Origin of the sequence: Pseudomonas sp. CC6-YY-74 (genome assembly GCF_002025205.1) — a bacterium.
Taxonomy (GTDB): domain Bacteria; phylum Pseudomonadota; class Gammaproteobacteria; order Pseudomonadales; family Pseudomonadaceae; genus Aquipseudomonas; species Aquipseudomonas paeninsulae.
The window spans coordinates 1,444,549-1,559,891 of record NZ_CP019947.1 but is presented as its reverse complement, the minus strand read 5'-3'; the positions used below and the strand labels follow the sequence as shown (position 1 = coordinate 1,559,891).

The 115,343-nt window shown below is 60.3% G+C and carries 100 protein-coding genes, 4 tRNA genes and 8 pseudogenes (2 of these 112 only partly in view); 65 read left to right on the top strand and 47 right to left on the bottom strand.

Features of this window, described 5'->3' with window-relative positions; all coding sequences use genetic code 11:
* A protein-coding gene (locus tag B2D37_RS07245; RefSeq protein WP_079202075.1) for a nitrite/sulfite reductase crosses the window boundary here: on the bottom strand, positions 1–1,394 show its 5' portion. Its footprint begins 265 nt before the window's first position; the window shows 1,394 of its 1,659 coding nt (coding positions 1–1,394); its start codon is at positions 1,392–1,394; its stop codon lies off the left edge, out of view.
* 755 nt (positions 1,395–2,149) lie between these two features.
* On the opposite strand from B2D37_RS07245, the gene B2D37_RS07240 reads away from it, so the two are divergent.
* A complete protein-coding gene (locus tag B2D37_RS07240) occupies positions 2,150–3,250 on the top strand; it encodes an ABC transporter substrate-binding protein (RefSeq protein ID WP_256573156.1) in 1,101 nt (366 codons plus the stop codon).
* Position 3,251: 1 nt separating this feature from the next.
* Here the strand turns inward: B2D37_RS07240 and B2D37_RS07235 are convergent, their stop codons facing one another.
* Both B2D37_RS07235 and B2D37_RS07230 read right to left on the bottom strand, forming a co-directional pair.
* Entirely contained in the window at positions 3,252–3,476 is a 225-nt protein-coding gene (locus B2D37_RS07235; protein WP_079202073.1) for a DUF2970 domain-containing protein, read from the bottom strand.
* A 54-nt stretch (positions 3,477–3,530) separates the two neighbouring features.
* Positions 3,531–4,856 (bottom strand): MATE family efflux transporter, encoded by a 1,326-nt coding sequence (locus B2D37_RS07230; RefSeq protein ID WP_079204925.1) that lies wholly within the window; start codon positions 4,854–4,856, stop codon positions 3,531–3,533.
* A 626-nt stretch (positions 4,857–5,482) separates the two neighbouring features.
* Here B2D37_RS07230 and B2D37_RS07225 point away from each other — a divergent pair.
* Positions 5,483–7,810: a DUF1631 family protein gene (locus B2D37_RS07225; RefSeq protein ID WP_256573155.1), complete on the top strand. Its 2,328-nt coding sequence runs from the start codon at positions 5,483–5,485 to the stop codon at positions 7,808–7,810.
* Positions 7,747–8,724: an EAL domain-containing protein gene (locus B2D37_RS23570; RefSeq protein ID WP_256573193.1), complete on the top strand. Its 978-nt coding sequence runs from the start codon at positions 7,747–7,749 to the stop codon at positions 8,722–8,724. The genes B2D37_RS07225 and B2D37_RS23570 overlap by 64 nt, the downstream gene beginning before the upstream one ends.
* 346 nt (positions 8,725–9,070) lie before the next feature.
* On the opposite strand, the gene B2D37_RS07220 is transcribed toward B2D37_RS23570, so the two are convergent.
* Positions 9,071–10,117, bottom strand: coding sequence for an RNA methyltransferase (locus B2D37_RS07220; protein ID WP_079202072.1), 1,047 nt, complete (start codon positions 10,115–10,117; stop codon positions 9,071–9,073).
* Between the two features lie 153 nt (positions 10,118–10,270).
* On the opposite strand from B2D37_RS07220, the gene B2D37_RS07215 reads away from it, so the two are divergent.
* Positions 10,271–10,573 carry a DUF1883 domain-containing protein gene (locus B2D37_RS07215; protein WP_079202071.1) on the top strand — a complete coding sequence of 101 codons (303 nt, stop codon included), beginning with the start codon at positions 10,271–10,273 and terminating at the stop codon, positions 10,571–10,573.
* 506 nt (positions 10,574–11,079) lie between these two features.
* Here B2D37_RS07215 and B2D37_RS23565 read toward each other — a convergent pair.
* From B2D37_RS23565 to gorA, 4 genes are read right to left on the bottom strand one after another with little or no spacing between them, the layout of a single operon-like run.
* Entirely contained in the window at positions 11,080–11,208 is a 129-nt protein-coding gene (locus B2D37_RS23565; RefSeq protein ID WP_256573154.1) for a hypothetical protein, read from the bottom strand.
* Positions 11,209–11,228: 20 nt separating this feature from the next.
* Positions 11,229–11,606 (bottom strand): VOC family protein, encoded by a 378-nt coding sequence (locus tag B2D37_RS07210; protein WP_079202070.1) that lies wholly within the window; start codon positions 11,604–11,606, stop codon positions 11,229–11,231.
* Positions 11,607–11,608: 2 nt separating this feature from the next.
* A complete protein-coding gene (locus B2D37_RS07205) occupies positions 11,609–12,232 on the bottom strand; it encodes a trimeric intracellular cation channel family protein (RefSeq protein ID WP_079202069.1) in 624 nt (207 codons plus the stop codon).
* A 6-nt stretch (positions 12,233–12,238) separates the two neighbouring features.
* A complete protein-coding gene (gene gorA / locus B2D37_RS07200; RefSeq protein ID WP_079202068.1) occupies positions 12,239–13,600 on the bottom strand; it encodes a glutathione-disulfide reductase in 1,362 nt (453 codons plus the stop codon).
* A 94-nt stretch (positions 13,601–13,694) separates the two neighbouring features.
* Here gorA and B2D37_RS07195 point away from each other — a divergent pair, with 94 nt between their 5' ends.
* The gene (locus B2D37_RS07195) at positions 13,695–14,117 is read left to right on the top strand and encodes a VOC family protein (protein WP_079202067.1); all 423 of its coding nucleotides are present in this window, start codon (positions 13,695–13,697) and stop codon (positions 14,115–14,117) included.
* Between the two features lie 55 nt (positions 14,118–14,172).
* Here B2D37_RS07195 and galU read toward each other — a convergent pair whose 3' ends face one another.
* The 14 genes and pseudogenes from galU to B2D37_RS07125 form a co-directional block, all read right to left on the bottom strand.
* On the bottom strand, positions 14,173–15,012 hold the full coding sequence (galU, locus tag B2D37_RS07190) for a UTP--glucose-1-phosphate uridylyltransferase GalU (protein WP_079202066.1): 840 nt from the start codon (positions 15,010–15,012) through the stop codon (positions 14,173–14,175).
* A gap of 277 nt (positions 15,013–15,289) precedes the next feature.
* Entirely contained in the window at positions 15,290–18,217 is a 2,928-nt protein-coding gene (locus tag B2D37_RS07185; protein ID WP_218190376.1) for a bifunctional diguanylate cyclase/phosphodiesterase, read from the bottom strand.
* Between the two features lie 282 nt (positions 18,218–18,499).
* Positions 18,500–18,736 (bottom strand): hypothetical protein, encoded by a 237-nt coding sequence (locus B2D37_RS07180; RefSeq protein WP_079202064.1) that lies wholly within the window; start codon positions 18,734–18,736, stop codon positions 18,500–18,502.
* Positions 18,737–18,904: 168 nt separating this feature from the next.
* Positions 18,905–18,991 (bottom strand) — tRNA-Leu (locus tag B2D37_RS07175).
* 113 nt (positions 18,992–19,104) lie between these two features.
* Positions 19,105–19,178 (bottom strand) — tRNA-Cys (locus B2D37_RS07170).
* A 225-nt stretch (positions 19,179–19,403) separates the two neighbouring features.
* Positions 19,404–19,946: pseudogene (locus B2D37_RS07165) on the bottom strand (RraA family protein); the annotation flags it as partial.
* A pseudogene (locus B2D37_RS23560) lies at positions 19,946–20,233 on the bottom strand (sugar ABC transporter substrate-binding protein); the annotation flags it as partial. The pseudogenes B2D37_RS07165 and B2D37_RS23560, both read right to left, overlap by 1 nt.
* 541 nt (positions 20,234–20,774) lie before the next feature.
* Positions 20,775–20,850, bottom strand: a tRNA-Gly gene (locus tag B2D37_RS07155).
* Between the two features lie 67 nt (positions 20,851–20,917).
* Positions 20,918–21,478, bottom strand: a complete 561-nt coding sequence (pgsA, locus tag B2D37_RS07150; protein WP_079202061.1) for a CDP-diacylglycerol--glycerol-3-phosphate 3-phosphatidyltransferase — start codon at positions 21,476–21,478, stop codon at positions 20,918–20,920.
* A 32-nt stretch (positions 21,479–21,510) separates the two neighbouring features.
* Positions 21,511–23,334 carry an excinuclease ABC subunit UvrC gene (uvrC, locus tag B2D37_RS07145; protein WP_154067168.1) on the bottom strand — a complete coding sequence of 608 codons (1,824 nt, stop codon included), beginning with the start codon at positions 23,332–23,334 and terminating at the stop codon, positions 21,511–21,513.
* Between the two features lie 28 nt (positions 23,335–23,362).
* On the bottom strand, positions 23,363–24,007 hold the full coding sequence (uvrY, locus tag B2D37_RS07140) for a UvrY/SirA/GacA family response regulator transcription factor (protein WP_079202059.1): 645 nt from the start codon (positions 24,005–24,007) through the stop codon (positions 23,363–23,365).
* A gap of 543 nt (positions 24,008–24,550) precedes the next feature.
* Positions 24,551–26,362 (bottom strand): multicopper oxidase family protein, encoded by a 1,812-nt coding sequence (locus B2D37_RS07135; RefSeq protein ID WP_371915431.1) that lies wholly within the window; start codon positions 26,360–26,362, stop codon positions 24,551–24,553.
* 332 nt (positions 26,363–26,694) lie between these two features.
* Positions 26,695–27,378, bottom strand: coding sequence for an SCO family protein (locus tag B2D37_RS07130; protein ID WP_079202057.1), 684 nt, complete (start codon positions 27,376–27,378; stop codon positions 26,695–26,697).
* Between the two features lie 23 nt (positions 27,379–27,401).
* Complete coding sequence (locus tag B2D37_RS07125; protein WP_256573153.1) at positions 27,402–29,003, bottom strand: multicopper oxidase family protein; 1,602 nt, start codon at positions 29,001–29,003, stop codon at positions 27,402–27,404.
* Between the two features lie 1,451 nt (positions 29,004–30,454).
* Between B2D37_RS07125 and grxC the strand changes: the two genes are divergently transcribed.
* From grxC to B2D37_RS07105, 4 genes are all read left to right on the top strand, one after another.
* Positions 30,455–30,715 carry a glutaredoxin 3 gene (gene grxC, locus B2D37_RS07120; RefSeq protein ID WP_079202055.1) on the top strand — a complete coding sequence of 87 codons (261 nt, stop codon included), beginning with the start codon at positions 30,455–30,457 and terminating at the stop codon, positions 30,713–30,715.
* A gap of 12 nt (positions 30,716–30,727) precedes the next feature.
* A complete protein-coding gene (locus B2D37_RS07115) occupies positions 30,728–31,774 on the top strand; it encodes a DUF3179 domain-containing protein (protein WP_079202054.1) in 1,047 nt (348 codons plus the stop codon).
* Entirely contained in the window at positions 31,755–32,285 is a 531-nt protein-coding gene (locus B2D37_RS07110; protein WP_079202053.1) for a hypothetical protein, read from the top strand. Before B2D37_RS07115 ends, B2D37_RS07110 begins: the two co-directional genes overlap by 20 nt.
* A gap of 122 nt (positions 32,286–32,407) precedes the next feature.
* On the top strand, positions 32,408–32,701 hold the full coding sequence (locus B2D37_RS07105; protein ID WP_079202052.1) for a hypothetical protein: 294 nt from the start codon (positions 32,408–32,410) through the stop codon (positions 32,699–32,701).
* A gap of 598 nt (positions 32,702–33,299) precedes the next feature.
* Here the strand turns inward: B2D37_RS07105 and B2D37_RS07100 are convergent.
* The 3 genes from B2D37_RS07100 to B2D37_RS23410 are packed head-to-tail and all read right to left on the bottom strand — an operon-like array spanning position 33,300 to position 34,928.
* A complete protein-coding gene (locus B2D37_RS07100) occupies positions 33,300–33,608 on the bottom strand; it encodes a hypothetical protein (protein ID WP_079202051.1) in 309 nt (102 codons plus the stop codon).
* 21 nt (positions 33,609–33,629) lie between these two features.
* On the bottom strand, positions 33,630–34,394 hold the full coding sequence (locus tag B2D37_RS07095; RefSeq protein WP_218190375.1) for a hypothetical protein: 765 nt from the start codon (positions 34,392–34,394) through the stop codon (positions 33,630–33,632).
* 60 nt (positions 34,395–34,454) lie between these two features.
* Complete coding sequence (locus tag B2D37_RS23410; RefSeq protein ID WP_218190374.1) at positions 34,455–34,928, bottom strand: c-type cytochrome; 474 nt, start codon at positions 34,926–34,928, stop codon at positions 34,455–34,457.
* Positions 34,929–36,268: 1,340 nt separating this feature from the next.
* Between B2D37_RS23410 and B2D37_RS07080 the strand changes: the two genes are divergently transcribed.
* From B2D37_RS07080 to B2D37_RS07065, 4 genes are all read left to right on the top strand, one after another.
* A complete protein-coding gene (locus tag B2D37_RS07080; protein ID WP_079202049.1) occupies positions 36,269–36,871 on the top strand; it encodes an RNA polymerase sigma factor in 603 nt (200 codons plus the stop codon).
* A complete protein-coding gene (locus tag B2D37_RS07075) occupies positions 36,865–37,092 on the top strand; it encodes a hypothetical protein (RefSeq protein WP_079202048.1) in 228 nt (75 codons plus the stop codon). The genes B2D37_RS07080 and B2D37_RS07075 overlap by 7 nt, the downstream gene beginning before the upstream one ends.
* A gap of 177 nt (positions 37,093–37,269) precedes the next feature.
* Positions 37,270–37,863, top strand: a complete 594-nt coding sequence (locus tag B2D37_RS07070; RefSeq protein WP_177345189.1) for a DUF547 domain-containing protein — start codon at positions 37,270–37,272, stop codon at positions 37,861–37,863.
* 15 nt (positions 37,864–37,878) lie between these two features.
* A complete protein-coding gene (locus tag B2D37_RS07065; protein WP_079202046.1) occupies positions 37,879–38,760 on the top strand; it encodes a patatin-like phospholipase family protein in 882 nt (293 codons plus the stop codon).
* Positions 38,761–39,185: 425 nt separating this feature from the next.
* On the opposite strand, the gene B2D37_RS07060 is transcribed toward B2D37_RS07065, so the two are convergent.
* Positions 39,186–39,276 (bottom strand) — tRNA-Ser (locus B2D37_RS07060).
* Between the two features lie 307 nt (positions 39,277–39,583).
* Between B2D37_RS07060 and B2D37_RS07055 the strand changes: the two genes are divergently transcribed.
* From B2D37_RS07055 to B2D37_RS07025, 7 genes are all read left to right on the top strand, one after another.
* Complete coding sequence (locus B2D37_RS07055) at positions 39,584–40,252, top strand: Bax inhibitor-1/YccA family protein (RefSeq protein ID WP_079202045.1); 669 nt, start codon at positions 39,584–39,586, stop codon at positions 40,250–40,252.
* A 109-nt stretch (positions 40,253–40,361) separates the two neighbouring features.
* Entirely contained in the window at positions 40,362–40,754 is a 393-nt protein-coding gene (gene tusD, locus B2D37_RS07050) for a sulfurtransferase complex subunit TusD (protein ID WP_079202044.1), read from the top strand.
* A 1-nt stretch (position 40,755) separates the two neighbouring features.
* Positions 40,756–41,115 carry a sulfurtransferase complex subunit TusC gene (gene tusC / locus B2D37_RS07045; RefSeq protein ID WP_079202043.1) on the top strand — a complete coding sequence of 120 codons (360 nt, stop codon included), beginning with the start codon at positions 40,756–40,758 and terminating at the stop codon, positions 41,113–41,115.
* Complete coding sequence (tusB, locus tag B2D37_RS07040; RefSeq protein ID WP_079202042.1) at positions 41,115–41,414, top strand: sulfurtransferase complex subunit TusB; 300 nt, start codon at positions 41,115–41,117, stop codon at positions 41,412–41,414. The genes tusC and tusB overlap by 1 nt, the downstream gene beginning before the upstream one ends.
* A complete protein-coding gene (locus B2D37_RS07035) occupies positions 41,411–41,746 on the top strand; it encodes a TusE/DsrC/DsvC family sulfur relay protein (RefSeq protein ID WP_079202041.1) in 336 nt (111 codons plus the stop codon). The genes tusB and B2D37_RS07035 overlap by 4 nt, the downstream gene beginning before the upstream one ends.
* On the top strand, positions 41,743–42,726 hold the full coding sequence (locus B2D37_RS07030; protein WP_079202040.1) for a glycosyl transferase family protein: 984 nt from the start codon (positions 41,743–41,745) through the stop codon (positions 42,724–42,726). Before B2D37_RS07035 ends, B2D37_RS07030 begins: the two co-directional genes overlap by 4 nt.
* A gap of 90 nt (positions 42,727–42,816) precedes the next feature.
* Positions 42,817–43,818: a glutathione S-transferase family protein gene (locus tag B2D37_RS07025; RefSeq protein WP_079202039.1), complete on the top strand. Its 1,002-nt coding sequence runs from the start codon at positions 42,817–42,819 to the stop codon at positions 43,816–43,818.
* A 248-nt stretch (positions 43,819–44,066) separates the two neighbouring features.
* Here the strand turns inward: B2D37_RS07025 and cysG are convergent, their stop codons facing one another.
* The 6 genes from cysG to ftsK form a co-directional block, all read right to left on the bottom strand.
* Positions 44,067–45,461 (bottom strand): siroheme synthase CysG, encoded by a 1,395-nt coding sequence (gene cysG / locus B2D37_RS07020; protein ID WP_079202038.1) that lies wholly within the window; start codon positions 45,459–45,461, stop codon positions 44,067–44,069.
* 124 nt (positions 45,462–45,585) lie between these two features.
* Positions 45,586–46,866 carry a serine--tRNA ligase gene (gene serS, locus B2D37_RS07015; protein WP_079202037.1) on the bottom strand — a complete coding sequence of 427 codons (1,281 nt, stop codon included), beginning with the start codon at positions 46,864–46,866 and terminating at the stop codon, positions 45,586–45,588.
* A gap of 16 nt (positions 46,867–46,882) precedes the next feature.
* Positions 46,883–47,257, bottom strand: coding sequence for a fluoride efflux transporter CrcB (gene crcB, locus B2D37_RS07010; protein ID WP_079202036.1), 375 nt, complete (start codon positions 47,255–47,257; stop codon positions 46,883–46,885).
* Positions 47,254–48,579 (bottom strand): replication-associated recombination protein A, encoded by a 1,326-nt coding sequence (locus B2D37_RS07005; RefSeq protein WP_079202035.1) that lies wholly within the window; start codon positions 48,577–48,579, stop codon positions 47,254–47,256. Before B2D37_RS07005 ends, crcB begins: the two co-directional genes overlap by 4 nt.
* 19 nt (positions 48,580–48,598) lie before the next feature.
* The gene (gene lolA, locus B2D37_RS07000) at positions 48,599–49,225 is read right to left on the bottom strand and encodes an outer membrane lipoprotein chaperone LolA (RefSeq protein WP_079202034.1); all 627 of its coding nucleotides are present in this window, start codon (positions 49,223–49,225) and stop codon (positions 48,599–48,601) included.
* 30 nt (positions 49,226–49,255) lie between these two features.
* Positions 49,256–51,661 (bottom strand): DNA translocase FtsK, encoded by a 2,406-nt coding sequence (gene ftsK / locus B2D37_RS06995; protein ID WP_079202033.1) that lies wholly within the window; start codon positions 51,659–51,661, stop codon positions 49,256–49,258.
* A gap of 246 nt (positions 51,662–51,907) precedes the next feature.
* On the opposite strand from ftsK, the gene trxB reads away from it, so the two are divergent.
* The 4 genes from trxB (at position 51,908) to infA (ending at position 54,697) form a co-directional block, all read left to right on the top strand.
* Positions 51,908–52,858 carry a thioredoxin-disulfide reductase gene (gene trxB / locus B2D37_RS06990; RefSeq protein ID WP_079202032.1) on the top strand — a complete coding sequence of 317 codons (951 nt, stop codon included), beginning with the start codon at positions 51,908–51,910 and terminating at the stop codon, positions 52,856–52,858.
* A gap of 70 nt (positions 52,859–52,928) precedes the next feature.
* Positions 52,929–53,609 (top strand): leucyl/phenylalanyl-tRNA--protein transferase, encoded by a 681-nt coding sequence (gene aat, locus B2D37_RS06985; protein ID WP_079202031.1) that lies wholly within the window; start codon positions 52,929–52,931, stop codon positions 53,607–53,609.
* Positions 53,610–53,664: 55 nt separating this feature from the next.
* Positions 53,665–54,372 carry an arginyltransferase gene (locus tag B2D37_RS06980; RefSeq protein ID WP_079202030.1) on the top strand — a complete coding sequence of 236 codons (708 nt, stop codon included), beginning with the start codon at positions 53,665–53,667 and terminating at the stop codon, positions 54,370–54,372.
* 106 nt (positions 54,373–54,478) lie between these two features.
* A complete protein-coding gene (gene infA / locus B2D37_RS06975; RefSeq protein ID WP_002553999.1) occupies positions 54,479–54,697 on the top strand; it encodes a translation initiation factor IF-1 in 219 nt (72 codons plus the stop codon).
* 319 nt (positions 54,698–55,016) lie between these two features.
* Here the strand turns inward: infA and clpA are convergent, their stop codons facing one another.
* Positions 55,017–57,296 carry an ATP-dependent Clp protease ATP-binding subunit ClpA gene (gene clpA / locus B2D37_RS06970; RefSeq protein ID WP_079202029.1) on the bottom strand — a complete coding sequence of 760 codons (2,280 nt, stop codon included), beginning with the start codon at positions 57,294–57,296 and terminating at the stop codon, positions 55,017–55,019.
* Positions 57,297–57,325: 29 nt separating this feature from the next.
* Positions 57,326–57,688, bottom strand: coding sequence for an ATP-dependent Clp protease adapter ClpS (gene clpS / locus B2D37_RS06965; protein WP_079202028.1), 363 nt, complete (start codon positions 57,686–57,688; stop codon positions 57,326–57,328).
* Positions 57,689–57,924: 236 nt separating this feature from the next.
* On the opposite strand from clpS, the gene cspD reads away from it, so the two are divergent.
* Complete coding sequence (gene cspD / locus B2D37_RS06960; RefSeq protein WP_079204922.1) at positions 57,925–58,188, top strand: cold shock domain-containing protein CspD; 264 nt, start codon at positions 57,925–57,927, stop codon at positions 58,186–58,188.
* 73 nt (positions 58,189–58,261) lie between these two features.
* On the opposite strand, the gene icd is transcribed toward cspD, so the two are convergent.
* The gene (gene icd / locus B2D37_RS06955) at positions 58,262–59,518 is read right to left on the bottom strand and encodes an NADP-dependent isocitrate dehydrogenase (protein WP_079202027.1); all 1,257 of its coding nucleotides are present in this window, start codon (positions 59,516–59,518) and stop codon (positions 58,262–58,264) included.
* 369 nt (positions 59,519–59,887) lie between these two features.
* On the opposite strand from icd, the gene B2D37_RS06950 reads away from it, so the two are divergent.
* The 26 genes and pseudogenes from B2D37_RS06950 to nuoN all read left to right on the top strand — a co-directional run bounded on the left by B2D37_RS06950 (position 59,888) and on the right by nuoN (position 89,992).
* The gene (locus tag B2D37_RS06950; RefSeq protein WP_079202026.1) at positions 59,888–62,113 is read left to right on the top strand and encodes an NADP-dependent isocitrate dehydrogenase; all 2,226 of its coding nucleotides are present in this window, start codon (positions 59,888–59,890) and stop codon (positions 62,111–62,113) included.
* Between the two features lie 155 nt (positions 62,114–62,268).
* Complete coding sequence (locus B2D37_RS06945; protein ID WP_079202025.1) at positions 62,269–62,709, top strand: NUDIX hydrolase; 441 nt, start codon at positions 62,269–62,271, stop codon at positions 62,707–62,709.
* Between the two features lie 62 nt (positions 62,710–62,771).
* The gene (mnmA, locus tag B2D37_RS06940; protein WP_079202024.1) at positions 62,772–63,905 is read left to right on the top strand and encodes a tRNA 2-thiouridine(34) synthase MnmA; all 1,134 of its coding nucleotides are present in this window, start codon (positions 62,772–62,774) and stop codon (positions 63,903–63,905) included.
* Positions 63,902–64,522: a high frequency lysogenization protein HflD gene (hflD, locus tag B2D37_RS06935; protein WP_079202023.1), complete on the top strand. Its 621-nt coding sequence runs from the start codon at positions 63,902–63,904 to the stop codon at positions 64,520–64,522. Before mnmA ends, hflD begins: the two co-directional genes overlap by 4 nt.
* Positions 64,523–64,536: 14 nt before the next feature.
* On the top strand, positions 64,537–65,382 hold the full coding sequence (locus tag B2D37_RS06930) for a DMT family transporter (protein WP_079204921.1): 846 nt from the start codon (positions 64,537–64,539) through the stop codon (positions 65,380–65,382).
* A gap of 87 nt (positions 65,383–65,469) precedes the next feature.
* The gene (gene purB / locus B2D37_RS06925; protein ID WP_079202022.1) at positions 65,470–66,840 is read left to right on the top strand and encodes an adenylosuccinate lyase; all 1,371 of its coding nucleotides are present in this window, start codon (positions 65,470–65,472) and stop codon (positions 66,838–66,840) included.
* Positions 66,841–66,917: 77 nt separating this feature from the next.
* Positions 66,918–68,084 (top strand): cupin domain-containing protein, encoded by a 1,167-nt coding sequence (locus B2D37_RS06920; protein WP_079202021.1) that lies wholly within the window; start codon positions 66,918–66,920, stop codon positions 68,082–68,084.
* Positions 68,077–68,502, top strand: a complete 426-nt coding sequence (locus tag B2D37_RS06915) for a GNAT family N-acetyltransferase (protein ID WP_079202020.1) — start codon at positions 68,077–68,079, stop codon at positions 68,500–68,502. Before B2D37_RS06920 ends, B2D37_RS06915 begins: the two co-directional genes overlap by 8 nt.
* 13 nt (positions 68,503–68,515) lie before the next feature.
* Entirely contained in the window at positions 68,516–69,154 is a 639-nt protein-coding gene (locus tag B2D37_RS06910; RefSeq protein WP_079202019.1) for a histone acetyltransferase HPA2, read from the top strand.
* On the top strand, positions 69,151–69,960 hold the full coding sequence (locus B2D37_RS06905) for a secretin N-terminal domain-containing protein (RefSeq protein WP_079202018.1): 810 nt from the start codon (positions 69,151–69,153) through the stop codon (positions 69,958–69,960). The genes B2D37_RS06910 and B2D37_RS06905 overlap by 4 nt, the downstream gene beginning before the upstream one ends.
* Positions 69,961–70,467: 507 nt before the next feature.
* Positions 70,468–72,063, top strand: a complete 1,596-nt coding sequence (locus tag B2D37_RS06900) for an isocitrate lyase (protein WP_079202017.1) — start codon at positions 70,468–70,470, stop codon at positions 72,061–72,063.
* 402 nt (positions 72,064–72,465) lie between these two features.
* The gene (locus tag B2D37_RS06895) at positions 72,466–74,469 is read left to right on the top strand and encodes a PhoX family phosphatase (RefSeq protein WP_079202016.1); all 2,004 of its coding nucleotides are present in this window, start codon (positions 72,466–72,468) and stop codon (positions 74,467–74,469) included.
* 179 nt (positions 74,470–74,648) lie between these two features.
* Positions 74,649–74,987, top strand: a complete 339-nt coding sequence (locus B2D37_RS06890) for a DUF190 domain-containing protein (RefSeq protein ID WP_079202015.1) — start codon at positions 74,649–74,651, stop codon at positions 74,985–74,987.
* 193 nt (positions 74,988–75,180) lie between these two features.
* Positions 75,181–75,596: pseudogene (locus tag B2D37_RS06885) on the top strand (NADH-quinone oxidoreductase subunit A).
* A 9-nt stretch (positions 75,597–75,605) separates the two neighbouring features.
* On the top strand, positions 75,606–76,280 hold the full coding sequence (locus B2D37_RS06880) for an NADH-quinone oxidoreductase subunit B (RefSeq protein ID WP_079202014.1): 675 nt from the start codon (positions 75,606–75,608) through the stop codon (positions 76,278–76,280).
* 36 nt (positions 76,281–76,316) lie between these two features.
* Complete coding sequence (gene nuoC, locus B2D37_RS06875) at positions 76,317–78,098, top strand: NADH-quinone oxidoreductase subunit C/D (protein WP_079202013.1); 1,782 nt, start codon at positions 76,317–76,319, stop codon at positions 78,096–78,098.
* Between the two features lies 1 nt (position 78,099).
* Positions 78,100–78,597, top strand: coding sequence for an NADH-quinone oxidoreductase subunit NuoE (gene nuoE / locus B2D37_RS06870; RefSeq protein ID WP_079202012.1), 498 nt, complete (start codon positions 78,100–78,102; stop codon positions 78,595–78,597).
* Positions 78,594–79,937, top strand: a complete 1,344-nt coding sequence (gene nuoF / locus B2D37_RS06865; protein ID WP_079202011.1) for an NADH-quinone oxidoreductase subunit NuoF — start codon at positions 78,594–78,596, stop codon at positions 79,935–79,937. The genes nuoE and nuoF overlap by 4 nt, the downstream gene beginning before the upstream one ends.
* An 81-nt stretch (positions 79,938–80,018) precedes the next feature.
* On the top strand, positions 80,019–82,748 hold the full coding sequence (gene nuoG, locus B2D37_RS06860) for an NADH-quinone oxidoreductase subunit NuoG (protein WP_079202010.1): 2,730 nt from the start codon (positions 80,019–80,021) through the stop codon (positions 82,746–82,748).
* Positions 82,745–83,725, top strand: a complete 981-nt coding sequence (nuoH, locus tag B2D37_RS06855) for an NADH-quinone oxidoreductase subunit NuoH (protein WP_079202009.1) — start codon at positions 82,745–82,747, stop codon at positions 83,723–83,725. Before nuoG ends, nuoH begins: the two co-directional genes overlap by 4 nt.
* Before the next feature lie 10 nt (positions 83,726–83,735).
* Complete coding sequence (gene nuoI / locus B2D37_RS06850) at positions 83,736–84,284, top strand: NADH-quinone oxidoreductase subunit NuoI (RefSeq protein ID WP_079202008.1); 549 nt, start codon at positions 83,736–83,738, stop codon at positions 84,282–84,284.
* 16 nt (positions 84,285–84,300) lie between these two features.
* On the top strand, positions 84,301–84,801 hold the full coding sequence (nuoJ, locus tag B2D37_RS06845) for an NADH-quinone oxidoreductase subunit J (RefSeq protein WP_079202007.1): 501 nt from the start codon (positions 84,301–84,303) through the stop codon (positions 84,799–84,801).
* Positions 84,801–85,109 carry an NADH-quinone oxidoreductase subunit NuoK gene (gene nuoK, locus B2D37_RS06840; RefSeq protein WP_079204920.1) on the top strand — a complete coding sequence of 103 codons (309 nt, stop codon included), beginning with the start codon at positions 84,801–84,803 and terminating at the stop codon, positions 85,107–85,109. Before nuoJ ends, nuoK begins: the two co-directional genes overlap by 1 nt.
* Positions 85,106–86,953 (top strand): NADH-quinone oxidoreductase subunit L, encoded by a 1,848-nt coding sequence (gene nuoL, locus B2D37_RS06835; protein WP_079202006.1) that lies wholly within the window; start codon positions 85,106–85,108, stop codon positions 86,951–86,953. Before nuoK ends, nuoL begins: the two co-directional genes overlap by 4 nt.
* Positions 86,954–86,978: 25 nt before the next feature.
* A complete protein-coding gene (gene nuoM / locus B2D37_RS06830; RefSeq protein WP_079202005.1) occupies positions 86,979–88,511 on the top strand; it encodes an NADH-quinone oxidoreductase subunit M in 1,533 nt (510 codons plus the stop codon).
* A 5-nt stretch (positions 88,512–88,516) separates the two neighbouring features.
* The gene (gene nuoN, locus B2D37_RS06825; protein ID WP_079202004.1) at positions 88,517–89,992 is read left to right on the top strand and encodes an NADH-quinone oxidoreductase subunit NuoN; all 1,476 of its coding nucleotides are present in this window, start codon (positions 88,517–88,519) and stop codon (positions 89,990–89,992) included.
* 9 nt (positions 89,993–90,001) lie between these two features.
* Here nuoN and B2D37_RS06820 read toward each other — a convergent pair whose 3' ends face one another.
* Both B2D37_RS06820 and B2D37_RS06815 read right to left on the bottom strand, forming a co-directional pair.
* Positions 90,002–91,063, bottom strand: a complete 1,062-nt coding sequence (locus B2D37_RS06820; protein ID WP_079202003.1) for an AI-2E family transporter — start codon at positions 91,061–91,063, stop codon at positions 90,002–90,004.
* Positions 91,064–91,186: 123 nt separating this feature from the next.
* The gene (locus tag B2D37_RS06815) at positions 91,187–92,506 is read right to left on the bottom strand and encodes a Na+/H+ antiporter family protein (RefSeq protein WP_079202002.1); all 1,320 of its coding nucleotides are present in this window, start codon (positions 92,504–92,506) and stop codon (positions 91,187–91,189) included.
* A 343-nt stretch (positions 92,507–92,849) separates the two neighbouring features.
* On the opposite strand from B2D37_RS06815, the pseudogene B2D37_RS24100 reads away from it, so the two are divergent.
* The 3 genes and pseudogenes from B2D37_RS24100 to B2D37_RS06805 all read left to right on the top strand — a co-directional run.
* A pseudogene (locus tag B2D37_RS24100) lies at positions 92,850–94,088 on the top strand (chemotaxis protein); the annotation flags it as partial.
* Positions 94,089–94,238: 150 nt separating this feature from the next.
* Positions 94,239–94,994 carry a methyl-accepting chemotaxis protein gene (locus B2D37_RS24095; RefSeq protein ID WP_371915443.1) on the top strand — a complete coding sequence of 252 codons (756 nt, stop codon included), beginning with the start codon at positions 94,239–94,241 and terminating at the stop codon, positions 94,992–94,994.
* 78 nt (positions 94,995–95,072) lie between these two features.
* Entirely contained in the window at positions 95,073–95,669 is a 597-nt protein-coding gene (locus B2D37_RS06805) for an NADPH-dependent FMN reductase (RefSeq protein ID WP_079202000.1), read from the top strand.
* A gap of 149 nt (positions 95,670–95,818) precedes the next feature.
* Here the strand turns inward: B2D37_RS06805 and B2D37_RS06800 are convergent, their stop codons facing one another.
* Positions 95,819–96,136: a hypothetical protein gene (locus B2D37_RS06800; protein WP_154067055.1), complete on the bottom strand. Its 318-nt coding sequence runs from the start codon at positions 96,134–96,136 to the stop codon at positions 95,819–95,821.
* Positions 96,137–96,351: 215 nt separating this feature from the next.
* On the opposite strand from B2D37_RS06800, the gene B2D37_RS06795 reads away from it, so the two are divergent.
* A complete protein-coding gene (locus B2D37_RS06795) occupies positions 96,352–97,038 on the top strand; it encodes a transglutaminase-like cysteine peptidase (RefSeq protein ID WP_079201998.1) in 687 nt (228 codons plus the stop codon).
* Positions 97,039–97,082: 44 nt separating this feature from the next.
* Here B2D37_RS06795 and B2D37_RS06790 read toward each other — a convergent pair.
* The 3 genes and pseudogenes from B2D37_RS06790 to B2D37_RS06780 form a co-directional block, all read right to left on the bottom strand.
* Positions 97,083–97,259: pseudogene (locus tag B2D37_RS06790) on the bottom strand (DNA-binding response regulator); the annotation flags it as partial.
* Positions 97,260–97,574, bottom strand: a pseudogene (locus tag B2D37_RS06785) (PepSY domain-containing protein).
* Positions 97,574–97,882, bottom strand: a complete 309-nt coding sequence (locus tag B2D37_RS06780) for a PepSY domain-containing protein (RefSeq protein WP_079201997.1) — start codon at positions 97,880–97,882, stop codon at positions 97,574–97,576. Before B2D37_RS06780 ends, B2D37_RS06785 begins: the two are co-directional and overlap by 1 nt.
* Positions 97,883–98,069: 187 nt before the next feature.
* On the opposite strand from B2D37_RS06780, the gene B2D37_RS06775 reads away from it, so the two are divergent.
* Together B2D37_RS06775 and B2D37_RS06770 are read left to right on the top strand one after the other, a co-directional pair.
* A complete protein-coding gene (locus B2D37_RS06775; RefSeq protein WP_079201996.1) occupies positions 98,070–99,149 on the top strand; it encodes a hypothetical protein in 1,080 nt (359 codons plus the stop codon).
* 69 nt (positions 99,150–99,218) lie between these two features.
* On the top strand, positions 99,219–100,067 hold the full coding sequence (locus B2D37_RS06770; RefSeq protein WP_079201995.1) for a hypothetical protein: 849 nt from the start codon (positions 99,219–99,221) through the stop codon (positions 100,065–100,067).
* A 122-nt stretch (positions 100,068–100,189) separates the two neighbouring features.
* On the opposite strand, the gene B2D37_RS06765 is transcribed toward B2D37_RS06770, so the two are convergent.
* Positions 100,190–100,864 (bottom strand): hypothetical protein, encoded by a 675-nt coding sequence (locus B2D37_RS06765; RefSeq protein WP_079201994.1) that lies wholly within the window; start codon positions 100,862–100,864, stop codon positions 100,190–100,192.
* Positions 100,865–101,479: 615 nt separating this feature from the next.
* On the opposite strand from B2D37_RS06765, the gene B2D37_RS06760 reads away from it, so the two are divergent.
* The 3 genes from B2D37_RS06760 (at position 101,480) to B2D37_RS06750 (ending at position 103,224) form a co-directional block, all read left to right on the top strand.
* Positions 101,480–101,749 (top strand): hypothetical protein, encoded by a 270-nt coding sequence (locus B2D37_RS06760; protein ID WP_079204919.1) that lies wholly within the window; start codon positions 101,480–101,482, stop codon positions 101,747–101,749.
* Between the two features lie 187 nt (positions 101,750–101,936).
* Complete coding sequence (locus B2D37_RS06755; protein WP_079201993.1) at positions 101,937–102,932, top strand: GlxA family transcriptional regulator; 996 nt, start codon at positions 101,937–101,939, stop codon at positions 102,930–102,932.
* Positions 102,933–102,969: 37 nt separating this feature from the next.
* The gene (locus B2D37_RS06750) at positions 102,970–103,224 is read left to right on the top strand and encodes a DUF1272 domain-containing protein (protein WP_079201992.1); all 255 of its coding nucleotides are present in this window, start codon (positions 102,970–102,972) and stop codon (positions 103,222–103,224) included.
* 521 nt (positions 103,225–103,745) lie between these two features.
* Here B2D37_RS06750 and B2D37_RS06740 read toward each other — a convergent pair.
* From B2D37_RS06740 to nfuA, 3 genes are all read right to left on the bottom strand, one after another.
* Positions 103,746–104,702 (bottom strand): sensor domain-containing diguanylate cyclase, encoded by a 957-nt coding sequence (locus B2D37_RS06740; RefSeq protein WP_079201990.1) that lies wholly within the window; start codon positions 104,700–104,702, stop codon positions 103,746–103,748.
* A 2-nt stretch (positions 104,703–104,704) separates the two neighbouring features.
* Positions 104,705–105,703: a response regulator gene (locus tag B2D37_RS06735; RefSeq protein WP_079201989.1), complete on the bottom strand. Its 999-nt coding sequence runs from the start codon at positions 105,701–105,703 to the stop codon at positions 104,705–104,707.
* Positions 105,704–105,902: 199 nt separating this feature from the next.
* Positions 105,903–106,487, bottom strand: a complete 585-nt coding sequence (nfuA, locus tag B2D37_RS06730; RefSeq protein WP_079201988.1) for a Fe-S biogenesis protein NfuA — start codon at positions 106,485–106,487, stop codon at positions 105,903–105,905.
* 144 nt (positions 106,488–106,631) lie between these two features.
* Between nfuA and B2D37_RS24090 the strand changes: the two are divergent.
* The 3 genes and pseudogenes from B2D37_RS24090 to B2D37_RS06720 form a co-directional block, all read left to right on the top strand.
* Positions 106,632–106,805 (top strand): annotated as a pseudogene (locus B2D37_RS24090) (DUF1223 domain-containing protein); the annotation flags it as partial.
* 17 nt (positions 106,806–106,822) lie between these two features.
* A complete protein-coding gene (locus B2D37_RS06725) occupies positions 106,823–107,386 on the top strand; it encodes a DUF1223 domain-containing protein (RefSeq protein WP_177345188.1) in 564 nt (187 codons plus the stop codon).
* A 156-nt stretch (positions 107,387–107,542) separates the two neighbouring features.
* Entirely contained in the window at positions 107,543–107,959 is a 417-nt protein-coding gene (locus B2D37_RS06720; protein WP_079201986.1) for a universal stress protein, read from the top strand.
* A 64-nt stretch (positions 107,960–108,023) separates the two neighbouring features.
* On the opposite strand, the pseudogene B2D37_RS06715 reads toward B2D37_RS06720, so the two are convergent.
* Positions 108,024–109,884: pseudogene (locus tag B2D37_RS06715) on the bottom strand (fatty acid cis/trans isomerase).
* A gap of 155 nt (positions 109,885–110,039) precedes the next feature.
* Here B2D37_RS06715 and metH point away from each other — a divergent pair.
* Both metH and B2D37_RS06700 read left to right on the top strand, forming a co-directional pair.
* Positions 110,040–113,756 carry a methionine synthase gene (gene metH / locus B2D37_RS06710; RefSeq protein ID WP_177345187.1) on the top strand — a complete coding sequence of 1,239 codons (3,717 nt, stop codon included), beginning with the start codon at positions 110,040–110,042 and terminating at the stop codon, positions 113,754–113,756.
* A 408-nt stretch (positions 113,757–114,164) separates the two neighbouring features.
* Positions 114,165–115,046, top strand: a complete 882-nt coding sequence (locus B2D37_RS06700) for a vitamin K epoxide reductase family protein (protein ID WP_218190373.1) — start codon at positions 114,165–114,167, stop codon at positions 115,044–115,046.
* A gap of 288 nt (positions 115,047–115,334) precedes the next feature.
* Here B2D37_RS06700 and B2D37_RS06695 read toward each other — a convergent pair whose 3' ends face one another.
* A protein-coding gene (locus B2D37_RS06695) for a phosphoribosyltransferase (protein ID WP_079201984.1) crosses the window boundary here: on the bottom strand, positions 115,335–115,343 show its 3' portion. It continues 675 nt past the right edge of the window; only the last 9 of its 684 coding nucleotides appear in the window; its start codon lies off the right edge, out of view; its stop codon occupies positions 115,335–115,337.

The following is a 115,343-nucleotide window of genomic DNA, read 5'->3' as shown; positions in this document are numbered from 1 at the left end:
TGATGGCCGCAGGCGTTCATGCACCCGGAAATGTTCAGCTCGATGTCGCCGATGTCGAACAGGTAATCCAGATCATCGAAACGGCGCTGGATGGCTTCGGCTACCGGAATCGACTTGGCGTTGGCCAACGAGCAGAAGTCGCCACCTGGGCAGCAGATGATATCGGTCAGCAGGCCCACGTTCGGTGTGGCAAAGCCGTGTTCGCGCAGTTCGCCCCAGAGGCTGAACAGCTGAGTCTGCTCGACGTCGGCGAGGATGATGTTCTGGTTATGGCTGTTGCGCACCTCGCCAAAGCAGTAGCGATCAGCCAGTTCGGCGATGGCGTCGAGCTGCTTGTCGGTGACATCCCCCGGCGCGACGCCAGTTGGCTTGAGCGACAGGGTGACAGCGACATAGCCAGCTTGCTTGTGGGCGAAGGTGTTGCGCTGACGCCAGCGGGCGAAACCTGGGTGCTCGGCGTCCAGTTGTGCCAGGACGGCGTCCTGGTCGTGCAGGGGCTGATAGGCCGGGTCGACGAAATGCGCGGCGACGCGCGCCACTTCGGCTTCAGTCAGGGTGGTCGAGCCATCCTTCAGGTGTGCCCACTCGGCGTTGACGCGCTCGGCGAACACCGCGGGGGTCAGCGCCTTGACCAGGATCTTGATGCGCGCCTTGTACTTGTTGTCGCGACGGCCATAGCGGTTATACACACGCAGGATGGCGTCGAGGTAGCTGATCAAATGCTGCCAGGGCAGGAACTCATTGATGAAGCTGCCAACCACCGGGGTACGACCTAGGCCGCCACCGACGGAGACACGGAAACCCAGTTCGCCGGCGGCGTTGTTCACTGCCTCAAGGCCGATGTCATGCACTTCGATGGCTGCGCGGTCGCTGGTAGCGCCATTGACGGCGATCTTGAACTTGCGCGGCAGGTGGGTGAACTCGGGGTGGAAGGTCGACCACTGGCGGATGATTTCGCACCAGGGGCGCGGATCGACGATCTCGTCCTTGGCCACGCCAGCGAACTGGTCGGTGGTGGTGTTGCGAATGCAGTTACCGCTGGTCTGGATCGCATGCATCTGCACGGTAGCCAGTTCGGCGAGGATCTCGGGCACGTCTTCCAGATCAGGCCAGTTGAACTGGACGTTCTGCCGGGTGCTGATGTGGGCGTAACCCTTGTCGTAGTCGCGGGCAATCTTGGCCAGCATGCGCACCTGCTTGGAGGACAGCAGGCCATAGGGCACGGCGATCCGCAACATGGGCGCAAAGCGCTGAATGTACAGGCCATTTTGCAGGCGCAGCGGGCGGAATTCTTCGCCACTCAGCTCACCAGCCAGGAAACGGCGGGTCTGATCACGGAACTGCTGGACGCGGTCCTCGATGATTTGTTGATCGTACTGGTCGTATACGTACATGAAGGGTCCTGTTTTCAGGCTGCTTACAGCAATTCTGCGCGCACGGCCGCGCACCCCTTAGCGGAGCTGAGGGAAGATACCAGCTCAGGGTTATGCGCAAAAGTGATGTTTTAGTATATGGTTAGAACTATTAGTGCTAGCTATGGGCGGGAACATAACCTCAGCGGTTGTGAAAATATCCAACGCCGTGGCGAGGCCGCCTCCAGGCGTTCGTGGTAAGGCGCAGTACCTTAGCGTCCTTCAGGTGGTGCAGAATCATGCGGCCACTTCAGTGGACTGCCTGCGAGTAGGGCAGCCCGGCGGCGATCCGTTCGGAGCGAAGCAACAGCCCGCCAGCGTTTATGTCGCGCCGATGATAGTCGCGGATTGCTTGAGGTAATTGCTCGGAGCGTAGGGCGTTTGAAGGCTAGCGCAGTAGGCGGGGGCTTTTCACCGCCTCTCAATGCTTGAGCAAGTGCGCGACCTAGGCTTAACTGCATAAGCGAACCACTCATAAGCACAATAAAAAGGGTAGTCCATGACCGACCATAGCGAATATGACAACCGAGATAGCATTGTCGACGCCAGAGCGATCTTCTTCCTGATTCTGTTAGTTGTAGCCACAGCGGTCTTCTGGGTCAGCCAGCAATAACTCAGGCTGCTTGAAAAGCCGATTGCAGCCAGCTGCAGTCGGCTTTTTTATGTTTGCGGATAAGTGGCGGCAAAGAGCCACTGCCTGACGCTTATACTGCGCACGTATTTTTGGAGGTGTGTGCGTGATCTGGTCAGGTGTAGGTGTGATTTTTGTGCTGTGTCTCTCGATGCTGAGTGGCTTGGCGTCGGCGGCCAGTGTCGGTAAGCCCGCCACGGCCAAGGCGCCCGTGTCCGTGGTGTTTCTCAATCCTGGCTATTCCGATGAGCCGTTCTGGGTCGCTTATATCGAGTACATGCACGACGCCGCGAATGATCTTGGGCTGCAGTTGCGTGTGCTCGATGGTGAGCGTGACTCGCTCAGGGTGTTGCAACATGCGCGTGAGGTGTTGCAAGCACGGGAGCAGCCGACCTATCTGGTCTTCGTCAATGAATACTATGTCGGCCCGGAGATACTTCGCCTGTTTGCCGACAGCAAGATCAAGCTGTTCGCCCTGCACAGCACCCTGACGCCAGATCAACAGGCAATTGTCGGTGGCAGTCGGGAGAATTACAGCAACTGGATCGGCAGTCTGGTGCCCAACGATGAAGAAGCTGGTTATCTGATGGCCAAGGCGCTGATTGCCATGGCGCCGGCTGGCGCTGGCGAAATGGTCGCCTTCTCGGGCGTCAAACGGACGCCATCTGCCACATTGCGCGAGGCCGGTCTGCATCGTGCGCTGGCCGAACATCCGCACGTGCGCTTGAAGCAGCTGCTGTATGGCGAGTGGTCGGAGCAACGCGCGTATGAGCAGGCTAGCGCCCTGCTTGGGCGTTATCCCGATGTCAGTCTGGTGTGGGCGGCGAATGACGAGATGGCGTTTGGCGTGATGCGTGCGGCGGCGGAGCAGGGCCGGCAACTGCGTTACTCGGGGCTGAACAATTCAAAGAGGGTGCTGCAGGCCCGAATTGACGAGCGCATCAGTGTATTGGTCAGCGGCCATTTCATTCTTGGCGGCTGCGCCATGGTGATGCTCCACGATCACGCCGCCGGCCTGGACTTTGCTGCGCGCGGCGGCAAGGATCAGCAGGCCGATTTGTTCCGCATGCTGAACAAGCAGGAGTCGATACGTTTGCTGCGGCGCATCGACAAGCATGCTGCCAACCTGGATTTTCGTCGTTTCAGTGCCGCGCTCAACCCGCGCCTGCAAGGCTATGACTGCTCTATTGAGGCCTTGTTGCGCTAGTTCAAACGCCTGCGAAATACAGCACCAGTTTGACCACGGTAAAGATCACCAGCACGAACAGCAGGGTGAACAGCAGCCCGAGGATGATGAAGTGGCTGGGTTTGCCCCGGCTGAAGTCACGGCTGCGCTTCTTGCCGCTCTGTACGCCGATGGCCGCCGCCAGCACGCTCTGCAGCATTTCCCATAAAGTCAGCGGTTTGTCGTCTGGATCATCCTGCTTGCTCATGGTGCCCCCTGAATTACGGCTTGTCAGGCCTGTCGAACATCCATCGATAGTTGCTCAAAGCTGTATCTGGGTCCAGCCGCGTCGTTGCCACATCACGGCGAAAATCATCGAGGCGAGGCCGCGCTGGAGAATCTGCAGGCTCCAGATGGCCAGCAAACCATAGCCCAGGATAGGGCCGAGCAGATAAGCCAACGGTAGAAAGAACAACCATTGGTTGCCCAGGCTGACCAGCATCACCGTGCGGCTGGCGCCGGCGCCAAGCAACGCCTGGGTGAGCACCAGGGCGGTGGCATCCAGCACCATGCCCATGCCGGTCAGGCGCAACGGCCAACTGCCCAGCTCGATCAACGCCGGATCGCTGACGAATAGCCGCAAGATCAGCTCCGGGTACAACCAGAAGGGTGTGCCCAGCAGCATCAGGCCGACTGCCGCGACCTTGACCACATCCCAGCCCCAGCGATGGGCGGCGGCGAAGTCCTTTTCGCCCAAGCTGTGGCTGACCAGGGTGGTGGCCGCCATGCCCAGGCCGATGGCCGGCAGGATCAACAGCAACGCCAGGTTGATCAGCACGTGAGCCACCGCCAACTCGGCGGTGCCGATCTGGCCGATGATCCAGAACAGCGTGGTAATGCCGGTGGCGAAGAAAAATTGCTGAGCCGAGTTGGGCAGCGACAAGCGCAGCATGCTGCGCAGGTCAATAACGCTGGGAAGACGGGTCAGAAAACCCTGCCGGCGAGCGCTGTGCCAGGTTTGCACGGCATAGATCAGTGAGCCCAGATACAGCGCCAGTGTGGTGCCCAACCCTGAACCGGGCGCGCCCATCTGCGGTAAGCCGAAGAGGCCGTGGATCAGTGAGTAGCTGATCAGCACATTGGCCAGGTGCATGATCACCAGGGTGCGCATATACACGCCGGAGCGGTGGCTACCGTTCCAGTAGCCGCGGAAGGAGAAGTTCAGGCCGACGGCGAAAATCGCCAGCACCCGCCACTCGAAGTAGGCGGTGCCGATGCCCAGTACTTCGGGATCGCCTGATAGCAGTCGAATGATCGGCTGGGCGTTCAACCAGCAGAACACCGTCAGTGGCAGGGCGAGGCACAGCGCGATCAGCATGCCGACATTCAACGGTGCCGCCAGCTCATCCAGTCGTCCTGCGCCTCGTCGCCGCGCGACCTGGGCTTGCACGCCAGCACCCAGGCCCATGACCAGGGCGATGGCCATAAAGTTGGCATAACTGCCGATGCCGACTCCGGCCAATGCCTTTTCGCCGAGGTGGCCGACCATGGCCGCATCCACCAGGTTGAGCAGGCTCTGGCTGAGCATGCCGCCGATAATTGGTAGGCCGAGAGTGAGGATGTGCCGGAGGCGTTGACGCTCGATCATGCAGGGTTCGCTGTGAGCCAATAAAACCGGCATGCAAGATGCTCAACGCCGGAGGTGGTGGGCATCTTAACCCGCAGCCAGATGCCGACGCATGTCATAGAACAGTTCCACGTCCGGTAAGCGCCTAAGTCAGTAGCAGCGCGCAGCGCACTGCGCTGATTACCGACTTGGCGATGAAACACGCGTCATGGGTCTGGTGATGCTGGGCGTGTAGTCGCTCGGTGCTGGGGTGCGCGCGCCGCCGGCAGCGGCACTACCTGGGACTAGGAGGGCGGCGGGCACTTCCAGGTCACCGTCGAGGGGACGGCTATGGGCGCGACTGTAGCGATTGTCGAGATAAGTGTGGCTCGTCGCGCTGCCACAGGATTTCAGCGCTGTATTGGTGGGCCATTGGGCGCTCCTAGCGAAAATTGACGACCTGCACTACTGGTGTCAGCCAATAGCCTATGCCTTTTCTGCGGTCGTTGATCAAGCGGAGGATGGCTCGCCAGATCGACCCTTGAGTCTCTGAAGAATGGGGGGCTGCCTGAGTAGTACTAAAGAGTGCCGCTTTGAACTGCTTGCCACTGCAGGGAGCAGCTATAGTCTTTACGAGATCTCAATCACACGCAGGAGGCCTGCGCTTGATGCCCGCCCCATTACCCCACTCACTCAGTGAGGCGCTCGGCTCTATCGTCCGCGGCCAGCTTCCAGGCGCGCTGCATGAGCTGCTCAACGCGCTCAGGCTGGCGTTGGCCGAGCAGCGGCTGAGGTCTTTCTCCTCTCAGGAAGCAAAGGTTTGCGGTAACTACCTGCGCTTTTGCAATGCCGAAGGCGAGCGGGTGCTCGATAACAGCTGGGCGGCGATCTGCCGCCATCTTCCCCTGGCAGCTGCCAGGCAGCCGAGGATGCCCGACAACCTCGCCGAGTGGAGTCTGCTCGACGATGCTGAAGTGGAGGATATGTTACTGGCCCGCCGCTTGCTGCGGCCCTTGCGTGAAAGCCTGGGCGCGCTTGAGTTGCAGGTCTGCGGTTGTTTCAATCGCCTTGCCGGGCATGCTGTTCCAGATGCGGATCACCCCCTTTCGCTTGAGTTCCTGATACGCCAGCTGCTGAGCGATTTACGTTTGCGCGCGCAGCCGGCAGCGATCCGCACACTGTTTCAGGTCGAGGCGAGCCGGGTATTGCCCATGGCTCTGCAGGCATACCTGAAAGCGCTGGCTGGCGTGTTCGAGGCGCATCGCGTAGAGCCATTGCCGGAACCGAAAGCACTGGTCCGTGGCCGTCAGCAACCACGGTCCTTACCCGCGGTGTCACCTGATGCGGCATACCGCGCGATCCGGCGCCTGCTCCAGGTGGGCGCTGAAGGGCAGCCGACTGAATCAGTGCAACGAATCGAGTTGGGCGAGACCTCGACCAGTGACGCGCTGGCCAAGCTGCATACGCAACAAGTGCCGGCGGGTGGCTGGGACGCTCGACAACTACTGGAGCGTCTCGTACTGCAGGGCTGTCGACTGACCGCGCGCCAGTGCGAGGATACGCATCTGGTCAGCGAGGTGTTCCAGGCGCTGGGCCAGCAAGCAGGGATGGCCCCGGCCCTCAAACCGGCCATGCAGCGGCTGCTGTTGCCCGTGCTCGAAGCCACCCTTAAAGAGCCAGCCGCCATCGCCGACGGTGCTCACCCGGTGCGTGCAACGCTCGACCGACTGTTGCGCCTGTGTGACTTCAGCGATCCGCCGAACGAAGCATTGGAGGCTCGCCTGGAGCTGCTGATCGGTCGCATCGTGGGCGGAAACCGTGGTGATCTCGCCACATTCACAGCATGTGATGCGGAACTCGATGAACTGTTGAAGATCCAGCAGCGGGCCTATCGCCGTAGTGCTGAGCGAGTCATGCAATTGCACCGCGGCCGCGACATTCTGGAACACGCCCAGCGCGAGGTGGCGACTGCCCTGGCCGGGCTGTATGGCGAACAGGTACCGCAGCTGCTGCTTGAGTGGTTGGGGGTGGGCTGGCGCGATCTGCTGGTCAACGATCTGATCCGTGCCGGTTCTGACAAATATTCCTGGCGAGGTGATCTGGCCGTTACCGCCTTAGTTATCCGACGCCTGCAGAAGAAACCGACGCGCCCGGCGGATACCTATCCGGTCACACCCGATGGCATCGACCACTTGCTGCAGATTCTGCGGCGGCGAATGGACGAGTTCGGTGCCGGTAATTTCCAGTATGCCCCGGTGTTGAACCGTTTGCGCCGCCAACTGCTGGGCGATGAGCCGGTGGCGTTCGTCGCGCCACCGCCGCTGCCATCGATTGCGCCGCCTTTGCCACCAGAGCTGCAGCGTTGGTACGAACGGCTTGAGACCTTGCAGGCGGGCGACTGGCTGCAAGCCCGTGACGGACAGGCCCTGCAACTGATCTGGGGCAATCCGCAGATGGATCATTATGTGTTTGTCGATGCCCAGGGGCGCGAGGCGGGCAGCTATGGTTCAGCCAAGCTGACCGGCTTGCTGGCGGAGGGCACCTTGTTGATCGGTAATACCGCGGCAGGGGATGACAATCGGATTCAGCGCACCCTTCAGGATATCGTCGGGCAGCTCTACCGGGAGATTGCTCACACGCGCAGCCACGACGAGCTGACCGGATTGTTTAATCGGCGCAGTTTCGAGGGGGCTGTAGCGCAAAGCCTTTCCACCAGTGCCCGCCCGGCCTTCCTCATGGCGCACATCGACCAGTTCAACCTGATCAATGGGCATGCCGGGCCGCTAGCGGGTGATGCCTGCCTGCGCCAGCTAGCTAGCCAGTTGCACCAATGGCTACCCGAAAGCGCCTACCTGGCGCGGGTTGGCGGGTGGAGTTCGCCGCAGTATTACCGGACTGTGGCGAAGAACTGGCGGCGCGGCTGGCCGAAGAATTGCGCCGCGCGGTGGAGGAGGAGGGCTTTGCCTGGGATGGGAGTCGGCATGGCCTTACCTTGAGCATTGGCGTGGTCGAGGCCGCGGATCAACATGACGTGAGCAACTTGTTCTGCGACCTGCAGGCCGCCTGCAATATCGCGAAGGAGGCAGGCCGCAACCGCGTGCATTGTTTCGACAGGGCAGCCGACGATGACCGTATCGGCTTGCAGGCCATCGCCGCCCGGATCGACGACATCGTCGAGCGTGAGAACCTGTCCTTGCGCGTGCAGCAAATTGCTCCAGCAGCGCCGGACTCCAGCGAACTACCACATTACGAGTTGCTGCTGGTCATGCAGAACGAACTGCTGCTGCAAGACTTCATCGCCGCCGCCGAGCGCTACCACCGCATGACCAAGGTAGACCGCTGGGTGCTGACGCGCATCTTCAGTGAACTCGAACGTCACCCCCAGCTGTGGACGCGCTGCTCCAGCATATCGATCAACCTTTCCGGCAGCAGTCTCAACGACGACAGGCTGCTCGGCTTTATCGAAAGCCTGTTCGAGCGCTATGCGGTCGACCCACGCAACATCTGCTTCGAGCTGACCGAAACCGCTGCCGTGGCCAACCTGGCCAAGACCGCCGACCTGGTACGCCACCTGCAGCGTGCTGGCTGTACTTTCGCGATTGACGATTTCGGGGTCGGCTTCTCTTCTTTCGACTACCTCAAGCGCCTGCCAGTGGACTACGTGAAGATCGACGGCAGTTTTGTCAAAGAAATCGAACGTTCACCGAGCGACCTCGCCATGGTCCGCTCGATCAATGAGGTCGCCCACGCCCTCGGCCGCCGTACCATCGCCGAATATGTGGAAACGCCCTCCATTCGTGCTCTCCTGGCGGAGATGGGCGTGGACTACGTGCAGGGCTTTGGCGTGCAAAAACCCAGGGGCCTGGGCGACTGGCTGTCGGATGAGGCGCTACTTCTCTGCCCCTCTTGATGCGCCCACCGGCTTGCTCGGTATGCAAGCACGTCTGTCCCTTCTCGCAAACAGGCCGTTGCAACACGCCAGAGCTCGACCTACCAGCCTGCGGGGTCACTTCACCTCGTTTCGTCGCAATGCAATATAGCCTGGCGCAGTAGTTTGCCTTTGCCTTCCACGGGCCGTTCGGCAACAGTCACTGCGAAGCGCGAGGAACACCTCACACACAGCCCTTATGCCAAGGCAGGCCTGAGTGGTGGGCGTGTCGAGCGATATGCCGCCATTTGTGCGATTCCCGCAGGCTCCTTGAGCCTTGGCTGCGGAGTGTCTTGTCGAGCGCGACCCGCCCGACAAGACCTGGCCATCAACGTTGCTGCAGCGGCCGGTGCACCTTGCGGCTGCTCAGCAGATCGTTCGCCCGGGCGCGCAACTGGCCGCAACCGCCGTCGATATCCTGGCCGGCGGAGTTGCGCACCTTGGTCAATACGCCGCGACTGTGCAGGTAGCGCACGATCTGCACGATACGGTCACCATCCGGGCGTTGGTAGTCGTCGGCTTCCAGGCTGTTGTAGGGGATCAGGTTCATGATCGCGTACTTGCCCTTGAGCAGGCGCAGGATGCCGTCCATTTCGGCCTGGCTGTCGTTGATGCCCTTGAGCAATGTCCACTGGTACTGGATTGGGTAATCGATCTGCCGAGCGTAGGTTTCACCCAGCTCGACCAGCTCCTCGGGGTCGATACGGGGTGCGCGTGGCAACAACTGCTGGCGCAGTTCCGCATCTGTGGTGTGCAGCGACAGGGCCAGCGCCGGTTTGATCCGCTGTTGCGGCAGACGCTCGAAGACCCGTGGATCGCCTACGGTGGAGAACACCAAATTACGCTGGCCAATACCACCATCGGTGCCGAGCAGGTCGATGGCCTGCAGTACGTTGTCGAGATTGTGCGCCGGCTCGCCCATGCCCATGAACACCACCTTCTTCACCGGGCGAAAGCGTCGGGCCAGGGCCACCTGGGCGACAATCTCGGCCGTACTCAACTGGCGCAGCAAGCCGCTCTTGCCGGTCATGCAGAACACGCAACCCACCGCGCAACCGACCTGGCTCGACACACACAGGCCATCGCGTGGCAGCAGTACGCTTTCCACCATCTGCTTGTCGGCCAGCTCCACCAGCAAACGCGCCGAGCCGTCCGCCGCCGGGTGCTCGGAGCTGAGGCGGGCGAGGGCGTTGAGCTCTTCCGTCAACTGCGGCAGGGCATTACGCACCGCAAGGGGCAGAAAGTTCTCGGTCTTCTGGTTGCGTGTACCGGTATCCAACGGTTTGCCTTGCAACCAGGCACGGCTGATCCGCCCGATATGTATGGGCTTGGCGCCGAGACCGGCGAGGCGTTGGTGGAAATCTTCGATTTGCATGGGCTGCGCATGCTATCACCAGGCGGGCGGCGGCGGTATCCGTCGTCCGAGAAGGTTAGCGCATGCCGGCGAACGACGGAATGCTTTGCTCAAGCCTTCCGGGCACTCATACTAGCGCCTTGATTGGCCTGACCCAGCTGTGCGGAGCGGTAGATGAAATACATACACCAGCGCGAACACCTCAATGAAGACGACGAAGTCGTGATCGAGTGCTCGCAGACCTGCAATATCCGCCTAATGAGCGACGCGAATTTCCGCAGCTTCAAGAATGGCGGCCGACACACCTACCACGGCGGTGCTTTCGATACCTTTCCGGCAAAAATCACCGTACCGAGCAGCGGCTTCTGGAATATCACCATCGATACCGTGAGCCGCAAGGCTGTCAGCGTAACCCGTAAGCCGACGCTCAAGCACTCGATCAAAATCATCCGCAAGTCGGCTTCGCGGCTGAGTTGAACGGCGGATAACACTGCGCTTGAATGCGTCGGTAGTAAGGGTGGATAAAACAGCGTCATCCAAACTACGGAATTTATAGCCCGACAGGGTGGAAACCTCCAAGCGTTTTCCACCGATAGCCTTAGCTGCCACCCCCAATTCGATGACAGTCAGCGCTGTTGTGTGTCTGCTGTTAGCGTGGGCTTGTGTGTTCTCAGATTGCAGCACCGCCAGTTTGGCGCAGCGGTCAGTCGCCCTGGATGCATCGCAGTGGCTGTTTGCTGGCTGTGCTGGATATAGTTGTCCGGGTTGATGGCCGCGACGGGGGCAGCGTCTCCAGTGTCGATCGCTTTAAGCCGCGCGAAGATTTGTTGTTGTTGAGTGGATATCGAGGCTATCTCCTGGAATGCGTGGATTGAAGGGGCGATTGCACAGGAGTGAAGAATGCGGCGGCCAATCCTGTTGAGCTGTAGTTCGCATGTCTAAGAGGTTTTTCAGGAAACACTAATGATTTAACATAATATACATTATGCGAAGTTACAGGCGATCAGCGCGACGGTGAACACACCGCCAGAATGATCAGGACGCTTGCTGCTGCGCTGAACGCCGAGCCTGCCGTTTTCTTCCCAGTACCAATCAAGGTCGTACATGCCCAAGGGTCTGCCATCCTGTTGATTTAGAGGTAGCGGCTCACTTCGATCAGGTTGCCATCGGGATCGCGGAAATACACCGATTGGATTGGGCCGATTGCACCAGTGCGTGCCACTGGCCCTTGTTCGACAGTGACGCGTTGATTCGTCAGGTGCTCAAGCACTGCGTCGATCGACCAGCGTGTGATCAGGCACAGGTCGATGGCGCCTGGCGTCGGTTGTTTCGCTTTCGGTTCGAACTCGTTGCCGTGCTGGTGCTGGTTGAACTTCTGCTGACCAAACACCAATGCACTGCGGCCTTGGCCAAAGACCTCATGCTGCATGCCTAGCACGCGCTGGTAGAAATCGACCGTGCGGGCGATGTCGGCTACGGTCAGCACCAGGTGATCCAGGCGCTCAATCATGCTCAGTCCCGATCCAATAGATGGAAGCGTGGCAACGAGAAATGCCAGCGGATTGCGGCCAGACGAATAAGCAATACGGTCAGCATGGCAACGCCGGTATCGAGCCAGTGCGGAGTGTCCAGTGCGCGGAGTCCGATAAACATCAGGGCGCCGGCAATACAGGCGGTGGCGTAGATTTCTTTCTTGAATATGAGCGGGATTTCATTACAGATCACATCGCGCATGACGCCACCGGCGACACCCGTCATGACCCCCATGATCACGGCAGTACTCAGCGGCACATTGTGCTGCAAGGCCACTTCGGTGCCGATCACGGTGAATACGGCCAAGCCAAAGGCATCGGCGATCAGCAGTCCCTTCTCGTGGATCGGCTGGGTGAACCGTACCCACACCACGGTGCCCACCGCCGCCAGGGAGGCGATGACGATATAGGTGTCGTCGCGTATCCAGCTGACCGGATGATTGTCGAGAATCACATCACGCAAGGTTCCGCCGCCCAGCGCAGTGATCACGGCAATCACCAGCACGCCGAACAGATCCATGGATTTGCGCCCAGCCATCAAGGCGCCGGTGATGGCAAATACGGCTACGCCGAACAGGTCAGCCAGGTAGAAAAGTTGTGGCATGTGTTTTCAGGTGGTCACGGGGGTGCGCATGGTAACAAACTCTTCGGCTGCAGTCGGGTGCACGCCAATGGTCTCGTCGAAAATCTGCTTGGTCGCCCCAGCCTTCAATGCCACGGCAAGGCCCTGGACGATTTCGCCTGCTTCCGGCCCAACCATGTGGCAACCCAATACCCGATCGCTGTCGGCATCCACCACCAGTTTCATCAGGGTGCGTTCCTGGCATTCGGTGAGGGTCAGCTTCATCGGCCGGAAACGACTTTCGTAGACTTCCACACGATAGCCCTCCTCTTTCGCCTGCTCTTCGCTAAGGCCGACGGTACCGATATTCGGCAGGCTGAAGACGGCGGTAGGAATCGTCTGGTAGTCGACCGGGCGATATTCCTCCGGTTTGAACAGTCGACGCGCCACCGCCATGCCTTCGGCCAACGCCACCGGGGTCAGTTGTACCCGACCGATCACATCGCCCAGGGCCAGAATTGAAGGCGCCGTGGTCTGGAACTGTTCATCGACCTTGATATAACCGCGCTCATCAAGCTCTACAGAGGTGTTTTCCAAGCCCAGGTTAGCTAGCATTGGCCGGCGGCCGGTGGCATAGAAAATACAGTCTGCCTGCAGCTCGCGGCCATCTTTTAGCGTCGCGAGCAGGCTGCCGTCGGCCTGTTTGTCGATGCGTTCGATATCGCTATTGAACTGCAGATCCAGGCCGCGTTTGCACAGTTCTTCTTGCAGATGTTTACGCACGGCGCCGTCGAAGCCACGCAGGAACAACTCGCCGCGATACAGCAACGAGGTCTGAGCGCCGAGGCCATGGAAAATCGAGGCGAACTCCACGGCGATATAGCCACCGCCGACCACCAGCACGCGCTTGGGCAATTGTTCGAGAAAGAAGGCTTCATTCGAGCCGATGGCATGTTCGTGCCCGGGGATTTTCGGGATATGCGGCCAGCCACCGGTGGCGATGAGGATGTGCTTGGCGCTGTAACGCTGGCCGCCCAACTCCACGCTATGCTCATCCAGCAGGCGCGCATGACCCTCGAACAGGGTTACGCCACTGTTGACCAGCAGGTTGCGGTAGAGGCCATTAAGACGGTCGATCTCGCGGTTTTTGTTGGCGATCAGGGTCGGCCAATCGAACTTCGCTTCACCGGAAAACGACCAACCAAAACCTTGGGCCTGCTCGAAATCCTCAGCGAAGTGCGCGCCATACACCAGCAGCTTTTTTGGCACACAGCCAACGTTGACGCAGGTGCCGCCCAGATAACGGCTCTCGGCTACGGCCACGCGGGCACCATAACCGGCGGCAAACCGCGCAGCACGTACACCACCGGAACCTGCGCCGATTACAAACAGGTCGAAATCATAGGTCATGGTCAGCCTCCTTAGCAGGCCGCCAGCATAACCTAATCGCACTTGAATCCTGCGCCCGGCCTAAACTTGCTGAGTCACCCAGAGGAGAAACGCCATGCGCCCTACCCTCACCCATTTGGCTTTGCATGTGCCGGATCTGGATGCCTGTGTGGCGTTCTATGCGGAGTTCTGCGGCATGACCGTGATCCACCAGCGTGTGGGTAAAGGTTCGCGTATCGTCTGGATGGCCGAACCCGGCAAAGAGCACACATTCATCTTCGTGATCATGCCAGGTGGTCAGGATCGGCAGCTGGCCGCGGACGATTACAGCCATTTCGGTTTTGCCGTGGACAGCCGCGAGCAGGTCGACAGGGTCGCCGCCAGAGCGCAAAAGGCTGGCTGCCTGATCTGGGCACCGCGTGATGAGCCCTACCCTGTTGGTTATTATTGCGGGCTGCGTGACCCAGCGGGCAACTACGTCGAGTTCAGCTATGGCCAGCCACTTGGCCCGGGCTCGGAGGCGCTGCCAATTCCCTGACCACTCACAGCACAAAGCCACGCGCAGGTGGCTTTGTGCTCAGATTCGACTCGACTCAGAAAGCCTTGCCCGGCTTGTAGAGGTTCTCGAAGCAGAAGTTGGTGGCCTCGATATAGCCCTCTGCGCCGCCACAGTCGAAGCGTTGGCCCTTGAACTTGTAGGCCAGTACGCAGCCGTCCTGGGCCTGCTTCATCAGCGCATCGGTGATCTGGATTTCGCCGCCCTTGCCCGGGGGGGTGTTTTTGATGATGTCGAAAATATCCGGGGTGAGAATATAACGACCGATGATCGCCAGGTTGGATGGCGCATCTTCCGGCTTGGGCTTCTCGACCATGCTGTTGACCCGGTAAATGTCGTCGCGGATCATCTCGCCGGCGATCACGCCATACTTGTGGGTCTCCTCCGGCGGTACTTCCTGAATGGCGACGATCGAGCAGCGGAACTGGTTGTACAGCTTGATCATCTGGGTCAATACACCGTCACCGTCCAGGTTCAGGCATAAGTCATCGGCCAGCACCACGGCAAAGGCCTCGTCACCGATCAGCGGACGAGCACAGAGAATCGCGTGACCTAGGCCTTTCATTTCGACCTGACGGGTGTAGGAAAAGCTGCACTCATCGATCAGGCGGCGGATGCCTACCAGGTATTTTTCCTTGTCGGTGTCGCGAATCTGCTGTTCCAGCTCGTAACTGATGTCGAAGTGATCTTCCAGCGAGCGCTTGCCACGGCCGGTGACCATGGCGATCTCGGTCAGCCCAGCTTCAAGCGCCTCTTCGACGCCATACTGGATCAGTGGCTTGTTCACTATCGGCAACATTTCCTTGGGCATGGCCTTGGTTGCAGGTAGAAAGCGTGTGCCGTAACCGGCGGCTGGGAACAAGCATTTCTTGATCATGAGACTCCTTGAAGTTGGCAAATACCCATGCAGTCTATCAGGCTGCACCGGCCATACAATGTTAGAGGGCCGCCCGGCCCCATGCCGCGCTAGAGCAATAGCTGCTCGACGAGCTGCTTTGGATCGTCAATATAGCAATTAGTGCAACATTGCAGGTTGGCGCGCAGGGGCGAAGCCCAGCACCACCCTGCGCAGTTCAGCCGGCACTAGAAGGCCTGCTTAACCCGACCTACGCGGCTCGACCCAAACTGCAAGATTCGTATTCATGGAGCGCTTCCTAGGTCAGCGCTTGCAACTGTTCAAGCATGGTGTCCTGCAGGTCATGAAGTTCGCCGAGCCTTGCCTGTACCTGCGCGTCACGACCCTTGCTATGCAGGGCACAGACTTCACTCGCCAGCACATTAATCTGCGTATGCAACTCGTTGACGACAGCAAAGGACGGATAAGTGGCACGCTGATCCAGGCCGGCACTTTTCAGCCATTGAGCGAAGTAACTCTGTTGCCGATCCAGGGGCGGCGGGGTCGTACGCTCGCCCCTGAGGTAGTTGTCCATGGCCTTGATCCAGGCGCGCAGTTCGACGCTAGCCATCAGGCGCACCAAGTCTGCTTTGCTCGCCGATGGCAAGTTGCACCAATCCGAACTCTGCCACCACGTCGCAACCCAGTGGGGTAGTTCGTCTGCAGCCATTGGCGCGGCGATACCAAACCCCTGAGCCTGCTCGCAACCCAGTTGCAGTAATAGAGCGCCGTGTTCCAGGCTTTCGACGCCTTCGGCAATGACTTCAAGGCGAAATGCGCTGGCCAGGCCAACTACACCCTTGAGAATGGACAGGTCATCCGGGTCATCGAGCATGCCGAAGACGAAACTCTGGTCGATTTTGAGCAAGGCTACCGGTAGATGTTTCAGGTAGGTAAGTGAGGAATAACCCGTGCCAAAATCATCCAGTGCGAACATCACACCGATTTCCCGGCAGGCCTCGATTACCTGGAACACATGTGCAACGTCCTCCAGCGCGCTGGTCTCCAGAATCTCCAGTTGCAAACGCGAGGGTTTGACTTGCGGATGGGCTTTGAGAATGGCTTGCAGGCGCTCAACGAAGTTCTTCTGCTGCAACTGACGAGCACCGATGTTGACACTGACTTCGATGTCCAGCCCGAGCTTGAGCCACTCTTCCATCTGGGCCAGAGCTCGATTTATTGCCCATTCACCGATTTCAATTGCCAGCAGATGATCCTCGATCACCGGCAGAAATATCGCCGGAGCCAAAAGCCCTCGCTGTGGGTGTAGCCAGCGGATCAGGGCCTCGACCCCGATGACCTCGCCAGTGCGCATATTCACCTTGGGCTGGTAGTAGAGGACGAACTCGCGCTCTGCCAGTGCCAGGCGAATGTGTTCCAGGCTTTCGTGATGGCCGCGCACACTGCGATCGTGCTCGACATCGAAGAAATGCAGACGATTCTTGCCGGACAATTTGGCCTGATACATGGCCTGATCGGCCTGACGCATCAGTTGATCCGCGTCCACCTCATTATGCTGCGGGCAGAAGGTCACCCCCATGCTGGCCGACACTTGCAGCGCCAGGTCGCCCACATGCACCACTTGCGCCGCCGCGGCGAGTAGCCGGCTGAGCATTGGCATGCTGGTGGCTACATCCGGCAGGTCGACCAGCACCGCAACGAACTCATCGCCACCAATACGGGCCAGGGTGTCGCACTCGCGCAGCGCCTGTTTCATGATGGCCGACAGGGCAATCAGCAGTTTGTCCCCGGCCTCATGCCCGTACTTGTCGTTGATCGCCTTGAAACCGTCCAAATCCAGGTAGACGACTTCCAGCAGTTGTCCGCGTCGTTGCGCTTGAGCGATGGCATGCTGCAGGCGATCGGCCAAGAGCACGCGGTTGGGCAGCGAGGTCAGGGCGTCGTAGTGCGCGATATGTTCGAGCTTGCTCTGGTGCGCCTTGATTTCGGTGATATCCGAGAACAGCGCAACGTACTGGACGACGTCACCGTTGGAGTCGCGCACGCTACTGATGGTTTGCATCTCGGCATAAATTTCGCCGTTTTTGCGCCTGTTCCAGATCTCACCGTACCAATGGCCTTTTTGGCTCAGGCTGTGCCACATGGACTCGTAAAACTCGCTGGTATGGCGGCCCGAACTGAGAATTCGCGGGGTCTGTCCTATGGCGTCGTCGCGACTGTAGCCAGTGATGTAGGTAAATGCGGCATTGACATTGATTATGCTGCCATCGGCCGCGGTAATCATGATGCCTTCGCGGGAATGGGAGAACACGTTGGCCGCGAGCTGAAGTTTTTCTTCGGCTTGTTTGCGCTTGGAAATATCACGCAGGAACACAAAAAACTGCCCCCCGGCCGCCGCGCGATAAGTACTGCTGACCTCGACCTGCCAGAGGGATCCGTTCTTGCGCCGATGGATAGACTCGAACTGCCCATGTCCGGTTTCGATCAGGGTGAGGGTCTGTTTCGCTGTGGCGGCGGCGCACTCCTCTGCCTCCAGGTCGAGGACGTTCATCCTCAGCAGTTCTTCACGGCGGTAACCCGATTGCTCGCAGTAGGTCGGGTTTACATCGAGAATGTTGCCGTGAGCATCAACGCGCCAAAAGCCGTCGAGGGTCGCGTCCAGAATGCTGTGCAGGGCCTGGTAGCTTTCCTGCAGTGCGTCTTCCGCGCGCTTGCGTGCGCTGAAATCGCTCAGCACGATACGCAATGCCGGTGCGCCGCTCTCGTCTTCAGCCTTGGTTGCGTCCAAGTATGCCCACAGTACCGCCCCGCCACTTTTGACCATGCGCAGTTCGCACGTCTGTGGCTCACCTGTGGTGATCAGCCGTTTACACAGCTGGTAGAAAATATCCTGGTCGTCACGATAGATGAAGCGCGTGATCGGCTGCTTGATCAACTCGGTGCGAACCACTTCAAGTAGATGGGTAGACGTCAAGTTGGCCTGGAGGATCGAGCCCTGCACGTTGAGCGTCAGGTAGCCAATCGGGGCCAGGTCATAGAGATCGAAATAGCGCTCTTTCGCATCTTCGATCTTGGTCTGCGCCTGACGCAGCTCCTCGTTCTGCATCTCCAGTTCGATCTGGTGCACGCGCAGCTCATGCAAAGCCTGCTGCATCGCAGTTGGCGTCAGGAGCGGCAGGTTTTTGCGCGAGTCCAGCGCATCATCGCCAATTATGTCTTCCGCCATCTGGCGCAACCCCTCCCCCGAGCTCGCCGACGGGGGGACGCACTGTTGTAGAGCATCCTTATCTTTCATTGGCAGCCCTTATTCACCCTGGGGGTGTGGATTCGGCCTTGCGTGCACTACATCCTGATGCTGCTGATCGGTGACCTAAATTGATACGCCGGTCATACCGATGATGCTGCCTGAATCATCACGCAGCGCTTCCACGGTCAAAGCACAAGAGGCCGGTTTGCCATAGAAATCGCAATGAACTCGCCGCCGCGTTCCCACCCCGCTCTCCAGTACTTACCCTTTGATTGCGGTCAAGCTGGCTGCGGCCTCTGCCGGCAACAGGTCGGCATCGGTCTTACCGAGAAACTGCTTGGCAGGTACTGCCAATTTAGAATTGTAGATCCATGTGTAGCGTAATTCCTTGTCCTGGAAAAATACCGCGACAGGCGTAGCACCAAGGGCCATCCGCAGACGCTCCTCGTTAACCCGCAGCGCATCTTCAGCCTGTCTGCGCTCAGTGATATTGAGCATTGTCCCGATCATGCGAATGGCCTGTCCGCGCGCGATGGGTCGGTCAAGGCAGCGTGGATCGCTTACGGAGGCTTGACCAGAACAAACCTGAGAATCAGGCCCAGGCGTGGGACACGCAAAGCAAAAAGGCCAACCTCATGGAGGTTGGCCTTTTTGCTTGACTGCAGATGGTGCCCGAAGCCGGAATCGAACCGGCACGAGGTTACCCTCGAGGGATTTTAAGTCCCTTGCGTCTACCGATTTCGCCATTCGGGCGGTAGCGCTTTTAAAGCAAGGCTTTGGACTATATAGAGCCCCTGCGTGGCTCGCAAGGTTTCCAGTACTCAATAAAAAAGCCTCGTAAATCATTGATCTACGAGGCTTTGAATTGGAGGCTGAGGTCGGAATCGAACCGGCGTTCACGGATTTGCAATCCGGTGCATAACCACTCTGCTACTCAGCCTTGAAACTAAACGGGCCGTTCTAAACGGCCAGCGGGACAGCAGTTACAGCGTAAAATAAGACTCTGATCAAGCTTACAACTCTTTGATATATATAGAGTTTTATAGCTCCATAATCAGGAATGGACGCAATTCTGGACTGCTTCGCCGGTCATGTCAATAACAGGCTAAAAATAATTCGCCGCAGCTCCATCGATAACGCGTGAGACGCGGCATGCGCGCGCTGATTAGCAAAGCCGGCGAGCCTTGAGCTTCTGCATGAATTCGTCCCGGCGGGCCTGGTCCATTTGCTCTTTCGCCAATAACCCAGGGAGCAGTTCATGGGCCCGCTGTGCCGCGAGGATAAAGACACCGTCATCATCGCCGATGGCCAAATCCCCAGGCTGCACACTGATTTCACCTACCTTGATCGGCTGGTTGACCTCCCCCGTCTCTCCCATGCTGCGGGTGGTGAACGCGCTGACGCTGCGGCAAAAGATTGGCAGACGATGCCGACGCAACGCACTGACATCGGTGACGGCTCCCGCTACGACCACCCCGGCCAGCCCCTTGATCAGTCCGGCCAAAGTGCGCAGCTCGCCCCAGCAGGCACACGCCTCATCGCCAACGCACTCGATAACCAGCACGTCGCCCGGTTCGCTCAATAGCAGGGCTTCACGGATAACGCTGCCCGCGGGACTGAACACTTTGACGGTGACCACGTTGCCGACCATGCGGGTGTCGTTGAGCAGCAGCCTGATGCCGCGCAGGTGCCCGATGGTCGAGGTGGCGCCAGCACACTATAGGTGTCCTCCAGGCGAAAACTACCGGCGACGCGTAGCGCCTCGAGCTCCGCCGCCCAGCGCAGCACGCCCGGCCGGTGGGCGATCAACTCCTGCAGGAACGCTCCCAGCGGCTGGCTGTGCGCCAGCAGCATGCACTCGCGTCAGGCTGGCGCAAGTGCATCGAACGGCTCCACCGCGCCTACACCCGCACCCCGCCGACCGCCGCGCAACGCCAATGCCGGCCCCTGCAAGGGCTGCAGTTGCACCGTGCCGCCATTCACCGACACCCGGCAAGCAGCGCCAACCATTGCCCAGCCGCTCTTGCCACCTTACGGACCCCAGCCGAGGGCACAGGACGCATCACGGCACGAGCAACAGGCGGCTTGCGCCATATAACGCTTGATGGTGCGCTCCGACGCCCGCAGGCGTTCGGCGAGTTAAGGACTCGTTCAAATGTGATTAATTCGAATTTTTATCAACACTGCAGGCCAAATCATTTATGCCTTCATTAGGCAGGATTACCGCGGAGATTTGTCACGACGCCAGTTGTCCTGAATCTGCAGGCAGCGGTTTCGGCGGCACGGAGCTGACTGCACTAGCCCAGCGACTCGGCGTATTCGATAGCGCAGCGGACCACGGGCTGACATTGATGGCGTTGATGGCGTTGATGGCGTTGATGGCGTTGAATTTTTCTGCACAGGCGCTTGCAGCGCAGGGTGCGCACGCAGGGATCAGGGCCTGAATGAAGATTGGCGAAAGCCATAACGAAAAAAAGCGACCCTAAGGTCGCTTTTCTGTACCGCGCAGCTTCGATGAAGCTTGCGAAGTAAATTTTGGAGCGGGAAACGAGACTCGAACTCGCGACCCCGACCTTGGCAAGGTCGTGCTCTACCAACTGAGCTATTCCCGCTTGTCTTGTAGACGAGCGCCATTGTATATCCTCAGAACGCCCCGTCAACCCCTTGATTCAAAAAAGTTTATTTCTTTTCAATGGAAGTACTGAGGTGCGGCCAGGCCGCCAGCAGATACTGCAGCATCGACCACAAGGTCAGGATGGCGGCGACGATCAGAAGCCCGTAGCCGAGCAGAACCCAGAATGTGAACAAGGGCGGGTTCGCCAGCAGCATGATCAAGGCAACCATTTGTGCTGCGGTTTTCCATTTGGCCAACTCGGACACGGCGACATGCGCGCGCGCACCGAGTTCGGCCATCCATTCACGCAAGGCCGAGACGACAATTTCGCGGCCAATGATGATCGCCGCGGGCAACGTCAGCCATAGGTTGGCATGCTCGGCCACCAACAAGACCAGTGCGACCGCGACCATCAACTTATCGGCGACCGGATCGAGAAAGGCACCGAAGGGCGTGCTCTGCTCCCAGCGACGCGCCAGGAAACCATCGAGCCAGTCGGTAACTGCGGCAATCGTGAAAACTGCACTAGCGGCCCAATAACTCCAGCTGAATGGCAGGTAGAACAGCAGAATGAAGATTGGGATCAGTGCTACGCGGAGCACGGTAAGCAGGTTAGGGATATTCATCGGCACAACTGGCTGCAAGGTGAGCCGGCATTCTACTCGCTGTGCAGTGCGGCATAAATCAGCTCTGCAAGCTTTTTACTGATTCCCGGCGCCTTGGCGATTTCTTCGCTGCTGGCCCGAGACAATTCCTGCAGGCCGCCGAAGTGATTGAGTAGCTCGCGGCGCCGCTTCGGCCCTACCCCGGCGACCTCCTCCAGGCTTGACGTGCGCCGGGTCTTGCCGCGCCGGGCACGGTGCCCGGTAATGGCAAAGCGGTGCGATTCGTCACGAATCTGCTGGATCAGATGCAGGGCCGGTGAGTTGCCTGGCAGGGTGAAATCATGGGCGGCATCATTGAGGTAGAGGGTTTCCAGGCCCGGTTTGCGCGTCGCACCCTTGGCCACACCAAGCAGAATCAACTCAGGAACGGCCAATTCATTCAGCACGTCTCGGGCCATGGCCAGTTGCCCCTTGCCGCCGTCGACCAGCAGGACATCCGGCAGCTTGCCCTCGCCGTCCTTGATCTTGCTGAAGCGCCGAGTCAGGGCCTGGTGCATCGCAGCGTAATCATCGCCTGCGGTGACCCCTTCAATGTTGTAGCGCCGGTAATCGGATTTCAGCGGTCCTTCCGGGCCGAATACCACACAGGACGCCACCGTGGCCTCGCCGCTGGAGTGGCTGATATCGAAACATTCGAGGCGCTGCGGTACCTCGTCCATGCCCAGCGCCTCGGCAAGGGCTTCGAAGCGGGCGGCCACATGCTGGCGGCTGGCAAGGCGAGCGCCGAGCGCCTGTTCGGCGTTGGTCACCGCCAACTGCTGCCAGCGCGCGCGGGTTCCGCGTACCCGATAACTGATACTCAACTCAACGCCACGCGACTCGCCGAGCGCCGCGATAAGCGTGGGGAAGTCTTCATGTTGCGCGTTGACGATCAGCTCGGCAGGCAGCTCTCGCTCCTGGTTGCCCAGGTAGTACTGGGCCAGGAAGGCCAGCAATACCGCGCTGACATCTTCCTCGATCGCCACTTGCGGGAAGAAGTTCTTGCTGCCGAGCACGCGGCCGCCACGCACGCTGATCAGGTGCACACAGGCACCACCCGGATTGACCATGGCCGCGACTACATCGACATCGCCGCTACCGCCCTCCATGCTCTGTTGGTCTTGCACGCGGCGCAGCAGGGCCATCTTGTCGCGCAACTCGGCTGCACGCTCGAAATCCAGGGTCGCCGCGGCTTGCTGCATGGCGCTGGACAGCTCATCGCCAAGGGCATTGCTGCGACCTTCGAGGAACATCACCGAATGCCGCACGTCCTCGGCATATTCCGCTGGATCGACCAGACCAACACACGGTCCCTTGCAGCGCTTGATCTGGTACTGCAGGCACGGCCGCGTGCGATTCTTGAAGTAACTGTCTTCGCACTGGCGCACCAGGAAGGCTTTTTGCAGCAGGCTGAGGCTTTCACGGATCGCCCCAGCGCTGGGGTATGGGCCAAAATAACGGCCCTTCTGCTTCTTCGCCCCGCGATGGATACTCAGCCGCGGGTAATCACCATCCGATAAAAATACGTAGGGATAGGATTTGTCGTCGCGCAGCAGGATGTTGTAAGGCGGCCGCCATTGCTTGATCAGCGTCTGTTCGAGCAGCAAGGCTTCGGTTTCATTGGCGGTGATGGTGGTTTCGACCTGAACGATCCGGCCGACCAGTGCTGCAGTCTTCGGCGCCAGACCGTTCTTGCGAAAGTAGCTGGCCAGGCGCTTTTTCAGGTTTTTCGCTTTGCCGACATAGAGCAGCTTGGCGTCCACATCGAACATGCGGTACACGCCTGGGCGGCCGCTGCAGGTGGCGAGAAAGGCGCTGGGGTCGAACGGGGCGCGCACTTCAACCGCAGGCAGCTCAGTAGACAGCTCAACTGTTGGCATCGACCATGCCATGGCGTACGGCGAGCAAGGCAAGCTCCACATCGCTGGTAATCGACAATTTTTCAAAGATTCGATAACGGTAAGTATTGACCGTTTTCGGCGACAGGCACAGCTTGTCGGAGATGCTCTGCACCTTCTGGCAGCCGGCGATCATCAGGGCGATCTGAATCTCGCGCTCGGACAGCAGGTCGAAGGGCGAGTTATTGGTTTGCGGCTGAAATGACTTGAGGGCCAATTGCTGAGCGATTTGCGGACTGAGGTAACGCTGCCCGGCGAACACCTGACGAATGGCCTGCACCATCTCGGCCAGGCCAGCGCCCTTGGTCAGATAGCCAGCGGCACCTGCCTGCAGCAAACGTGTGGGAAAAGGGTCCTCTTCGCAGGCAGTCACCGCGACGACTTTCAGCTCGGGGTGGCTGCGGAGGAGTTTGCGAGTCGCTTCGAGGCCGCCGATGCCGGGCATCCTGATGTCCATCAGAACCACGTCGGGCTTCAATTCGCGGGCTTTCTTCAGCGACTCTTCACCTGAATCGGCTTGCCCTACGACCTGCAGGCCTTCGATATCGGCCAGCATTCGTGAAATACCTGTACGGACCAGATCGTGGTCATCGACCACCAGCACCCTAATCAAGCGGAACCTCGTTCTGCGTCAGCCGCTCAATGCAGCGCTCTGGATCGGTTGCCGCTGTCATAGCAATAAGCCTCCAGCCGGCTCTAAATTGGCGGATTATCGCCAAAAACCAAGCGTCAAAAATACTACAAAATATTGATTCGACAACTGCATTGCGCCAGCCTGGAGACACGACGCCCGAACCAGAGTTAAGAATAAATCATTCAATTTCAATGACTTATAAAAACTCACTCTGGAAAGCATTCCGGGTTTTTCGAATAGACATGACTTTTGAGCTGCCGCGAGTATACACAAGGATTTTGCATCATGGGTGCAGGAGCTTCGGCGGAGCCAAGCAGTCGATTGAATCGCCGCAATAGGCAACCCATGCAGTCGCAACGGCTTAGCTATTGCGGCGGCATGGGCTGAGTGCATCAGGGGGCGCGGCGCACTCCCTGAGTTATTGAATATCACTGGCTGGTCGGCATCGGCGGTTGAGGACGGTTGTCGTGAGGGGGCACGTCATCGGAAACACGCCCCTTAGTTCGTGATATCCGCAGGCCCTCAACTGCGACCACTGTCATCCTTCTCGATGTCCCAGCGCACCATCATCGCGTGGTCCTCGTGGATCAGGTTGTGGCAGTGCATCGGGTACTTGCCGAGGAAGTCGCGAAAACGTATCAGCACCCTGATAGTCGAGTCTTCCTCAAGCACGAAAACGTCTTTGCGCCCCTGTTCATGGGGTGGCACCGGCACTGCTTTGCCCTCTCGGGTTTTGCTGAGAATGCGCCCTTCCTCGAAGTGAATGTGAATCGGGTGGCTCCAGCCATCATCGACATTCACCAACTCCCAGACCTCAACAGCGCCTTGCTTGATCTTGGCATTAGAGACCGCAGGGTCAAAGAACTTGCCATTGACTGCCCACATGCCGTTGCGCCGGTCGAAGTCCCAGCGCCGCACCTTGGCGTCATCGATTTCCTCTTGGTCGAACGGACGTAACTCGCGTAATGCCGTGGGCACCTGGCTGACGTCCTGCTCCGGCGGGTAACGATCAACGATGATCTTCAGCACCCGGGTGCCAGGCGCTTTCACATCCTTGGGTCGCCGCGTCTCGAATTGTTCGAGGCGGTTGACCAGATACAGCTCGGTACCGATGGGATACCTGGCAAAGTCCACGACGATATCGGCACGCTCGGTCACAGCCAGGCGCACCCTGTATTGATTAAACAGTGGCGCCGGCAGCAAGTTGCCGTCGTTGCCTATGTACGTGAAGGTCTGCACCACGTTGTTGGGTTTGACCAGATAGAACTCATAGAAGCGACTCGGGCCACCGTTGAGCAGACGCAGGCGGTACTTGCGCGCGGCCACTCTCAGCACTGGCTCGATATAGCCGTTGACTATCACCTTGTCGCCGAGCACCCCTTCGGGATTGACCTGATCCCAGAACATGATCCCATTCTGGTCGAACACTCGGTCGGAAAAGTCCAATGGGTAGTCATAGGGGTAGCTGGGTAAGCGCAGGGCGCTTGGGCTGGGGTCGTGTTCATCACCCGAGTCGATATGATCGAACAGCAGATAAAACCCCATCAGGCCACGCACTACATTTGGCGCGGTAAAGTCCAGCGTGTGGTCGTGGTAGAACAGCGTGCCCAGCGCCTCGCGCGGGTCGCCGATACCATTTTGCTGCTCATCGTAGCCAGCGTAGATATTGGTGTAACAGTGGTCCTTGAACTCACCCGGCGAGGCCAGGGTCGGGCCGGCCTTGTTGGCGCTGTAGTAGTCGCCTGGGTAGCCATCGCTCTCCGAGGCTCCGTGCATGTTGTGTAGGTGGGTGGAGATCTCTGGCGTGCCGAAACCGACGTGGTCCTGCGGCAGGCGGTTATGCATGCGCACGATGGTCGGCTGTCCGTAGTAGGCGAAGATGGTCGGTCCAGGTGTAGTCGCCCCTGGCACGTTGCCTTCATAACCCCAGATGCGCTGTGGCGGGTAGGCCGGGTTGAAGACCCAAGCGGGATTTTCCTTGGCGCTCAATTGGTAATGGATCGGCGGGTACTGCCGCGCGCTTACGTACAGCTCATTCCAGCGCTGATGCGGGGCACGCCCGGCCTCACCCGCAGCGGTATTGGCGGCTTCCATGGGCGGTGGATCGAGGGTGACGGGTTGCAGCTGATCGACCGCCACAGGCAAGCCAATCTGCCAGGGAATGGTCGGCGGGCTGGTCAACTGTGGTGCCGGGGCATCGTCATTCTTGTCATCTTCGTCGTCATCTCTACGCCGACGACTCTTGGCGCCGCTGCCGGATGAACTCAGTAACAGGGGGGCAGCCAATGCCGCGCCCGTCAGTTTAAGGAAGCTGCGCCGAGCGGCGCCTTGCACCGAGTCCTCCGCCCTGGGCGTCGGCGCTGCCTCATTGGCTGATATGTGCGTGACCTCCTGTTCACTCACTTGCAGCTTTTTCTGTTCGTCTACCAAGGATCGGGATTTCATGGGTATAACCCTCTTACTCACCCCAAGCTGTTTATCCTCCCTGCTAAACCTGCCCAGCCCCTGGCCAGAAGAAATTATCTCAGTGCCAGAATGGGGCCGAACCGCCTAGAGACATACTCCAAGGTCCTGGCGGACGCTGAGCACATCGCCCGACGCGTCGAGCCGCAACCAAGGCATAACACCCTGACCAGACCCGTGCGTTGCACAAACACCGGCGGTGCCTAACCGAGACCGCCAGCAGAACCTTCGGGCCGGTACGCCGTGTGCACCATGGCGGAATCGACATGGTTGATGGTGGCCAGAATCCGCTCAGGGTCGGCCAGTGCCGGCGCCATGGTCCAGCGTTCGCTGCGGTCGTTACCGATGCGCAACATGCCGGTGTGGGTACCGATGTTTCTATCCACTTCTTCGACCGGGTCATAGAAGCCCAGCCCATAACGCAGGCGTTTGATGTCGGCCTCCGTACCGGTGAGGAACTGCCAGCCCGGCTGCACGCGATGCATCTCGGCGTAGGCCTTGAGCACTTCCGGCGTATCCATCAACGGTTGCAGGCTGATCGAGTACATGAAAATGTCTTGCCCCATGCGCTCGCCCAGCAGCGTTTGCACCTTGCGCAGGTTGGCGGTCATGGTCGGGCAGATGTCGCCGCACTGCACGAACATGAAGTTGATGACGGCTATCTTGCCGCGCACCAAATCGTCGTAGAAGCGAACTCGTTTGCCCTCGTGGCTGTCGAGCCAGACGTTGGGAAAATAGCTGCTCTGCACGGCGTCCAGATTGGCGTCGGCCATGTCGATATCGGCCGACTCGAATACCTCATGCGCCTGCAGCGCAGCGCTATTCCACAACAGTCCGCCCAGTGCCGCCGTGCCTATTCCGGCCAGGAGCTTTCTTCGAGTGTTCATAGAAATTCCTCCAGTCTCAGCGACTAGTCGTCTTCTTTGATGTCCCAGCGCAACATCATTGCGTGGTCTTCGTGGATCAGGTTATGGCAGTGCATGACGTATTTGCCGGTGTAATCGCGGAAGCGCAGGAACATCCGGATGGTCGATGCGCCCTCGAGCACATACACATCCTTACGGCCGAGCTCGTGCGCTGGTACCGGCACTGCTACGCCATCCTTGGTCTTACTGAGGATGCGCCCCTCCGTGAAGTGAATATGAATCGGGTGGTCCCAGCCGTTGTCGATATTCACCAGCTCCCAGACCTCGGCGCCGCCCTTGGGGACCACCGCCCGCGCACTATTGGGGTTGAAGAACTGTCCGTTGATCGCCCACATGCCGTTCTTGCGCTCGAATACCCAACGGCGTATCGGCGCAGCGGCGATCTCCGCAGGATCAAGCGGGGGCAATTCACGCAGCACATTCGGCACCTGGCTCAGGTCTTGCTCAGGTGGATAGCGGTCGACGATGAACTTCAGTACCCGGGTCGCCGCGCCCAAACCATTGGGCTGGCGGGTCTCGGTCTGTACCATTCGATTGACCAGATATAACTCGGTACCGATTGGATATCGGGAGAAGTCGATGACGATGTCGGCGCGCTCGGCCACGGCGATGTGAACGCTGACATGGTTCCTCAGCGGCGCAGGCAGCAGGTTGCCGTCGTTGCCGATGTAGGTGAAGGTCTGCGACACGCCGTTGGCCTTCTGCAGGAAGAACTCGTAGGTCCGGCTAGGGCCGATATCGAGCAGACGGAAGCGGTATTTGCGTGCGGCCACCTTGAGCACCGGCTCAATCTTGCCGTTGACCGCGATTTTGTCGCCGAGCGTGCCTTCAGGGCCTACCTGGTCATAGACCAGCCGGCCACTGGCATCGAAGCGACGGTCGCCGAAGCTCAGCGGGTAATCGTAGGGGTGACTCGGCAGGCGTAGGGCGCGCGGATCTGAATCGCGCTCATTGCCCGAGTCGATGTGGTCATACAGCAGGTAAAACCCGGCCATGCCCAGGTACAGGTTGGGCGCGGTGAAGTCGAAGGTGTGGTCGTGATACCAGAGGGTGCCCAGCGCCTCGCGTTCGTCGCCGATGCCATTCTGCATCTGGTCATAGCCAGAATAAATATTCGAGTAGAAGTGATCCTTCCACAGCCCCGGCCCTGCCAGGGTTGGCCCAGACTTGACCGGACTGTAGTAATCACCAGGGAAGCCATCGCTTTCCGAGCCGATGTGCGCATTGTGCAAATGCATCGAGATCTCCGGCGAACCGAAGCCGACATGGTTCTGCGGCAGGCGATTCTTGAAGCGCACGATCACCGGCTGGCCATAACGGGCCATGAAGGTCGGCCCCGGGGTTGTCGCCGCACCGTCACCGATGGCGAAGCCCCAGATGCGCTGCGGCGGATAGGCCGGATTGAACACCCAGGCCGGATTTTCCTTGACGCTCAGTTCATAGTGCGCCGGTGGATATTGCCGTGGTGTGGCGTACAGCTCAGCCCAGCGCTGGTGCTGACTGCGGCCGCATTCGCCATCTGCGGGGCGCGGATCACCGGTGGGTTCAGGGTTTAAGGTGACCGGTTGCAGCGGTGTGATGGCCACAGGCAGAAACTGCACCCAGGGCGTGGTTGGTGGGCTGGGCGGCAATACCGCCGGGCCGGGTTCTGGAACCGGGTCTGGCTCCGGATCGGGTGCGCGCCGCCGCCTGGCACTGCTATCGGGCGATGCAAACAGCAGTGGCGCCGCCATCGCAGCGGCGGTGAATTTGAGAAATGAGCGCCGCCCCTCACCTCCTGTCAGTAACGCATGACCGCTTGTTGGTCGCGGCTCCCAGCCACCGGCTTTGATGGATACTTGCCAGGTGCCTAGCTCAAGCTTGTCCACGGTTGCCAAAAATTTTGAATTCATGACCCTACCCTCCCAACGTTGTTCTCACGCGACCATGCCTCTGGTATGGCCAGGTAAAAATCGTGCTCCGCTCGCGGCGAAGAAAACTGGGTGGCACCCATGGCATTAAATAGCGGGCATGCGCGCCAGCGCTGAATCGCGTCTGCTCGTCAGTGCTCTGTTGTCTGCTGGAAGAGGGAGGTCAAGCTAATGGCAGCACTGCGGTACGTTACCCGGGCTACCACTCATAGAAAGGAGGCCCACGCAGGTGAGCGGAAAAAGCCAGATCAAACACAGACTCCATCACGACTCGAATGAGTCTTGCCCTGTCCATGACGCACTCCTGTTGTGTTGGTGCTGACACCTACTGCCATGCCCACCCTGCACAAAAACGTACAAAGTCACCCCTCTCCCACCGTTAACTAAAGGATCGACCTTGTCTCTTGTCAAGGATTCGTCGGGATCAATATCAACTCGACATTAGATTGTTTATCACATTGTTTTAATTATATTTATTTATTCAAAATGGCATTTTGCCGTCATCACCCACAGCGTTTGAGCTATAACAGCGCTCGCAGGTGATCGCTCCGTACTGCCGGAGGAGCACGGCGATACCTATAAGAACGGCAGAGTGTCGAGACGAGCGCTTCACCCGCTTGGGGCGTTTAGCGCCAAAGCAGCGCCTACAGTCAAGATGCACCGAAGCGCGCCACCGGGGCGGGGCATAGAAGATCAACCAGATGCTCACCAACAGCCCGGCAGGCAGCGCCAGCAACCGCGCTAAGCAGTGGCGCGGCAAGCATGGCTTGCAACCCAAGCTGACCATTTGCAGGCTGCCAAGTGCTGCCCAATAGACCTGTTCCACACCCGCGGTCTGCCCTCGAAGCAGTCGAAACTTTCCTCGCGCGCCGGTTACAGCGAACGCCCGCTGATTGGCGCTCGAAATCTATCTCATGCGCAGCAGGCAGGCCCCGGCCACACGCGCTCAACAGTAGCCAGCAATTGCCTACCCTTCTGCGGCATGGATTGACACCTGGCCTGCCCGTCGGTGCGGTCGCAGAGCGGCCTGAATCTACGCCCACTCTGCGGCCTGTAACAAAGTCCCTGCTGGTGTATCTCAATCAAACCGGAGCGACCTCTTCGCCCCGTCATAGCGAGATAGCGCCATGAGTAACGTGACCCTCTACACCAGCCAACACTGCCCTTATTGCCGCATGGCCGAGCAGTTACTGGCGCGCCGTGATGCCGGCCCGCTGAGCAGAATCAGGGTCGATGTGGATCCCCAGGCCCTGCGCGCGATGATCGAAAAGACTGGAAGACGCACGGTGCCACAGATCTTCATCGGCGCACGGCATGTTGGCGGCTACGACGACCTGGCCAGACTCGATAGCGCCGGCGAACTGGCAACATTGCTGGCTGATCGCTAGTCGGAGAAGCCCATGCGAAGCAGCCAAATACGGCACCCACGCACGCTTTGCCAAGCCCTGGCGCTGGGTCTGTGTATCAGCGGCTCGGCCTTGGCCGTTCCGCCGGAGGGGCCGGCCCGCCTGCTGTCAGCCAGTCACGAGGAGTACGCGAACGCCATGCTGTCCGGCGGCCCCGGCAAGGACGGTATTCCAGCCATCGACAGCCCACGCTTCACCGACGCGGCAAGCGCGGATAGCTTTCTCGATCCACAGGACATCGTCTTCGGCGTCTACCACCAGGGGCAGGCGCGCGCCTATCCGCAGCGTATTTTGGTCTGGCACGAGATCGTCAACGACAGCCTGGGTGAGGATGGCTTGAGCATCACCTACTGTCCGCTCACCGCCACCGCCGTCGGCTTCAAGCGCGGGGCCACCAGCCTCGGTGTTTCCGGCAAGCTGCTCAACAGCAACGTGGTGATGTACGACCGCGCCAGCGACAGCCATTGGTCGCAGATTGCCGGCGTGGCCATCGATGGCCCGGCCAAGGGCCGCAGCCTGGAGGAAGTGCGGGTGGTCTGGACCACCTGGGCCAGGTGGCAGACGCGTCATCCGCAGACCCAAGTGCTGTCCCGCACAACCGGCGCCCTGCGCAACTACAACCGTGATCCCTACGGCAGCTACCTGCCGCTGCAAGGCTATTATGCCGAGCCCCACATCATGTTCCCGCTCATGCACCAGAATTCGCGCCTGCCAGACAAGCAGATGATCCTCGGCTTTCGCACCGAGCAGGTGGCCATCGCCGTCGACAAGATGCACCTGAGCAAACAGTCTGTACTGCACTACCAACATGGCGATGAACACTTCCTGATCATAGCGGACCAGCAACTGGATACTGGCTGGGTCTACCGCTCCGACACGCCGATCGAGCTGGACCCGGCCAACCTGAGGTTTACCGCCGAAGGCCCGCAAGCGTCTGTGCTTGAGGGGTTGCAGGCGGTCAACGCCTTCGACGCCATGTGGTTCGCCTGGTACGCCTTCTACCCGCAAACGGTGCTGATCGATGGCTCGCCCCAGCCCTGACAGACGGTTGATCGGCTGCCTGGCCGTGCTCTATGCCCTGCTCTACCTGTACGCCATCGGCGATCTGGACATTGGTCAAGCCGGCTGGAGCTGGCAGGCCCTGGACTGGCAATGGCAACGCCTATTGGCGCGCCGCGGGCCTTGGCATTTCGAGGCCGTGGCCATGCTGGAGCTGGGCGTTATGGTGCTGCTGATCAGCCCGGCCAATCTGGCCTTGGCCGGGTTACTGGCACTCTTGCTGGCGATCAATCTGCACGGCGCCCTGACGTTGCGCGGCAACGCCCGGTGCTCGTTGTCCCAGGGGGCCGCGTCGAGCGCAGGGTTGTGGCCGGCGCTGCTCGCCGGCGGCGCCTGTTGCGCCCCCAGCCTGCTGCTGGTGTTGGGCATTCCGGGGCTCGGCGCCTTCGTCGGCCTGTTCGCCTGGCTGCTGCCGCTGTCCCTGCTGCTGCTGGTGTTGAGCCGCTGTTGGCAACGGCAGCGTGGCGCTCCCCGGGTGCTGTGGCTGCTCTAATTGCTAGCGAAGCGCTTCGACCAACGGCTGCTAGCAACGCATTCCGCTCGGCACGGCACCTGTAACAAAGCGCCTCGCCAGTCATCCTAAATGTACATAACGTATCTTTGGAGGATGACACCATGAAAACGATACTGAGTATGACGGCACTGGCCGCACTGATGATGGGCGCTGCCGTGACTACGGTACAGGCCGAAGGTGGCAGTGGCCGGCTGATGGACTACCGCCTGGAGCAACAGGCAGTGGTGAATAATCGCACCAGCCAGGACTCCACTGAGCGCTTTGCTCAGATGATCAAGGAACAGCCCACTGCCGCGGGTAGTGCGCGCGAGCAGCAGGAGCGCATCGAACAGTCGGAGCCCAGCTTCAAGTCGCCTATCCATAGGGACAGAGCGCTCTACGGCAGCCCCCATTGAGGGCATGTACTTTGCCGTCTGAAACAGGGGGGCGATGCCAACAAAGCCGGCATTACCCATCCCTCGGCACAGGGACGTGCCAACCAATCGCCGAGACGTAAACCGTTGAAAAGCTCCTACTACCTTGCCGCGTACTCTTGCCCCTGGCGCTGGAGGCCCACCCCATGTGGTCTTTTCTCCCAGGTTGGTTGAGCAAGGTTCCACAGGTGACGACCCGTCGAAAGCGCGGGTCAGTAGCCTGCTGCTGATGGCGTGGTTCGTCGAAGCCAGGGTCCTCATACCGGTGGTCATCTGTAGCGGGGGCACGTTATGCCAGGTTACGCGGCGCCTGACTCGACTACGGCTGCTGGGTCGGCCCATAGCAGGCCTCCGACTCCACTCCGCCAAATGTGGACACCACGCTCAAGACTTTACCGGCCGCCATCTGTGTATGCGGCTATTGCCAAAATCGACCGCGAACAGCGTACCGTCGCCGGCTACGGCAACCGCGATGGCATGTGCGCTTTCTCCTGCGAAAAAATCGTGCAACCAAGGCGGCCATCCGAACGATGAACTGCTCCCTGCACGAACAGCGTAGTCCTTGGAGCCGACGCCAGGGTCAAGCCCTGCTTGCGCTACGCGCCAAATCACCAGCGCCGAGGTGCACGGCCCAGGCCAGAGCGATAGCCGGCACCAGCAACCATTGCAGCAGTGGCGAGACTCCGAGCGGAAGAAAGGGCGTCAGCGGCATCCATTCGGAATAGGCCCAGCTCATCTGCACGGCCGTATTGAACCACTCGCTGAACGCCGTATAGGCGAGGCCGAAGCTGACCGAGACAGCCCCAAGCCGTCGCCAGCGCCAACGCGCAAGCGGACCGGCACGCGTGGCGACCAGCGCGGCCAACAGGGCCAGGATACCGATCAGCATGTCCCCCAGCGTGCAGCTGGTTCAGGGCTGAACGCCCTGGGCCTGGTTCAGGGCCTGAACCCAGCTGTCGACGGAAATGGGTAAATAGCCGGTGATCTCCAGCGTGCGATCTTCGAACACATCCTCACCTGGATGCGCCTCCTGCCACGCTGCGATCACCTGATCGCGGTGCTCGATCAACGCCTGGATATGGGGTCGGAATAGCTGCAACAGTGCAGTCAGCCACAGATTGGCCGGCCAGGATGGATGGGCATGATCAATGCAAAACGTCGGCAACAGCTGTTTCACCGCTGCGGCGGGATACCAGGTCTCGCCCGTCACCCAGCGATTGCAAGCGAACAGCCCTATCGGCTGGCCCCAAGCATCCATGGACACGGCAATCAGATGGGCGATGGCCTCATCGCCGCTCGGCCAGGGTTCACTCCCCGCTGGCGCCGACAGCGGTTGCAACGCGCTGGGGATGCCCTCCCCACGGATGAACGTATGGAAATGCCCGTGCTCCAGGCCACCTTCACGGTGAGCGTGGTAGTAGTACTGGGCTTGGCTATCACGGTCGTACACATCGCCATCAGGGTAATGATTCATCTCGTAGAAGCCGTCATGGCCCTTGAGCAATTCGCCGACCACATTGAGACCGGCCTTGCTCAAGGCTCGCTGACAGCGGCGAACTTCTTCTGCCGCAGCCAGTTGTGCTGTTCGTTCTGCCGCACTCAACCGCTCGGCATGCGGCTGCTCGATCGCACAATCGGGCAGTGCGGTATCGAAAGCGGGAAGTTGGGCGTTCATGGCGGGATCTCGAAAAAGGACCGGAGCGGAGGAGCAGCCGCCCCAGTCAAGGCACGTTTATTACTTGGCGGCGCAGGGCGCGCACTTGGCAGCGCAAGGGTTCTTGGCTGCACAGGGATTTTTTGCGGCGCAGGGGTTCTTGGCGGCGCAGGGGTTGGCCGCGCAGGGATTGGGTTTGAAGCTCGCCTGCAGACTTGCCGTATAGGCAACCAGCGCCGCCAGCTCTTTCGACTCCCAGCCCAGGGCCTTGGATGCCATGGGTGCGACCATGCAGATCTGGATCATCTCGTCGAGAAACACCTGGGACATGCCGAACTGATTCTTCGCCATGGCCACCTCATGGGGGTATGCCTTGGCAAAACTGGCCTGGAACAGATTGCCGCCCTGGTGGCAGGTAGCGCAAGACAGGCCGTTGCTGCTCAGGCTGGGATCTTTGTAGAGCTTTTCACCATAGGTCTTCAGCTCGGCCTGGGCGCCTTGATAGGGCTTGTAGTTGGCCGGGCGCTTGACTGACTTGAGCGCACAAGGGTTCATTTTGGCTGCGCAAGGGTTGGCGGCGCAGGGGTTACTGCCTGCACAAGGATTCTTCGCCGCACAGGGGTTTTTAGCCGCGCAGGGATTCTTCGCTGCACATGGATTCAAGCTGCTGGGTGCGCACTTGCCCGCACATGGGCTGCAGGGGTTGACGGCCATGGCCGGGCCTGAAAGCGCCATGGCCAGCACCGTCGCCGACACCATGCTGGCAAGGGGGCGATAACAGTGTGCAGTGGGAAGGTCGGGGCATATGTGGCGCATGGTTATTTCCTCAATCCACGGTTAGCAACGGTACGTTGTGCACTTACCTATGGGCACCGGGTATTGAGTTGGTCTGCGCCCTTCGACAATAGCGGCAAAAACCGAGTCATTCCCGAACCAGGCGCCATAAGCCATGGATCTGTCCCACAGATGGCACCTACTTGTGTTCACCCAACAAAACTAAGAAGCGAATCGGCCGATTTTGTTACAGAGAGAGTCTCTCCAATTAGGCGATGACTATGCCACCACACCTGCCGCAGCTCATCGACGGCATGCAGCAAGCAGCCGATGGCTGCCGCGACGGCCGGGCAGATCAGCCAGCGCCTTTGCCAGTATGAGCGGTTCCTCCGCGGGAACCGCTCCTCAGCAAAATGCAATGCTCCGCAGGCGTCTCAGTCAAGTGACTACTGGCTCTTGGCGGCACAAGGGTTCTTGGCTGCGCAAGGACTTTTTGCGGCGCAAGGGTTCGCGGCACAAGGACTCTTGGCGGCACAGGGGTTCTTCGCCGCGCATGGATTTGCCGCACAGGGATTCGCCGCACAGGGATTCATGGCCGCAGGTGCACACTTGGCAGCACAGGGCGAACAAGGATTTACGGCCAGCACCGGCCCTGCCAACGCCATGCTTAGAGCACCCGCACACAGCATGGCGGCCAGGGGACGGCGAGCGACGGCGTTGGCTTTGTTTTTCAGTTGCTGAGTCATGTCAGTTCCTCAAATTTTTGTATGGAGTGTCGAATCGTATGGGCAGGGAACTTCGATGTTGCTCCACCCTGGGAATGCGAACGCCGGATGCCCCCTTTGTTTACGGGCAAGCACCGTTCGCTTAACTCAGATGCAGGGAGCGATGTTTTGTTACAAGCTCGCCCTGGATCAGCACACTCCCACGTGCTGTTACGCACTGAGCTCGGCTACTTCCCGCCCCTGGGGCAAAAGACATGGAGCTGTGACGTGGGTTGCGTGCGCTCATATCCAGGCCGGCCATGACAACTGCGTTGTAACAATGCACTCTGGCAGGCCTCTACTTAACAACATGGGTTACCTGCAATGCGCACTTGCAGGCCATCGAGGGAGAAATAGATGGATGAACAGGAACTGATCATCCGGCTGCGCCAGGGTGACAAGGGCGCCCTGGAGTCGGTGATCAAACTGCACCATGCCTTCCTGGTTGCCATGGCCACCCCGCTGGTGGGCAATGACCTCGCCAATGATGTTGCACAGGAAACCTGGCTGAAGGCTTTCGCCGCGATTGGCAAATTCGAAGGGCGCTCAAAACTGCGCACCTGGCTCGCCCGTATCGCTATCAACGAAGCGCATGCCATCCGCCGCAAAACAGGCCGTGAGGTGTCCCTCGATAGCTGGGGCAGCGATAGCGGATCGCCCATAGGCGCGCGTTTCAACGAGCAAGGCGCGTGGGATACACCGCCCACTCAGTGGCACCATGAAACGCCAGACGAGCTTCTGACTGAAGCTGAACTCTACGAGTGTATTCACAAACATCTGCAAAAGCTGCCTGAAGACCAGCAAAGCGTGGTGATGATGCGTGAGCTTGGCGGGCTGGACTATGGCGAGATAGCCCGGGCGCTTAATCTGGCGGAGGGCAATATCCGCGTATTACTGCACCGCGGCCGGCAACGCATGCATGCCATGCTTAATCATTTCGAGGAGGTAGGAACATGCTGACCTGCCGTGAGATGTCCGAACTCGGCTCCGACATCATTGAGGGTGATCTGCGCTTAAGCACTCGCTGGGCAGTGTTCATGCATCTGAAAATGTGTTCGCGCTGCTCGCTGTACATCAAACAGCTGAAACTCACCTCCGACGTACTGCAACAACTGCCGCTAAACGCAGAAGCGGTTGATAGCGCGGCCATTCTGGAAAAACTGCAAGAGCGGGATAAATAGCAGAACTGGCCAGCGCTGTAACAAAAACGCGAGCAGATTCTCATAAAGGTACAGCCTCAACGAGGGGCAGACCTGAATGTCACCTGAGTAAAGCCCGGTTATGCCAGTCAAGTCGACTATCAGGGTTTCAATCAGGATCAGGCCGAGTTTGACAGCGATCTGGCCGTTCTCTCGGACGTGCCGCACGAGCAATATGACACTTGGAGTCGCGACCGGCGTCTGGCATTTCTGATCAATGCCTATAACGCCTTTACCGTAAAGCTTGTCACCGAGAATTACCCGCTAGAGTCGATCAAGGAAATTGGCGGCGTGTTCGGCAGCCCCTGGACTCAAGCATTCATCCCACTGTTCGGGCAAACGTTGACGCTCAATCAGATCGAGCATTCGATGATCCGCGAACCCGGCGTATTCGACGAATCACGCATCCACTTCGCGGTTAACTGTGCCGCCATAGGCTGCCCGGCCCTGCGCAGCGAAGCCTACGTTGCCAGCGAACTCGATGCGCAGTTGCAGGACAGCCAGCGGCGCTTCCTCATTGATCGCATCCGCATCCGCATCCGCAACCGTTTCGATGCAGCTGCCGGCCATTTCCGAGTCTCGAAGATTTTCGATTGGCGCGCCGACGATTTCGCCAAGCAGAGCGCCTCGCTGCAAGCCTATCTGCAAAGACAGGCGACCTGGCTAGCAGCCGCAGAGCATCTGGAGCAGGCCCAGAGCACAAGCGACGTGGAGTTCCTCGACTACGACTGGTCACTCAACCAAGCCCATTGACCCGGAGAGCACCCGATGACAGACAAGACGGCTTTGGTACTCGCTGGCGGCGGCAGCCTGGGGGCCGTGCAGGTCGGCATGCTGCAGGCGTTGATAGCGGCAGACGTTGCGATCGACCTGGTGGTGGGGGCATCGGTAGGCGCCATCAACGGTGCCCATTTCGCCTGCAATCCGAGCGCCAAAGGCGTTGCCGAGCTGGCCGAGATCTGGTGCGCGTTGGGCAAGCAGGACATTTTTCCCTTTTCCCTACTGGGCGCGACCAAGGCCCTGCTGCTGCGGCGCGGATACATCCTCGACAACGCAGGCCTGCGTCGGATGATTCTGTCGGCACTGCCCATCAGTCGCCTGGAGGACTGCGAGCTGCCCCTGCATGTGGTCACCACCGATTTGCTCAGCGGTGCCGAGGTGTTGCAGTCGCAGGGCGACATCCTCCAGGCGTTGCTGGCCAGCGCCGCCATTCCCCTGGTCTACCCACCGATTGCAATCGACGGACACTTGCTGATGGATGGCGGCGTAGCCAGCAATACCCCGATCGCCAGTGCCGTGGCGCTGGGCGCGAGGCGCATTGTGGTCCTGCCCACCGGTTTTGGCTGTGCCTGCAAGGCTCCGCCCAAGGGGTTCGTGGCGCTGGCCCTGCATACCCTCAACCTGATGAGCATGCGCCAGCTGGTACGCGACATTGAGCTGTATGCCCCGCACGCCCATATCCATGTCGCTGCGCCTCTATGCCCCTTGGGCGTTTCGGTATTCGATTTCACCCAGACGCGCAGCCTGATCGAACGCGCCAAGCTGCATGCCCAGACCTGGCTGGATAGCGGCGGGCTCGAACAAACGGGTGTTCCCGACTCCCTGCGCGCGCACTCGCACGCCGACATGATCCCTGGAGAGATGCCATGAGCGCATTCGTGGCTGGGCAGGCGGTTGGGCTATATGGCCGAAGCGGCCGACGAAACGAAGTCTTGCTATTGGCATCCGCCAGATTCATCCCAACCGTCGATCCACCTGTACTGGATGCCACGTCATGGTGTGCGAAGGCCTTACGCTGCGCGAGCGCTCCATACGCTGAAGGTTATCTAATTGGTACGCGGTGCCAACCTGGCTGACGGGGACCAAGTCCTTGGCCAACGGGTCGCCAGCAACGAGGAAGCAAATTTCTGACGGCAATAGCTTGGGCTTGGTTGCCTGGAGCCTGATAGACCTCGCGCCTGAAATCAGCGCGAGCAGCTCAAGCCGCAAAACAAGCCGACGTGGAGACTAAGGTGCGGACGGGCATACTCCAGAAACAACAAGGCCCCGAAATACGGGGCCTTGGTACATCTATATGGTGGAGGGCTAGGGATTCGAACCCTAGAAACGCTACTAACGTTCGCCGGTTTTCAAGACCGGTGCATTCAACCGCTCTGCCAACCCTCCAGATTTTTTCTACATCCTTACAAGGTGCAACACCGATCATCCTTAGATAAGAACTCTAGGACAGCATCCCATCGGCGGTTTTCAAGACCGCTGACTTAAACCACTCGGCCACGCTTCCAAAATTTTCTACAGCCATGGGGCAGGGCCGTTTTTTACATTGCTCAATCACGCCTTGGCTTGACTGAGGGCGGCAATCTTACCGGAACGCAACACACTGTCAAACTCTAAAGGTTGGCAGTGCCTACCGCTCTGTTATGATCCCCACAAGCCTGATCACGGATCTACTAATTTTTACAGGAGTGCCGCCATGCGCGAACAAGATTACACACTCAGTCACACGCAGGTTGAGCAGCTGGAAGTCAGCCGCGTCCTGCGCAATACATATGGCCTGCTGGCCATCACCCTGGCCTTCAGCGGCTTGGTCGCCTTTATGGCGCAGCGCGCCAATGTGCCTTACCCCAACTTTTTCGTGGTGCTGATCGGCTTCTACGGCCTGTTCTTCCTCACCGCTAAACTGCGTGACTCGTCCTGGGGCCTGCTCTCCACCCTCGCCCTGACCGGCTTCATGGGTTACACCCTGGGGCCGATCCTCAATCGCTACCTGGGCATGGCCAACGGCGCCGAAGTGGTCAGCTCGGCATTCACCATGACCGCGCTGGTGTTCTGTGGTCTGTCCGCCTATGTACTGATTTCGCGCAAGGATATGAGCTTCCTCAGCGGCTTCATCACTGCTGGCTTCTTTGTCCTGATCGGCGCCATGGTGGCAGGGTTCTTCTTCCAGATCAGCGGCCTGCAACTGGCGATTAGCGCCGGTTTCGTGCTGTTTTCCTCGGCCTGCATCCTGTACCAGACCAGCGCCATCATCCACGGTGGTGAACGCAACTACATCATGGCGACCATTAGCCTGTATGTATCGATCTACAACCTGTTCCTCAGCCTGCTGCAGATCATGGGCATCATGGGCAGCGACGACTGATCCTCGAGTCGCGCCCGAGGCCCGCTTCGGCGGGCTTTTTCATGCCTGCGGCGAGCATCTTGCGCGCTCACGCTTTATCATTGGGGCAGATTTCCCTGCCGGCTTCTATATGAAATTCGCCATCGCCCTCTTCGCCCCGCCGCATGCGCCCTCCTCCCGGCGCGCCCTGCGTTTTGTTCAGGCTGCCCTGGCCGGCGGCCATCAGATCGTGCGGCTGTTCTTTTATCAGGACGCGGTGCACAACGCTTCGAGCAATGTGGTCAGCGCGCAGGATGAGCTGGATATCCCTGCTGAATGGCGCGAACTGGTACGCCAGCAGCAGCTCGATGGCGTTGTATGCATTGCCGCAGCGCTACGCCGCGGCATCCTCAATGAGCAGGAAGCGCAACGCTACGAGCGCGGTGCCGGCAATCTGGATGCTCCCTGGGAACTTTCCGGGCTGGGCCAACTGCATGAAGCGGCGCAAACGGCCGATCGCCTGGTGTGTTTCGGAGGGCCTTGAAATGAGCAAATCCTTGCTGATCATCAACCGTCAGTCGCCCTGGTCCGGCCCTAGCGCCCGCGAAGCGCTGGATATTGCCCTGGCTGGCGGCGCGTTCGACTTACCCCTCGGCATGCTGTTTCTCGACGATGGGGTGTTCCAGCTGGCGGCAGCGCAACGGCCTGCAACCCTGCAGCAGAAAGACCTGGGCGCCAACCTGCAGGCGTTACCGCTGTTCGGCGTCGAAGCGCTGTATGCCTCGGCGCGCAGCCTGCAAGAGCGCGGACTGGAGCAACAGACGCTGACGCTGGCGACCGAGGTGCTGGATGATGCCGCCCTGATTGCGCTTATCGACCGTTACGACCAGGTGATCACCCTCTGATGGCTACGTTGCATGTTTTGTCCCACTCACCGTTCAGCGACAGTCGTCTGAGCAGCTGTCTGCGCCTGCTGGGTCCTGCCGACGGTCTGTTGCTGTGCGGCGACGCGGTATACGCCCTGCAACCCGGCACCGCCCAGCACCAGGCCCTGGAGCTGATGCCCGTCGGGATCGGCCTGTTCGCCCTCGACGAAGACCTCTGCGCGCGCGCCCTCGCCGCGCCGGCGCGGATTCAGGTGGTCGACTACCCGGGGTTCGTCGAGCTCAGCTGCCGCTTCGACAAGGTAAACAGCTGGCTATGAGGCATTTGATCGTTAGCGGCCGGCGCATCGAGCTGGACAAGGACGGTTATCTGGTGGCTCTGGCCGACTGGTCGGAACCAGTGGCCGAGGCTCTGGCGCAGCAGGAACAATTGACCCTGAGTGCCGAACATTGGCAGATTCTGCAATTGCTGCGGGCCTTCTACGCCGAGTTCCAGCTGGCGCCAGCCAACCGGCCACTGATCAAATACATGGCGCTCAAGCTAGGCCCGGAAAAGGGCAACAGCCTGCACCTCAACCTCCTGTTCAAAGGCGCTCCCGCCAAACTCGCCGCCAAGCTGGCGGGCCTGCCCAAACCGACGAATTGCCTATGAACCTTGTCACCCCTGCGGAACACCCCTTTGCCCAATTCGTGCGCATCCTCGGTAAGGGCAAGCGCGGCGCGCGCAACCTGACCCGAGAAGAAGCCCGTGAAGCCATGGGTATGTTGCTCGACGGCAAGGCCGAGGACACCCAACTCGGTGCCTTCCTGATGCTGCTCAGGCACAAAGAGGAAAGCGCCGAGGAGATGGCCGGCTTTGCCGAAGCGGTGCGCGAGCGCTTGCAGGCGCCGGCCATTGCGGTCGACCTGGACTGGCCCAGCTATGCCGGCAAGAAGCGTCACTTGCCTTGGTTCCTCCTCGCCGCCAAGGCCCTGGCCAACAGCGGCGTGCGCATCCTCCTGCATGGCGGCGGCGCGCACACCGCCGGGCGCTTGTATAGCGAGCAAGTAATCGAGCTTCTGCAGATTCCACTGTGCCGCAGCTGGGGTGAGGTGGAGCATGCCTTGCTGGAACAACAACTGGCATTTATCCCGCTGGGCGACTGGATGCCGCAACTGCAACGGATGATCGACCTGCGCAACATCCTCGGTCTGCGCTCGCCGATCCACTCACTGACGCGCATTCTCAATCCGCTAGCGGCGCGCTGCGGCTTGCAGAGCATCTTTCATCCCGGTTACCAGGCGGTACACCGCGAGGCGAGCCAGTTGCTCGGCGACACTGCGCTGGTGATCAAGGGTGACGGTGGCGAGGTGGAAATCAACCCGGACGCCACCAGCCATCTCTACGGCACGGCCAACGGCGTGAACTGGGACGAAGACTGGCCGCCGTTGTCGGCGCAGCGCCACGTCAAGCCCGCGTCGCTGCAACCGGAGCACCTGCAGGCCTTCTGGCGCGGCGAAGTCGAAGACGCTTACGGCCGACTCGCGGTATTGAGCAGCATGGCCATGGCCCTGCGTGGCCTGGGCATGCCACGCGAAGAGGCGTTCAAGCAGGCGCAGCAGCGCTGGGACGCACGAAACATATCGAGCTAGTCGATTTTTAGAGGCAGCTTTTTCTACCTTTCAATCGAACCGATGCCGTTAGACTGAACCCATGAGCCGTAACGCTAAAGGAGTCGGGTAATGGGTTTGTTAATTGAAGGAAGCTGGCATGACCAGTGGTACGACACTGCCGCTGACGGCCGCTTCAAGCGCGAGCATGCCCAGCGGCATAACTGGATCACCGCCGACGGCAGCCCTGGGCCAAGCGGCAAAGGTGGCTTCAAGGCGCAGGCCGGTCGCTATCACTTGTATGTTTCCCTCGCCTGCCCCTGGGCCCAGCGCACCCTGATCCTGCGTCAGCTCAAGGGTTTGCAGGATCTGGTCGATGTCTCGGTGGTCAGCTGGCTGATGCTCGACGATGGCTGGACCTTCGACCCGGCCCATGGCTCCACGGGTGATAGCCTGGACGGTCAGCGTTTCCTGCATCAGCGCTACACCGCCGATGATGCCAACTACAGTGGCCGGGTGACCGTGCCGTTGTTGTGGGACAAACAGCAACAGTGCATCGTCAGCAATGAGTCGGCGGAAATCATCCGCATGTTCAACTCGGCGTTCGACGGGCTGACGGGCAATTCCCTGGATTTCTATCCCGAAGCACTGCGCGGCGAGATCGACGCACTCAATCACCGTATCTATCCAGCGGTCAACAATGGGGTGTACCGCGCCGGTTTCGCCACCACCCAGGCTGCCTACGAGGAAGCCTTCGGCGAGCTGTTCGACGAACTGGATTGGCTGGATGCACATCTCGGTGGGCACCGTTACCTGGCTGGCGAATACCTCAGCGAAGCCGATTGGCGCCTGTTCACCACCCTGGTTCGCTTCGATGCGGTGTACTACGGGCACTTCAAGTGCAACCTGCGGCGCATCGAGGACTACCCGAACCTGTCCAACTGGCTACGCGAGCTGTACCAGTGGCCCGGGGTGGCGGCAACGGTGGATTTCGAACACATCAAGAACCATTACTACGCCAGCCATCGCACCATCAACCCGACCGGCATAGTGCCCAAGGGGCCGGCGCTGGAGCTTGCCCGCGGGCATGATCGCCAGCGGTTACCGGGCAAGGGCATTTGGCCAACGTCGTAGCGCTTTAGCTTTTGCAAGCGAGTGCACTGACACGCCTGTAGCCGTGGTAAGCAAGGGTGGGTTAGCGGCGCCAACTGCCGAGCGATCAGTCGCCGCCATTGTGGCGCGATGTGTAACCCGCACTAGATAGCCCCGTTGCACCGATGGTGGGTTACGCCGCAAGGGGGCTGCGGGCGGGTCAACATGCGCCTAACCCACTCTTCAACAGGCCGTGGAACTGCAGGTTCATATTTGTCGACTCATTCGCTTCAAACCTCGCTCTGAGCACCTTCGAACCAGGCCAGCTTTTCGCGCAGCTGCACCACTTCACCGACGATGACCAGGGTCGGTGCGTGGACCTGATGCTGGGCGACCAATTCCGGCAGGTTCGCCAGGGTGCCGGTGAAGACCCGCTGGTTGCGCGTAGTGCCCTGCTGGATCAACGCCGCGGGGGTGTTGGCGGCACGACCATGGGCGATCAATTGCTGGCAAATCAGCGGTAAGCCGACCAGCCCCATGTAGAACACCAGAGTCTGGCTGGGCACCGAAAGCTCTGCCCAGGGCAAGTCGCAGCTGCCGTCCTTGAGGTGGCCGGTGACGAAGCGTACCGACTGCGCGTGATCGCGATGGGTCAGCGGAATCCCCGCATAAGCTGCGCAGCCACTGGCCGCGGTGATGCCCGGTACCACCTGGAAGGGAATACCGTGGGCCGCCAGCTCCTCGATCTCCTCGCCGCCCCTGCCGAAGATGAAAGGGTCGCCGCCTTTCAGGCGTAAAACCCGTTTGCCCTCTTTGGCCAGGCTGACCAGCTGCTGATTGATCTGATCCTGCGGTACGGCATGCTCGGCGCGCTGCTTGCCGACATAGATGCGCTCGGCATCGCGACGGCACAGCTCGATGATCGCCGGTGCGACCAGGCGGTCGTAGAGCACCACATCGGCTTGCTGCATCAGGCGCAAGGCGCGAAACGTCAGCAGGTCAGGATCGCCGGGGCCAGCACCGACCAGATAGACCTCACCCAGGGTGCGTGGCGCGGCGCCGGCGATTTTCTCTTCGAGCAGGCGCTCGCCCTCATGCAGTTTCCCGGCGAATACGCTCTCGGCAATTTGCCCCTGGAATACGTCTTCCCAGAACACCCGGCGTTGCTGCACATCAGGAAACAGGCCCTTGACCCGGTTGCGAAACTTCTTCGCCAAACCGGCCAGTTGACCATAGGTCGCTGGAATCCAGGTTTCGATCTTGGCCCGGATCAACCGCGCCAACACCGGCGCATCGCCGCCACTGGTGACGGCGACGATCAACGGCGAGCGGTCGACGATAGCCGGGAAGATCACGCTGCACAGTTTCGGTGCATCGACGACATTGACCGGAATCCCCAGTGCCTGGGCCTGGGCGGATATTTGCGCATTCAGCGGTTCATCGTCGGTGGCAGCGATGATCAGCACCACGCCGCTCAGGTCCTCGGCCTGGTAGTTGCGCAGCAGCACCTCGCCAGCCCCGAGGCTGACCAGCGTGCAAAGTTCGTCGCGCACTTCGGGCGCCACAACCCGCAGCCTGGCGCCGGCATCGGCGAGCAAGCGCGATTTACGCAGGGCGACTTCACCGCCACCGACCACCAGTACCAGGCGATCCTGCAATTTGTGGAACAGCGGGAGAAAGTCCATGAGTATGATCCAGGCGATGACAATGGCGAGGCACACGCCTGGCCCGTAGGGTGGGCTTCAGTCCACCAGAATTGCCTGCAGAAGTGGGTTTTAAACCCCACCCTGCAAGATGTACTCCTGCGCGTTAACCGATGACTTCAACGCCGCCCATATAGGGTTTGAGCACCTCAGGCACACGAATACTGCCGTCGGCCTGCTGGTAATTCTCCAGCACCGCCACCAAGGTGCGGCCCACCGCCAGGCCGGAGCCGTTGAGGGTGTGCAGCAGCTCCGGCTTGCCGGTTTCCGGGTTGCGATAACGAGCCTGCATACGCCGCGCCTGGAAGTCGCCGCAATTGGAGCAGGAGGAAATCTCGCGGTACTTGTCCTGGCTCGGCACCCAGACTTCCAGATCGTAGGTCTTGGTCGCGCTGAAGCCCATGTCACCGGTGCACAGCGCTAGCACGCGGTACGGCAGCTCGAGCAGTTGCAACACCTTTTCGGCATTGCCGGTGAGTTCTTCCAGGGCCTGGTAGGAGGTGCTCGGCTCGACGATCTGCACCATCTCGACCTTGTCGAACTGATGCTGACGGATCATGCCACGGGTGTCGCGTCCGGACGCGCCGGCTTCGCTGCGGAAACAGGGGGTGTGGGCAACCAACTTCAGCGGCAATTGCTTGGCCTCGAGAATCTCGCCCGCGACTATATTGGTCAGCGACACCTCGGCAGTTGGAATCAGGTACAGATCGGCTTCGTTTTCGCGGCTGATCTTGAACAGGTCTTCTTCGAATTTGGGTAACTGGCCGGTGCCCTGCAACGCTGGCGCTTGGACCAGATAAGGCGTGTAGGCCTCTTCATAGCCATGTTCGCCGGTGTGCAGATTGATCATGAACTGCGCCAGGGCGCGATGCAGGCGAGCGATCGGTCCACGCAACAGGGCGAAACGCGCACCGGACAGTTTGGCGGCGGTTTCGAAATCCAGCCAGCCGTACTTCTCGCCCAGGGCCACGTGATCCTGAATGGCGAAGTCGAAGACCTTGGGCGTGCCCCAGCGACGCACCTCGACGTTGCCCTCTTCATCCGCGCCTACCGGCACCGACTCGTGTGGCAGGTTGGGAATGTTCAGCAGCAGGCTATCCAGCTCGACCTGAATGGCATCCAGCTCCTGCTTGCCTTGCTCCAGTTCGCTGCCCATGCGATCGACATCCGCCAGCAGCGGCGCTATGTCTTCGCCGCGCTGCTTGGCCTGGCCGATGGCCTTGGAGCGACTGTTACGCTCGGCTTGCAACTGCTCCGTGCGGGTCTGTAGGGTCTTGCGCTGGGTTTCCAACGCTTCAAAACGCGCCACATCCAGTTGAAAACCGCGCGCAGCAAGGCGCTGAGCCACATCGTGGAGTTGGCTGCGCACCAGTTTGGAATCGAGCATGTCAGGTTCTCGTCGATCAGAGTTTGGTGAGTGATAGGCCTGCCCAGGTCGCGAGCAGGCCGCCCAACACGCTTAGCGCCAGATAGCCGAAGGCCATTGGCGCCTGGCCGCTTTCCAGCAGGCGCAAGGTGTCGAGGGAAAAGGATGAAAAGGTGGTGAAAGCGCCCAGAAAACCGACGATCAAGCCGGCGCGTAACTCCAGCGGTATTTCCGGGCGTAGCAGAAACAGTCCATACAGGTAACCGATCAGCAGGCAGCCAGCGATGTTTACCGCCAGGGTCGCTGTATAGAAATATTGCGGCCAGCTTGCGTTGATCCAGTTGGCCGTAGCAAAGCGCAATAAGGTTCCGCACGCCCCACCGACCGCCACCGCGAAAACGACTGCGATCATGGCTTTCTCCGCTTGCGCGGACTGAGCGCATCCTGGCTGGCCAGATGCGCGAGCTTGTCGCGAATTTTCTGCTCAAGGCCGCGCGGCACCGGTTGATAGTACTGACGCGCCGGCAGTTGCTCGGGGAAGTAATCTTCACCTGCGGCGTAGGCATCCGGCTCGTCATGGGCATAGCGGTATTCATCGCCATAGCCCAGCTCTTTCATCAACTTGGTCGGTGCGTTGCGCAGGTGCAGCGGTACTTCCAGGGAGCCATGTTCGGCAGCATCACGCATCGCCGCCTTGAACGCGCTATACACCGCGTTGCTTTTCGGCGCGCAGGCCAGGTATACGATGGCCTGGGCGACGGCCAGCTCGCCTTCGGGGCTGCCCAGGCGCTCTTGCACATCCCAGGCATTGAGGCACAGCGTCAATGCCCGTGGGTCGGCATTGCCAATGTCTTCGCTGGCCATGCGCACGACCCGGCGAGCAATGTACAGCGGGTCGCAGCCGCCATCGAGCATGCGCGCGAACCAGTACAGCGCGCCATCCGGACTGGAGCCACGCACAGACTTGTGCAGCGCGGAAATCTGGTCGTAGAACGCTTCGCCGCCCTTATCGAAGCGTCTACGGCTGTCGCCGAGTAGGTCCAGCAACAACTCGGTGCTGATGGCGCCGCCATCCTCGACCAGATCCGCAGCGTTTTCCAGGAAGTTCAGCAAGCGCCTGCCATCGCCATCGGCGGCGGCCAGAAGAATCTTGAAACTTTCCTCCGGCAGGCTGAGTTGCCGCTCGCCAAGGCCTTTGGGGTCGGTCAGGGCGCGACTCGCCAGCTTGTGCAGCGCCGTTTCGTCCAGGCTTTTGAGGACATAAACACGCGCCCGCGAAAGCAGCGCGTTGTTCAGTTCGAACGAGGGGTTTTCGGTAGTGGCACCGATGAAGATCAGGGTGCCGTCTTCCACATAGGGCAGAAAGGCATCCTGCTGCGACTTGTTGAAGCGATGCACCTCGTCGACGAACAGGATGGTCCGACGGCCATATTGGGCGGCATGCTGTTGCGCCACTTCGACCGCCTGGCGGATCTCCTTGACCCCGGAGAGCACCGCCGAAATCGTCTCGAAATGCGCATCGGTGACCTGGGCGAGCAAGCGCGCCAGGGTGGTCTTGCCCACGCCCGGCGGCCCCCAGAAAATCATCGAGTGCAGCGCGCCCTGCTCCAGCGCTTCACGCAGCGGCTTGCCGCGCGCGAGCAGATGCTCCTGGCCGACGTACTCGTCCAGGCTGGCAGCACGCAAGCGCGCGGCCAGGGGTTGAGCGATGGGCGCATTTCGAAACAGATCCATGACGGCGGGCTACGACCTCTTACTCTTGAATGACATCCGCGCCTTCGGGAATCTCGAAGCTGAACAGTTTGTCGTCCACGCTTTCATTCATCTTCACGCTGAGGAACAGAATGTTGGTGCGCTGGCCAATACTGTCGATCAGTTGCATGTCATTCAACACACCGCTGCGAAATGACAGGCGCAGGCTGTCGAACAGCGTGTCCTTGGATTTTGGCTTGAGAATGAAGTCGACCACGTTGCCGCCTTCCTTATGGCTGATCTCGAAATTCTCTTGAATCTCGGACACATCGCCGGACAGTAGCAGAGCCGGGGTATGGGTCAGACGCTTGTCGAGGGTCTGAATGGTTACCTGCTCCAGATCCGGGTCATACAACCAGACCTTCTCGCCATTGGACACCAACAACTGCTCCATAGGCGCGTCAGTGTGCCAGCGAAACAGCCCCGGACGCTTGAGCACCAATTGCCCAGCCGTTTCCTGCAACTGCGTCCCACTGCCATCCAGGGTCAGTTGCGAGAAGCGTGCGCTGATGGTTTTTGCCTGGTTGAGCAATGTGGTCAGACGCTGTGCCGACACATCCTCCGCGGCCAGGACGGAAACGCTGGTAATACTTAAAGCGGCCAGCAACAGCATACGAATCAGGCGCATGGAACTCCCTATTACATTGATTTCTAGGCGTTAGTCACGGATTGGACTTGGCGCGATCACTTCGCGCGAGCCATTGGTGCTCATCGATGTCACTACGCCTGCCACTTCCATCGCTTCGATCATCCGCGCGGCACGGTTGTAACCGATCTTCAACTTGCGCTGCACAGCGGAAATCGAAGCCCGACGGCTTTCGGTGACAAAACGCACGGCTTCGTCATACAGCACATCTTCTTCACTGCCTTCACCACCCTCACTGCTGCCATCAAAGCCACTGCCGGACTCTTCGACGCCCGCCAGAATGTCTTCGATATAGTCCGGGGTACCGCGCAACTTCCAGGCTTCGACCACACGGTGGACTTCTTCGTCGGAAACGAAGGCGCCATGCACACGAATCGGCAGACCGGTGCCGGGCGGCAGGTAGAGCATGTCACCGTGGCCGAGCAACTGTTCGGCGCCGCCCTGGTCGAGAATGGTCCGTGAATCGATCTTGCTCGACACCTGAAAGGCCATGCGCGTCGGGATGTTGGCCTTGATCAGACCGGTGATCACATCCACCGACGGACGCTGGGTGGCGAGAATCAGGTGAATACCGGCGGCGCGGGCCTTCTGCGCGATCCGTGCGATCAGCTCTTCGACCTTCTTGCCGACGATCATCATCATGTCGGCAAATTCATCCACCACCACCACGATGGTTGGCAGGGTTTTCAGCAGCGGCGCCTCGTCGTGCATGCTTTCGCGCTTGTACAGCGGATCGGCCAGCGGCTCACCCGCCTCCTCGGCCTCCCTGACCTTGCGGTTGAAGCCTGCCAGGTTGCGCACGCCCATCTTCGACATGAGCTTATAGCGCCGCTCCATTTCGGCGACGCTCCAGCGCAGGGCGTTGGCCGCTTCCTTCATGTCGGTGACCACCGGGCAAAGCAGGTGTGGAATGCCTTCGTAGATCGACAGCTCGAGCATTTTCGGGTCGATCATGATCAAGCGTGCCTCTTCCGGCGTGGACTTGAACAGGATCGACAGAATCATCGCGTTGACCCCGACCGACTTACCCGAGCCGGTGGTGCCGGCGACCAGCAGGTGGGGCATCTTCGCCAGGTCAGTAATCACCGGACGACCGCCGATGTCATGGCCGAGGGCCAGAGTTACCGGGGATTTGGCCTCATCGTACTCGGGGGACGACAGCACCTCAGAAAACCGCACAATCTGCCGGTCTTCGTTAGGCACCTCGATGCCCACGGTGGTTTTGCCGGGAATTACTTCGACCACGCGCACGCTGATGATCGCCATCGAGCGCGCCAGATCCTTGGCCAAGCTGGAAATACGACTGACCTTGACGCCGGCGGCGAGCTGGATCTCGAAACGGGTAATTACCGGGCCCGGATGCACTGACTCGACCATGACCTCGACGCCAAACTCCTTGAGCTTGATCTCCAGTAGGCGCGACATGGCCTCCAGCGACTCGGGGGAGAATTTCTTCTGCTTCTTCTCGGCGACATCGAGAATGGAAATCGGCGGCAAGGAGCCTTCGACGGCGCTGTCGACGAACAACGGAGCCTGCTTTTCTTTCAGTACGCGCTTGCTCGACTGGACGGTTTTAGGCTCCGCTGGCGGGGTAATCAGGGGCGCCGTGCGGCTTTCACGCGCGCTCATGTGTTTACTCAGCGCTTCCTCGCGCTCAAGCAGGCGCTCTTTGACTTTGGCCTGCTCACGGCGGTCGTGCACCATCGGCGCCGCCACTTCGCTAACCCGCTCATCGACTTCGCGCAACTGGGCGACCAGTTGCTTGCGCTCGGTGCGGGCATTCCACCAGCGGTTGACCAGGCTCTGGATCAACTCGAAAAGGTCCAGAGTGATCTTACCGGTGAGGTCCATGACCTTGAACCAGGACAGGTCGCTGAACACGGTCAAGCCAAACAGGAACAGCGCAATGAACAGCAAGGTGCTGCCCTGCACGTTCAATACATCTTCGGTCAACTGACCAAGACTCTCGCCTAATGCGCCGCCAGCGCCAGCAGAGGCCGGTATACTGCTGCCCGCGTCAAAATGAATATCGGCCAGCGTAGCCCCGGACAGCACCAGGAATACCAGACCGATCAACCGCCAGGAAAACAGCCAGCCGCTCCACTGCCAGGGCTGATGGCGGTTTCGGAACACCTGCAAGGTCTTGACCCCGAGCAACAGCGGGAACACATAGGCGAAATAGCCCAGGGCCATGAACAGGATGTCGGCGAACCAGGCGCCAGCACGGCCGGCGGCATTCTGCACCTGATCGATATTGCTGGTATGCGTCCAGCCCGGGTCGGCGGGATCATAGGTCAGCAGCGCCATCCACAGATAAAGGCAGAGTGCGCCGAGAGCGATCAAGGCGCCTTCTTTCAACCTGTAGGGCAATTGCTGACGCCAGACTGGAGTCTGGGCTGTATGGCTTGAATTCTTCAAAACACATCTATTCCTGCGCCGGCGGCGCGCCGAATAATCGGTTAATGGCAAAAACTTTGACTATTGTACGGATTTACCCGATCGATGCCACGCTAGGCAACGAGGTGGCAACCAGCCTGGACGAAGGCCTCTGCCACCGGCTCCCGCTCGTCCCCTGCTTCGGTGTAGCATAGCCAGCAACATATTACGTGCGACTCAATTTGAGCATGCATTCTCTTTTGTGACAAAGGCTTATGAGGTGTTTCTATGAGCGAAGTCAAGCATTCACGCCTGATCATCCTGGGTTCCGGCCCTGCCGGTTACGCTGCAGCGGTATACGCTGCCCGTGCCAACCTCAAGCCCGTAGTGATCACCGGCATCCAGCCCGGCGGCCAACTTACCACCACAACAGAAGTGGACAACTGGCCAGGTGACGTCGAAGGCTTGACCGGCCCTGCGCTTATGGAACGCATGCAAAAACATGCCGAGCGCTTCGACACCGAGATCATTTATGACCACATTCACACGGCCGAGTTGCAGCAGCGTCCGTTTATCCTCAAAGGCGACAGTGGCACCTACAGCTGCGACGCACTGATCATCGCCACCGGCGCCTCGGCGCAGTACCTCGGCCTGCCGTCGGAAGAGGCGTTTGCCGGCAAAGGTGTTTCTGCCTGCGCCACCTGCGACGGTTTCTTCTACCGCAATCAAGTCGTCGCGGTGATTGGTGGCGGCAACACCGCCGTCGAGGAAGCACTGTACCTGGCCAATATTGCCAAGGAAGTGCACCTGGTTCACCGTCGCGACAAGCTACGCTCGGAAAAGATCTTGCAAGACAAGCTGTTCGACAAGGCAGCCAACGGCAACGTCCACCTGCACTGGAATCACACCCTCGACGAAGTGCTTGGTGATGCCAGCGGCGTAACCGGCGTACGCCTGAGAGACACCAGCAATGGCTCATCCAAGGAACTGCCGCTGACCGGCGTGTTCATCGCCATCGGCCACAAGCCCAATACCGATCTATTCCAGGGTCAACTGGAAATGCGCGAGGGCTATCTGCTGATCAAGGGCGGTAGCGAAGGCAATGCTACTGCGACCAGTATCGAGGGTGTGTTCGCCGCCGGCGACGTGGCCGACCACGTGTACCGCCAGGCAATCACTTCTGCCGGGGCCGGCTGCATGGCTGCGCTGGATGTCGAAAAGTTCCTCGACGACAATTGATCGTTCCCAGGGCGGGCTCCACAGCCCGGAAGGTTGCCAACCCCGCCCTCTCCTCCCGCGGTTTCGTCGAATGCTGACCTGGTTGCAACGCGACTCCCTGAGTTTCCCGCCGCTTGCCAAAGCCCTGCGCGAGCCCAACGGCTTGCTCGCGGCCGGTGGCGACTTGAGTGCCGAGCGCTTGATAGCGGCTTATCGCCACGGCTGCTTCCCCTGGTATCAGGATGGCCAGCCGATTCTCTGGTGGTCGCCAGATCCGCGCACGGTGCTCTTCCCCGACCAACTGCATGTCTCACGCAGCCTGGCCAAGGTGCTGCGCCAAGCACCCTATCAGGTGACCTTCGATCAAGCTTTCGCTGAGGTAATCCAGGCCTGCGCTGCGCCCCGCGACTATGCCGACGGCACCTGGATCACCACGCCTATGCAGCACGCCTACCTCGAGTTGCATCAGCGCGGCATTGCCCATTCGGCCGAAGTCTGGCGCGACGGCGAATTGGTCGGCGGGCTATACGGGCTGGCAATGGGCCAGTTGTTTTTCGGCGAATCCATGTTCAGTCGCGCCGATAATGCCTCGAAGGTTGGCTTTGTCACCCTGGTCGAGCAACTAAAGGCCTGGGGCTTCGCCCTCATCGACTGCCAGATGCCCACGCAGCACCTGCACAGCTTCGGTGCCAGGCCGATTGCCCGTGCAGATTTCGCCGGCTACCTGAAGCGTCATATCGACCAGCCCAGCAAGGCGTCCTGGCGCGCCTAGGCGAGTACGGCAGCGTGGCATACACTTATTCAAGGCTTTACCCCGAGAGTCGATCATGACCGAGCTGGCCCGCCTGAAGTTTTACGCCACCCAGCCTCATCCGTGCAGCTATCTGCCCGAGGAACAGGCCACTACCCTGTTCCTCGACCCCAGCCAGCCGATGGATGTGGATGTATATGCCGAACTTTCGGAAATGGGCTTTCGCCGCAGCGGCGACCACCTTTACCGGCCCCACTGCCAACGCTGCTCGGCCTGCGTGCCTGCGCGCATTCCCGTTGCCCAGTTTCGACCCAATCGCCAGCAGCGGCGTATTTTCAAACGCAATCTCGACATCCAGGTCTGTGCGGTGCGCCCGACGTTCACCGAGGAGTACTACGACCTCTATGCCCGCTATATCGAGCAACGCCATGCCGATGGCGACATGTACCCACCGAACCGCGAGCAGTTCGCCACCTTTCTGGTACGCGACCTGCCGTTTTCCCGGTTCTACGAGTTTCGCCAGCACGGCCGACTGCTGGCAATTGCTGTCACTGACGTGCTGCCCAATGGACTTTCAGCGGTTTACACCTTCTACGAGCCCGGCGAAGAGCGTCGCAGCCTCGGGCGTTTCGCCATTCTGTGGCAAATCAGGGAATCAGTGCGTCTCGGGTTGCACGCCCTGTACCTCGGTTATTGGATCAAGAACTGCCGAAAAATGAGCTACAAGACGCAATACCGTCCAATCGAACTGTTCGTTAACCAACGCTGGATCACTCTCACCTGAAGTCGCTTGGCGTACGCCCTCCTTTTCGGGCACAATGCATGCCGCTTTTGCCAGGAGCCAGTTGCACCGGCCATGGCCATACTTTGGATACCGAGGGCTTTACTGCATGTCGAAAGAAGACAGCTTCGAAATGGAAGGCACTGTCGTCGACACCCTGCCCAACACCATGTTCCGTGTGGAGTTGGAAAACGGGCACGTCGTTACCGCGCACATCTCCGGAAAGATGCGCAAAAACTATATCCGCATTCTGACTGGCGACAAGGTTCGCGTAGAACTGACGCCTTATGATCTGAGCAAAGGTCGTATCACCTACCGCGCCCGTTAACAGGTCTTTGGAAAAACCACTGCATTTGGCCATATGCATAAGGACAGGCAGTTAAAGGCGTAGCGTTAAGCGCGCTTTAGCCTAAATCCAGGAACCTGCCGGACTTGAGACTGCCTTACAGCTAAAGTCCGACAGGCCCCAGGATGAAGTGAGTCAAGCAGATCGCGACCTTCGCTGTTTGCTTGACTGACTTGCCAAGCCTCCCTGCCACTCAGTCTTGACCTTCTGCATGCGGTTTTTCAAGGACTCATCAAATCATGCGCTCACAAAAACGCCCGGCATTGCCGGGCGTTTTTGTGAGCGCTATTTTATTAAGGCACTAGCAACCTAAGGCCATTTCCGCAGTGGTTTCGAACTCGAAGGTCAATTCGTCTCCACTGAGGTCGACATGGGCCACGCCTCCATGCTCGGCCAGTTCGCCAAACAGGATCTGCTCCGCCAAGGGCCGCTTGATCTTCTCCTGAATCAATCGCGCCATAGGTCTTGCCCCCATCTGCACGTCGTAGCCTTTCTCTGCCAACCAACCACGCGCGGCATCGCTGACTTCGAGCATCACGTGCTTGTCTTCGAGCTGCGCCTGTAGTTCGGTGAGAAACTTGTCGACGATGCTCTTGATCACTTCATGACTCAGGCGACCGAACTGGATGATGGTATCCAGGCGGTTGCGGAACTCCGGCGTGAAGCTCTTCTTAATCACTTCCATGGCATCGGACGCATGGTCCTGATAGGTGAAGCCAATGGACGCCCGCGCCGCGGTTTCCGCTCCGGCGTTGGTGGTCATGATCAGAATCACGTTACGGAAATCGGCCTTGCGCCCATTGTTATCGGTCAGGGTGCCGTGATCCATTACCTGCAGCAGCAGGTTGAAGACTTCCGGATGAGCCTTCTCGACTTCATCGAGCAGCAATACACAATGCGGAGTCTTGGTAATGGCCTCGGTCAGCAAACCGCCCTGATCGAACCCGACATAGCCTGGCGGTGCACCGATCAGCCGGGAAACCGTATGCCGCTCCATGTATTCGGACATGTCGAAGCGCACCAGCTCTACACCCAGCGCCTTGGACAACTGACGAGCCGCTTCGGTTTTACCGACCCCGGTAGGGCCCGCAAAGAGGAAAGAACCGACCGGCTTTTCTGGCGCCTTGAGTCCCGCCCGTGACAACTTGATCGCCGTGGACAGGGAGTCGATGGCGGCCTCCTGACCGAACACTGTCAGCTTGAGGTCGCGCTCCAGATTGCGTAGCAACTCTTTGTCCGAGCTGCTGACGTGCTTTGGCGGGATTCGTGCAATTTTTGCCACGATATCCTCGACCTGCGCCACTTCGATGCGCTTGAGCCGCTTCTCCACTGGCTGCAGGCGCTGATAGGCGCCGGCCTCGTCGATTACGTCGATGGCCTTGTCCGGCATGTGCCGATCATTGATATAACGCGCAGCAAGCTCAGCCGCCGCGCGCAGAGCCTCGTCGCTGTACTCGATGCCATGATGCTGTTCAAAGCGCCCCTTGAGGCCTTTTAGAATGCCGTAGGTATCATCTACCGAGGGCTCGCTGACATCGACCTTCTGGAAGCGCCGCGCGAGGGCGCGATCCTTCTCGAAAATGCCGCGAAATTCCTGGAAGGTAGTGGAGCCTATGCAGCGGATTTCCCCTGAAGACAGCATTGGCTTGAGCAGGTTGGAAGCATCCATCACCCCGCCAGACGCAGCCCCTGCACCGATTATGGTGTGGATTTCGTCGATAAACAAAATGGCGTGCGGGCGCTTGCGCAGCTCGTTGAGCAGTGCCTTGAGGCGCTTCTCGAAGTCGCCACGGTATTTGGTGCCCGCCAGCAAAGCGCCCAGATCCAGGGAGTAGACCACGCTGGTAGCCAGCAGATCGGGCACCTGATTGTCGACAATGCGCTTGGCCAACCCCTCGGCTATAGCGGTTTTACCCACACCGGCTTCGCCGACCAGCAGCGGATTGTTCTTGCGACGACGCGCCAGGATCTGCGCAACCCGCTCGACTTCCAGCTCTCGACCGACCAGCGGATCGATCCGCCCTTGGCGGGCTAACTCATTGAGATTACTGGTGTAAGCATCCAGCGGATTGCCCGAAGCCGAGGGCTCTCCACCCTCTTCATCCTGCATTTCCTGCTCGCTTTCTGTATGGCCACCATGGCCTGGCACTTTGGAAATGCCGTGGGCGATGAAATTGACCACATCGATGCGTGCAACGCTCTGCTGTTTGAGCAGGAACACTGCCTGACTTTCCTGCTCGCTGAAAATTGCCACCAACACGTTGGCGCCAGTCACTTCACGCTTGCCGGAGCTTTGCACATGGAAGACGGCGCGCTGCAATACCCGCTGAAAGCCCAGGGTCGGCTGCGTCTCCCGCTCTTCATCATGTTGCGGAATCAGTGGGGTTGTGGAATCGATGAACTCCTGAAGGTCGTGACGCAATTTGTCGAGGCTGGCACCGCATGCGCGCAGTACGCTGGCGGCGGCCTCGTTATCCAATAGAGCCAAAAGGAGGTGCTCAACCGTCATGAATTCATGACGCTTGGTGCGAGCCTCCTTGAAGGCCAGATTGAGGGTGACTTCGAGCTCTCGATTTAACATGGCTTCACCTCGTGCCCAAGCGGCCGGCGTTAACCGTCCTTCTCTATCTCACAGAGTAGCGGATGCTGGCTTTCTCTAGCGTACTGATTAACCTGCATTGCCTTGGTTTCGGCGATGTCGCGGGTAAACACTCCGCAAACTGCCCGTCCCTCTGTGTGGACGGTCAGCATGATCTTGGTCGCCAGCTCCCGGTTTAAGTTGAAAAACACCTCGAGCACTTCGACCACGAAATCCATCGGTGTGTAGTCATCATTGAATATGACCACCTTATACAGCGGTGGTGCCTGCAGCGCAGGCTTGGATTCCTGCACGGCAAGGCCGGTGGAATCGTCCTCATGCGTTGCCGGGCGGTCCTGATTGAATGTTAGTCGAATCTGGCTACGTGCATGCATGCTGTAATAAAGGTTCTGGCTGGGCGAGTACGGATGGTAGATGGAGTTTGACCGGCTTCTCAGGCAGTTGCAGCATCGCCTTGACTAACGGCAAAACGGTGTTACAAACAATGAATACCCACTTGTGTAGGTATGAGGGATTCCGCGCCCTCGCCCAAGCCTGTTTGTTGATTCGCGCGCGGAATCAGAAGTGGATGATACTCCAGTGGTGGAGTTCTTTGCAGAGGGATATCAGCATGCTTAGCGGTAAGGTCAAGTGGTTCAATAACGCCAAGGGCTATGGATTCATTCTGGCCGACGGCCGGGATGAGGACCTGTTCGCTCATTACTCGGCGATCCAGATGGATGGTTATAAAACCCTGAAAGCCGGTCAGGCGGTAAGCTTCGATATCATCCAGGGCCCTAAAGGACTCCACGCCGTGAACATCAGCGCGCTTTCGGCCACCACCGAAGCCCCTGCTACTGCAAACCAGCCCCACGGCAGTACGATTGAAGCCTGAATAGCAGGATGACTGGTTACCCGCAATAAAAAAGACCGGTCACTTGACCGGTCTTTTCCTACCGTTGATCAGCTCACATATGAGAGATCATGGCGTCGCCGAACTGCGAACAAGACATCAGCTTAGCGCCTTCCATCAGACGCTCGAAGTCATAGGTCACGGTCTTGGCCGAGATAGCGCCGTTGGTGCCTTTGATGATCAGGTCTGCCGCTTCGACCCACCCCATGTGACGCAACATCATTTCGGCAGACAGAATCAGCGAACCCGGGTTCACCTGATCCTTGCCGGCGTACTTTGGCGCAGTGCCGTGAGTCGCTTCGAACATGGCAATGGTGTCGGACAGGTTGGCGCCAGGCGCAATACCAATACCGCCCACCTCGGCCGCCAGGGCGTCGGACAGATAATCGCCGTTCAGATTGAGGGTGGCGATCACATCATACTCCGCCGGACGCAGGAGAATCTGCTGCAACATGGCGTCGGCGATGGCGTCCTTGACGATGACATTCTTGCCGGTTTTCGGGTTCTTGAACTGCATCCAAGGACCACCATCGAGCAGGGTTGCACCGAACTCTTCGGCTGCAATTTCGTAGGCCCACTCCTTGAAGGCACCTTCGGTGAACTTCATGATGTTGCCTTTGTGCACAATGGTCAGCGAGTCGCGGTCGTTATCGACCACATACTGCAACGCCTTGCGCGCCAAGCGGCGGGTGCCTTCTTTGGAAACCGGCTTGATGCCGATACCGCAGTTTTCGTCGAAACGGATCTTGGTGACACCCATTTCCTCTTTGAGGAACTTGATGACCTTGTCGGCTTCCGGCGAACCGGCTTTCCATTCGATCCCGGCATAAATATCTTCGGAGTTTTCCCGGAAGATGGTCATGTCGACATCGCCTGGCTTCTTCACCGGGCTAGGTACACCTTCGAACCAGCGTACCGGGCGCAGGCAAACGTACAGATCCAGTTGCTGGCGCAGGGCCACGTTGAGGGAGCGAATGCCGCCACCGACCGGGGTGGTCAGCGGGCCCTTGATGGAAACGACGTAGTCTTTGACCGCGTCCAGGGTTTCCTGAGGAAGCCAGGTGTCCTGGTCATACACCTGAGTGGCTTTCTCGCCTGCGTAAACTTCCATCCAGGAAATCTTGCGCTTGCCGCCGTAGGCTTTTTCGACGGCCGCATCGACAACCTTGATCATTACTGGGCTGATATCGACGCCGATACCATCACCCTCGATGTAAGGGATGATCGGGTTGTTCGGTACGTTAAGCGACATATCTGCATTGACGGTGATTTTGTCACCGGTTGCTGGCACCTGGATCTTTTGGTATCCCATGCTGGACTCCGCTTTGTGGTTAAAAATCGTGTACTCCCGAGCGTAACCCACTTGATTCGGGCGAGACTACCTGTTCCTTCGTCTATAGGGGTAAGGGCATTCTTCAGCACCTTAGTGCGATGGTATACTGCGCGCCGTGGCTAACGAGTCATAGGGGGTTTACCTGTCTTGAACGAGACAGCCGGCCCTTTGAACCGGCCGAGTTACTACCGTGACTCAACCGTTCAACTGCTCAACGCTCTACTGGTGCATCCAACATCACTGCGGCAAATCCTCGACTTTCGGCTCATTGACGCCTTTGAGCGAACGCGCCTACCTGCGCATCTCGAGATTCTGTGCTCGCTTAGCAAAGAAGAGAGTTAATCCAAAATGTCCAACCGTTCGAAGATCATCTATACCTTCACCGATGAAGCTCCAGCCCTTGCCACCTATTCGCTTCTGCCAATTGTAGAAGCTTTCGCGGCAAGCGCTGACATAGCCGTCGAAACCAGCGACATCTCTCTTGCCGGGCGCATCCTTGCGAGCTTTGCCGAGCATCTGGATGCTGACAAGCGCGTTCAGGACGACCTTGCCAAACTGGCTGTTCTGGCTACCGACCCAGAAGCCAATATCATCAAGCTGCCCAATATCAGCGCCTCGGTACCGCAACTCAAAGGTGCCATCGCAGAGTTGCAGGCTCAGGGCTACAACATCCCTGACTTTCCGGAAGATCCGCAGACCGAGGCAGAGCAACAAGCCCGTGCGCGTTACAGCAAGATCCTCGGTAGCGCAGTGAACCCGGTCCTGCGTGAAGGCAACTCTGACCGTCGTGCCCCTGCCGCGGTCAAGGCCTTCGCCCGCAAGCACCCGCATTCGATGGGCAAGTGGAGCATGGCCTCCCAGTCCCATGCCGACTACATGCGCGGCGGCGACTTCTTCTCCAGCGAACAATCGATCACCATGGACAAAGCCGGTGACGTGCGCATCGAGTTCGTTGGCAAGGACGGCAAGGTCGAAGTGAAAAAACAGCTTGCCCTGCAGGAAGGCGAAGTGTTCGACGGCATGTTCATGAGCTGCCGCAAGCTGCGCGATTTCTTCGAGGCCACGTTGCAGGACTGCAAAGAAACCGGTGTGATGTGGTCGCTGCACGTTAAAGCCACCATGATGAAGGTGTCCCACCCGATCGTCTTCGGCCACGCGGTCAGCGTTTACTACAAGGGAGCCTTCGATAAGCATGCGGCTCTATTTGCTGAACTCGGCGTCAATCCGAACAACGGCATTAGCAGCGTCTACGACAAGATCAAGTCCCTGCCCGCCTCCCAGCAGGAAGAGATCCTGCACGATATCCACGCTTGCTACAGCGATCGTCCGGAAATGGCCATGGTCGATTCGGTCAAGGGCATCACCAACCTGCACATCCCAAGCGACGTGATCGTCGATGCCTCGATGCCGGCGATGATTCGCAGCTCCGGGCAGATGTGGGGCAAAGACGGCAAGCTGAAGGACACCAAAGCGGTGATGCCGGAAAGCACCTACGCCCGCATCTACCAGGAGATGATCAACTTCTGCAAAACCAACGGCGCGTTCGACCCGACCACCATGGGCACCGTGCCGAACGTCGGCCTGATGGCGCAGAAAGCCGAAGAGTACGGCTCCCACGACAAGACCTTTGAAATGACTGCCGATGGCAGCATGCGCGTGGTTCTGGCTGACGGCACCGTAGTGATGCAGCACGAAGTCGAAGCGGGTGACATTTGGCGTGCCTGCCAGACCAAGGACGCGGCAATTCGCGACTGGGTCAAGCTGGCCGTTACCCGCGCCCGCCAATCCAACACGCCGACTATCTTCTGGCTCGACCCGGAGCGCGCTCACGATCTGCAATTGCAGAAGAAGGTTGAAGCCTACCTGCAGGAATACGACCTGAGCGGCCTGGACATTCGCCTCATGGGTTACAACGAAGCCATCCGCATCAGCATGGAGCGCCTGATTCGCGGCCAGGACACCATCTCGGTGACCGGTAACGTGCTGCGCGATTATCTGACCGACCTGTTCCCGATCATGGAGCTGGGTACTTCGGCCAAGATGCTGTCCATCGTGCCACTGATGGCGGGTGGCGGCATGTACGAAACGGGTGCCGGTGGTTCGGCGCCGAAACACGTGCAGCAGCTGATCGAAGAGAACCACCTGCGCTGGGACTCGCTCGGCGAGTTCCTGGCCCTGGCAGTTTCCCTGGAAGAAACCGGCATCAAGAACAACAACCAGCGCGCCAAGCTGCTGGGTAAAACCCTAGATGCCGCCACCGGCAAGCTGCTCGACAACAACAAGTCGCCGTCACGTAAAACCGGCGAGCTGGACAACCGTGGCAGCCACTTCTACCTGGCGCTGTACTGGGCACAGGAGCTGGCTGCGCAGACTGCAGACAGCGCTTTGCAAGCGCACTTCGGCCCGCTGGCAAAAACCCTGGCCGACAATGAAGCAACCATCATTGCCGAGCTCAGCGCCGTTCAAGGCTCGCCGGTAGACATCGCCGGCTACTACCGCTCTAGCCCGGAGTTGACCAGCAAAGTCATGCGCCCGAGCCCAACCTTCAACGCTGCGATCGCCTCGCTGCTTTAAGGTGCAACACCTGGCGCTTGACCGCGCCGCATGACCAGAAGCCCCGGCCACGTGCCGGGGTTTCTGCTTGTGCACCCAGGTACAGCGAATGCAGCGCATAGCGGTCGCCGCGACCTGCGCCCGCCATGCTCAACCAACTCCTACAAGGCACACACATGGATTGGCACCCCCATATCACCGTTGCCACTATTGTCGAAAATCAGGGCCGCTTTCTCCTCGTCGAAGAGCTCAAGGGCGGACGTCTGGTCTTCAATCAGCCCGCGGGCCATCTTGAAGCCAACGAAACCCTGCGCGAGGCGGCTGTGCGCGAGACCCTCGAAGAAACCGGCTGGGATGTCGAACTCACCGGCATCGTCGGTATTTATCTGTATACCGCGCCGAGCAATGGCGTGACCTATCAGCGCGTCTGCTTTGTCGCCAAACCGCTACGACATAACCCAGAGCGTAGCCTGGACACCGGCATCGTCGGCGCGTCCTGGCTGACCCGTGATGAATTGTCCACCCAGCCAGAGCGCTGGCGTAGCGAGCTGGTCCTGCGCTGCATTGACGACTACCTCGCTGGTCCGCTGCATGACCTGGAACTGATCCGTGATTGAATCCCGCCTTAGCCTTGGCACCGCCAGCCTGTTAGAATTCCGTCTTTTGTGCAGACACCCCCATGCGTGATCCAGCCCTCCCCAGTCCAGAACAGCAACGCGTCATAGTCGGCATGTCCGGCGGCGTGGACTCCTCCGTTTCCGCCCTGCTGCTGCTCGAACAGGGTTATCAGGTCGAAGGCCTGTTCATGAAGAACTGGGACGAAGACGACGGCACCGAATACTGCACCGCCATGGATGATCTGGCCGATGCCCAGGCCGTGTGCGACAAAATCGGTATCAAGCTGCACACAGCCAACTTCGCGGCAGAGTATTGGGACAACGTATTCGAGCATTTTCTTGCCGAATACAAGGCCGGGCGCACGCCCAACCCGGACATCCTGTGCAACCGCGAAATCAAGTTCAAAGCCTTCCTTGACTACGCCCTGGCGCTCGGCGCCGACCTGATCGCCACCGGCCACTACGTGCGCCGCCGCGATAGCTCCGGCCGCACCGAACTGCTCAAGGGGCTCGATCCGAACAAGGATCAGAGCTACTTCCTGCATGCCGTCGGCAGCGAGCAGATCGCCAAGACTCTATTCCCTGTCGGTGAGCTGGAAAAACCGGCAGTGCGCGCCATCGCCGAGAAGCACCAGTTGGCCACGGCGAAGAAGAAAGACTCCACCGGCATCTGCTTTATCGGCGAACGCCGCTTCAGCGACTTTCTCAAACAGTATCTGCCGGCCCAGCCCGGCGATATCGAAACCACCGAAGGCGAAGTCATCGGTCGTCACCATGGCCTGATGTACCACACCATTGGCCAGCGCCAGGGCCTGGGAATCGGTGGCTTGAAAGACGCCAGCGAGGAACCCTGGTACGTGCTGCAGAAAGACCTGGAGCGCAATGTACTGGTCGTCGGTCAGGGCAATGATCACCCCTGGCTGTTTTCCAGCGCCCTGCTCGCTTCGCACATGTACTGGGTCAATCCGATTGAACTCAACGAACCACGCCGGCTAACGGCCAAGGTGCGCTACCGCCAAGGCGACCAAGCTTGCACCCTGGAAAAAACCGTCAATGGCTATCGCGCCAGTTTTGCCATGCCGCAACGCGCGGTCACCCCCGGCCAGTCAGTGGTGTTCTACGACGGCGAAGTCTGCCTCGGCGGCGGCGTGATCGAAACAGCAGAACCCTGGAGCAGCAAGGATAAGCATCCATGAGTCCAACGCAGGAACAACTGGTCGCACTGGGTGCGGTTTTCGAGGCCGCAGTGCTGGTCGATAAACTGGCCAAGACCGGCCAGGTGGGTGAGCCGGGAGTGGCATGCCTGCTGGGTAGTCTGCTGGAGCGCGACCCGCAAAGCACCCTGGCCGTCTATGGTGGTGACGACCTCAACCTGCGCGACGGTTATCGCGCCCTGATCAGTTCTCTGGAGCGCGACCCGGCCAGCCTGCAGCGCGAACCATTGCGTTACGCACTGGCACTGCTCGGGCTGGAAAGGCAACTGGCCAAGCGCGACGACATGCTCCAGGTAATGGGCAGCCGCCTGGACCAGATTCAGAACCAGGTCGGTCATTTCGGCCTGGCGCATGAAAACGTCATCGCCGCCTGCGGCAGCCTTTACGAGGACACCATCAGCACCTTCCGTCAGCGCATCCAGGTCCAGGGCGACATGCGTCACCTGCAACAACCGAGCAACGCCTCGAAGATTCGCGCCCTGCTGCTTGCAGGCATTCGCTCGGCACGGCTGTGGCGTCAACTCGGCGGCCACCGCTGGCAACTGGTATTCAGCCGCAGCAAGCTGCTCAAGGAACTTTACCCGCTGTTGCGCGGTTAACCGTGACCACCCGCATGGTCAAACCCATGCAGGGCGCCGCGCTGCTGGCGCTATCGGCGCTGCTGTTCTCGCTGATGGGCGTCGGCATTCGTGAGGTCTCCGGCAGCGTCAACAATGAATCGGTGGTGTTTTTTCGCAACCTGGTCGGCGTGCTGTTCTTTTTGCCGCTGATCCTGCTCAGAGGTGTGGGCCCACTCAAAACCACGCGCATCAAGTCGCATCTTTGGCGTACCAGCTATGGCCTGGCGGCGATGTACTGCTTCTTTTACGCAATTGCCCACCTGCCCCTGGCTGACGCCATGCTGTTCACTTACTCGGCCCCACTGTTCACCCCTCTGATCGCCTGGTGGTGGCTGAAGGAGCCCCTGAGCAAACGGATTCTGCTGACGACCTGTATCGGCTTGCTCGGCGTATTGCTGGTGGCCAAGCCCTCGACTGCCTTGCTCGGTGGCAATACCTTGATCGGCATGTCAGCCAGCGTTCTGGCGGCGTTTGCCTTTGTCTCCATTCGCGAGATGAGCGATACCGAACCGGCTTACCGCATCGTATTTTATTTCGCCCTATTCAGCGCGCTGGCCTCGGCAATCCCGCTGAGCTGGGCCTGGCAGCCCTTGAGCAATCATGAGTTAAGGCTGTTGCTGGGAATCGGCCTACTTGCCACCACCAGCCAGATCATCATGTCCAAGGCCTACGGCATGGCGCCACCTGGGCTGATTGGGCCCTTTGCCTACCTGGCCATCGTTTTTGCCGGTTTGATTGCCTGGCTGCGCTGGGGCGAAACCCCGGATCTGACCTCACTGATCGGGGCCGCTCTGATTTTTGCCTCCAGCCTTCTGTCGATTGCCCGCCGCAGCCGCTGAACGGCTATCGAGCAAACGCGGCCAGAGCGGTGATTTAATGTATGATATGCGCCCTTTTCGTCGCCCGATTGTCCGAGAACGCCTCCCATGCAGCTTTCCTCGCTCACCGCGGTTTCCCCCGTTGATGGCCGCTATGCCGGCAGAACCAGCGCCCTGCGCCCGATTTTCAGCGAATACGGCCTGATCCGTTTTCGCGTCATGGTTGAGGTGCGTTGGTTGCAACGCCTGGCCGCCCACGAAGGCATCGGCGAAGTCCCAGCCTTCTCGGCCGAAGCCCAGGCCGTCCTCAACGAGCTGGCGGACAACTTCGCCATCGAGCACGCCGAACGCGTAAAAGAGATCGAGCGCACCACCAACCACGACGTCAAGGCCGTGGAATACCTGCTCAAGGAACAGGCCGCCAAGCTGCCGGAACTGGATAACGTCAGCGAGTTCATCCACTTCGCCTGCACCAGCGAGGACATCAACAACCTGTCCCACGCGCTGATGCTGCGTGAAGGTCGCGATGACGTACTGTTGCCGCTGATGCGCCAGACTGCCGAAGCTATCCGTGAGCTGGCGGTGAAGTTCGCCGACGTGCCAATGCTCTCGCGCACCCACGGCCAACCAGCCTCGCCGACCACCCTCGGCAAAGAACTGGCCAACGTGGTCTATCGCCTCGAGCGGCAGATCGCCCAGGTGGCGGCTGTGCCGCTGCTGGGCAAGATCAATGGCGCCGTAGGTAACTACAACGCTCACCTGTCGGCCTACCCGCAGATCGACTGGGAAGCCAACGCCCGCGCCTTTATCGAAGGCGACCTGGGCCTGCAGTTCAACCCCTACACCACCCAGATCGAGCCGCACGATTACATCGCCGAGCTGTTCGACGCCATCGCCCGCTTCAACACCATCCTGATCGATTTCGATCGCGATATCTGGGGCTATATCTCCCTGGGCTATTTCAAGCAGCGCACCATCGCTGGTGAAATTGGCTCCTCGACCATGCCACACAAGGTCAACCCGATCGACTTCGAAAACTCCGAAGGCAACCTGGGTATCGCCAACGCACTGTTCCAGCACCTGGCCAGCAAGTTGCCGATCTCGCGCTGGCAGCGTGACCTGACCGACTCCACCGTACTGCGCAACCTTGGCGTCGGCTTCGCCCATAGCGTTATCGCTTATGAAGCAAGCCTCAAGGGAATCAGTAAGTTGGAGCTCAATGCTCAACGTATTGCTAATGATCTGGATGCCTGTTGGGAAGTGCTTGCCGAGCCGATCCAGACGGTCATGCGCCGCTACGCCATCGAAAACCCCTACGAGAAGCTCAAAGAGCTGACTCGCGGCAAGGGTATCAGCGCCGAAGCGCTGCAGACGTTCATCGATGGCCTCGATATGCCGGCCGCGGCCAAAGCCGAACTGAAGTTGCTGACCCCAGCCAACTACATCGGCAACGCAATCGCTCAGGCCAAGCGCATTTAACCGACCAAGTCCCTTGCACGCCCGGCAGTGCCGGGCGTTTTTATTTTTGGGCTTTTATTTATTTCAAGGGCTTAGCGATGAATCCTGATACTCCACTGCAGCTGTTGGGTGGCCTTACGGCCCGTGAATTCCTGCGCGACTACTGGCAGAAGAAACCCCTGCTGGTGCGCCAGGCCATGCCCGGCTTCGAGAGCCCGATCTCGCCGGACGAACTGGCTGGCCTGGCCCTGGAAGAGGAAATCGAGTCGCGCCTGGTCATCGAACACGGCGAGCGCCCATGGGAATTGCGCCGCGGCCCTTTCGCCGAAGACGCCTTCGCCCAACTGCCGGAGCGCGACTGGACGTTGCTCGTGCAAGCCGTCGATCAGTTCGTGCCGGAAGTGGCCGAATTACTCGAAGAGTTCAAGTTTCTGCCCAAGTGGCGCATCGACGACGTGATGATCAGCTTTGCCGCACCTGGCGGCGGCGTTGGTCCGCACTTCGACAATTACGATGTGTTCCTGCTGCAGGGCTACGGCAAGCGCCGCTGGCAGGTCGGCCAGATGTGCAACTCCGATAGCCCATTACTGCAACACGCGGACCTGAAGATCCTTGCCGAATTCGCAAAAACTGAAGAATGGGTACTGGAGCCCGGCGACATGCTCTATCTGCCGCCGCTCCTGGCCCACTGTGGTACCGCTGAGGATGATTGTATGACCTATTCCGTAGGCTTCCGTGCGCCTAGCGCCGCTGAAGTACTGACCCATTTCACCGACTTTCTCGGCCAGTTTCTGCCCGACGAGGAGCGCTACAGCGACGCCGATGCGCAGCCGACCAGCGATCCGCATCAGATTCAGCGTGACGCCTTGGATCGTTTGAAAGCCCTGCTCAATGAGCACATGAGCGATGAGCGCCTGTTGATGACCTGGTTCGGCCAGTTCATGACCGAGCCGCGCTACCCCGAACTGATCGCCACTATCGAGATCGACGAGAACGTTTTCCTCGGTAGCCTGGAAGACGGCGCCGTGTTGATCCGCAACCCCAGCGCACGCCTGGCCTGGTCCGAAGTGGGCGAAGACCTGGTGCTGTTTGCCAGTGGCCAGAGCCGCCTGCTGTCTGCCGGTCAGCGCGAACTGCTGAAGCTGATCTGCTCGGCCGACGCGTTACATATAAACAACCTTGGCCCATGGCTGGCCGATGATGAGGGGCGTAATCTACTTCTGGAGCTGGCCAAGCAGGGTAGCCTGGAGTTTGCTGATGAATAGCATTCACGTCCGCCTGGCCGATTGGCAAAAGGACAACGCCGAGCTGCGGCGCATTCGCTCGACGGTATTCATTGCCGAGCAAGAGGTGCCGCCGGAACTCGAATGGGATGCCGAAGATGCCGAGGCATTGCACTTTCTCGCCTACGAAGGCAATTACCCGATCGGTACCGCACGCCTGCTACCGGACGGGCATATTGGTCGGGTTTCGGTACTCAAGGACTGGCGTGGCCTGAAAGTCGGCGATGCCCTGCTACGCGCGGTGATCGCCGAAGCGGAAAAGCGTGGTCTGCAGCAACAAATGCTCAGCGCCCAGGTGCAGGCCACCCCTTTCTATGAAAGGCTTGGCTTTACCATTGTCAGCGGCGAATACCTTGACGCCGGCATTTCCCATATCGATATGGTGCGCAACAGCCAATAGCCGCGAGGTCAGGATGAACGAAAACGCCCCGTCAGACGCAACCGAGAGCAACGAGCCAGCAGAGCTTCCCGCCATCGAGTTTCAGTCGCCGGGGCGTTTTGCCGTGCTCAACCCCGCATCTGTCCTGGCGGAAAACCCTCTGGCAGAACCGGCGCCGTTCATCCTCGGCGAACACCTGACGCTGGAGCGCTTCAATCATCCCGAGATGGCCCGTGCCCACGCACTGGCCATGTTCCAGCAAGCCCAGCGTAGCCTATGCATCTACAGCGCCGACCTGGAACCCTGGCTGTACCATCACAGCAGCATTCAGGAGGCCTGCACACGCTTCCTAGTGGCCAGCCCGAAGAATCACCTGCGCATCCTGGTCAAAGACATTACGCGGGCGGTTAAACAGGGCCACCGCCTGCTTGGTTTATCGCGCCGACTGTCAAGCAACCTGCATATTCGCAAGCTGCATCCGGACTACCCCAGTGAGGAGGTGGCCTTTTTACTGGCCGACGACCGCGGCTTGCTGCTGCGCCCGCAACCCGCGCAATCTGCCGGCTATGCGCTCTATCAGGATCCCGCCCGCGTGCGCTTGCGTCAGGCTCAATTCGATCAGGCCTGGCAAACCAGCATCACTGACCCGGATATAAGGAACTTACTGTTATGAGCGCGAGTAACCTGCTCGCGGCCCTGCTGTTCAGCATTGTCCTGCCCCTCCATGCAGCCACCGAGGTCATCCCGCTGAGCTACCGCACCGCCGAAGATGTATTGCCGGTAGTCCAGTCGGTACTTGGCAGGGATGGCCGCGTCAATGCCTATGGCAACCAGTTGATTGTCAACGCCACGCCGACCAAGATCGAAGAAATCCGCCAGTTACTCGAACAACTGGACACCCGCCCACGCCGCCTGCTGATAAGTGTCGACAGCTCTGAGTCCAGCTACCAGAACGACCGCGGCTATCGTGCCGACGGCACGCTCAGTGCCGGCAATGCCCAGGTACAGATTGGTCGGGGCGAAACCAACGGTCATGACCAGGTGCGCATCATCAGCCGCTCTACCGATAGCCGTGGCGGTGGCACTCAGCAGGTGCAAGCCAACGAAGGCTACCCGGCGCTGATCCAGGTTGGCCAAAGTGTGCCCCTCAGGTCAACCAGCACCGATTCCTATGGCCAGGTGTACAACAACACCGAATACCGCGACGTCACCCGCGGTTTCTATGTGACCGCCAGCCTGACGGGGGAGATCGTGCATATCAATATCAGCAGCAACCGTGACCGACTGAGCGAGTCGCGGCCCGGTGTGATCGACATCCAAAGCACCGATACCCGGGTCAGTGGCCGGCTTGGGGAATGGATCAGCATCGGCGGTGTTAACCAGCAGAGCCAGACCGAGCAAGGCGGCTTGCTGCGCCACCGTTCGACCCAGGGGCGTGAGGACATGACGCTGCGGGTCAAGGTCGAGATTGTCGACTAAAACCTGCCCATAACTGACTCTCCGGTCGTCGTAATACTTATGTAGTAGTCGTGAAAAAGCACTACAAAACGTTTGACGAACACTTTTAGCAGAGGCATCATGGCCTCGCTCCCGCTAATCAGGGGCCCTGGAAAGGGTCTCCGAATCGTGTTCCAGCTTACCGCCAGAACCGATTCGTGTTGTAAAGCCCACAAGGCAGTTCGACGAGATTGCGACTGGAACGAAGTTGTCCTGAGGGACGGGGAAGCGCTTCAACGTAGCAGCCAGCAGACAGTTACAGCCACTGAGTCGTCCAACGGCATCTTTGATCCGGTAAACGCCAAATGACTTGGTCATTTGCAGCAGCTGAAGCCATTCGCACTGTTCGTTTCGTCCCCCCTCCTCCCAGTTACAACTGCGCCCTGGTCAATATCTCTCGTACTGTTGTGAGCCCCCGCACCATGACCTTCGCAGGTTTTGAGTGGGAAAGCCGGTGCTCAACCAAACACATACTTTGAAGGATTGACCATGTCAGCTTATCAAAACGACATCAAGGCAGTCGCCGCTCTGAAAGAGATCAACGGCAGCAGCTGGAGCGCGATCAACCCGGAATCCGTGGCTCGCATGCGCACTCAGAACCGCTTCAAGACCGGTCTGGAAATCGCGCAGTACACCGCCGATATCATGCGCAAAGACATGGCCGAGTACGATGCCGACTCCTCCGTCTACACCCAGTCCCTGGGCTGCTGGCATGGCTTCATCGGTCAGCAGAAGCTGATTTCGATCAAAAAGCACTTGAAGACCACCAACAAGCGCTACCTCTACCTGTCCGGCTGGATGGTTGCTGCTCTGCGTTCCGAGTTCGGCCCACTGCCGGACCAGTCCATGCATGAGAAAACCTCGGTCTCCGACCTGATTGAAGAGCTGTACACCTTCCTGCGCCAGGCTGACGCCCGCGAACTGGACCTGCTGTTCACTGCGATGGACGCCGCTCGCGAAGCTGGCGACAAAGCCAAAGTCGCTGACCTGCAGAATCAGATCGACAACTACGAAACCCACGTAGTACCGATCATCGCCGACATCGACGCTGGCTTCGGTAACCCGGAAGCCACCTACCTGTTGGCCAAGCGCATGATCGAAGCAGGCGCTTGCTGCATTCAGATCGAAAACCAGGTTTCTGATGAGAAGCAGTGCGGTCACCAGGACGGTAAAGTTACCGTTCCTCACGCCGACTTCCTGGCCAAGATCAATGCTGTGCGTTACGCCTTCCTTGAGATGGGTATCGACAACGGTGTGATCGTTGCGCGGACTGACTCCCTGGGTGCCGGCCTGACCAAGCAGATCGCTGTAACCAACGAGCCGGGCGACCTGGGCGACCAGTACAACTCGTTCCTCGATTGCGAAGAAGTCTCTGCCTCCGACCTGAAAAACGGCGACGTGGTACTCAACCGCGAAGGCAAGCTGCTGCGTCCCAAGCGTCTGCCAAGCAACCTGTTCCAGTTCCGCAAGGGCACGGGTGAAGAGCGCTGCGTACTCGACAGCATCACCTCGCTGCAGAACGGTGCCGACCTGCTGTGGATCGAAACCGAGAAGCCGCACGTTGGTCAGATCGCAGCCATGGTTAACGAGATCCGCAAAGTGATCCCGAACGCCAAGCTGGTCTACAACAACAGCCCGTCCTTCAACTGGACACTGAACTTCCGTCAGCAAATGTTCGACATCATGGCTGGCGAAGGCAAAGACGTATCTGCCTACGACCGCGCCAAACTGATGAGCATTGACTACGACGAAACTGACCTGGCTGTTCGTGCAGACGAAATGATCCGCACCTTCCAACGCGACAGTTCGGCTCAGGCGGGTATCTTCCACCACCTGATCACCCTGCCGACGTACCACACCGCCGCGCTGTCGACCGACAACCTGGCCAAAGGTTACTTCGCCGAGCAAGGCATGCTGGCCTACGTCAAAGGCGTGCAGCGCGAAGAGCTGCGTCAAGGCATCGCCTGCGTCAAGCACCAGAACATGGCCGGTTCCGACATTGGCGACAACCATAAAGAGTACTTCGCTGGCGAAGCCGCTCTGAAAGCCAGCGGCAAAGACAACACCATGAACCAGTTCGGCTAATAACCATTGGTTTACTCGGTCAGGACCACGCGTCTGACTGAGCCTGTTACGAGAAAGCCCCGGTAGCGATACCGGGGCTTTCTCGTTATATCCCCATAATCTGTTTCATCGGCTGATGCTCTTCGTAGGCGCCAACGGGTTGGCGATCCGAAGTTATGGATAGCCGGACTGCGGCAGCGGCGCGTATCGGCGGCGAGTTCGCGTTGCACTGCTGGACTTCGCCATTAGCCGGCTCACAGCAGTTCGCTGGAGCGCTTGCAACAGGGCATTTCGTTCGGCCCGCCGGGCCGTATGCGCACCAAACGGTGCTTGTGCCTCGCCACCCAAGCACTGTCATGCTTCCGTCGTCTTCTCCGGTTAACGTCAAGGCTCCGCCAATCACCCTCTCCAGAGGAGTTCTCGATGAATCATGAAGATGACAACGTGCTGCTGTTTGGCAGTGGCGATGAATTGCCCAGCAACCATTCGAATAACCCGCATATCGATACTCTGATCAATGGCCTGAGCCGCCGCCAGGTCCTGGCAGGAGGCACAGGGCTGGGTGTCCTGGCCTTTCTCGGCAGTGCCCTGCCCGCCCTGGCGCAAGCCGCGCAACCCGCTGGCGAGGACCTGGCCGGCCTACCCTTCAAACGCCGAACTCGACTGCCGTTCGATGCGCTGGCCGTGACCCGTACCGACACGGTCAGCGTCCCTGCCGGCTACCGTGCCACGCCGTTCATTCCCTGGGGTACGCCGATCACTGGCAGCTACCCGGCATTTCTCGAGAATGCCGGCAACAGCGCCCAGGATCAGGCCGAGCAAGTCGGCATGAACCACGACGGCATGCATTTCTTCCCCATCGATGCCCAGAGTGGTAAAGGCCGCATCAGCGACCACGGTTTGCTCGTGCTCAATCATGAATATATCGATGCCGGATTGCTCCATCCCAACGGCCCGACTGTGGTCGCGGGCAAGCGTGTCAGCGCCGAGGAAGTGCGTAAGGAAATCAATGCTCATGGGGTCTCGGTGGTGGAAATCCGCCGCAACCTGCAAGGTGGTTGGGAGGTTATGCCGAGCGCCCGCAACCGTCGCGTCACCGCCGCAACGCCCATGCAGATCCGCGGCCCAGCCCGTGGACATGCCCTGCTGCGGACCCGCTACAGCCCGGATGGCAATGCCACTCGTGGTACGCAGAATAACTGCGCCAATGGCTTCACCCCCTGGGGCACCTACCTGACCTGCGAAGAGAACTGGGCCGGTTACTTTGCCAGCGCCGATGCTGCCTTGCCGCGCGAGTTGAGTCGTTATGGCGTGCGCAACAGCAGCCGCTACGGCTGGGATCACCTGGTCGGTGACGACTTCGAGCGCTTCGATGCCACACGCAAGGCCCCAGCGGCCAATGAGGATTATCGCAACGAACCCAATCATTTCGGCTGGATCGTTGAAATCGATCCGTTCGCCCCCGAATCCGTGCCGGTCAAACGCACCGCACTGGGCCGCTTCGCCCACGAAGGCCTGGTGTTCGCCCCGGTAAAGCCTGGGCGGCCGGTAGTCTGTTACTCCGGTGATGACTCGCAGAATGAGTACATCTACAAGTACGTCAGCCGCGACAAATACCGCCCTGGGCGCAGCAATGACCGCCTGCTGGACGAAGGCACCCTGTATGTGGCCCGTTTCGATGCCAGCGGCAAGGGCCAATGGCTGGCCCTGGATATTCACGACGACAGCTTTCAACGAGCCTGCACAGCCGCTGGCGTACGCTTCGCCGATCAGGGCGACGTGTTGATCAATACCCGTTTGGCCGCCGATATCGTCGGCGCCACCAAGATGGATCGACCGGAATGGGGCGCGGTCAACCCGGAGAATGGCGAGGTCTACTTTAGCCTCACCAACAACAGCTCACGCACCACGGCCGATGCCGCCAACCCCCGCTCAGCCAATCCCTTCGGCCATATCATCCGCTGGCGTGAGTTGAGCAAGGACTATGCGGGACGGTCTTTCGCCTGGAGCCTGTTCCTGCTGGCCGGTCCGGAAACCGACAGCATGGGTCCGAATGGACAGCCATTGAACGCCGACAACCGTCTGGCCAGCCCAGACGGCCTGTGGTTCGACGAAGAAGGCCGGTTGTGGATCCAGACCGACATGAGCGGCAGCCAGTTGCACACGGGGCCCTTCGGTAACAACCAGATGCTGGTCGCAGACCCGAAAACCGGAGAGATGAAACGCTTCCTGGTTGGCCCGCTGGGTGCGGAAGTCACTGGTATCACCGCCACGCCGGACTTCCGCACGCTGTTCGTCAATATTCAGCATCCTGGTGAAGGCTCCACTGCCGACAACCTGCTCAGCACCTGGCCAGATGGTCCTGGCACACGCCCCCGCTCGGCCACCGTCATCATCTCCCGCGCAGACGGCCGGCGTTTGTTGTAACTGACCAGATGCCCCGCCCGGCGCTATGCTGAAAGCGTCAGCACTCGCTGCATCGAGTGCTGCGCGGACGCCGGGTTTTCGCGCGCATACCTGGAAACCCGGTTGCCTGCGGGAGGCCGCGAGCCAGCACCCTATTCGTCCTCCGCCGTGCGTTTGGTGCACTTCACCGGAGACTAATCATGCGCGGCTATCAGGTGACTTTATTTACTCAGCAGAACCGCCGTTACAAGGGCAAGATGCTCGCGGACTGGCTGGTTGCCCTGGCCAAGGAGATGCATTTGCGTGGTGCCACCCTGGTATCCGGGGTCGAGGGCTTCGGACACACGGGGCGGATTCACTCTTCCCACTTCTTCGAGCTTGCCGATCAGCCGATGGAGGTCTCCCTAGTCCTCAGCGATGAGGAATGCTCTCGGCTGTTCGAACGTTTGCAGGAGGAGGATCTCGCCTTGTTCTACGTCAAAATGCCGGTTGAATTCGGCACCCTTGGCAAGCAGGCCGAGGCCGATCCGGCCCGCTAAAACCGCCCTCCCCAGGCAAAAATAGCGGCCTGGCCCGAATAGCAGTTACAAAGCTGAGCAAGTTCATTGTTTAAGTTTTTTTCAGCAGAACGCCACTGAGTTGCTGAAGCCCGCCTAGTATTGAGTAAACCGCTGTGACGCAGTCACGGGGAGTGATGCGTCAGCAACACCCATCCTTGTCGAGGAGTACGACATGTCTGATGTGGTATCGAGCCTGGCCCATAACTGGGGGTTTGCGATTTTTCTGTTGGGCGTAGCTGGGTTGTGCGCCTTCATGCTCGGGTCTCCAGCCTGCTCGGCAGCAAAGCCTGGGGGCATAGCAAGAACGAGCCCTTCGAGTCTGGCATCGTTTCTACCGGCGGCGCGCGCCTGCGCTTCTCCGCCAAGTTCTATCTGGTTGCGATGCTGTTCGTGATCTTCGATGTCGAAGCCCTGTTTCTCTTTGCCTGGGCCATTTCGCTACGCGAAAGCGGCTGGCCCGGGTTTATCGAGGCCTTGGTGTTCATCGTGATTCTGCTGATCGGGCTGTTTTACCTGGCGCGCGTCGGTGCTCTCGACTGGGCGCCCCAAGCGCGGCGTGAACGCCTCGCCAACCAGCACAAACCTTGAGGTGCGGGCATGCAGTACACACTCACGCGAATCGATCCCGACGCAGCCAATGCGCAGTACCCGATTGGCGAACGGGAGACCGTCGCTGACCCACTCGCCGGTCAGGTGCACCGCAACATCTACATGGGCAAGTTGCACGAGGTGCTCAACGACGCGGTCAACTGGGGCCGCAAGAACTCGCTGTGGCCCTACAACTTCGGCCTGTCCTGCTGCTACGTGGAGATGACCACGGCCTTCACCGCACCGCATGACATCGCCCGCTTCGGTGCCGAAGTGATCCGCGCCTCGCCGCGCCAGGCGGACTTCATGGTCATCGCCGGCACCTGCTTCATCAAGATGGCGCCGATCATCCAGCGCCTCTACGAGCAGATGCTCGAGCCAAAATGGGTGATTTCCATGGGCTCCTGCGCCAACTCCGGCGGCATGTACGACATCTACTCGGTAGTCCAGGGGGTCGACAAGTTTCTCCCGGTAGACGTCTACGTGCCCGGCTGCCCGCCACGGCCCGAGGCGTTCCTGCAAGGTCTGATGCTGTTGCAGGAGTCCATCGGCCAGGAGCGCCGGCCGCTATCCTGGGTAGTCGGCGACCAGGGCATCTACCGCGCCGATATGCCCTCGCAACGCGAGCAACGACGCGCCGAACGCATTCAGGTGACCAACCTGCGCAGCCCCGACGACGTCTGAATCGAGTGTCCACGCTAACGGATAGCGAGCGAGACAATGACTGCATCAAGCACCCTACAGGCACTGCCCCAACCGACAGCCGCGAACGATGTGGTCGCCGAGTTGCAGGCGCGCTTCAGCGCCGACAGCCTGACCGTGCAAGACACCCGTACCGGCATGCCGGTGCTCTGGGTCAACCGCGACATGCTCCTGCAGGTGCTGGGCTACCTGCGCCATGTGCCTAAGCCCTACGTCATGCTCTACGACCTCAGCGCCATGGACGAGCGCCTGCGCACCCAGCGCCGCGGCCTGCCGGCAGCAGATTTCAGCGTGTTCTATCACCTGCTGTCGATCGAGCGCAACAGCGATGTAATGCTCAAGGTCGCCCTGCAGGAAGACGACCTCAGGCTGCCCAGCGCCACGCGCATCTGGGCCAACGCCAACTGGTACGAGCGGGAAGTCTGGGACCTGTTCGGCATCCACTTCGACGGCCACCCGCACCTGACCCGGATCATGATGCCGCCGACCTGGGAAGGGCATCCGCTGCGCAAGGACTATCCGGCGCGCGCCACCGAGTTCGACCCCTACAGCCTGTCCGCCGCCAAGCAGGACCTGGAGCAGGAAGCCCTGCGCTTCAAGCCGGAAGACTGGGGCATGCAGCGCCACAGCGAGGTTGAGGACTTCATGTTCCTCAACCTCGGCCCAAACCACCCCTCCGCCCACGGCGCCTTTCGCATCATCCTGCAACTGGACGGCGAGGAAATCGTCGATTGCGTGCCGGAAATCGGCTACCACCACCGTGGCGCCGAGAAGATGGCCGAGCGCCAGAGCTGGCACAGTTTCATCCCCTACACCGACCGCATCGACTACCTCGGCGGGGTGATGAACAACCTGCCCTACGTGCTGGCGGTGGAAAAACTCGCCGGAATCAAGGTACCGGAGCGGGTCGATTTCATCCGGGTGATGCTCGCCGAATTCTTCCGCATCAACAGCCACCTGCTATTCCTCGGCACCTATATCCAGGACGTCGGCGCCATGACCCCGGTGTTTTTCACCTTCACCGACCGCCAGCGCGCCTACCAGGTAATCGAAGCGATCACCGGCTTTCGCATGCACCCGGCCTGGTACCGCATCGGCGGCGTTGCCCATGACCTGCCGCGCGGCTGGGAAAAGCTGGTGCAGGACTTCGTCGCCTGGCTGCCCAAGCGCCTCGACGAGTACGAAAAAGCCGCACTGCAGAACAGCATTCTGCGCGGCCGCACCATCGGCGTGGCCGCCTACAACACCGCGCAGGCGCTGGAATGGGGCGTCACCGGCTCGGGTCTGCGCGCCACCGGACTGGACTTTGACCTGCGCAAGGCGCGGCCCTATTCCGGCTATCAGCACTTCGAGTTCGAGATTCCCCTGGCGGTCAATGGCGATGCCTACGACCGCTGCATCATTCGCGTTGAGGAGATGCGCCAGAGCCTGCGGATCATCGAACAGTGCCTGCGCAACATGCCGGCCGGCCCGTACAAGGCCGATCACCCGCTGACCACGCCGCCACCGAAGGAGCGCACCCTGCAGCACATCGAAACCCTGATCACCCACTTCCTGCAAGTGTCCTGGGGGCCGGTAATGCCGGCCAATGAGGCATTTCAGATGATCGAGGCGACCAAGGGCATCAACAGCTACTACCTGACCAGCGACGGCGGCACCATGAGTTACCGCACGCGCATCCGCACACCGAGCTTCCCGCACCTGCAGCAGATCCCGGCAGTGATCAAGGGCAGCATGGTCGCCGACCTGATCGCCTACCTGGGCAGTATCGACTTCGTCATGGCCGACGTGGACCGCTGATATGACTGACTCGTTGATCCAAACCGACCGTTTCATCCTCAGCGCCAGCGAACGCATGGCCATCGAACACGAACTTGCGCATTACGAAGACCCCCGCGCGGCGTCCATCGAGGCGCTGAAAATCGTCCAGCAGCAGCGCGGTTGGGTGCCGGACGGCGCAATTCCTGCCATTGGCGAGATGCTCGGCATCCCGGCCAGCGACGTGGAAGGCGTAGCCACCTTCTACAGCCAGATTTTTCGCCAGCCGGTGGGCCGCCACATCATTCGCCTGTGCGACAGCATGGTCTGCTATCTCCAGGGCCATGAGGCGATCCAGGCCACGTTGCAGCAACGGCTCGGCATCGGCCTCGGTGAAACCAGCGCCGACAACCGCTTCACCCTGCTGCCGGTGTGCTGCCTGGGCAACTGTGACAAGGCGCCGACCCTGATGATCGACGACGACACCTACAGCCACCTGGATGCCGGCAATGTGGCCCAGCTACTGGAGCGCTACCCATGAGCTGCGTCTCCTTCAGTACCGCCAACCACAGCCCGCGCAGCGCTGAAAACCAGCCACTGACCTGGCGCCTGCGGGACGACGGCGAACCGGTCTGGCTCGATGAATACGTCCGCCAGAACGGTTATGCCGCCGCGCGCAAGGCGCTCGCTCAGTTCAGCCCGGAGCAGATCACCCAACAGGTCAAGGACAGCGGCCTCAAGGGCCGTGGCGGCGCCGGCTTCCCCACCGGGGTGAAGTGGGGGCTGATGCCCCAAGACGACACACAGAACCAACGCTACCTGCTGTGCAACGCCGACGAGATGGAGCCCAACACCTACAAGGATCGCCTGCTGATGGAGCAGCTGCCGCACCTGCTGATCGAAGGCATGCTGATCAGCGCCTGCGCGCTCAAGGCCTATCGTGGCTATATCTTCCTGCGCGGCGAATACGTCGATTGCGCACGGCACCTCAAGCGCGCCATCGCCGAGGCCGAGGCGGCCGGCCTGCTCGGGCGCAATATCCTCGGTAGCGGCTTCGACTTCGAGCTGCTGGTGCACAGCGGCGCCGGTCGCTATATCTGCGGCGAAGAAACCGCGCTGATCAACTCTCTCGAAGGGCGCCGCGCCAACCCGCGGGCCAAGCCGCCCTTCCCGGCCGCCGTCGGGGTTTGGGGCAAGCCGACCTGCGTCAACAACGTCGAGACCTTGTGCAACGTGCCGGCGATCATCGGCAACGGCGTCGACTGGTACAAGGCCCTGGCCCGCTCCGGCAGTGAAGACATGGGCAGCAAGCTGCTGGGTTTCTCCGGCAAGGTGAGGCACCCCGGACTCTGGGAGTTGCCCTTCGGCATCCCGGCACGTGAGCTGCTGGAGGACTACGCCGGCGGCATGCGCGACGGCTATCGGCTAAAAGCCTGGCAGCCGGGCGGTGCCGGCACCGGCTTCCTGCTGCCCGAGCATCTGGATGCGCCGATGTGTAGCACCGGCATCGCCAAAGTCGGCACGCGCCTGGGCACCGGTCTGGCCATGGCGCTGGACGACAGCGTCAATATGGTCGGCCTGCTGCGCAATATGGAGGTGTTCTTCGCCCGCGAATCCTGCGGTTTCTGCACCCCCTGCCGCGATGGTCTGCCCTGGAGCGTCAAGCTGCTCAGCGCGCTGGAATGCGGCCAGGGCCAACCCGGCGATCTCGAAATCCTCGAACAACTGTGCAACTTCCTCGGCCCAGGCAAGACCTTCTGCGCCCATGCCCCGGGCGCTGTGGAGCCGCTGGCCAGTGCACTCAAGTATTTTCGTGAAGAATTCGAGGCGGGGATTGCCACAACGCCCCTGACCCCGACCAACCAGGCGCTCGGTGTGTAACAGCATGGGCGGCGCAGGCCGCAGGCGCAGCAACGATGACCTTAGCCCGCCCACTCCCATGGGCATAAGAAGACTGAAGAAATGGCCACTATTCACGTAGACGGCAAAGCATTCGAAGTCGATGGTGCGGCTAACCTGCTCCAGGCCTGCCTGTCGCTGGGGCTGGATATTCCCTATTTCTGCTGGCATCCGGCGCTCGGCAGCGTGGGCGCCTGCCGGCAGTGCGCGGTCAAGCAGTTCAGCGACGAGAACGATACGCGTGGGCGCCTGGTGATGTCCTGCATGACCCCGGCCAGCGACAACAGCTGGATTTCCATCGACGACGAGGAAGCCCGCCAGTTCCGCGCCAGCGTGGTCGAGTGGCTGATGACCAATCACCCGCATGACTGCCCGGTATGCGAGGAAGGCGGCCACTGCCACCTGCAGGACATGACGGTGATGAGCGGGCACAACCGCCGGCGTTACCGTTTCAGCAAACGCACTCACCAGAACCAGGACTTGGGCCCCTTCATCGGCCACGAAATGAACCGCTGCATCGCCTGCTACCGCTGCGTGCGCTACTACCAGGACTACGCCGGCGGCAGCGACCTGGGCGTGTATGGCGCCCATGAAAATCTGTATTTCGGCCGCGTAACGGACGGGGTGCTGGAAAGCGAGTTCTCCGGCAACCTCACCGAGGTCTGTCCGACCGGGGTGTTCACCGACAAGACCCACTCGGCCCGCTACAACCGCAAGTGGGACATGCAGTTCGCTCCGAGCATCTGCCATGGCTGCTCGCTTGGCTGCAACATCAGTCCCGGCGAGCGCTACGGCGAGATCCGGCGTATCGAAAACCGCTTCAATGGCGCGGTGAATCAGTACTTTCTCTGCGACCGTGGGCGTTTCGGCTATGGCCATGTCAACCGCGCAGACCGCCCGCGCCAGCCGATGATGATGCTGAGCAAGATGAAGATGGGCCTCGACTCGGCCCTCGATCAGGCTGCGGCGTTGCTCAAGCCGCGCAAGGTGATCGGCATTGGCTCGCCCCGCGCCAGTCTGGAGAGCAACTTCGCCCTGCGTGAGCTGGTCGGCAGCGCAAACTACTATTGCGGCATTGGCGCCGCAGAACTGGAGAACCTGCGCCTGATCCGCGATCTGCTGCTGAACGGGCCGCTGCCGGCACCGACCCTGCGCGACGTGGAAAGCCACGATGCCGTGTTCATCCTCGGCGAAGATCTGACCCAGACCGCCGCCCGGCTCGCGTTGGCCCTGCGCCAGGCGGTGAAAGGCAAGGCCACTGCCATGGCCGCCGCGATGAACATTGCGCCATGGCACAATGCCGCCGTGCAGAATGTTGGCCAACGGGCATTGCACCCGTTGTTTATCGCCAGCGTCACGGCCACTCGCCTGGATGACATCGCCGCCGAGTGCGTGCATGCCGCCCCAACCGACCTGGCGCGCCTGGGCTGCGCCGTGGCCCACGCCATCGACCCAAACGCGCCAGCGGTACTGGGCTTGCCAGGCGACGCCGTCGACCTGGCGCAGCGCATCGCCGCGGCCCTGCTCGACGCCGAGCGCCCCTTGCTGGTCTGCGGCGCCTCCCTGGGCTGCACCGCGCTGCTTGAGGCGGCCGCGAATATCGCCAGTGCCTTGCGCAACCGGGGCAAAAACGCCTCCATCAGCCTGGTCGTGGCGGAAGCCAACAGCCTGGGCCTGGCGCTGCTGCTGGGTGAACAGCTAGAAGAAAAATCGCTGGACGCCGCCTTGCTGACCCTGAGCAGCGGTCAGGCCGATGCCGTGGTGGTGCTGGAAAACGACCTCTACCGCCGCGCTGCCAGCGCCAGGGTCGACGCCGCGCTGCAGGCCGCCAAGCTGGTGATAGTCGCCGATCATCAACACACGGCCACCACCGCCAAAGCTCACCTGCTGCTGCCCGCGGCCAGTTTTGCCGAAGCCGACGGCACCCTGGTCAGCCAGGAAGGCCGCGCCCAGCGCTTTTTCCAGGTATTTGACCCCACCTATTACGACGCCAAGGTGCTGGTGCGCGAAAGCTGGCGCTGGCTGCATGCGCTGCACAGCACCCTGCTCAGCAAGCCGGTCGACTGGACCCAACTGGATGAAGTCACCGCCGCCTGTGCCGCTAGCAACAGGCTGCTGGCCCGAATTGGCGAAGCCGCGCCGAATGCCTCGTTCCGCATCAAAGGCCTCAAGCTGGCGCGCGAACCCTTGCGCTACAGCGGGCGCACCGCCATGCGCGCCAATATCAGCGTGCATGAGCCACGCCAGCCGCAGGATCAGGACTCGGCTCTGGCCTTTTCCATGGAAGGTTATTCCGGCAGTCAGGAACACCGCCAGCAGATTCCCTTTGCCTGGTCACCCGGCTGGAACTCGCCGCAGGCGTGGAACAAATTCCAGGACGAAGTCGGCGGCCATCTTCGCGCTGGCGATCCGGGCGTGCGCCTGATCGAGGCAAAGGGTCAAGCGCTGCCCTGGTTCGGCGTGCCCGCCGCGTTCGAGCCGGCACCTGGCACCTGGCAGGCCGTGCCCTTGCATCACCTGTTCGGCAGTGAAGAAACCTCCGCCCGCGCCGCGCCGCTGCAGACGCGCATCCCGCAGCCCTATGTGGCGTTGGGCGAGGTCGACGCCGAGCGCCTCGGCCTTGGTGACGGCGCGCTAGTCGCGCTTACCCTCGACGGTCAGCTACTGCGCCTGCCGTTGCGCGTGTGTGACGAGTTGGCTACTGGCCTGATCGGCCTGCCTGTCGGTTTGCCCGGGATTCCGGCAGTGATCGCTGGCGCCGTGGTAACTGCGCTGCAGGAGGCGACGCCATGAACTGGTTGACACCCGAGTTGCTCGCGATCGTGCTCGCGGTACTCAAGGCCGTGGTGATTCTGCTCAGCGTGGTGATTTGCGGTGCCCTGCTCAGCTGGGTCGAGCGACGCCTGCTGGGTCTCTGGCAGGATCGTTACGGACCCAATCGAGTTGGCCCTTTCGGCATGTTCCAGATCGCCGCGGACATGCTCAAGATGTTCTTCAAGGAAGACTGGACGCCGCCGTTCGCCGACAGATTCATCTTCACCCTGGCGCCGGTTATGGCCATGAGCGCGCTGCTGATCGCCTTCGTGGTGGTGCCGATCACCCCGACCTGGGGCGTGGCCGACCTTAATATTGGTTTGCTGTTCTTCTTCGCCATGGCCGGTTTGTCGGTGTATGCAGTGCTGTTCGCCGGCTGGGCCAGCAACAACAAGTTCGCCCTGCTCGGCAGCCTGCGCGCCTCGGCGCAGACGGTGTCCTACGAAGTGTTCATGGGCCTGGCGCTGATGGGCGTGGTGGCCCAGGCCGGGTCGTTCAACCTGCGCGACATCGTCGAATACCAACACCAGCACCTGTGGTTCATCATTCCGCAATTTCTCGGTTTCTGTACCTTCTTCATTGCCGGAGTGGCGGTCACCCACCGCCACCCGTTCGACCAGCCGGAAGCCGAACAGGAACTGGCCGACGGCTATCACATCGAATACGCCGGGATGAAATGGGGCATGTTCTTCGTCGGCGAATACATCGGCATCGTGCTGATCTCGGCGCTGCTGGTGACCCTGTTCTTCGGCGGCTGGCATGGTCCGCTGCTGCCGCCATTCGCCTGGTTCGTCCTGAAGACCGGATTCTTCATCATGCTGTTCATCCTCCTGCGCGCCGCCATCCCGCGGCCGCGCTATGACCAGGTGATGAGCTTCAGCTGGGTCTTCTGCCTGCCTCTGACCCTGCTCAACCTGTTGGTGACCGGCGCTTTGGTGCTGGCCGCCGCCGACTAGGGAGACCAGTATGTTCAGCTATATCTGGCACATCCTGCATGGCACCTTCACCCAGTTGCGCAGCCTGGCAATGATCTTTGCCCATGCTTGGCGCAAGCGCGACACCCTGCAATATCCCGAGGAGCCGGTGTACCTGCCGCCGCGTTATCGCGGTCGCATCGTGCTGACCCGCGACCCGGACGGCGAGGAGCGCTGCGTGGCCTGCAACCTCTGCGCGGTGGCCTGTCCGGTGGCCTGCATCTCCCTGCAGAAGGCGGAAAGCGCCGATGGCCGCTGGTATCCCGAGTTCTTCCGCATCAACTTTTCGCGCTGCATTTTCTGCGGTTTGTGCGAAGAGGCCTGTCCGACCAACGCCATCCAGCTGACCCCAGACTTCGAGATGGCCGAGTTCAAGCGCCAGGAACTGGTGTACGAGAAGGACGATCTGTTGATCGCCGGCCCCGGCAAGTACCCGGATTACAACTTCTACCGTATCGCCGGCCTGGCCATCGCTGGAAAACCCAAAGGCGCGGCGCAAAACGAGGCCGAGCCGGTCAACGTCAAGGGGTTGTTGCCATGATGCCGAGGAGCCGCTGATGGAGTTCGCCTTCTATTTCGCTGCCGGTATCGCGGTGCTCGCGACCTTGCGAGTGATCAGTAACCGCAATCCGATGCACGCCTTGCTCTACCTGATCATCTCGCTGCTGGCGGTGGCGATGTGTTTTTTCGCCCTCGGCGCGCCTTTCGCCGGCGCCCTGGAGGTCATCGTCTACGCGGGGGCGATCATGGTGCTGTTCGTCTTCGTGGTGATGATGCTCAACCTCGGCCCGGCGGCCATCGAACAGGAGCGCCACTGGCTGACCCCGGGCATCTGGCTGGGGCCGGCGCTGCTGGCGTTATTGCTGCTCGGCGAGTTGCTCTACACGCTGTTCGGCACACCTAGTGGCGCCGTACTGGGCAGCCAGACAGTGGCGGCCAAGGCCGTCGGTATCAGCTTGTTCGGCCCGTACCTGTTGGTGGTCGAACTGGCGTCCCTACTGCTCCTGGCGGCACTGGTCGTCGCCTTCCACCTGGGTCGATCCGAGGCGCAGCCATGATCAGCTCCATTCCGCTGGAACACGGCCTGGCGCTGGCAGGGGTGCTGTTCTGCCTGGGCCTGGTCGGCCTGATGGTTCGGCGCAACATCCTCTTCGTCCTGATGAGCCTGGAAATCATGATGAACGCCGCCGGCCTGGCCTTTATCGTCGCCGGCAGTCGCTGGGCGCAGGCCGATGGCCAAGTGATGTTCATCCTGGTAATCACCCTGGCGGCTGCCGAGGCGGCCGTCGGCCTGGCCATGTTGCTGCAGCTGTACCGCCGTTTTCACACCCTGGACATCGACGCTGCCAGTGAGATGCACGGATGAACCTTCTCTACCTGACGCTGCTGTTTCCCCTGTTGGGTTTTTGCCTGCTGGCTTTCTCCCGTGGGCGCTTCCCGGAACAGCTCACGGCGCTGATCGGCGTTGGTTCGGTGGGTCTGGCCGCACTATTCAGCCTGTTCGCCGGCTGGCAATTTCTCACGGCCACACCGGCTGCGGGAATCCATGTGCAGGTGTTATGGCAGTGGCTGGCGGTAGATGGCTTTACCCCGCGCTTCGCCCTGCATCTGGATGGTTTGTCGCTGACCATGCTCGGCGTGGTCACCGGCGTGGGCTTTCTGATCCATCTGTTTGCCTCCTGGTACATGCGCGGCGAGGAAGGCTATTCGCGGTTCTTCGCCTACATGAACCTGTTTATCGCCAGCATGTTGTTGCTGGTGCTCGGCGACAACCTGCTGCTGCTGTACTTCGGCTGGGAAGGCGTGGGCCTGTGCAGCTACTTGCTGATCGGCTTCTACTACCGTAACCCGGCCAACGGCGGCGCGGCGCTCAAGGCCTTTATCGTCACCCGCATCGGCGATGTGTTCATGGCCCTGGGCCTGTTCGTGTTGTTCCATGCCTTCGGCACCCTGAATATCCAGGAAATACTGCTGCTGGCCCCGCAGAAATTCGCCAGTGGCGATCCGCTGTTAACCACCGCGACCCTGCTGCTGCTCGGCGGCGCGGTGGGCAAGTCGGCGCAACTGCCCTTGCAGACCTGGCTGGCCGACGCAATGGCCGGGCCGACCCCGGTCTCCGCGCTGATCCACGCGGCGACCATGGTCACCGCCGGGGTCTACCTGATCGCCCGCTGTCATGGCTTGTTCAGCCTGACGCCCCTGACCCTGGGGCTGGTCGGCATGATCGGCGGCGTAACCCTGCTGCTGGCCGGTTGCGCCGCCCTGGTGCAAACCGACATCAAGCGCATTCTCGCCTACTCGACCATGAGCCAGATCGGCTACATGTTCCTCGCGCTCGGCGTTGGCGCCTGGCAGGCGGCGATTTTCCACCTGATGACCCATGCCTTCTTCAAGGCCCTGCTGTTCCTCACCGCTGGCGCGGTAATCGTCGCCTGCCACCATGAGCAGAACATCTTCAAGATGGGTGGACTGCGCAAGCCCCTGCCGTTGGCCTACCTGTGCTTTCTGGTCGGCGGCTCGGCATTGGCCGCCCTACCCCTGGTCACGGCCGGCTTCTACTCCAAGGATGAAATCCTCTGGGAAGCCCTGGCCAGCGGTAACCAGCAGCTGCTGCTGGCCGGTCTGCTCGGCGCCGTGCTGACCTCGTTGTATACCTTCCGCCTGATTTTCATCGTCTTCCACGGCCCGCAACAGACCGAGGCCCATGCGGGCAAGGGCATCGCCTACTGGCTGCCGCTGACGCTGTTGATGCTGTTGTCGACCTTCGTCGGTGCGCTGATCGAGCCGCCACTGGCCGGGGTGCTGCCAGACAGCGTCGGGCATGCCGGGGGCGAAGGTAAACACGGCCTGGAACTGTTCTCCGGCCTGATCGCGATGCTGGGCATCGCTGCTGCCGCAGCCCTGTTTCTCGGCCAGCGCGGGCTGGTCAGGCGTCTGGCCGCCAGTGCGCCAGGGCGGTTCTTCAGTGCCTGGTGGTTCGCCGCCTGGGGCTTCGACTGGCTCTACGACCGACTGTTCGTCAAGCCCTACCTGTGGCTCTGCCGGGTGCTGCGGCGTGATCCGTTCGACCGCAGCATCGGCCTGTTGCCGCGCCTGGCCCGGGTCCTGCACCTGTTACTCAGCCGCAGCCAGACCGGCCAGTTACGCTGGTATACCGCAACCCTGGTTGCCGGCGGCGTACTGCTGCTCGCCCTGTTGAAGGTGCTCTGATCATGCAACCAAGGAGCGTGACCACGTGATTCTGCCCTGGCTGGTCCTGATTCCCTTTATCGGCGGCCTGCTCTGCTGGTTGGCCGAGCGTCATAGCAGCACCCTGCCGCGCTGGCTGGCGTTGCTGACCATGCTGTTGGTACTGCTTATCGGCCTGTGGTTGTGGCAGCAGGGCGACTTCCAATTGGCACCGGGCGGCGGCCGCGAGCCGGCCTGGGAGCTGGAGTTCAAGTATCCGTGGATTTCGCGCTTCGGTATCAGCCTGCACCTGGCGCTGGACGGCCTGTCGCTGCTGATGATCCTGCTCACCGGTCTGCTCGGGGTGCTTTCGGTGCTCTGTTCCTGGCAGGAAATCCAGCAGCGCGTCGGCTTTTTCCACCTCAACCTGATGTGGATTCTCGGCGGCGTAATCGGCGTGTTCCTGGCCCTGGATCTGTTCCTGTTCTTCTTCTTCTGGGAAATGATGCTGGTCCCCATGTACTTCCTCATCGCTCTGTGGGGCCACAGTGCGGCCGACGGCAAGACCTCGCGGATCAATGCGGCGACCAAATTCTTCATCTACACCCAGGCCAGCGGCCTGATCATGCTGGTGGCGATTCTCGGCCTGGTATTCGCCAACTTCCACAGCAGTGGCGTGCTGACCTTCGACTACGCCCGGCTGCTGCAAACCAAGCTGGATCCGGCAGTCGAATACACCCTGATGCTCGGGTTTTTTATCGCCTTCGCGGTCAAGTTACCGGTGGTACCGCTGCACTCCTGGCTGCCGGATGCCCACGCCCAGGCTCCCACCGCCGGCTCCGTCGATCTGGCCGGGATCCTGCTGAAAACCGCGGCCTACGGCCTGCTGCGCTTCGGCATACCGCTGTTCCCCAATGCCTCGGCCGAGTTCGCCCCGATCGCCATGGGCCTCGGAGTACTGGGCATCGTCTATGGCGCCCTGCTGGCCTTTGCCCAGACCGACATCAAACGGCTGATTGCCTACACCAGCGTGTCGCACATGGGCTTCGTGTTGATCGGCATCTATTCCGGCACTCAGCTGGCGCTGCAAGGCGTGGTGATCCAGATGCTCGCCCATGGCCTCTCCGCTGCGGCGCTGTTCATCCTCTGCGGCCAGCTTTATGAACGCCTGCACACCCGCGACCTGCGCCTGATGGGCGGCCTGTGGGGCCGGCTGAATTATCTGCCGGGGGTGATGCTGTTCTTCGCCGCCGCCTCGCTGGGCTTGCCCGGTACCGGCAACTTCGTCGGCGAATTCCTGATTCTGCTCGGCGCCTTCAAGGTCGCCCCGCTGGTCACCGTGATCGCCACCGGCGGTCTGGTGCTGGCCTCGGTGTACTCGTTGATCATGATCCAGCGTGCGTTCTATGGCCCGGCCAAGGCCGAGGAAGCGCTGCGCGGGTTGGGTGGCCGCGAGCTGAGCATGATGCTCGGCCTGATTGGCTTGTTGCTGCTACTCGGGGTCTATCCGCAGCCGGTGTTGGACACCTCGGCGGCGAGCATGCACGGCGTCCAGCAATGGCTGGCCACGGCCTTCTCTCAACTGCTTTCGGCCCGGTAGCGCACATGGACCTGACCCTGAATCATTTCATCGCCTTGCTGCCGCTGCTGGTCACCAGCGCCACCGCCGTGCTGGTGATGCTCGGGATCGCCTGGCGGCGCAGCCATACCCAGAGTTTCGTGCTCTCGGTGATCGGCCTCAACCTGGCCTTGCTGTCACTGCTGCCCGCGCTGCAGGTCGCCCCGCTGCAGGTCACCGGGCTGCTGATGGTGGATCGTTTCGCCTGCTTCTATATGGCCCTGATACTGGTTGCCACCCTCGCCTGCCTCACCCTGGCCCACGCCTACCTCGGCGAGAAACAGGGTAAGGGCTACCCAGGTAACCGCGAAGAGCTCTACCTGCTGATGCTAATTGCCGCCGCAGGCGGCTTGGTGCTGGTCAGCGCGCAGCACCTGGCCAGCTTATTCATTGGCCTGGAGCTGCTCTCGCTACCGACTTACGGGCTGGTGGCCTATGCCTTTTTCAACAAGCGCTCGCTGGAGGCGGGCCTCAAGTACATGGTGCTGTCGGCCGCTGGATCAACGTTCCTGTTGTTCGGCATGGCCTTGCTGTATGCCGATGCAGGCAGCCTGAGCTTTGCCGGGATCGGCACCATCCTGGCGCCAGCCGCGCAGCCTGGGCCGCTGGTGCAGTTGGGCATGGCCCTGATGCTGGTCGCCCTGGCGTTCAAGCTGTCGCTGGTGCCCTTTCATCTGTGGACACCGGATGTTTACGAAGGCGCGCCAGCACCGGTTGCGGCCTTTCTCGCCACGGCCAGCAAGGTCGCCGTGTTCGCCGTGCTGCTGCGCCTGTTCCAGCTTTCACCCGCCGCCGCGAGCCCGGCGCTGCACGATCTACTGGCAGTAATCGCAGTCGCCTCGATCCTCTTCGGCAACCTGCTGGCCCTGCTGCAAAACAACCTCAAGCGCCTGCTCGGCTACTCTTCGATTGCCCACTTCGGCTATCTGTTGGTCGCCCTGATCGCCAGCGAGGGCCTGGCGGTCGAAGCGGTCGGCGTGTACCTGGTCACCTACGTGCTGACCGTACTCGGCGCCTTCGGCGTGGTCACCCTGATGTCCACGCCCTACAACGGCCGCGACTGCGATGCGCTCTACGAATACCGCGGGCTGTTCTGGCGCCGTCCCTACCTGACCGCCGTGCTCACGGTGATGATGCTGTCGCTGGCGGGCATTCCGCTGACCGCGGGCTTCATCGGCAAGTTCTACATCATCACCGTAGGCGTACAAGCCGAGCTCTGGTGGCTGCTCGGCGCCCTGGTAATCGGTAGCGCGATCGGGGTGTTCTATTACCTGCGGGTGGTGGTCACCCTGTTCATGGTCGAACCCAACCTGCGCCGCCACGATGCGCCATTCAACTGGGGCCAGCGTGCGGGCGGCATCATGCTGCTGGTCGTCGCTCTGCTGGCGTTCTTCCTTGGCGTGTATCCGCAACCGCTGCTGGATTTGGTGCTAAACGCGGGGCTGACGGGGCTCATCCGGTAAACGCTTGGTTCAGGGCAGATTGATGGTGATCTTGTCACTGGCGTACAGATCCCAGGTGGCGATGAACAGAGCGGCGATCAGAGGGCCAATGACAAAACCGTTGAGGCCGAACAATGTCAGCCCACCGAGGGTGGAGATCAGCACCAGATAATCCGGCATCTTGGTGTCCTTGCCGATCAATAGCGGACGCAGGACGTTGTCCACCAGGCCAATCACGAAGACCCCGCAGAGCACCAGCGCCAGCCCTCGCCAGATGCTGCCACTGAGCAGCAGGTAAGCGGCGATAGGCGCCCAGAGGATGCTCGAACCCACAGCTGGTAACAGGGACAGAAATGCCATCAGCACTCCCCAGAGCAATGGGCTGGGGATACCCAACAGCAAAAAGATCAGCCCGCCAACAGCGCCCTGGATAATCGCCACGACAATATTGCCCTTCATCGTGGCACGCACCACACAGGTGAACTTGACCTGTAGGCGACGCTTTTCCGTGGCACCCAACGGAATCGCCATGCGCAGCTTGCGGGTCAGCTCCGGGCCATCGCGCAGGAAGAAGAACAGCAGGTAGAGCATCACGAAGAAACTGACCACAAAGTGAAAGGTGCCCTGGCCGATGTCGAAGGCCTTGGTGGCGAGGAACTGGCTAACCTCCAGGGCAGCACTGGCGATTCGCTCGCGCAGGTCATCGAAGTTGCCCATGCCGACACTGTCGAGCAGACGTTGCAGGAACGGCGGCAGCATATCCTTCAGCTGTGCCACATACATGCCGATATCGAGTTCCCCGGACTCGAGCCGCTGGTAGATGGAGCCCCCTTCCTGGACCAACATGCCGGTTATCACGATCACCGGCAGCACCGCGACCAGCAGGCAGATAATCAGGGTGAGCAGCGCCGACAGGTTGCCCCGACCGTCCATGCGCAGCACCAGACGCCGCTGCACCGGGCCGAACACTACCGCCAGTACCACTGCCCAGAACAGCGCACCGTAGTACGGCAGGAGCAGCCAGCCGAAGGCCAGGGTCGCGCCGACCAACAGGATCAGGAAGGTCTTTTGTTCAATGCTAGGCGGCAACATGGCTGAGTACTGGCATAAGGATATTTCTGTTTAGTCAGCAGAATAGCCGTCAAGTGCCAGCCCAGCGCCGGCAGGCTTAGCTATTTGTCGACCAAACGCCCAACCCAAGCGGTCTACATTGACTTACAGCACCATCGCCGCGACCCAGCCGAACACCAGCAGCGGCAGGTTGTAGTGCAAGAAGGTCGGCACCACGCTGTCCCAGATATGGTTGTGCTGGCCGTCGACATTCAGCCCCGAGGTCGGCCCGAGGGTCGAGTCCGAGGCCGGCGAACCGGCATCGCCCAGGGCGCCGGCAGTACCGACGATGCTGACGATGGCCAACGGACTGAAACCCAGCTGCACACCCAGCGGCACGAAGATCGCGGCGATGATCGGCACCGTGGAGAACGACGAGCCGATGCCCATGGTCACCAGCAGGCCGACCAGCAGCATCAGCAATGCGCCGATGGCCTTGTCCTGCCCCACCAACTCGGCAGCGCTGTCGACCAGGGTTTCCACCTCGCCGGTGGCCTTCATAACCTCGGCAAAACCGGCGGCGGCGATCATGATGAAGCCGATCATCGCCATCATCTTCATGCCCTCGGTGAACAGGCCTTCGGCCTCTTTCCAGCGCACCACCCCGGACACCGAAAAGATCACGAAGCCGACCAGGGCACCGATGATCATCGAATCCAGCCACAACTGCACGACGAAGGCCGCGCCAATCGCCACAGCGGCCACCAGCAGACTCAGCGGGTTGTAGGCCACGTCGATACGCTCGGCCTGCTCGATCTTCGCCAGGTCATAGACGCGTTTCTTGCGATAGCTGAACAACACCGCCACCAACAGGCCGAACAGCATGCCCAGCGCCGGAATCGCCATGGCCTCGGTGATGCTGATCCCGGTCACATCCACCCCGGCCTTGGCCACATTAGCCAGGAGGATTTGATTGAGGAAGATGCCGCCAAAGCCGACCGGCAGGAACATATAGGGCGTAATCAGGCCAAAGGTCAGCACGCAGGCGATCAGCCGGCGATCCAGTTGCAGCTTGCTCAACACATAGAGCAGCGGTGGCACCAATAGCGGAATGAAGGCGATGTGGATCGGCAGCACGTTCTGCGAGGCAATCGCCACCGCCAGCAGCAATGCGATCAACAGCCACTTGAGCAATCCTCCGCCCTGCGCATCCTGCTGGCCGACCAGAGCCAGGGCCTTGTCGGCCAGCGCATGAGCCAGGCCGGACTTGGCGATGGCCACGGCAAAGGCACCGAGCAAGGCATAGGACAGCGCCACCGTAGCACCGCCGCCAAGTCCCCGATTGAACGCCGCCAGCGAGCCTTCCACCCCCAAGCCGCCGAGCACACCACCGGCCAGTGCGCCGACGATCAGCGCGACCACCACGTGCACGCGGCACAGGCTGAGGACCAGCATGATGCCGACCGCTGCGATTACTGCATTCATGAACCGCTCCTAATGAAGCTTTGCTGGAAAAATCCGAGATGGGTGGCTGCGTCGGCGGATGGCGGACTGCGTGTCCATGCTCAGCGGCGCACAGCAGCCAAGCAGAAGACTGACCGGCAACCGCCGTGGCGCCCGAAAAAGTCGCGTACTCTGCCGCAAGCACTCTGGGCTGTCAAAAATACCCCGTGCGATATATTGATCGCGTCGTGCATAATTCCAGCATTTCACTCTGCCTCCAGCCCCACAAACCACAGTTATCTCGTCGCGATGCAGTCAATTCGATCAAGAAAACCGCACCCGCGCCGATAGACGACCTGTAGAACAACAACGTAAGGAGCACTTCATGCCGTTCAGCCGTCTTTCGATCCAGTGGAAAATAACCCTGCTTGCCGGCCTGTGCCTGCTGGCGATCGTGACGCTGCTGGTCGGTGCCTCGCTCTATCAATCCACGCGCAGCGCCGAGCTGGTGCGCAGTTCCAGCAGCAGCATGCTGGCCGACAGCGCCAAGCTGCGCCTGCAGGCACGCGGCGAGCTGCAGGCGATCCGCATCCAGCGCTACTTCATGGATACCTACCAGTACGGCAAAGGTGTCTCCCGGCAAATCCTGTTTCTTCGCGACCAGGCCGAAAAGCGCTTTCTCGATGCCTTCGACCTGCGCGAAGACCTGACCCGGCAAGTGCGCACCAGTCTGCAAGCCAATCCGTCGCTGCTCGGTTTGTACCTGGTGTTTGAACCGAACGGCCTGGATGGCAAGGACGAACTGTTCGCCGATCAGGCCGAACTGGGCAGCAACGACCAGGGCCGTTTCTCGCTGTACTGGTCGCAAGCCAAGCCGGGTCAACTGGCGTCAGAGTCGATGAACGAGCAGATGCTCAACGACACCAAGACCGGCCCTAGCGGCGACCCCTACAACGCCTGGTACACCTGCCCGCGCGACAGCGGCAAGACCTGCGTACTCGAGCCCTACTTCGATGAGGTCGGCGGCCAGCAGGTGCTGATGACCAGCATCGCCTTCCCGCTCGAACTGGAGGGCAAGGTGATCGGCGTGGTCGGTCTCGATATCAGCCTGGATAGCCTGCAACAGCTGAGCCTGCAAGCCAATCGCGAGCTCTATGGCGGTGCCGGTCACGTCAGCATCTTCAGCCCGGCGGCATTGCTGGCCGGCCACAGTCGTGACGCCAGTCTGCTCAGCAAGTCAGTCGACAAGGCTTACAGCGAGCACGCCAGCGAGTTACTGCCGTTGATCAATAGCGGCACCACCGCCGAACTGCAGCACGGTGAAATGCTCCGTGTGCTGCAGCCGTTCAAGCCGATTCCCGAGGCCAAGCCCTGGAGCGTATTGCTCGAAGTCCCCGAACAGGAACTGCTCGCCCCCGCCCTGCAACTGGAACAGCAGCTAGACCAGCGGCGCACCAGCGACAGCGCAGTAGCCCTGATGATCGGTCTAGTGGCTATGCTGCTCGGCCTGCTGCTGATGTGGCTGACCGCCCGCGGAGTGACCAAGCCGATTCTCGGGGTGGCCGCCATGCTCAAGGACATCGCCAGTGGCGAAGGCGACCTGACCCGCCGCCTGGAGTACGCCAAACAGGACGAGCTGGGCGAGTTGGCCGGTTGGTTTAACCGCTTCCTCGACAAACTCCAGCCGATTATTGCCGACGTCAAACGCAGCGTGCAGGATGCTCGCGGTACTGCCGACCAGTCCTCTGCCATCGCCAGTCAGACCAGCGCGGGTATGCAGCAGCAGTTTCGTGAAGTCGACCAGGTCGCTACCGCCTTCCAGGAAATGAGCGCCACCGCTCAAGATGTAGCGCACAACGCCGCGCAAGCCGCCGACGCGACACGCAGCGCCGACCAGGCCAGCCGTGAAGGCCTCGAAGTGATCGGCAAGACCACCTCGACCATCGAGTTGCTGGCCAACGAAATGAACGTGGCCATGCAGGAAGTCGAGGGTCTGGCCAACAGCAGCGAGCAGATTGGTTCGGTGCTCGAAGTGATTCGCTCGATTGCCGATCAGACCAATCTGCTCGCACTCAACGCCGCCATCGAAGCAGCCCGCGCCGGTGAAGCCGGGCGCGGTTTTGCAGTAGTCGCCGATGAGGTACGAAACCTGGCCAAGCGCACTCAGGATTCGGTAGAGGAAATCCGCCAAGTGATCGAAGGCCTGCAAAAAGGTACCCGCGAGGTGGTCAGTACCATGCATAGCAGCCACCGCCAGGCCCAGGGCAGCGTGGAGCAAGTCGGCCACGCGGTGGCCGTGCTGCAGCGCATCAGCCAGGCGGTGAGCGTGATCACCGACATGAACCTGCAAATCGCCAGCGCTGCCGAGGAGCAAAGTTCGGTGGCCGAGGAAATCAATCGCAACGTCGCCTCCATCCGTGATGTCACCGAATCCATTTCCGGGCAGGCCAATCAGTCGGCGACTATCAGCCAGAACCTGAACAAGCTGGCCAACCACCAGCAGAGCCTGATGGATCAATTCCGCGTCTGACCAGCCAGTCCCCTATGCTTTGCAACCCAGGCCTGCGTCCGCTAGCCTGGGTGATCAATTTTTTTAGGGAATACCTGCATGCTCAATATCGCCTTGGTTGCCGGTTCCGGCCGCAACAACAGCCAGTCCGGCAAAGTGGCACGCTTCCTGCGCCAGCGGCTGATGCAACTCGAACAGACCACCGACGAGCTGAGCTGCGTGATCGACCTGGGGCTGGCACCACTGCCACTGTGGCCCGCCGAGGACGCCGGGCCGTGGAACCTCTACAGCAAGCAGCTGAGCAACGCCGATGCCATCGTGATAGTCGCTCCCGAGTGGAACGGCATGGCCTGTCCGGCCATCAAGAACTTCTTCATCTACGCCAGCAAGACTGAACTGGCGCACAAACCGGGTCTGCTGGTCGGCGTATCGTCTGGCGCTGGCGGCGCCTACCCGATCAGCGAACTGCGCGCGTCCAGCTACAAGAACTGCCGCCTCTGCTACGTTCCCGAGCACCTGATCGTGCGTCAGGTCGAAAAAGTCCTCAACACCCCCGAGCCCAGCAGCGAAGACGACCAGCGCCTGCGCGGTCGCATCGACTACGACCTGGATATCCTGGGTAAATACGCCCGCGCCCTGAAACCGGTGCGCGCAAGTATCGACATGAGCAACCCGGCGTTTGCCAACGGCATGTGACAGAGGGAGTCGTACCAACTGGGCGCATGATGCAGCACTGAGTTGGGTGCCGGCGAATCAATTGAGAGGCACCTCCCTGTGCCAAGGGGTGGTTCATCCCGATTCTGCCGAGATGCCAGTACCCCTTACTTCGGACAGCAACCAGTCGTTCAATGAGGGGTGCCATACAGCGCCCTGTCCCTCAGGATAGGGGACTTGAAACGCGTTTCCGAAGCGCCGCTTTGTTGCTCCTGTTGCTTGAGCGCGGGACCAGCCGCAGTGGGCTGTTCCTCGAGCATCTGAACAAATCGTTGGCCAGAGTCCTGACTGGCGCGATTGCTCAGCAGAGCCTCTTGCTGCAGGCGATAGTCCATCAATAGGTCACTGCCACCTTCTGCCAGCAACAACCCGGCTTCGTTCGCCTGTACTGCGGTCACAGTTGCCGTCATTAATACGGCTAGTGCCGTCGTATGCAGTATCGATGTCATGGTGTGATCCTCCGCATAAAGCATTGCCCCCCATGTAAAGCATTGCCCCCGTGTTTCAGATTACTAGCGAGGCGTTCTGTTACCAGGCAGCCTGTCGGGTGCAGTCGCCAGCCGATAAACGGACCTTGCCCGTGGATAGGCTCGGGTTTTATGGTGGATGAGCCTGCCAAAATCATCCGGCAGGTCATGTTGTGTCACCAGCACAGGAGAATCGTTTGCACGACCTCTTATTGATTTTTCTCGATCGCCGGCGACAGCTCCTGACAGGCCTCCTGCTCGGTGGCAGTTTGCTCATGGGAGAGGCCAAAGCCGCACCTCACGCTCCGCGCGAACATCGGGATGTACAGGTCACGCAGCGGCTTCAGCACTGGCAGTCATTGATCGTCGAGTCGATGCAACTAAGCGAGCCGGAAAAACTGCAGGCGGTTAACGCGTTTTTCAATAAGCACATCCGCTTTGGCGAAGACCGAGATCTGTGGGGGCAAAACGATTATTGGGCCTCGCCGCTGGAAACCCTCGAACTAGGTGCCGGCGACTGTGAAGACTTCGCCCTGGCCAAATACTTCACCCTGCGCCTGCTCGGTGTCTCCGAACAAAGCCTGCGCCTCGTCTACACCACCCTGGCCTCTACCAAGCAGGCTCATATGGTGCTGGGCTTCTGGTCCGATAGTGGTGCAGCGCCCGTACTGCTGGACAATCTGCTCAGGGAAATCCTGCCCATTACCCAGCGCTTCGACCTACAGGTACAGTTTGCCTTTGGTCCAACGCACATGTACCGGTTCGAGCGGAGCACCTTGCAGGTGGCTGGCAACACCGAACTGCTACCCCATTGGCAAGTGCTGATGACCAGGATGAAAGGCCAAGGCTTTGCCCTGCCAGACGCGGGCAAGGTCAATCTTTAGCGGCGAACAGTTCGTTGCAAATGCCCGACAACACCGCCGAAACAAGGCCGTATCGGCAACGCAGGCCATTTTTCAATGATCAGGTCGTAAGGCTCGCTGGCACCCTGATACAGCGCATCGCGGCCATCGGCCAGCCAATCCACCGCATAGCCGTGGCGGGCCAGGCCGGCGAGCAGCTCGTCGGCCAGGGGCACATGGTCTTCCACTAACAACAGGCGCATTCAGTCGTCTACCTCGTCCTTCAGGATGCGTCCATCACGAGCGTCCAGTTCCGATTCGCGAACCACGCCTTACGGGGTCAGAAACTCGACCTCATAGACCAGGATGTCGTCTTCCTCTTCCAGCTCGGCCTCGAGCAAGGTGGCGCCGGGGTATTGCTGCAGAGCCTCGTCCAGCAGTTGCTCGAGGGGCAGGATGTGCCCCGCCTGGCGCATGCGCAAGGCTTCATCCTGATCCAGGTCGCGGGCACTGACGCTACCGTTCAGCACCAGCAGAAACAGGCCGCACAGCGCGCTATTACCCAGAGCGCCTTGCATCAATCGTCCTGCTGATGCTTGAGAACCTGACCGTTGCTGGCGTCCAGTTCAATGTCCCATTGCACGCCTTGTGCGTCGCGCACTTCGAGCCGGTAAATGTAGCGACCGTATTCTTCTTCCAGCTCGGTTTCTTCGATTTTGCCACCGGGATACTCGGCCAGGGCCGCGGCATTGAGCGTCTCGAACGGCTGGATGGTGCCCGCATCACGCAGTTTCAATGCCTCATCCGGGCCCAAGTCACGCGCTTGAGCGATCCCGGCAACGACGCTCAGGGCAGCAGCGGTGACCAGTGCGATCAAGGTTTTCATGGTGAGTCTCCGTAAGGTTTTTTTCGACGGGGTTCACGTTAGCGCTGCCGACTTAATTCAAGCTGAATTCGCGCGAACGCCATAGCGGCCCTCTCCGCCGTCGCTCTCTGCATCATTCACCGGATGAAGTGGCTTGGCCTGCTCGCCTGGGGCCCTATAATCGCGTTCTTGCGTGATGGAGGCGAGCATGAGTGCGATTCTAATCAAGTACCCCGCCCTGACCATCAAGGCCGGGGCACGGGCCTTGGTGCGCATCCGCGAGCGCGGCTTGCAACCCGCCGACGTGGGCATTCTGCCTGGAGCTGCCGGCGGGCCCAAAGCCCTCGGTATCCAGGGCCTGGACTTGGCCTTGTTCGGCGACTGGCTATTGCGCGCGCCACGTGAGCGCTCGCTGATCGGCGCCTCGATCGGCTCCTGGCGTTTCGCCAGTGCCTGCTTGCCGGATGCCGTCGCAGGCCTTCTGCGCCTGGGTGAACTCTACACCGAGCAACGCTTTGCCCAAGACGCGAGCATGGCCGAGGTCTCGCGCAGTTGTCGGCTGATGCTTGAGGATCTATTGGCCGGCCAGGACGCCGACGTATTGAGCAACCCGCACTACCGGTTGAATATCGTCGTGGTGAAGAGCCACGGCCTACTCCGACATGACCACCGCGGCGCGCTGGGCCTGGGCTTGTCCTCGGTGATCGGCAACAACCTGCTCGGGCGTTCGCGCCTGGCTCGGCACTTCGAGCGGCTGGTCCTGCACGATGCACGTCTGGCCCCGCCGCTGACCGAACTTAGTGACTTTCCTTCGCGCTACCTGACGCTGGACCACAGCAACCTGCGCCATGCCCTGCTCGCCTCCGGTTCGATCCCAATGATCATGCAAGGGGTACGCGACATCCCGGGCGCCGGTCCGGGGACCTACCGGGACGGAGGCCTGCTCGATTATCACCTCGACCTGCCCTACAGCGGCGACGACATCGTGCTTTATCCGCACTTCACCGACAGAGTCATCCCCGGCTGGTTCGACAAGGGCATGCCCTGGCGCCGCGGCGATGCCGGACGCTTGCAGGATGTATTGCTGCTGGCACCCTCGCGTGAATACCTGGCACGCCTGCCCCACGGCAAATTACCGGATCGCAAGGACTTCAGCCGTTACCTGGGTGATGACCCCAGCCGCGAGCGCTATTGGCGCAAAGCCATGGACGAAAGCCAGCGACTGGGTGACGAATTCCTCGAATTGGCGGACAGTGGCCGCCTGGCCGAGCGCATGCTGGCTTTATGACGAATGCGTGATTGCAGTGGCATTCTCGGCCGGCTAGGTTAGTCAGCGCTCAACCACGGAAGGACGTTCATGAAACTTGCGGTCGCCATCATCCACGGCATCGGTACCCAACCAGACAACCGCGATAAGGATGGCCAGCACGCCTTCGCACAAAGCCTGATTGCCGGCCTGCGCCGGCGCCTGGGGGCAGAAGCCGACCACATCGCCTTCCAGAGCCTGTACTGGGCCAGCGTGCTGGATAAACGCCAACTGGCCTTTCTCGACCAACTGCGTGACCAGCCAGTTCGTTGGCGCTGGCTACGGCGCATCGTCACCCTGTTCCTCGGCGACGCCAGTGGCTATCGCAAGGTCAGCCAGGCCTACGACACCACCTACGAAGAAGTGCATCAATGCCTGCGCGGCGGCCTCAATGCCCTGCGTGCCAAGGTCGATGCCGATACGCCGCTGGTGGTGCTGGCGCATTCATTGGGCGGGCATGTTTTTTCCAACTTTGTCTGGGATCAGCAGGTCATCAACAAGACCCCAAGCTGCCCGTATGATCCATTTCTTGCCCTGGAAACCCTGACAGGGTTGGTTACCTTCGGTTGCAACATTCCTCTGTTCACCTTTGCCTACGACCCGGTGATCCCGATTCGCTTTCCTGGTCATTGCTTGAGCGGGCCGATGCGTGAACAAGCTCGCTGGCTCAACCTCTACGCCCCGGCCGATCCCTTGGGCTACCCGTTACGCCCGTTGCCGAGTTATGCCGCGGTAGTCAGCGAGGATTGCGCCATGCCGGTCGGCCCCTGGTACAAGCGACATACACCGTTAAGCCATCTGGCCTACTGGGACGATAGAAACTTTCAGCGTTATATCGCGAACTACTTACAGCAACTTCTAGCCACCGGCAATTCCATGCAAGTCCGTGAGTGCTCATAAAACAAGACGCCCCCGAAATCCGTGACAGTCGCATTACTGTCACGATCCGAGGGCGCCTTAGTCCAGCAGCGCTAGGGTGTAGCGCGTTTTAACGGTAAGAATACCGAGTGGCGTTATATCAATTACCAGCCGGCCAGAGCCGAATTCCTCAACGCATAAGAGTTAGCCGGAGTAGTCTCAGTCTCAGCCTCTTCACGGTTTTTCGCCCACTGGGTCAGCAGTACCATCGCCATGAAACCACCGACAATCAGTACCGGGTAGGCTGCCAGAATTTCCGTTAACGAGTACTTCCAGGACAGAGGGCGACCGACGCCAAGCATCGCGGCATAGAACCAGGACACGCCCGAAAGTGCACCGGCAAACAGCGCGAACATGCGCATATTGAATTCCAACTTGAGTACCGTGCCAGCTTTCTGCAGGGCAGGCAGTACCAGCCTATGCAGCAGCATGCCATTGAACGTCAGCAACATGACGATGGCGATCTTAGCTTGTAGCTTTGGATTCAGCAGATAGGACAACCCCTTATCGCCAATGTCGACCCAGATAACCGCAACACCGGTTACCCAGAGCACCGCCAGTGCAGCGGATACAGTTTTCTGTAAACTTTCCATGTGGCGACTGTCTTGCAGATGATTTTTCTCACCGTTCAATAACTCTTTGACCATTGCGATGTCGCTGGTCAACACCATGCCAATGGCAACGCAACAGGCGATCAGGTGCGTATAAATAATCCCTAAACGCATAAACTCCATGGTCGTCTTTTGTTCAAAAAACGAAGCGATAATCGTAAAATCCATGGGTGCCTCTTTTATATTCAGGAGAATCAGACTCTCTGCGTCATATGATTCATTTGGTTTTTTACGTTTGCAGTGAAGAAATACTCCAGTGCAGTTTTCGGTTTCAGAGTCGAAACATCAAATGCATAACAGCCTGGCGAATGAACTTCTCATCATTCGACTTCCTCTTTCAAAAGTAAAAAGCCCCTTCACACATGATGCACTCAATGCACTCATGTGAAAAAAAGCTCCTGGATTGGTGGAAACGCAGGTAAATCCCTCGCTTCCGTCTGCCTGATTTATGAACGATTAAAGAAAAAACCGTTCACTTTCTGACCGATAAAGCCGACAAACGGCAGTGCTTTTATGGCCTCGAAGCGCGCCGTTCGATGCCGCACAGTTCCTGAAACCGCCGTGTTTGACGGTTCACTCTCTGATTGAGCAGGGTTCAAACTTTTTCTCGGGACAGGTAGGCAAATCATCCAGGGGAACAGCTGCCTTGACAGACCGCACATTATTCACCTGCAAATGTGACTTATAGGTCGACTCCAGTCATCAACATGTATAACTGGCCGGCGTAGCACCATGCGCCGCTGGCCCTATGACATTTGGGATTACCTCGGAGAAACCGCCCCCATGAACGCCCCGCTGCGTTTTAACGAAGCACTGCTGATCGCCGATCGCGCCTTTCAACCCTTCCAGTGTGTCGCCTGGGCACCGCAAGATGGCACTGGCGAGCTGAGCCTTACGGTCATCGACCGTACCAGCACCCGCCTACTGGGTCGCACCCAGCTGTCGAGCAGCATCTACAGCGACCCGGTACAACTAGCCCTCGTGCTGAACAAGTCGCGCGCTGAATTGAGCCAGCAGGGTTATGACCTGGCTCCCTGGAGCATGCCGGAGTAATCCTCAGGCCTTATGGGCACCCTACAAACCTGCGCCCGACGCCAGGGTAGCGGTGCCCTCTCCCTGACCTGCTCTGATCTGATCTGATCTGGAGCAAGTCGAACTGGCAATATCTGTGGGTCTATTGTCCTTGTTGCCACCCTTTCGCTGAGCGCAGACTGCATCCATCGCTCATCGAGAACTGCCCATGGATGCGCTGAAAACCATTGCCTGCCTGCTTTACCCGAATGTGATGAGCCTGGATGTGACCGGCCCGTTACAGGTTTTCGCCTCGGCCAATGTCGAGCGCCAACGTCAGGGTTTGCCGGCGTTCTATCATCTTGTCGTACTCGGTCAACAGGTCGGCGCTGTCGCCACGTCGGCCGGGTTTCAACTGGTTGCCGAACAGGCCTGGCGCGAGTTCGACGCCGCACAGATCGACACCCTGCTGATTCCTGGCGGCCTGGGCGAACAGGCCCAATGCCAGAATCAGGCACTCTTGACCTGGCTGCGTGCCGCCGAACCGCAGGTACGCCGCCTGGGCTCGGTCTGTTCCGGCGCGCTAATACTGGCCGCCGCCGGCCTGCTCGATGGTCGCCGCGCGACTACCCATTGGGCCGATGCGCAAACCCTGCGTCAGGGGCATCCCGATGTCGAGGTGCTGGCGGACTGCCTGCACACCTATGACCCGCAGGACCTGCACGGCAATGGTCATATCTTTACCTCGGCGGGAGTAACCGCGGGTATCGACCTGGCCCTGGCGTTGGTTGAAGCGGATCTCGGGCGTGTCACTGCACTGGCGGTAGCCCGGCGCCTAGTGATGTTCCTGCGCAGGCCAGGTGGACAGGCCCAGTTCAGTGCCCTGCTCACACCTGAGCCAAGTCGCGTACCGCGCCTGGCTGCCTTGCTCGAGTGGATTCCTGCGCACCTGAGTGACGACCTGTCGCTGGGGGCGCTGGCCGCCCAGGCGCACATGACACCGCGCACGCTGTCGCGGGTGTTTGCCCAGGAGCTGGGCATGGGGCCGGGGCGCTATGTCGAACGCATTCGTCTGGAAGCGGCACGCATTTTATTGCAAGACGCTCAAGCGTCGATTAGTACGGTGGCGCGCCTGAGCGGTTTTGGTCACCCGGAAAACCTGCGCCGCACCTTCCACAAACATCTGTCCGTCAGCCCTCAGGAATACGTCGCGCGCTTCACCTGACGCACCCAGCGCATAACTTTCTAACCAGGAGTCGGCCATGCTGCAACTACGGCCCAACTGCGAATGCTGCGACCGCGATCTGCCTGGCGACTCGCCTGACGCCTTGATCTGCTCGTTTGAATGCACCTTCTGCCGCGACTGCGCGAAGCAACGCCTGCACGGCACTTGCCCGAACTGCGGCGGTGAACTGCTGCCCAGGCCGCGGCGTCCAGCAGACAAACTGCAGCGTTATCCCGCGTCCCGCGAACGCGTTTACGTCCCCAGCGGTTGCCCGCAAACAGTCGAGTCCTGAGGAGGGTCCAATGCTGATCTACTGCGCAAACTGCAAGGTGACGCTGTCGGCATGCCAGCTCGCCCCCGCTGATACAGGTGTCCATCGCCTGGCTCGGTGGCGTGTTGGCCATGGCCTGTATCGCCGGAGCCAATGACCGCTCTCGATGACCCTGATACTCGACTCCTTCGGCGCCACCTGCGTGATGGTCTTCAGCTTTCCCGAGCGGCCTTTCTCACAACCCAGGATGTGCTTGGCGGACATCTGCTTAGTTGGTTCATCGGACTGGACGTTCTGCATCTCTGCGGACCGCACTGATGGTCGCTGGCCACGGCGAGGCGAAATGGCTTGATGGCGCTCAGCAACGGCTGGGCCGCGGCAGGCGCCTCATTTGCTTCCGGCGCACTGTTGGCTGGGGCGCAGTGAATATCGGCATACTGCCGCGGGTGGCGATTGCCTCGCTGATGCAATTGCCGATACGCGGCAAGGCGGTTGCCCGCCACTCTTGATTCGCGCCCTGGCCAGCGGCGGCAGGCATGGCCTCAGCCGCGGTAGCAATTGACCTGGTTGCGGCCGCCTTCCTTGGAGGCATACAGAGCCTGGTCGGCTCGCTCGATCAGCTGTTGATACTCCTGAGTGGGGTGGTTCAGGTCAGCCACCCCCAGGCTGATGGTGAACGGGATACCTTGCCCCTCATAAGTGACCAGCAGCGATTCGATGCGCTGGCGCAGGCGTTCGGCAAACAGCATGGCTCCGGCACTGTCGACATCCGGCAGCAGCACCACAAATTCCTCGCCGCCATAGCGGCCGGCATAATCGGTGTCACGCACCTGCTCGCGCATCACCTCGGCGACGGCCTGAATCACCTTGTCCCCAGCCGGATGACCATAGGTGTCATTGACCTTCTTGAAATGATCGATATCGAACATCACCAGTGCGGCCGTGCTCTGATAACGCCGGTGCCGGGCGTATTCGTGCTGCAGGCATTCTTCCCAGTAGCCACGGTTATGCAGGCCGGTCAGGCGATCGGTGCGCGAGAGTTGTTGCAACTGCAGGTTTGCCGCCTGCAATTGCTGCTTGTTTATCGCCACGCTGGTCACGTCATAAATGATCAGGCAAATATGCTCGATACTGGTATTGGTGGCCTGCAGCGGCAGAATGGTGGTGTTCTGAAACATGAACTCTTCCTGCCCGGTGATCGGCTGGTAGTTCTTGAACTTCACCAGGTAGGGGCGCTGCTCCCAGATGGTGAAAGCCGGCGTGCCCAGCGTCACGACCCCTTCGACTTTGTGGCGGAACCAGTTTTCCTCGATTTCCGGAAACAGGCTGAACAAGGATTGCTGATGCACCTCATGGGGCTGTAGGCCCGAGCGGTTCTCCATGAAGGTATTCCAGACGTGTACGCGGTATTCGCGATCCAGCACCACGACACCGACATCGATGCTCTGCACCACGGCCAGCAGCCAGTGAAACTCGTTGAACTCCAGATTCTCTTTCATGTTCAGTTCATCAGGTAAGCAAGCTTGTTAGAAAGCAACGCCACCGAATCTTCAGTAAACAGCAGCAGTAAGTCGAAATGAATATGGTGGCCTTCGATGCTGTAGCTGATCTCCACGGCCAGGGTGGTCTTCCAGCGTGGGCGGTTGAGCTTGATCAACTCCTCGATCGAGGCATGTTCGCCCAATACGGTGGGGTGGCTTAGGGAGAACTGCGCATCGATCTGCCCGGCAATACCGTTCAGGCAGGCGCCGATCAGTACAGTGGAAAGATCCAGGAACATTTCCATTTCGGAATATTCGGACGAGAACCCACTCATCAGACGGGCCATCTCGCCCAATTCCGAATCATGGAAAATCAGCAGCGCCTCGCCAGCGATGCCACTGCCGATAAACCCCTGGCACACGGCGGTAAGCCCGTCGCCCCGCTGGGCGTCCGCCAGGGCCATGTGCAGCTCGCCGACTTCAAATAGACTGACATTCGGCACCGGCAATTGCACAAACACGCCCAGCAGCTTGGCTAGCAAGGCGGCAGCACGTCCCATGGCAACGTTGACCACCTCACGAAAGGCATCGATAAAATTGATGGCGGAGTGATCGCCGAGCGCATGCACGGCCAGCTCACTGCCGCTGCTGCCGAGCAACTCCAGGCGGTCGAGGGTTTTTCTGAGCAGATCTGGATCAGCCGGTTTTTGTACAAAGGCCAACGCCCCGAGCGCCATGACCCGCTGCATCGCCTGTTCCTGAACATCGCCAGACACCACAATGACCTTGCATGACAGGCCTTCGGCCTGCAGGGCAGCGAGTACCTGATAGCCATCCATCTCGGGCATCGTCAGGTCGAGCAGCATCACATCGATCTGCCCTTGACGCAGAATCGCCATGGCCTCCATGCCGTTGGCCGCCTGCGTTATGACGACAGGCCAGTCGGCAGGCAGCGCACGTAGCAATTGCTTGCGCGCCATATTTGAGTCGTCACAGATAAGTAGAGTGCTGACAGTCATGCGTATCACTTTTTATAGTTGTCTGCCGGCAGGGATCGCGGCGGATCAGTCGTAGCTTGTATCAATACGCTATGTCGACAGCGTTGCATCTCAATGCTAAGCGGTAGTTTTACGGTAAAACACCACGCAATGGTGGAAAGATAGAAACAAAAAAGGTGGCCATAGGCCACCTTACGCAGAACTGACTGAAGAACGCGCCTCAGTAGTAGGCGTTTTCCTTGTTGCTGTGGTCGGTCACGTCGCGCACACCTTTAAGTTCCGGGATGCGTTCGAGCAGGGTTTTCTCGATGCCTTCCTTGAGGGTAAGGTCGACCTGTCCGCAGCCCTGGCAGCCACCGCCAAACTTCAATACCGCGATGCCGTCATCGACCACATCGATCAGGCTCACTTCGCCGCCATGGCTGGCCAGCCCCGGATTGATCTCGGTTTGCAGGTAATAACTGATGCGCTCGTTGATCGGGCTGTCTGCGTTGACCATCGGCACCTTGGCATTCGGCGCCTTGATAGTCAGCTGGCCGCCCATGCGGTCAGTCGCGTAATCGACCACGGCATCTTCCAGGAAGGGTTCGCTGAGCGCATCAATCCAGGCCGTAAAGCTGGCCAGGGCTATCGCCGTATCATCCGGCTTTTCCTCGCCCGGCTTGCAATAAGCGATGCAGGTTTCAGCGTATTGGCTGCCCGGCTGGGTGATGAAGACCCGGATGCCAATACCAGTGGTGTTCTGCTTGCTCAGCAGATCAGCTAGATAATCGTGGGCAGCGTCGGTAATGATAATGGTGCTCATGGCAACTCCTCGCAAACATGTTCGCAGTGTACGCCAACCTCCGGGCTTCAATAAAGCCCGAGTATTTATCTCGGAATAGCCTGGCTGTAACGCTAGCCGCCCTCGATGAGTCAAAAGACCATTGGATATCAGAGGTGAGCGCTGATGAAACTACTGCTCCCAGCCCTCTGGGTCGCCCTCTGCGTACTCTGCGCGCCGGCTCACGCGGAACCTCGCCTACGCCTGACCAGCAGCGCAACAGCTACACCAGTGCTGGAATTGTTTACCTCACAAGGCTGCAGTTCGTGCCCGCCAGCAGAACGCTGGCTATCCGCTCTGACCGAGCATCCCGCGCTTTGGAACGCAGTGATCCCCTGGCCTTCCACGTCGATTACTGGGACCGGCTTGGCTGGGTGGACCCATTCGCCAACCCAGGCTATAGCGCCCGGCAACGGGCATACGCACGCTCCGGCAGCAGCCAAGGGGTATATACCCCGGAATTCATCCTGGCCGGCCACGAGTGGCGCGGCTGGTTCCAACGTCAGCCGCTGCCTCTGGTGCAGATGCCGACGGTTGGCAGGCTGGTGCTTGAGGTTGACGGCGACAACTTGAAACTGACGTTCAATCCAGCTCATTCAGTCCCCGCCCGACTGACAGCTCATGTTGCACGTCTGGGCTTCGGCCTGAGCACCGCGGTAGGGCGAGGCGAAAATGCCGGGCGCACGCTAACCCATGACTTCGTGGTCTTGACCCTGCAGCAGCTTGGAGCCAGTGAAACAAACCACTGGCAGACCCGTCTTGCCGCCGACTCGCGCGGCGAGCGCCAGGCACTGGTCGCCTGGCTCACCGCGCCAGGGCAGCTAACGCCCTACCAGGCGGTCGGCGGTTGGCTGCTAACAACCAGTACAGAAGGTCAATAGCTGGGCCGCACAGTGCGCCTCTAACAGACCCTTTCGGATCGTTGTGCGATCAGATCAGTGTATGACCGCGGACGGCCCAATCATCTGCAATACTTCAAGCACAGTTGGTGCGCCTGCAACTGCAAGCGCGATAGCCTGAAAAAGGAGCTTCCCAAGATGTACAAGCAGATAATGATTCCCGTCGACCTCGCCTATATCGAACGCCTCGAGAAAGCCCTGAGAACCGGCGCAGACCTTGCGAAGCTGTATGACATACCGGTCTGTTACATCAGCGTATCGGCCAACACGCCAACGGCAGTCGCGCGCAATCCGACGGAGTTCAAGGAAAAACTACAACAGTTCAGTGTGGCTCAGGCAGAGCAATACGGGCTGAACAATGTCAGTAGCGCCGCCTATATCAGCCATGATCCGGCGGTTGACCTGGACAAGACCTTGCTCAAAGCGGCCAAGGACTGCGGCGCAGACCTAGTGGTGATGGCCTCCCATGTACCTGGCTTGGCGGAACACCTATTCGCCTCAAACGCCGGGTATTTTGCGTCCTATTCCGAGGCTTCGGTGCTGGTAGTGCGCTAGGCGCGCAGGTGCGAGAGGGTTTGCCAGCATTACCTGCACGCCCCCCAGTTCTAGCCGCCGGGCATTACATATTTTCATAGCGGTGCATATCCAGCACGCCGGCTTCGAGCGGTTCGGTTTCGCGGATATACGCCGACAGGTCATGAAAATAGCGCCAGAACTCGGGGTGGCTGCGACGACCCCCCCAACGCCCGACCAGCGAGTCGAACGCCTGGGCATCACGGACCAACTCCATGCTGCGCACGAACTCCGGAACCTCCTGCGCAGTGAGGCGGAACATGAAGTTCGGGTAACTGGTCAGCCCCCAGGGTAAATAGTCAGGGTATCCAGCGCGGGCTGATAACGCAGTTCCTCGCCATACATGAAGGCCACGTTACTGCGCGCACGGTTGCGCAGCAGACTATAGACCTCGCGCGTGCCGTCGGCCAGTTCGACGCGCAGCAGGGTCGCTTCCGGCAGCTGGTGAATGATCTTGAACCCGCCGGCCGGCCGGCTGCCCAGCGCGATGGCAGTGCACGCCATCGCAACGGTTGATCGGATCAAAGCCCACGTAGAGGCTGCCGTAGCGGCTCTATAGGGCTTCGGCAAAAAACCGCTGCGGGTCTGTTGCAGGCAGTTGCAGGGCTGTTCGGCTATGGGTATCGATGCGCTGGCAGTCCAGCCATAGCTTCAACTGGCCTCTGTACTGATACCAGTCATCGAGGATCGTTTCGCGGGCGTCAGCCGTCATCAAACGCAGGAAATTCTGCTCGGCGCCGTTATGGATTCGGTCGAAATACAGGCGCGTCTGCGCCTGATGCGCCAGGTTGCCGAATACATCGAAGTTGACCACCAACTGGTTAGTAGGCTCGCTCAAGCAGCGGATAGTCCATCCACCAGAGCGTCTGCGGGATCTCGCCGATCAGGCCTTTGCGCACCGAGGCGCTACCGTGCTGGCGGAAGATCGTCAGCAGCGCAGTGTCGTTACCGGCCCAGATGTGCGACCAACTGGGTGCGGGTGCAGCGGCGTAGCTGTGCATGGGCAAGGCCTCGTACTCATTGCGCCTGTTGCGATAGCTGCGCCACAGACTGAGCAGATTGCCGATATCGTCGAACTGGCCAGGCATGCTCAGCAGTGGCGTCGCCTTGGCGCGGTATTTGGCATCGCCCCTATACAGATCATGTCGCGGATCCTGGAACACCACCCAGAAGTTGTCACGGATCACGTCGGTGGCGATCTGGCCGCGGCACACAGGGCCACGGATAAAGGTGCGCACAAAATACTCGGCGTTATCCAGCATGAACTGATAGCGCGCCTGCGGCGGAATCGCCGCGAACGTCTCGAACGGATTGGCGCGGCGCCGGACGCCATAGCCAGGCAGCGCATCAACCTGCCAGTCGTCGGCGAAGAACAGCGCTTTGACTCGCGCCAGCTTGTGCGCACTGAGCGGGTCGGTCATATGGGTCTTGTGCACGATCACCCCTGGACCGGCGCCAGACGATAATAAAAGGTGCCACCCAGATCCTCGTTCGGTCGGCGCGTAGCGATAGGGTCGACCGGTTGGCCAGTCGCGGTACGCGAACGCAACAGCTGGAAGAATTGCCCCGGCTCGCTGCCTTTGAAATACAGGTGCGCGAGAAACAGGTGTTCATACAGCCAGCGCGAGACCAGGCTTTCCCGCGCCCGCGGAGCATTGAGAAACTGCTCCCAGGCCTTGACCTGCGCCGCGAAGCGCTTGCCATCGTATACCGGCAGCTTGTTTGACCCGCTCGAGACCCTCGGCGCTGCCCAGATTGAGCTGGCAAGGCGCGGCGTAGCAGGCATGGCAGGCCACGCAATAGCGGGTGAAGATCGGTTGAATATCGCGACTGTAGGAAATCGGCTCAGCCGACAGCAGCAGGCTGGTGAACAACAAGCAAGCGCCGAGTAGTGCGCGATATGGCAGAGCCGATTCCAAGGGTGAGCGTAATCGTGCGTTTAGCGAGATCGCGCTCTCAACATGAGCACAATTCATACAAAAGGCCGGAGCACTGCAAAAGCGCGCAGCTTTGTTATCATTGCGCATCCCCATTGTGTCAGCTTTGCTCAGGTAGTTCCGCCATGCCCCTGTCCGATCGCAGCGCCCGCCTCCACGCCCTTCAGCAAGCCCTGCAGGAACGCATCCTGATCCTCGACGGCGGCATGGGTACCATGATCCAGAGCTACAAACTGGAGGAAGAGGACTACCGCGGCACGCGCTTTGCCGACTGGCCAAGCGATGTGAAGGGCAACAACGACCTGCTGATCCTCAGCCGTCCGGATGTGATCGGCGCCATCGAGAAGGCCTACCTGGACGCTGGCGCCGACATTCTCGAAACCAACACCTTCAACTCCACCCAGGTATCCCAGGCCGACTATGGTATGGAAGCGCTGGTCTATGAACTGAACGTCGAAGGCGCACGCCTGGCGCGCCGGGTGGCCGATGCGAAAACTGCCGAGACCCCGGACAAACCGCGCTTCGTCGCTGGCGTGCTCGGCCCGACCAGTCGCACCTGCTCGCTGTCGCCCGACGTCAATAACCCCGGCTACCGCAACGTCACCTTCGACGAGCTGGTGGAAAACTACAGCGAAGCGACCCGCGGCCTGATCGAAGGCGGCGCGGATCTGATCCTGATCGAGACCATCTTCGACACCCTCAACGCCAAGGCGGCGATCTTCGCCGTACAACAGGTGTTCGAGGACGACGCCGTCGAACTGCCGATCATGATCTCCGGCACCATCACCGACGCCTCCGGTCGCACCCTGTCCGGGCAGACCACCGAAGCCTTCTGGAACTCGGTGCGCCATGCCAAGCCAATTTCCGTGGGCCTGAACTGCGCACTGGGGGCCAAGGATCTGCGCCCCTATCTGGAAGAGCTGTCGAACAAGGCCGAGACCTTTATTTCTGCTCACCCCAACGCCGGCCTGCCGAATGCCTTCGGCGAATACGATGAGACCCCGGCGCAAACCGCGGCGGTGATCGAAGAGTTCGCCCAGAGCGGCTTTCTCAATATCGTCGGCGGCTGCTGCGGCACCACCCCGGCGCATATCCAGGCGATTGCCGAAGCCGTGGCCAAGTACCCTCCGCGCGCCATCCCCGAGATTGCCAAGGCCTGTCGCCTGTCCGGCCTGGAACCCTTCACCATCGATCGCAACTCGTTGTTCATCAACGTCGGCGAGCGCACCAACATTACCGGCTCGGCCAAGTTCGCCCGCCTGATCCGCGATGACAACTACACCGAAGCCCTGGAAGTCGCCCTGCAGCAGGTGGAATCCGGCGCCCAAGTGATCGACATCAACATGGACGAGGGCATGCTCGACTCGAAGAAGGCCATGGTCACCTTCTTGAACCTGATCGCCGGCGAACCGGACATTTCCCGGGTGCCGATCATGATCGACTCCTCCAAGTGGGAGGTGATCGAAGCCGGCCTGAAATGCATCCAGGGCAAGGGCATCGTCAACTCGATCTCGATGAAAGAAGGCGTCGATCAGTTCAAGCAGCACGCCAAATTGTGCAAGCGCTACGGCGCCGCCGTGGTGGTGATGGCCTTCGATGAAGATGGCCAGGCCGACACCGCCGCGCGCAAGCGTGAGATCTGCAAGCGCAGCTACGACATCCTGGTCGATGAAGTCGGCTTCCCGCCGGAAGACATCATCTTCGATCCGAACATCTTCGCCATTGCCACCGGCATCGAGGAACACAACAACTACGCGGTGGACTTCATCGAGGCCTGCGCCTACATCCGCGACCACCTACCCCATGCCTTGACCTCGGGCGGCGTGTCCAACGTGTCGTTCTCGTTCCGCGGCAACAACCCGGTACGTGAGGCGATCCACTCGGTGTTCCTCTATTACGCGATCCAGAATGGCCTGACCATGGGCATCGTCAACGCCGGCCAACTGGAGATCTACGACGAGATTCCCAAGCAACTGCGCGACGTGGTCGAAGACGTGGTGCTCAACCGCACGCCGAACGGCACCGAGGCCTTGCTGGCCATCGCCGACAACTACAAGGGCGATGGCAGCGTCAAGGAAGTCGAGACCGAGGAATGGCGTACCTGGGACGTCAACAAGCGCCTCGAGCACGCGCTGGTCAAAGGCATCACTACGCATATCGTCGCCGACACCGAAGAATCGCGGCAGGGCTTCAAGCGGCCGATCGAGGTGATCGAAGGCCCGCTGATGTCGGGCATGAACATCGTCGGCGACCTGTTCGGCTCGGGCAAAATGTTCCTGCCCCAGGTGGTGAAATCGGCGCGCGTGATGAAACAGGCCGTGGCCCACCTGATTCCCTTTATCGAAGAGGAAAAAGGCGACAAGCCGAAAGCCAAGGGCAAGATCCTCATGGCCACGGTCAAGGGTGACGTGCACGACATCGGCAAGAATATCGTCGGCGTGGTACTCGGCTGCAACGGCTACGACATCGTCGACCTCGGCGTGATGGTGCCGGCGGAGAAGATCCTGCAGACCGCCATCGCCGAGAAATGCGACATCATCGGCCTGTCCGGCCTGATCACCCCGTCGCTCGACGAGATGGTCCACGTCGCCCGCGAAATGCAGCGCCAGGGCTTCAACCTGCCGCTGATGATCGGTGGCGCTACCACCTCGAAAGCCCACACTGCGGTGAAGATCGAGCCCAAATACCAGAACGACGCGGTGATCTACGTCACCGACGCCTCGCGCGCGGTCGGCGTGGCCACCCAGTTGCTGTCCAAGGAGCTGAAAGCCGGTTTCGTCGAACGCACCCGCCTCGACTACATCCAGGTGCGCGAGCGTACCGCCAACCGTAGCGCGCGTACCGAACGCCTGAGCTACGCCAAGGCGATCGAGAGCAAACCCAAATTCGACTGGGCAACTTATCAGCCCAGCGTGCCGACCTTTACCGGGGTCAAGGTGCTGGAGGATATCGACCTGGCCGTCCTGGCCGAGTACATCGACTGGACGCCATTCTTTATCGCCTGGGACCTGGCCGGCAAATACCCGCGCATCCTCACCGACGAAGTCGTCGGCCAGGCCGCCACCGACCTGTTCACCGATGCCCAAGCCATGCTGAACAAGCTGATCGACGAAAAGCTGATCAGCGCTCGCGCCGTATTCGGCTTCTGGCCGGCCAACCAGGTGCAGGACGACGACCTGGAACTCTACGGCGATGACGGCCAACCGCTGGCCAAGCTGCACCACCTGCGCCAGCAGACCATCAAACCCGACGGCAAGCCGAACTTCTCCCTGGCCGACTTCGTCGCGCCCAAGGACAGCGGCGTCACCGATTACGTTGGCGGCTTTATCACCACCGCTGGCATCGGCGCCGAAGAGGTGGCCAAGGCCTATCAGAACGCCGGCGACGACTACAACTCGATCATGGTCAAGGCCCTGGCCGACCGCCTGGCCGAGGCTTGCGCCGAATGGCTGCACCAGCAGGTACGCAAGACCTACTGGGGCTACGAGCCGGACGAACAGCTGAGTAACGAGGAGCTGATCAAGGAAGGCTACAAAGGCATCCGCCCTGCCCCCGGCTACCCGGCCTGCCCGGATCACACCGAAAAAGGCACCCTGTTCGACCTGCTGGATCCCGCCGCCAAAGAAGGCCAGGCCGGCCACAGCGGCGTGTTCCTCACCGACCACTACGCCATGTTCCCCGCCGCCTCGGTCAGCGGCTGGTACTTCGCCCACCCACAGGCGCAATACTTCGCCGTCGGCAAGATCGACAAGGACCAGGTGGAAAGCTATACGGCGCGCAAGAACCAGGCCTTGAATGTCAGCGAACGCTGGCTGGCGCCGAATCTGGGCTATGACAACTGAGATCGCGCATGAGCCCTGCGAACAGCTAGTACTGTCGAGCCCTGCGCGCCGGCTCGACAGTGCCAGCCCTGCGCCCGAGTACCACGATTTGCTCGGTGACCGGGGCGGTTCCTACGATCAAGCCATGCATGCATTTCCCGATGCGTGCGCCCAGGTGGTCTAGCAGGCTGTTGCGCACGGCAAATTGCGCGGCGACGAGGGATTCGCCGACGTGCCTGCTGGCCGTGGCTAGCTGAGACGCTACCTGCCCGATAGCTGACAGTGGCGCGGCCATGGGTCCGCCATCCGCTATTGAGTTTTACTGCTAACGTTTAGCCGTAGATCGCCCCCTCATAGATCGAGGTGGAAACTGCATATTCAGCAAACGCGTTGTTTTCTCGACACTTCTCCTGCAGAAGAGCCTGGTCTATGAGTAAAACCAAAAAGCTTCGCCCTCATGAGGTAATTGCCCATTCCGGCACCGGCCGCAGCTTTCAGCATTCGCCAGAGAAGCTGGTACTGGTGCTGGCGCTGTGCGGCATGCTGCTGACCGGCTATCTGACCTATGTCGCCCTGCGCGGCGGCACACTGGCATTCTGTTCGGCTGAAGCGGCCTGCGATCTGATCCAGCAGAGTCGTTGGTCGCGCTTGCTGGGCCTGCCACTGGCGCTCTGGGGTTTCGTTCTATATGGGCTGCTGGCGGCTAACGCCTGGCGATTGCCGGCCAGGCTGGTGCGTTGGCGACGACTCTGGCTGCTCGCCTGGTTCGGGTTGGCCGTCAGCCTGTACATGACCCTGGTTGCCTGGTTACAACTCGACGCATTCTGCGCCTGGTGCTTGTTGTCGCTGGCACTAATGGCGGCGATCTTCATTCGAGTGAGTCTGCAACGACCCAGATCGGCCCCGGGCACCGACTGGCGGCACTGGTTTACCTATTGTGGGGTAGCAACGCTGGTCACCCTGGGCGGCCTGCAGTTGTATTACAGCGATCTGCTGGCTCCGCGCGAAGACCCGCAGTCGCAGGCTCTGGCCAGCCACCTGCAGCGTAGCGGCGCGAAGTTTTACGGCACCTTCTGGTGTCCAACCTGCCAGGAGCAGAAACGCCTGTTCGGCCCATCTGCCAAACGTCTGCCCTATGTCGAATGCACCCCAGATGGGCGCAACGGACTGCTTGCGCGGGTCTGCATCGAAGAGAAAATCAACCGTTACCCGACCTGGATCATCCGTGAGCAGCACTATTCGCAGCTGCTCAATATTGAAGAACTGACGCGCCTTTCAAGATTCAAGTGGCCGGAAAACTCCGGGCTTTGAGTCCAGCTAGCGCACTTGCGCTCAGGCAATGGGCAGGGCAATTAGCAAATGCCTGAACCCAAGCGCGGGTAGCGCGCTCACTGGGCCGCTGCGCCAGAGCAAGTCCGCAGGTTACCCCGCCCTGCCCCTGGCTATCCCGTGCGCGAGCAATCACGCCGGACGATGCATGTCCCCATGACTTAGCCTGCCCCGCCTGCCCCGCCTGCTTGCCTGTGGCGTTGATCTGCCTGTGCCGCGAGCGTGGCGCGCTGTACCTGGCCCCCTACATCGCTCAGGCCTCCTCGTAGCTCATGGCTG

Excerpts from the sequence above, each read along its gene's own strand:
- B2D37_RS07235 (WP_079202073.1), bottom strand. The coding sequence starts at position 3,476 with ATGAGCAAGCAGGATGATCCAGACGACAAACCGCTGACTTTATGGGAA.
- B2D37_RS07230 (WP_079204925.1), bottom strand. The coding sequence starts at position 4,856 with ATGATCGAGCGTCAACGCCTCCGGCACATCCTCACTCTCGGCCTACCA.
- B2D37_RS07225 (WP_256573155.1), top strand. The coding sequence starts at position 5,483 with ATGCCCGCCCCATTACCCCACTCACTCAGTGAGGCGCTCGGCTCTATC.
- B2D37_RS07220 (WP_079202072.1), bottom strand. The coding sequence starts at position 10,117 with ATGCAAATCGAAGATTTCCACCAACGCCTCGCCGGTCTCGGCGCCAAG.
- B2D37_RS07215 (WP_079202071.1), top strand. The coding sequence starts at position 10,271 with ATGAAATACATACACCAGCGCGAACACCTCAATGAAGACGACGAAGTC.
- B2D37_RS07210 (WP_079202070.1), bottom strand. The coding sequence starts at position 11,606 with ATGATTGAGCGCCTGGATCACCTGGTGCTGACCGTAGCCGACATCGCC.
- B2D37_RS07205 (WP_079202069.1), bottom strand. The coding sequence starts at position 12,232 with ATGCCACAACTTTTCTACCTGGCTGACCTGTTCGGCGTAGCCGTATTT.
- gorA (WP_079202068.1), bottom strand. The coding sequence starts at position 13,600 with ATGACCTATGATTTCGACCTGTTTGTAATCGGCGCAGGTTCCGGTGGT.
- B2D37_RS07195 (WP_079202067.1), top strand. The coding sequence starts at position 13,695 with ATGCGCCCTACCCTCACCCATTTGGCTTTGCATGTGCCGGATCTGGAT.
- galU (WP_079202066.1), bottom strand. The coding sequence starts at position 15,012 with ATGATCAAGAAATGCTTGTTCCCAGCCGCCGGTTACGGCACACGCTTT.
- B2D37_RS07185 (WP_218190376.1), bottom strand. The coding sequence starts at position 18,217 with ATGGCGGAAGACATAATTGGCGATGATGCGCTGGACTCGCGCAAAAAC.
- B2D37_RS07180 (WP_079202064.1), bottom strand. The coding sequence starts at position 18,736 with ATGCTCAATATCACTGAGCGCAGACAGGCTGAAGATGCGCTGCGGGTT.
- pgsA (WP_079202061.1), bottom strand. The coding sequence starts at position 21,478 with ATGAATATCCCTAACCTGCTTACCGTGCTCCGCGTAGCACTGATCCCA.
- B2D37_RS07130 (WP_079202057.1), bottom strand. The coding sequence starts at position 27,378 with ATGAACACTCGAAGAAAGCTCCTGGCCGGAATAGGCACGGCGGCACTG.
- grxC (WP_079202055.1), top strand. The coding sequence starts at position 30,455 with ATGAGTAACGTGACCCTCTACACCAGCCAACACTGCCCTTATTGCCGC.
- B2D37_RS07115 (WP_079202054.1), top strand. The coding sequence starts at position 30,728 with ATGCGAAGCAGCCAAATACGGCACCCACGCACGCTTTGCCAAGCCCTG.
- B2D37_RS07110 (WP_079202053.1), top strand. The coding sequence starts at position 31,755 with ATGGCTCGCCCCAGCCCTGACAGACGGTTGATCGGCTGCCTGGCCGTG.
- B2D37_RS07105 (WP_079202052.1), top strand. The coding sequence starts at position 32,408 with ATGAAAACGATACTGAGTATGACGGCACTGGCCGCACTGATGATGGGC.
- B2D37_RS07100 (WP_079202051.1), bottom strand. The coding sequence starts at position 33,608 with ATGCTGATCGGTATCCTGGCCCTGTTGGCCGCGCTGGTCGCCACGCGT.
- B2D37_RS07095 (WP_218190375.1), bottom strand. The coding sequence starts at position 34,394 with ATGAACGCCCAACTTCCCGCTTTCGATACCGCACTGCCCGATTGTGCG.
- B2D37_RS23410 (WP_218190374.1), bottom strand. The coding sequence starts at position 34,928 with ATGAACCCTTGTGCGCTCAAGTCAGTCAAGCGCCCGGCCAACTACAAG.
- B2D37_RS07080 (WP_079202049.1), top strand. The coding sequence starts at position 36,269 with ATGGATGAACAGGAACTGATCATCCGGCTGCGCCAGGGTGACAAGGGC.
- B2D37_RS07075 (WP_079202048.1), top strand. The coding sequence starts at position 36,865 with ATGCTGACCTGCCGTGAGATGTCCGAACTCGGCTCCGACATCATTGAG.
- B2D37_RS07065 (WP_079202046.1), top strand. The coding sequence starts at position 37,879 with ATGACAGACAAGACGGCTTTGGTACTCGCTGGCGGCGGCAGCCTGGGG.
- B2D37_RS07055 (WP_079202045.1), top strand. The coding sequence starts at position 39,584 with ATGCGCGAACAAGATTACACACTCAGTCACACGCAGGTTGAGCAGCTG.
- tusD (WP_079202044.1), top strand. The coding sequence starts at position 40,362 with ATGAAATTCGCCATCGCCCTCTTCGCCCCGCCGCATGCGCCCTCCTCC.
- tusC (WP_079202043.1), top strand. The coding sequence starts at position 40,756 with ATGAGCAAATCCTTGCTGATCATCAACCGTCAGTCGCCCTGGTCCGGC.
- tusB (WP_079202042.1), top strand. The coding sequence starts at position 41,115 with ATGGCTACGTTGCATGTTTTGTCCCACTCACCGTTCAGCGACAGTCGT.
- B2D37_RS07035 (WP_079202041.1), top strand. The coding sequence starts at position 41,411 with ATGAGGCATTTGATCGTTAGCGGCCGGCGCATCGAGCTGGACAAGGAC.
- B2D37_RS07030 (WP_079202040.1), top strand. The coding sequence starts at position 41,743 with ATGAACCTTGTCACCCCTGCGGAACACCCCTTTGCCCAATTCGTGCGC.
- B2D37_RS07025 (WP_079202039.1), top strand. The coding sequence starts at position 42,817 with ATGGGTTTGTTAATTGAAGGAAGCTGGCATGACCAGTGGTACGACACT.
- cysG (WP_079202038.1), bottom strand. The coding sequence starts at position 45,461 with ATGGACTTTCTCCCGCTGTTCCACAAATTGCAGGATCGCCTGGTACTG.
- serS (WP_079202037.1), bottom strand. The coding sequence starts at position 46,866 with ATGCTCGATTCCAAACTGGTGCGCAGCCAACTCCACGATGTGGCTCAG.
- crcB (WP_079202036.1), bottom strand. The coding sequence starts at position 47,257 with ATGATCGCAGTCGTTTTCGCGGTGGCGGTCGGTGGGGCGTGCGGAACC.
- B2D37_RS07005 (WP_079202035.1), bottom strand. The coding sequence starts at position 48,579 with ATGGATCTGTTTCGAAATGCGCCCATCGCTCAACCCCTGGCCGCGCGC.
- lolA (WP_079202034.1), bottom strand. The coding sequence starts at position 49,225 with ATGCGCCTGATTCGTATGCTGTTGCTGGCCGCTTTAAGTATTACCAGC.
- trxB (WP_079202032.1), top strand. The coding sequence starts at position 51,908 with ATGAGCGAAGTCAAGCATTCACGCCTGATCATCCTGGGTTCCGGCCCT.
- aat (WP_079202031.1), top strand. The coding sequence starts at position 52,929 with ATGCTGACCTGGTTGCAACGCGACTCCCTGAGTTTCCCGCCGCTTGCC.
- B2D37_RS06980 (WP_079202030.1), top strand. The coding sequence starts at position 53,665 with ATGACCGAGCTGGCCCGCCTGAAGTTTTACGCCACCCAGCCTCATCCG.
- infA (WP_002553999.1), top strand. The coding sequence starts at position 54,479 with ATGTCGAAAGAAGACAGCTTCGAAATGGAAGGCACTGTCGTCGACACC.
- clpA (WP_079202029.1), bottom strand. The coding sequence starts at position 57,296 with ATGTTAAATCGAGAGCTCGAAGTCACCCTCAATCTGGCCTTCAAGGAG.
- clpS (WP_079202028.1), bottom strand. The coding sequence starts at position 57,688 with ATGCATGCACGTAGCCAGATTCGACTAACATTCAATCAGGACCGCCCG.
- cspD (WP_079204922.1), top strand. The coding sequence starts at position 57,925 with ATGCTTAGCGGTAAGGTCAAGTGGTTCAATAACGCCAAGGGCTATGGA.
- icd (WP_079202027.1), bottom strand. The coding sequence starts at position 59,518 with ATGGGATACCAAAAGATCCAGGTGCCAGCAACCGGTGACAAAATCACC.
- B2D37_RS06950 (WP_079202026.1), top strand. The coding sequence starts at position 59,888 with ATGTCCAACCGTTCGAAGATCATCTATACCTTCACCGATGAAGCTCCA.
- B2D37_RS06945 (WP_079202025.1), top strand. The coding sequence starts at position 62,269 with ATGGATTGGCACCCCCATATCACCGTTGCCACTATTGTCGAAAATCAG.
- mnmA (WP_079202024.1), top strand. The coding sequence starts at position 62,772 with ATGCGTGATCCAGCCCTCCCCAGTCCAGAACAGCAACGCGTCATAGTC.
- hflD (WP_079202023.1), top strand. The coding sequence starts at position 63,902 with ATGAGTCCAACGCAGGAACAACTGGTCGCACTGGGTGCGGTTTTCGAG.
- B2D37_RS06930 (WP_079204921.1), top strand. The coding sequence starts at position 64,537 with ATGGTCAAACCCATGCAGGGCGCCGCGCTGCTGGCGCTATCGGCGCTG.
- purB (WP_079202022.1), top strand. The coding sequence starts at position 65,470 with ATGCAGCTTTCCTCGCTCACCGCGGTTTCCCCCGTTGATGGCCGCTAT.
- B2D37_RS06920 (WP_079202021.1), top strand. The coding sequence starts at position 66,918 with ATGAATCCTGATACTCCACTGCAGCTGTTGGGTGGCCTTACGGCCCGT.
- B2D37_RS06915 (WP_079202020.1), top strand. The coding sequence starts at position 68,077 with ATGAATAGCATTCACGTCCGCCTGGCCGATTGGCAAAAGGACAACGCC.
- B2D37_RS06910 (WP_079202019.1), top strand. The coding sequence starts at position 68,516 with ATGAACGAAAACGCCCCGTCAGACGCAACCGAGAGCAACGAGCCAGCA.
- B2D37_RS06905 (WP_079202018.1), top strand. The coding sequence starts at position 69,151 with ATGAGCGCGAGTAACCTGCTCGCGGCCCTGCTGTTCAGCATTGTCCTG.
- B2D37_RS06900 (WP_079202017.1), top strand. The coding sequence starts at position 70,468 with ATGTCAGCTTATCAAAACGACATCAAGGCAGTCGCCGCTCTGAAAGAG.
- B2D37_RS06895 (WP_079202016.1), top strand. The coding sequence starts at position 72,466 with ATGAATCATGAAGATGACAACGTGCTGCTGTTTGGCAGTGGCGATGAA.
- B2D37_RS06890 (WP_079202015.1), top strand. The coding sequence starts at position 74,649 with ATGCGCGGCTATCAGGTGACTTTATTTACTCAGCAGAACCGCCGTTAC.
- B2D37_RS06880 (WP_079202014.1), top strand. The coding sequence starts at position 75,606 with ATGCAGTACACACTCACGCGAATCGATCCCGACGCAGCCAATGCGCAG.
- nuoC (WP_079202013.1), top strand. The coding sequence starts at position 76,317 with ATGACTGCATCAAGCACCCTACAGGCACTGCCCCAACCGACAGCCGCG.
- nuoE (WP_079202012.1), top strand. The coding sequence starts at position 78,100 with ATGACTGACTCGTTGATCCAAACCGACCGTTTCATCCTCAGCGCCAGC.
- nuoF (WP_079202011.1), top strand. The coding sequence starts at position 78,594 with ATGAGCTGCGTCTCCTTCAGTACCGCCAACCACAGCCCGCGCAGCGCT.
- nuoG (WP_079202010.1), top strand. The coding sequence starts at position 80,019 with ATGGCCACTATTCACGTAGACGGCAAAGCATTCGAAGTCGATGGTGCG.
- nuoH (WP_079202009.1), top strand. The coding sequence starts at position 82,745 with ATGAACTGGTTGACACCCGAGTTGCTCGCGATCGTGCTCGCGGTACTC.
- nuoI (WP_079202008.1), top strand. The coding sequence starts at position 83,736 with ATGTTCAGCTATATCTGGCACATCCTGCATGGCACCTTCACCCAGTTG.
- nuoJ (WP_079202007.1), top strand. The coding sequence starts at position 84,301 with ATGGAGTTCGCCTTCTATTTCGCTGCCGGTATCGCGGTGCTCGCGACC.
- nuoL (WP_079202006.1), top strand. The coding sequence starts at position 85,106 with ATGAACCTTCTCTACCTGACGCTGCTGTTTCCCCTGTTGGGTTTTTGC.
- nuoN (WP_079202004.1), top strand. The coding sequence starts at position 88,517 with ATGGACCTGACCCTGAATCATTTCATCGCCTTGCTGCCGCTGCTGGTC.
- B2D37_RS06820 (WP_079202003.1), bottom strand. The coding sequence starts at position 91,063 with ATGTTGCCGCCTAGCATTGAACAAAAGACCTTCCTGATCCTGTTGGTC.
- B2D37_RS06815 (WP_079202002.1), bottom strand. The coding sequence starts at position 92,506 with ATGAATGCAGTAATCGCAGCGGTCGGCATCATGCTGGTCCTCAGCCTG.
- B2D37_RS24095 (WP_371915443.1), top strand. The coding sequence starts at position 94,239 with ATGCAGCAGCAGTTTCGTGAAGTCGACCAGGTCGCTACCGCCTTCCAG.
- B2D37_RS06805 (WP_079202000.1), top strand. The coding sequence starts at position 95,073 with ATGCTCAATATCGCCTTGGTTGCCGGTTCCGGCCGCAACAACAGCCAG.
- B2D37_RS06800 (WP_154067055.1), bottom strand. The coding sequence starts at position 96,136 with ATGACATCGATACTGCATACGACGGCACTAGCCGTATTAATGACGGCA.
- B2D37_RS06780 (WP_079201997.1), bottom strand. The coding sequence starts at position 97,882 with ATGAAAACCTTGATCGCACTGGTCACCGCTGCTGCCCTGAGCGTCGTT.
- B2D37_RS06775 (WP_079201996.1), top strand. The coding sequence starts at position 98,070 with ATGAGTGCGATTCTAATCAAGTACCCCGCCCTGACCATCAAGGCCGGG.
- B2D37_RS06770 (WP_079201995.1), top strand. The coding sequence starts at position 99,219 with ATGAAACTTGCGGTCGCCATCATCCACGGCATCGGTACCCAACCAGAC.
- B2D37_RS06765 (WP_079201994.1), bottom strand. The coding sequence starts at position 100,864 with ATGGATTTTACGATTATCGCTTCGTTTTTTGAACAAAAGACGACCATG.
- B2D37_RS06760 (WP_079204919.1), top strand. The coding sequence starts at position 101,480 with ATGAACGCCCCGCTGCGTTTTAACGAAGCACTGCTGATCGCCGATCGC.
- B2D37_RS06755 (WP_079201993.1), top strand. The coding sequence starts at position 101,937 with ATGGATGCGCTGAAAACCATTGCCTGCCTGCTTTACCCGAATGTGATG.
- B2D37_RS06750 (WP_079201992.1), top strand. The coding sequence starts at position 102,970 with ATGCTGCAACTACGGCCCAACTGCGAATGCTGCGACCGCGATCTGCCT.
- B2D37_RS06740 (WP_079201990.1), bottom strand. The coding sequence starts at position 104,702 with ATGAAAGAGAATCTGGAGTTCAACGAGTTTCACTGGCTGCTGGCCGTG.
- B2D37_RS06735 (WP_079201989.1), bottom strand. The coding sequence starts at position 105,703 with ATGACTGTCAGCACTCTACTTATCTGTGACGACTCAAATATGGCGCGC.
- nfuA (WP_079201988.1), bottom strand. The coding sequence starts at position 106,487 with ATGAGCACCATTATCATTACCGACGCTGCCCACGATTATCTAGCTGAT.
- B2D37_RS06720 (WP_079201986.1), top strand. The coding sequence starts at position 107,543 with ATGTACAAGCAGATAATGATTCCCGTCGACCTCGCCTATATCGAACGC.
- metH (WP_177345187.1), top strand. The coding sequence starts at position 110,040 with ATGCCCCTGTCCGATCGCAGCGCCCGCCTCCACGCCCTTCAGCAAGCC.
- B2D37_RS06700 (WP_218190373.1), top strand. The coding sequence starts at position 114,165 with ATGAGTAAAACCAAAAAGCTTCGCCCTCATGAGGTAATTGCCCATTCC.